This window comes from Vreelandella sp. 2A-K22 (assembly GCF_054065485.1).
This window is the reverse complement of record NZ_JBSUGC010000004.1, coordinates 111286-225050: the sequence shown is the minus strand read 5'-3', so window position 1 is coordinate 225050 and position 113765 is coordinate 111286. Positions and strand designations below refer to the sequence as shown.

Sequence of the window (113765 nt, the reverse complement as noted above, 5' to 3'; positions counted from 1 at the left end):
GTTGCGCGTGGAGGTAAACCGCGCCGCGATCATCCCTTCTATCTAGTGCTTGGAGAATCCCCTTGGTTTCGTGACCTGAACGCAAACCAAGGTGAGCTTAGAATCCCTCTCTCTGAGCTCGATCCCGAAGTAACGTCTTTGACTTACCCGGATAGCTTTATTGCGCTAACCCGAGACGACAAGCCTTACTACAATCAAGTGTTTCTGCTTAATGAGGTGAGTAGGCTCGTTACACGCTTCGGAATCCCTGCCAATGATCACGAGATTCCTTACGAGCGCTATTGGGAAACAGATTTTGAGCTCTATATCGAGGTGCAGCTTTGGGCCACTCCACCCAACTTCAAAGCCTAGAAAACAATTAATTCAATTTTTTGGGAATGAAGGCAGCAAAATTGCGCTATATAAGCAGCGGTGAAGGTAGGCTTTAGCGTTAATGCCTTTCTCGAAATGGGAAGCAGTGGTGCCTTCGTGTCGCATTTTATCCTGAAGATGAAGGACGGATTCTAATTCTCTTTGTCATGAATTAGGAGAGTCAGCCTCGTGCATACATGCATGAGAGCAGCTAACCTGGCATTTCACTCGGTCATCAATAACCGCTAACGAGCATTTGCTTGCAATATGTTTGACTGCGCAATCATTTGAATATATATTTGTGGGATCAACCATCGCGCAAGAGTAATGACTATGTCGGAAAATATAGAGGCAGGATTGGTGTTAAGTGTCATCAACCTGCAAAGTAAAATCCAAAAACGGATTGGCAGTGCGCTTTCCGCGCATGGTATTGGCCTGTCCGATTATCTGGTTCTCAATCAGCTATACACCGCACCCAATCAAAAAGTACGCCGTAGCGATCTTGCTGAACAGGTTGGGTTGAGCCCATCAGGGGTTACTCGCCTTTTAAATCCTATGGAGAAAATAGGGCTGGTTAAGAAGCAGGAAAACCCTCGTGATGCCAGAGTCAGCCTGGTGGCACTTACCACAGCTGGGACAAAAATTTATGAAGATGCGCAAGTTTCGTTTAAACACGCTTCTGCCGCATTGCTCGAACCACTTGATAAAAAAGAGTTGGATGAGTTTTATAAGCTGTTAAAGGAAGTGTTGTAGTTTTGCTTGCCCACTGGGCATTGACTCTTGATAAACCAGCCAGCAGATTTCAAGGGTTTGCACCGAACGAAAGCGGCGGAGGCACTTACCATGGCCAGAAATATTGAGATCAAAGCACGTATCGACAACATCGAAGCGCTCGAGTCCAGGGTGGCTAAGATCGCGGACAATGGGCCTACTGAGATAGTGCAAGACGATACCTTCTTCCATTGTGAGGCTGGTCGGCTGAAGCTTCGGGTGTTTTCAGAAAAGCACGGCGAACTCATTTTTTACCGGCGCGCCAATCAGGCAGGCCCGAAAGAATCGTTTTACGTTCGCTCGCAAACTGATGAGCCTGAGGCGTTGCGAGAGACGCTTTCGCTGGCTTATGGTGAAGTTGGTCGTGTTCGGAAACATCGCACGCTGTATCTTGTTGACAGGACTCGTGTACATCTCGATAGAGTGGAGGGCCTTGGGCACTTTCTTGAACTTGAAGTGGTACTTTCCTCCAGTGAATCATCACAGCCCGGTGTGGAAGTCGCGCACCGCCTATTGGATCAGCTCGGTATCGAGTCATCCCAGCTCATTGAAGGCGCTTATGTCGACTTGCTCGAGGAACAGGGGGGCTAACCATTGATTCTATAGGGTCTAACCAAGGAGCCGCGAAGGTTGTCGAGTTCATACGTTAGGGTAATCAGCTATGGAAATCGAAGCGGATCTGATAGAAAAGGAAAGAGCCTTGCTTAGCTTCGAGGTGCGCAGGTCACCGGCGAAGCTGCGGTCTTTACTGTCCTCGGATTTCCTGGAGATCGGCGCATCAGGCGATTTTTTCGGGTTAGATAGTGTCCTTGATTATTTGCCGCAGGAGTCCGCATGGTCGGCCATATCTCAGGACTTTGAGCACCGGAGATTGAGCTCTGATCTTATTCAGCTCTTTTATAGGGTTGCTATCAGTCGTCAAAATGGCTTAGGTACAAGCTATTCTCGGCGAACGTCAATATGGCGGAAAGAGGGAAGTGACTGGAAAATGGTTTACAACCAAGGTACGGCTATTTCTCCTTTTGAGGTTCAGTCTTAGATCGTTGATTCTGCGGGCGTTACACACTTTAATTTTGAAAAGTGAGGGGATATGGGAACGGAAATTTGGCTTCTGTATGTCAGCACCGTATTCATTTTGATGAGTACACCGGGCCCTAGCCAGCTTTTGATGCTTTCCAATAGCGTTAGCAATGGCTTCCAACGGTCGCTATTTACCGCTGCTGGCGATTTGTCAGCCAATTTTTTACAAATGATTGTCGCCTCGATAGGTTTGGTGAGCATTGTTCAGCAATCCAGTGATTTTTTTATCGTTGTGAAGTGGGCGGGGGTGGCATATTTATCGTACTTAGGCCTAAGGTTGATCTTCTCAAAGAGTGGGGGCCATGTAGGTGTGGCGAATCAGGGGCGGTCGAAAAAAAGCTTGTTTTGGCAAGGTTTTATCACTTCAGCCGCAAACCCTAAAGCCGTTATTTTTTTCGCTGCTCTTTTTCCACAGTTCATTAACCCATCTGAGCCCCTTCTGCATCAGTTTGCGATACTGAGTGCCACGTATCTCATCATGGATGCGGTTTTCTTGTTTTCCTACGGTAAATCAGCTGAATGGGTTAGTACGAAACTAAAGTCATCAGCGCGCCAGTACTTAGGTAAGGTATCTGGATCGTTTTTGATTGGCGCAGCGGTGCTTCTAGGTCTGAAGGAAGTTGATGCTAACTTATAAAACGCCTCGCCAGCGATAGATACGAGGGAGAAGGCTGTGGTCAAGCAAGTGGGCGGAGTTAACATTCAACCTAGGCACAGGGCTACATGCCACTGCGGCATGGTGGAGCTCGAACTCGATCTGCCTGAGGGGCTTGTTGACCCGAAACGGTGTAACTGCTCTATTTGCAGGCGCAAAGGCGCTGTTATGGCCTATGTACCATTGAACGGTCTTCGCATTCTCCGCGGCGCCGAGCATCTAAAGCTTTATCAGTTCAATTCAGGTGTCGCAAAGCACTACTTCTGTTCAAACTGCGGCATCTACACCCACCACCAAACGCGCTCGAACCCCACTGTGTATGGGTTCAATGTCGGGTGCCTGGAAGGCGTTAACCCCTGTGATTTGGATGGTGTACCGGTTAGCGACGGTATCAATCATGAGGTTGATCTGTAGCAGCAGGGATAGGGGAGCTATAACGTGTCCAGCGTTGGATGGTTCAGCACCACCCAGCAAGTCAAAATAGGCGCATTGGTAGTAAGGTATTGAGATGGAGCATGAAGCGCTGGTCAAAAAATGGCTGATGAGTGATCAGGCACGTATGGAGGCGCTGACAATAGCGGCTGCGCGGAAGCTGCCGGGGTGGTGTCTCGCTGCTGGATTCGTTAGAAACTTGGTGTGGGACAAGCTGCATAATTTTTCGAAGAATACGGCCCTTAACGACATCGATTTAATTTACTTCGATCCTGACGACATAAGCGATTCCCGCGATCATGAGATCGAGCAAGGATTAAGGGAAGTCTCAACGTTTCCCTGGTCGGTAAAGAACCAGGCAAGAATGCACGAGAGAAATAATGACTGTCCGTATACGTCCACTGAAGATGCCATGAGTTTCTGGGTAGAAGTAGAAACTGCTGTAGGCGCTGCTTTGGATGATGATGGAGACGTTATTCTTGTAGCTCCCTTTGGTGTTAAGCCTCTGTTTGACTATACCATTACCTTAAATCCCAAACGACCAAAGCGAACAGATTTTGATGCCCGAATATGCGCTAAGCGATGGCTACAAACCTGGCCAAGGTTGGTGGTAAAGGTCTTATAGATGATTGTTGTATCGGCAGGGCTTAGCACTGCACCGAGATCAACTATTTTCTTTACCGTGAAAATTGGTTGAAAATTAATAGGAAATGAAGCTATGGAACTTGCTAGAGTAAATGATGAAAATATCAACGATCTTTATGACTTGAATGTCAAGCTTGCTGAGTCTGAAAATCAAAAGCACCTGTTTACTGCTGATAGAACAAGTTACGCCGACGCTTTTTTGGCCTCTACGCCTGCTTGTTTTGGATTATTGGCTTATCAAGACAACCAGCCCATTGGCTTCTATATATATAATTTTAAGTTTGCGAGTTACGTTGGATCCCGCGTTCTTTATATTGAGGATCTGTACTTGATCGATGGTTTTGATGGCGATGAAAATAAAAGTATTTTACTACAGAATGCTGTAAATGAGTCACAGTCTGAGAATTGTTGTAGAGCTGAGATGCGTGTTCTTAAAGAGTTCAATATTGGGTATGATCTTATAAGTAGTTTTGGTTTCAGTGAGATCAAGAAGTGGAATGTTTATCGTCTAGATCTTTAATAAACCAGCACCAGTGCGCGTTGTCATTAAAACCTTAACAGCATATACGTGGAGCCTGTAATGAAATCAACCGTGGAAGAGCGTATCCGTTCGCTGGGCTTGGAACTGCCCGTCGTTACCACGCCAAGGGGCAGCTTTCGTTCCTATGCCATTTCGGACAACATGCTCTATCTGTCAGGTAAGGGTGCTCCGTTGCGAGAAGAGGGAGTTGTTGTCCCAAAAGTTGGGCAGGAAGTCACTGTTGAGCAGGCTCGGATGTACGCTCAAGAGGTTGGCCTGTATCTCCTTGCGCTCATTAAAGAAGCGCTGGGTGACTTTGATCGGGTTCAGCGTGTCGTGAAGGTGTTTGGTATGGTCAATGCTGATCCTAACTTTACTTCTCACACTGAAGTCATCAACGGTTGTTCCGACCTGTTTGTTACCGTTCTTGGTGAGCGCGGTGAGCATGCACGCTCTGCCATTGGGGTTGGCTCATTGCCGAAGGGGTTTGCTGTGGAAATTGAAGCCATCGTTGAGTTTTCAGACTCTTCGCCACACCATCGTCACGCTTAACCTATTCCTTGGGCTGTTCCGAGTTTTGGTAGCAGTTTTACCCAACGTCGGGGGCCTTAAGCCCAGTAAAGTCACACTTCTCCCGACAATCAATTGGGGTCGGAGCTAGCGCTTAACGAGAGCATCATCAACAAGGAGGAAATGGTGCAAATTTGTGAAACGGAGAGGCTGGTTATAAGAACGTTGTCCTTAGATGATGTTCCCGAGTTGACCAATATCCTCAGCGACCCTGAGGTGATGAAATATTCGATTCGAGGCGTTTGCGATGAAACGGCGACTCGGCGGTTTATCGAGTGGTGTTTGGATAGCTATGCGTCTCACCGTATCGGGCCATGGGCTTTAGTTGAGAAGGGGTCCGGTAAGCTTGTTGGCTTTTGTGGTGTCAGCCCCGAAGAGGTCAATGGTGTTGAGGAGATGGGGCTAGGCTATCGGCTAGCCAAACAGTACTGGGGCCAGGGGCTGGCGTCTGAGGCAGTGCAAGCGGTACTTCATAAGGCATTTAATCAAAAGCAGCTATCGTCGGTGGTGGTTATTATTGAGCCTGAAAATGTTGCGTCGCTTAAGGTCGCAGAGAAAGCCGGGTTTTCTGTGTTCGATAATCTTGAATTTCATGGCCGTCCAGTGAGGCAGTATCGGTTAACTCAGCAGTAGAGGGGCGTACTTCATACTAATGAAATGAAAGCGATAGGTGCGCGATGAGTGGCATTATGGGCTAACCCGATTATGCCAGTAGCCTGGCTTTCTCGAGTGATGGGCGAAAGCAACAATGGTAATTGTTTGGTTATTGGAAACAGTCACAAGGGAAAACGGGAATTGTTGAAGGATGAAGCGCTTTGCGCCACGTTTGCGTGCTTCGCCTATTACAGGAACCAGTGGTGGATTTGGTGCGCTTAGCTTTGTGGTAGCTTGTTCAAAGGTATTAATAAGCTGTTCACCAAGCCCCGGTGATTCGAGTTCATACCAAGCTGCGGCTTCCATCAGTTCTTCTGCAGCCTCTGGACTAACCTTTACTATCAAAATCAGTTCCTTAACCGAGCTCTGGCACGCTCAAGGACTTCACTGACATCTAAAGATTTGATTTTGCCAGATTCAATCTCATTGATTCTGCGACATATCTCCGCGTCCCAAGCTTCCGATACACTGATTTCAGCCATACCATCCAGGCTTGCTACCAAATCATGAGCGAGTTTAGCCCGCTCTTTCTCCGATAGGGTCATTGCTTCGTTCGTGATGGTTTCAAGTCGCGCTGTATTCATCTATTCACCCAGCCTCATGGAAACGGCAATGTCAAAATCATGCAGTAAATTACACTTGATAACAAGGCCATCATGCCTGCCTATGGACTGTTGCGGAACCATATCATTAGCGCAGTTGGCAGATTCTGCGCCGAGGAAATCAATGTCAAAGGTCATACTGAAAGGATTTATCATCGTCCCCGAGCCGGATCTGGACGCTGTTAAAGCAGAGCTCATCAACCATAAGCGGTTAACCCTGTCTGAGCCCGGCTGCCTCGTTTTTGAGGTTGTTCAATGCACTATTAACCCCTATCGATTTGATGTGTATGAAGAGTTCATTGACCGAGACTCTTTTGAGCGACATCAAGCTAGAGTGAAATCCTCCGCCTGGGGTAAGGTTTCAGCCAATATTGAAAGGCATTACAGTCAGCAATCCGCTGGGTAGCTAACCCAGCGGCTATAACCGACGTTTCTTACTTTCGTATGTGTGCTCTATTAGCCGCGCTTCTTACCAGTATCTCTCATACTCATCACGTAAATAATGAACATGATCAGTGAGCCCATTACAAAACACCATACGCCTACGGTTGCGTAGCTCGCAAAAGCGGGAAGAAACAAAAGACTGCCAAAGAAGAAAAATAAGCTTGATAAGAGACCGAGTAGGTTGGGTAGCTGTTGATGCTGCGCTATCTCACTGTTCATTTTATTTCCTTATCTGAACTATTACTTTCAAGAGCCTCACAGTGCTTAAATACTGATGTCCGGTGCAAACTGAAAGCCCACCGATACTCGATTCCAACTGTTGATTTGGACAATAATGGCGGTGAGGTCAATTAGCCCCTGCTCACCAAACGCAGCTAGGGCGTTTTGATAGTCGTTGTCACTCACCGCTTGCTGGCTGACCAGTGTTAGTGCTTCGGCCCAGGCGAGTGCGGCGCGCTCTTGTGTGCTGAAGCAGGGGGCTTCACGCCAAGCAGGCAATACGTCTAAGCGAACCTGGTGTTCGCCATCGTCTCTGGCCTCTTGCGAATGCATGTGCTGACAAAAGCAGCAGTGATTAATTTGCGAAACACGTAGGTTGACCAAGTGGATTATCGAGCGATCAACCGTTGAGTCTGGGGCAACGTCGCCTAGTGCCGTCAGGTGCTTAGCTAGACGGGGGCAAAGGCGATATACAGACTGTTGAGAGATACGAGTAGACATGTGGGTGACCTCGGTGAGTAAGTTGAGAGCTCAGCTTAACGTCGAGGTTTTTTTACGCCTTGTAAATTTGCGACAGTTTGCGCTTGCGATAGGCGGCGGGCGTTTCATAGGCGAGTGATTGGAAGGCATGGGTGAAGTGAGCTTGGTCATAGTAGCCGCATTGCAGGGCTATTTCCGTTAGGGGCAGCGTGGTTGCAAGCAGTCCATGGCGGGCTCGGTTCAGTCGGGCATAGGCCACTAATTGGCCTGGGGTAACGCCCACTTCACGTTTTAATTTGCGCTCCAGAGTACGTCGAGTAAACCCGAGCGTGGCGCCTAACTGTTGGGGCGGAAGCTGAAGTGCTCCAATGGCTTGAACAATCTTAGTGATACGGCTATTGGCGGGTGGCTGGCTCTCTAGTCGATGTAACAACCATGTTTCCAGCAGCCGTAAGCCCTGTTGCGAGTCCAACTGGTAGAGGAGCTCTACCACAGGTATTAATCCTTGCAATCCTAATGGTTCAAGCTCGTTATCCAAGCGGTAGTGTGTATCTGTGAATGCTTCGGGTAGCAAACCCAGCAAGCAGTGGGTGCCGGCTGCCTTAAAACGAATGCCCAGACAGGGTGCGGTGGTGTCGAGTGTCTCTATCAACGTGGTTTTGTTGAAACAGAGCGTGATAATGGGGTGGGGGCTGGTGAGCTTGATGCTGAGGCTAGCACCGGCATCAGGGTAGAACTTTTCGGTTCTTGATTCAGTGAGATGCCCTGGGCGCCCCATTGACCAAAGGCACTGAACCCACGGGGCTAAGCGTTTATCAGGCAGGCGATGCCGAAAATTTAGATCGTTAGCGTTGCTTGGCAAGATGAACTCGGTCATGGCGTTAACCAATGGTATGTTTTTTTAATGATGGCTCACATTAACTCAATCACGCAGCATCTGGGAGCTGGCCCGGCGCCATACACTAGGCGGCGCTTTTTCCTGGCGAGCCCAGTTGCGCCTTAGCTGCCGCTCATCCCCGAATCCGGATGCTTCGGCGATACGCGCTAGCGTCCATGTCGTTTCGGTCATTAACGCTTTGGCTCGCTGCAGGCGCAACCCCATAATGTAATCGCCGACCAGCATGCCGGTGAGGCTTTTGAATTGGCGCCGGAAATGACGCTCGCTCATGGCTGCCTGAGCCGCCAATGTCTGGATACGCCAGGTTTGCGAAGGGGCGGCGCAAATTGCATCTTGAACGCGATGCAGCCGTTCATCCACATGATTGCGGCCCTCAAGCCAGGCGCCCAGCTGAGGCTCCTGACCACTGCGGCGAAGATACAGCACCATTTCCCGCGCTACCGCCAGCGCCAGCGAGTGGCCGCAAGCGCGGGTTAGCCAGTACAGTATGGTATCAATGCCGGTCGAAATCCCCGCGCTGGTTAAATAGCGCCCGTCCTCGGTAAAGATACAATCACGTTGTACCTTTGCTTGTGGGGCTTTGGACTGCAACTGCTCGATTAGCGTGTGGTGGGTGGTACAGCGTCGCCCCTTTAACAGGCCCGCATCTGCCAGTAATAGCGTGCCCGAGCAAACGGTCATCAGCGTATCCGCATAGCGGGCATTCGCCTTGAGCCAAGCGATGCACTCTTGTTGCGCCAATGGCTCAAGGCTATTGCGGTACTGCCCCGGAATCAGCAGTAAATCTTGAGTAGGAAGCTGCTCAGGCAAGGGATCGATGCCACTAAGGGTTAACGGCCCTAACCACTGCATGGCCGCTTTGGGTCCGATATAGTGCACCTGAACGTCTATTGAAAGCCGGTCTGCACACTGTAAGACCTGAAGTGGGCCAACCAAATCAAGCGGCACCTGGCCGGGCATCATCAACACCGCCACCCGCAGAGTTGTGGCTCTTGGGGATGGCGGCTGGCTATGTTGTTGCTCTTCACTCACGCGTGCTTTGCCATTCGTTGATCATGTCTTGTGTACTGATAATACGCGCAAAGCGGTCTTCAAGTACCAGTTCGGTGCGCGCCTTAATATCATCTGCTGACCAGGTGATGCCGTGGCGTGTCATGGGGAACGTTAGGGTAGCATCGCTGATAAAGTCGACGCTAAACCCTAAATCCGACGCCACCCGTGCGGTGGTTTCGCAGCATTGCTCGGTACGAATACCGCTAATCGCCAGCCGTTCAATGCCTCGCTCCCGTAACCAGCTTTCTAGTGAGGTATCGCTGAACGCGTTATGCGCACGTTTATGAAAGGTTACCGCCACTTCATCGTTAAAGTCATCAAGCGGACGAATAAGGCCACCGTCAGGGTCGAAAGCCCCTTGGCTGCCAGGTGCCTCATGCAGAATGCGTACAACCGGTATATCGTTGGCCTGGGCTGCATTCAGTACCACACGCTGCTTGGGGCGCCACGCCTGAGCCAGTGATTCTACCCAGTAATCGCGGGCAGGGAACGAGGCTTGAACATCAACTAATAGTAATGCGGTTTTAGGCTGGGTCATGGCTAATCTCATCGTGTTGAAGTGAGGTTACAGATTAGCTGTTACGCATTCTGCCAACGATGCGTTAAGCGGTCACAAAGGGGGCAATTTCGGCCATGTGTGGCCGAAGGGTAATATCTGACAATGGCGATTATGAATGAACATCTAGGCGCCAGGCTCTCACCTCTGAAGGGATATGCTTTCGAGAGGGCGAGCATTGTCTGCTAAGTTAAACTTGCTACCTTCAACACCATGGTTGTTGACCCAGAAAAGCCGATTAACCATTTCAAGTAGGGAAAATGCTCTTCGTTTACGGCGATAAATCCCTTGGACTCGTACAGCCTCCTTGCTCTCGGGTTGCTATCGATAACGTCTAAGCGGATCGTCTCGAAACCATTATCCACGGCATGTGCAATAATGCTATCCAAGAGTCTGGAACCTATGCCTTGCCCTCGGAATCGGCTATCGACAGCAATCCCATCCATCACCAATTCTTGAGATTTTGGCTTGCGCTCGAATAAGCTGAACACCAGACATGCCCAGAGCCCTTTCAATGTTCCAAGCTTGCCTATCAGCTGTTTCATCCCGATTCCGCTCGTTAGCGAACCATTGGGCTGCTGAAACCCTGCTAGCCCAATGACCTCATCTTCAAAGATGGCAGTAAAGGAAAATTCAGGGACAAAACAGTCGGAGAGTAATTGAATGCGCTTAGCCTTGTCAGGTATTGCGCTCGCGAATTTAGCGCCGAAAGCTTCTTCATATAGCTTAGCGACAGGCCCAGCCTTCTCAAGGTTAAAGCCTTTCTGAATCAGAACGTTCATATACTGGCTCCTAGATTCAAAGAGAAATGACTATTGATCACAGACGCAGTGAATTAATTTTTATTTGCAGGGATGAGGCAACTTCAGTAGTGGATGAGGAATTGCCGCGGGTCTTTGGTTCAATATCATAAAGGGGGGATGCATCGTTAGTACCTTCACTGATAATGGCATGATGAGTATCTGTACCGTAGAAGGCCATTCTTAAGTGCGCTATAGAATTTTCCCAGCAAGCTGAATGTTGTAAAGCGGCGCTTATGACGAGGTCTAAAGACCCCGCGACACACAGGTTCTACGAGTCTTCAGCCCAAGCAAGCAGGGGGATCAGATAAGGTTCGATGCTTAAAGCTGACTTGTCCTACTAGTGAAGTAATTGGTAGGAGAGATTAAACCTTCACACAGACAAAAATAGCGTTTCCAGAGGTGGCATCCCAGGGAATGATTTTTTCATAGTTGTGCTCAAACACATGAACTTCAAAGTGAGGCGCTAAGAGTGCGCTTAACTCCGCAAAGTTGACGGCTACCATGGGGTGTTCGTCGTTCCATAGCTGTGTTCCTTCAGCGTTGGCTTTTTCAATGCTGAGCCTAAGCGACTGCTTTTCACCTTGGCCACTGTAGTGCCATCCCGAGCGGAACGTGAATAAATCGCTTTCTTGTTGGGCGCTGTGTTTAACAGATAAAGCGTTATCGATTTTGTCTTTATCGACTGCGTTAAAACAGAAAATACCACCAGACTTGAGGGCACAATGAGCACTGGATATACACGCTTTTAGCTTTTCAATCCCATCGTTGTAGTGGATTGAGTATAAAAAGCAGGTGATTAAGTCTTGAGGCTCGTTGGCCTTGAAGTCACTCATGTCTTGCAACGTGAAGTGTGCTTCTGAGCAACGCGTGGTGGCAATATCCAGCATGGGTTGATTAATATCAAGCCCGCTACTGGCGTATCCAAAATCAATAAAATGGCGCACGTGTGGGCCGGTGCCACAGGCTAAATCTAGGTGTGTCGTTCCGCCGTTACCGAAAATCTGATGCAGCCTGCGAATGGCGTGGCTTTGCGCTTGATAGTCGATATCCACGCACATCAAATCGTAGTAGCCAGAAAGGTCGGTATAGAGGGCATTGACGGACATAGTGACCTAATAGTGGCAACTGAAATAGGGTGGGTGGCGCATAGTAAACGAGCGAGTAGGGTTTGAGAAGCAGACACAGCTTGGAGTTTAACGATTACGCAAATACATCTTGCAGCCCTAAAGAAACTCTGACGATGACCGATATATACCTAAGACCATCGAGATTTCTCTGGTCGTTGCTAAATGCCGAGAGTGCCCGTTATGCCGAAAATGCTGATCTTTATCATCACCTTGCTTCTCATTCTGTCTAACCAAGCGCAGGCAAACTCGAGTGCGGCAGAGGCGGCGGCGTTGGCGTGGCTAGAAGCCATCGATAGTGGTCAGTATGAGCAGGCATGGGAATCTTCATCTTCACTACTAAAAAAGCCGCTTTCACCGCACATGTTAGAACGGACGATTGGTGCAGCGCGTCGTGACTTTGGTGAGGTTCAGTCGCGTCGGCGAGTAAGCGTTGTCCGCGAAACCTCTATGCCAGGGGCTCCAAGAGATGACTACGCGGTTTTGACGTTCCAAACACGTTTTGAAAACAGATCATCGCAGATTACGGAAACCATCACTCCTCACTTGGAAGAGGGCACGTGGAAAGTTAGTGGTTATTACTTGAACTAACCGACTTCTCAAAAATATTGCAACCACCTCTGGTTTGCAGCATCGCCTTGGTTCAGGCTCCTTTTCCCCTCGAATCCTGCCATCACGTTGTTCATGACGAAGCTCAATTTGGCTGCTACGTTGAGTAGATAGCCTTGTGTATGTTGCTATGGATAGGCTGCAGATTTAGACGGGAATGTTCAAGGCGTTGCATGCGAGGAGCGGGTATGCAAACCCTTTCTCTCAAACCGCACTGGCTCTGGTTGATGGTTGCCGGTTTGCTAATGGCTACTATGTCGTTTACATGGCAGGCCATGGCACAAAGCGCTTCACCAAGCGTTCTGGTGCTTAATATTGAAGGCGCCATCGGCCCGGCTACCAAGGACTACTTTGAGCGTGGGCTGAATAAAGCCCGCGAGCAGGGCAGTGAGGTGGTGATCGTCGAGCTCGATACCCCCGGCGGGTTGGTCGACACCACTCGCGACATGATTCGCGAGATGCTCAACGCTGACATTCCCGTGGTGATGTACGTTTTCCCCAGTGGTGCGCGAGCGGCAAGCGCGGGCACCTATCTACTTTACGGTAGCCACGTGGCTGCCATGGCCCCCTCGACGCATCTCGGCTCGGCCACGCCGGTACAAATGGGCGGTGGGTTGCTCGGCAGCGATGAAGACGAAGAAGATAATTCGGCTGAGGAGTCGGATGGCGAGGGCAGCGCCATGGAACGCAAGGTGATGGAAGATGCGGTGAGCTTTATCCGCAGCCTAGCGGAACGCCATGATCGCAATGCCGATTGGGCTGAAGAGGCCGTGCGCAATGCGGTCAATTTCACTGCCAGCGAGGCGCTGGAGCAGAACGTCATCAATGTGGTGGCGCGCGATCTTGACGATCTCCTTGAGCAGATTGACGGCATGAGCGTGGTCATGGAAAGTGGCGATGCTACGCTTGAGACCGCAGGCCTCACCATTGAACGCTTCGACCCTGATTGGCGCACCCAGGTGCTATCGCTGATCACTAATCCCAACATAGCCTTCTTCTTGATGGTCATCGGCTTTTACGGGCTGGTTTTCGAGCTGGCCAATCCCGGCAGCCTGTTCCCCGGCACCATTGGCTTGATTTGCTTGCTGCTCGCCCTGTTTGCGTTTCAGGTGCTGCCGATTAACTACGCCGGGCTTGCGCTGATGGTGGTCGGGCTGGCGTTGATGGTGGGTGAGGCATTTATGCCTAGCTTCGGCGTGCTGGGGGTTGGCGGCATCATTGCCTTTGTACTTGGTTCGGTAATGCTGATGGACGCGGAGCATCTTGCCATTTCGCTACCACTAATCGGTGGTGTGGCATTGGTGTCCGGGGGGCTAATGCTATGGACGTTAACACGCTTTGCAACGCTGCGCCGTCGTCCGGCACACACTGGCGCGGAGCAGTTAATCGGCGCAGATGCGGTTGCACTGGATGATTTTGAGACCAGCGGCCATGTAAGGCTGCATGGCGAGCGCTGGAACGCAGTAAGCGATGTGCCAGTCAAACGAGGTGAAAAGCTTGTGGTGGTGCGCCTTGATGGCTTAACGGTATATGTGACGCCCCGCTAGTGCCCACTTTCTGACATAACCGACCCACAGCTAAACGAGGTGTCCAATGATTATTTCGTATTTAGTTCCTGTCGTGCTGGTGGTGATGTTGATCGCCGCCTCTATTCGCATACTGCCAGAATATAAACGCGGCGTAGTGTTCTTTCTGGGGCGTTATCAGATAGTGAAAGGGCCTGGGCTAGTCATTGTGATCCCCGCCATTCAGAAGATGGAGGTGGTGGATCTGCGCGTCATTACCATGGATGTGCCGGAACAGGACGTAATCTCTCAGGATAACGTCACCGTTAAAGTTAATGCGGTGCTTTATTTCCGCGTCGTCGATCCAGAAAAGGCAATCATTCAAGTCGAGAATTTTACCCAGGCGACCAGTCAACTGGCGCAGACCACTTTGCGCTCCGTGCTGGGTAAGCATGATCTGGATGAGATGCTTTCCGAGCGCGATAAGCTCAACGACGATATCCAGGAAATCATCGATACCCAAACCGAAGCGTGGGGTATCAAGGTCGCCAATGTTGAAATTAAGCATGTAGATTTGGATGAGAGCATGATTCGCGCCATTGCGCGCCAGGCAGAGGCGGAGCGTGAGCGTCGCGCTAAGGTGATTCACGCCGAAGGGGAACTGCAAGCATCCAAGAAACTGGTCGAGGCGGCCAATGTCATGCAGGAAAACTCTGCCGCGCTGCAACTGCGCTACCTGCAAACCATGAGCGACATGAGCAATAAAAACGCGTCAACCATTGTCTTCCCATTACCAATGGACATTATGGAAGCGTTCAAGGATATGAAAGCCAAGCATACGGCAGCGACGCCTGGTAAGGCGCAGGATGACGCCTAGGCTCACAGCTCTTCCCACTGCCTGTGGTACGGTTTGGCAGCAACTGGCAGTGGGCTCCCTGAATACATTTTTTGTTTCATGGGATATGCTTCGAAGCCTCTGATCCATGGATCCCGGTGATGCCATGTCCCTGATTGCCACTACCCTTGAACCGCCTTACTACGCCGTTATTTTCACTTCACTACGCACCGAGGTCGATAACGGCTATGACGCAATGGCCGCAAGAATGGTTGAGCTTGCAGCACAGCAGCCGGGGTTTTTAGGGGTGGAGTCTGCCCGTAATGAGGTGGGTGTAACAGTTTCTTACTGGGCCGATTTGGCATCTATTAAAGCGTGGAAAGCCCATGCTGAGCATCAAGAAGCTCAGCGGCTAGGCCATCAGCAGTGGTACCAGCACTTCAAAACCCGTATCGCCAAAGTCGAGCGAGATTACGGTATTTAGCTGGTTGCCACCGATTCACGGCTTACACCACCAGCAACAGGGGTGTCAATACCAGTTCAATAGGAATGGACAGAAGAATAGTCTCCAGAAAGGAGAGGGTGGCGAGTAGACACAGCATATTCTTCGAGCGGTTAATGCGCTCAAACCACTACTTAGTGCATTTGGATGTTATGGCCATGCAGGTCTTACACTTCGGGATTAATGCGGCGATAGACAGCCGCTAATAGGCTGTAAAGGCCAAACGCAAAAAGTCCCAGCGCGACAAAACCAAGCAACCACTGACCGAAGGGCTGGCTTCGCAGGGTGCTAAACACCTCGCTCATACCGCCTGCTTGATTGGGATTGATTTGATAAGCGGCGATGATAAAAAAGCTACCCACGATCACAAACACAGCACCACGAATCACTAAGCCGAAACGGCAAATAGGGTAGGCCCATTGTTGCGTTTGTGGTGGCATAGCGAAGTGTTTGTCGAATTTGGCCTTGTAGCCTTTAAGCGCGTGGGCCATACCTACCCCTATCATGATGAGGCCAACCCCAGCGACCAGCCAGCGCCCGAAAGGCTGCTGCATCAGCCAGCCCGCGACACCTTGCGAACCGCCACCAGAATCACCTGAAGAGCCCGCAAATTGAAAGATGAGCGTGGCGGCAAAAAAAGACAACAACGTGTGGGTAATGGCGCTCGCCAATAAGCCCGCACGAATTGCCAGCCCCTTGGCGCCGTTGCCGTGATGGTCAGTGTCTTTAACCGCCTGGATGATTCGCCACATAGCGTAGCCCACCAAGCCGATGGCCATAATGGCTAACAAGACTTTACCGAAGGGAGCGGTGAGCAAACGTTCTAAGGCGCCACGACTGCCTTCTGTTTGGCCGCCTTGTCCAAATGCTGCCAGCGCTGCTAGGCTACCCACTAATACATACACAATGCCGCGGGAGGCATAACCCATGCGGGCATAAAGGGTAATTGCATCCCTGTGGTTGCGGTTTTTCATACTGTTGGCCATGGCGTCCTCCTGACTAATATGGCGTTGCGCATTCCTATGCAATCTAGCGTATAGAGCAGTATAGCGGCCCATACTGTGCTTGTGCTGTGCTATTGTTCAGCGTAGGTAATGAATCGCTATTTTTAACTATTGCGAGCAGAGCATGAGTACCATTTCGTCACCTATCTTCTGGCGCGATGCGCGTATGCCCTATGTGGAGCTGCGCAAGATTAGCGACGCGCGACAAGTTTGCTATGCGCCGCACAGCCATACGCATTGGTCGCTGGGGGCCATTACCGCAGGTAAAAGCACTTTTTGCTATCGCGATGCGACGCATCAGATTAGTGCGGGTGACATCGTTATGATGAACCCCTACTGGGTGCATGCCTGCAACCCCATCGAGAACCAGCCCTGGGCGTACATGATGCTCTACGTCGATACCGAGTGGCTGAGTGAATTGCGTTACCAATTGGGCCTGTTGAATACGCCGTATTGGCAAGATATCGCCACCGCCGTCATTACCCAGCCAGCGCTTTATGCCGGGTACTGCGATATGGCTGCTTGTTTGCTGGATGAACATCGCGAGATTAGCGATAAGCAAACGGCGCTAGTCGAATACTTGTCCATCATGATGCAAGTGCTTGCTCAGGAATCCCCCGCGGTATTGCCCCAAGCGCCCAGTGCGCTAGAACAGGTCGCGGCCTATTTGCGTGCCAATTGTAGCGCTGATATATCGCTAGAACGCCTATGTGAGCAGTCCGGCTATAGTGCTGGGCACCTGATTCGCGCCTTTAAACAGCACTTCGGACTAACACCCCATGCTTACCTGATTAATCAGCGCATTCAGCTGGGGCAGCAAGCGTTAAAACAAGGGCAACCTATCGTTGAGGCGGCTTTGAACGCTGGCTTTAATGACCAGCCCCACTTTCAAAGGACGTTCAAGCGGCTGGTAGCAGCGACACCCAACCAGTACCGCTACCCGCTACTCAACCAGTAAGACAATAGCGCTAGCCGCCAGGCAGATAGCGAGTGCGCGGTTAATCGTCAGTAAGACAATCGGACGATGAACATAGCGTTTCAGAAAAGCGCCTGCATATACCCAACTGGCCAGCGATAGCCAGCAAATAGGCAGATAGAGGCCGGCGAACAGCCATAGCAGATGGGGCTCATTAGCAGTGGTGTAGGCGCCAATGCCAGCGGCAGACGCCAGCCACGCCTTGGGGTTGAGCCACTGCATCATAGCGCCTGTCATAAACCCTGGCGCTTTGACGCCGCCTCGCTCCTGCAAGCCCCCGTCGTGTTGTAGCAGTTGATAGCTGAGGTAGAGTAAAAACAGGATACCTGCCCAGCGTAAAAACGCTTCCAGCAGTGGCGCCACACTCAGCAGAGAGTAAAGGCCAGCGCCGATGGCTAAAAATAGCGCGATAAACCCGAGCGTGGCGCCGGTTACAAAAACAAGCCCTTTAGCAATAGGGTAGTGCGTACCGCTACTCAAACAAACGATGTTGACCGGCCCCGGCGAAATAGACGCTGCGAGGGCAAAGGCGGACATGGGTAGCAGCAAAGATAGCAGGGGTGAAGCGCTCATTGTCATTCTCCTCAGATAATGCAAGGAGAATGCAGTAGCGCTTGTGGGCGGTATTGAACAAAATTGAGATCGTTGCTTAAAGCGTTGCCCTGCTAATGCCCAAAAACCGACCAGCCGGTGTGCTGCACAAACATTTCGAGCGCCTGGGTGCCCAGAAAACTGTTGCCGTAGGCATCCAGCCCCGGCGACCAAACTGCGATGGAGCCATGGCCGGGTGCAATCGCCAGAATGCCACCGCCCACGCCACTTTTGCCAGGCAGGCCGACGCGAAATGCGAACTCTCCCGAGGCGTCGTAGTGCCCGCACATCATCATTAGTGAATTGATACGCCGTGCGCGCTGGGGGGCTACCACGCGAATGCCACTGGGTTTGTTGATACCATCCGAGGCCAAAAATAGCCCGGCATGGGCCAACTGCTCACAGCTCATGGCGATAGCGCACTGGTGAAAATAGGTGCCTAGCACCTTATCGACATCATGGCGTAGGCGGCCAAAGGCTTTCATAAAGTGCGCCAGTGAGGCGTTGCGGTCGCGGTGGGCCATTTCTGAAGCGGCCACCGCGTGGTCGAAGTAAATGCTGTCGTCATCGGCGATATAGCGCACAAAGCTAAGAATCTCGCCAAGTGTCTCTTTGGGCTCGTGGCCCATCATGATCGCATCGACTACCGCAATGGCCCCGGCATTGATAAACGGGTTACGCGGTTTGCCGCTTTCATGCTCTAGTTGCACGATGGAGTTGAAGGGATCCCCTGAGGGCTCGCGGCCTACTTTTGACCACAGCGAATCACCCACTTGCCCAAGTGCAATGGTCAGCGTAAATACTTTAGAGATACTTTGAATCGAGAAGGGCGTGGTAGCACAACCTGCCGAGTACACTTTGCCATCCACCGTGGCGAGCGAAATGGCAAACTGCTGTGGGTCAACATGGCCCAGCTCGGGAATATAGTCTGCGACCTTACCGCGTTCTTCGGCGTTTACCATGGCTGCGGCAATGTCATTGATCAAGTCTTGCATGGGCGTATCGTGTACCGTCAATGGAGGCGGGGCATTACCCTAGCGAAAACGAGTGGAAATGTCTGTTAAACATAGCGTCTCTTTTAAACATAAACTGTCTGAACACCCGCCAGTGCGCAAGATTCGGGTCGGCAACTCGCCCTTAAAAGCTTAGGCTGAAAGGAACTAAGCAGCCCCGCTAGAGAGATAACCCAATGAATGACTATGAGCGTATCGAAAAAGCCATGGCCTATATGGTGGCTCATGCGGCGGAACAGCCCAACCTGGAAACGGTGGCTGCTCATGTTCATTTGAGTGCCTTCCACTTCCAGCGGCTGTTTTGTCGCTATGCGGGGATTAGTCCCAAACGCTTTTTACAGGCACTCACCTTAGAGCGCGGTAAGCAGTTGATGCATTCGTCCACTTCTTTGCTGGATATCGCCCATACCCTTGGGCTGAGCGGTGGCTCGCGGCTTTACGACCACTTTGTTCAGTTAGAGGCGGTCACGCCCGGCGAGTATAAGCGCCAAGGGGAAGGAGTGGAGATCGCTTATGGCGTTCACGAAACACCTTTAGGCCGCCTATTCGTCGCGGTAACCCCCAGGGGTATCTGTCGAATGGGGTTTGTCGATAAGACTAATTCGGAGGAGTTACTGGCAAGATTGGCCAAAGAGTGGCCGCGCAGCACCTTTAACTATAGCACTGAGGCCACCAGCTACGCGGTGGAGAGGCTGTTCTCTCAGTCCGAAGAGGGAGCCGCCGCTGTGTCCCTACACGTGACCGGCACCAACTTCCAAATAGCGGTTTGGCGAGCGCTGCTGACGATTCCCGAGGGGCAGTTTGCCAGCTATTCCCATATTGCCCAGGCGCTAGGGGCACCTAAATCGTCCCGTGCAGTGGGCAATGCGGTGGGGGCTAATCCCATCGCGCTATGGATCCCCTGCCATCGGGTGATTCAACAAAGCGGCGCACTCGGCGGTTACCGCTGGGGATTAGAGAAAAAGCAGATGGTACAAGCCTGGGAACTGGCGCTGGCTCACACAGACAACACATCGCCCGCTCCCAGTCTAGCGACTTAATCAATCAACCCATTAGCATCATAAAACGGGAAAGGGCCAGGGTAGCGCTCAATAAACCCTTGGTGAGTCACCATACCGTTAGTCGCCGACCACTGGTGTAGCAGGTAACCGGGGGGCTCTAGCTGAAAGCTGGAGGGGCCGTCTGGGCTTAGATCCAAACTCACCTGATGGGAAACCCCAGGGCAGCTAATCGCCAAGGTATTAGCAAAGCGCGCTTGGATCGAGCGGTGTAAGTGCCCACAGAGCACGCGCTCGACCTGGGCATGTTTGCCAATGACGTCGGCTAGCGCGTCTGGTCGCTTAAGCGGCTGGCGATCCATATGGTCGATGCCACTAACAAAAGGGTGGTGATGCACCATGACGAGAGTCGGTTTTTCGGGCTGCTCTGCCAGCGTAGTGTCTAGCCACTGCAAGCTTTCATCGCTTAACTCGCCATGGGGTTTGCCGGGCACCGATGAGTCGAGCCCTACAATGCGTACCGGATAGTCATCCACGACCCACTGTAAATAGTCGCGGTGCTGAAACAGATAACGGTGCTCGGGAAAGGCGGCGCGTAGATGCTCGCGGCCATCATGATTGCCAGGGATCAAGTACACGGGCAGCGTTAATTCAGCCAGGATCTGCTTAAAGGTGGCGTACTCGTCAGGGTGGCCAAAATCGACCAAGTCACCGCTAATCAGTACCAGGTCGGGCCGCGGCGCTAGCTGATTGAGCGTGCTGATTGCTTGCCGCAGCGCATTGGCGGTATCTACCTGGCGGTAAGAGAGTTTCCCGCCCGCCTTGATATGCGGATCGCTAATCTGGGCGATAAGGCATTGCTGGGCATGAGGATCTTTCTGAATGTTTAAACCTTGATCAGCCATTGGCCATCTCCTTGGCATTAACAGGGGCAGTGGGCTTATCTGGATGAAAAAGCACGCCGGAGGGGAGTGCCAAGCCAATGGCAGTGCCGTTTGGCCAGCGCTGGCGGGAAGGAGCCTCAATCTGGAGCGGCGAAGCGCCGCCCGTGTCCACCATCAGGCGCTGGGACTGGCCCAGGAAAATGCTTTGTACCACTTTCCCCTTTACATCGGCTTGGTCAACGGAAACCACCTGGATATCTTCTGGACGGCAGTAGACAGTGGATACTCCCTGCAAATGGGCAGCGATGAGTTCACCTCCATGGACGACCAATCCTCCATCGGCGCGTGTGCTGATCACGTCCAGGCAGTTAACCGCGCCAATAAAGTCGGCCACAAAGGCGTTGGCCGGCTGATGATAAATCTCTTGGGGGGTGCCCAACTGCGCGATGCGTCCGGCTTGCATGACCGCGATGCGGTCACCCAAGGCCATCGCCTCATCTTGATCGTGGGTGACGTAGACCGCCGTGGTGCCTAGCTCCCGTAGAAGCTGGCCAATCTCGATGCGTAAGCGGTCGCGCAGTTTGGCGTCTAGAGCTGCTAACGGCTCATCAAACAGCAGCACCTTGGGGCGAACGGCAATTGCGCGGGCAAGAGCCACACGCTGTTTTTGGCCACCGGAGAGGGCGTCGATGCGCCGGTCACCAAAGCCTTGTAAGTCGACCATATGCATGACTTCGTCAAGCCGATGGGCGATCTCGGCACGTGGCAAACGCTGTATTTTTAAGCCGTAGGCAATATTGTCGGCAACGCTCATATTGGGAAATAGCGCGTAGTTTTGAAACACCATTCCCACGTCGCGCTGCTCAATCGGCAGAGCGGTGACATCACGCTCGCCAAACAGTACTTGCCCGCCTTTGTCGGGGCTTTCCAGGCCGCTAATAATGCGCAGGGTGGTGGTTTTACCGCAGCCGGAAGGGCCCAACAGTACGAGGGTTTCGCCCGCATTAACCTGCAAATCAAGCGGCTGGAGCGCTGTGTTGCCGCCTGCGAAGGTGCGGCTGCATTGGTGTAGCGTAATGCTGACAGATGAACTCATAACGGATTCTCAAATAAAGCAATCGAATGTTTTGAAAGCGCAAGGCGCTTAGCGACGCTGCTCGGTGAGTCGGCCCGCCCACTGAATCGCCACCAGCAAGGGCACCACCATCACCAGAAATATCAGCGTGTAGGCTGAGCCAATTTCCAGTCGCATCGAGGCGTAGCTGTCGGCTAAGCCGACCGGTAGCGTTTTGGTCAAGGGGGTATGCAGCATCCAGGTAATGTTGAATTCACCGATCGATAGGGTGACCACCATCAGCGCTCCTGCCAAAATGCCGCTCATACAGTTGGGGATGACCACCCCGAAAAAGCGTTGCCTAAAGCTGGCACCTAAGCTGGCGGCGGCTTCTTCCAGTTGGGGAAGCTTGGCGGTTTGCATCACGGAGAGCACCGCGCGCACCATAAAGGGCAGGGTAAATAGCACATGGCCAACAAGAATAAATAACCAACTGCCCCGAAATTCACGGTAGCTGCCATAGGCGAGCAGTAGGGCAAGCGCGGTGGCCAGTCCGGGTACGGCAACCGGTAGCAGCAGGAGTTCTTCAATCGCGTTGGCCCAGCGGCGACGGCTGCGCAGCAGGCCATAGGCGGCGGGTACGCCAATCAAGATAGTGATCAGTAAGCAGGCCAGCGCCAGTTTAATGGAGAGCCAGATGGTATCGGCGTAGAGCTGCCACACCTCATTTACCCAGCGCAGGGTCAGACCACTCTCAAGACCCACAAAGTAGTTCTCGGTGAGCCCCGCCATGACCGACATCGCGACGGGCACGATCATAAATAAGCACACCAGCAGGGTGAAGCCCAATTGCAGCGTAAAGCGTAGACGCGATTTCATACGGAGGCTCCCAAGTTGCCGCCTGCCAGCCTGCGGGCAAGGCTCAATGCCACCCAGGTGATCACGCCCAATACCACTGAAAGCGCCGCCGCCATGGCGAAGTTAGCGTAGTTGGTGAATTCGCCGTAGATATTGAGTGGCAGAATGCTTAAGCGTGTGCCCAGGGTAAACGCCGTACCAAAGGCGCCCATACTGGTAGCAAAGCAGATGGCTCCAGTTGAGAGCAGCGCGGGTGCAATGCCGGGCACGATAACGTCTTTGGTGACCTGCCAGGTGTTAGCACCTAACGAGCGAGCTGCCTCTTCAAGACTTCTATCCAGGTTGTCGCAGGCAGCCATCACCGTGGTAATAACACGAGGAATGGAGAAGTAGAGGTAACCAATAAATAGCCCGGCCAGTGAGTAAGCGAACATCCAACGCTCGCCAAACAGCCACAGGCTGGTCTGCGCCAAGGCGCCTTGGCGTCCCCCCAGCATGATGACCAAAAAGCCCACCACCACGCCTGGAAAAGCCAGCGGAAAGGTGAGGATCGCCACTAGTATGGACTTGCCAAAAAAACGCTGACGGGCGAGAAAAAATCCGGCAACGCCCGCAATGGCAACCGCTACCAGCGACACTACCAGCGAGAGACCCACGGTGGTCGCTAGACTAATTAAGTACTGACGATGGGTAAGAATGGTCAGGTAGGCGCTAATACCACTGCTCGGATCAGGCTCGGCGCCCATCATGATCAGACGCGAAAAAGGCAGTAGCCAAAAGGCGCAGAAAATCACCAGGGCAGGCAGTAAGGCAAGCATTGCGATAAGGCTTTTTCGACGCGCGGGCCCCACCATGATCTGACGACTATTAACGTAAGAAGCAGCCCCGGAGGGCTGCTTGGATGCCGCTGTCATGATTAACGAACCTCCGACAGATACCGCTCAGAGAAGCTACGTTGAGCAGCCGCCATAGCGGGGTAGTCAAGTGCTTCGGCGCGGGCATACTCGCTATCGGGCAGAAAGACTTCGCGTGCTTCAGGGGAAATGGCGCTGGCGCGCACAGGGCGTAGGTACGCATCAGCCCATACCGCTTGGCCTTGGTCAGAGAGCACGAAATCAAGCACTTGCTGACCGTTTTCGGGGTTAGGGCCATCTTTTACCAGGCTCATCACATAGGGCACTACCACGCTGCCCTCCTCGGGAATCACAAACTCTACGTTGGCACCATCGCTATGGCGTGCGCGGTAAGCGTTGAAGTCGTAATCGAGAAGAATCGGGATCTCACCAGAAAGTACTCGAGCGTAGCTGGTTTGCTTGGGCACAATCGGGTCGTTGTCGGCGAGCTGATTGAAGTAGTCGATCGCCGGAGTGAAGTCATTAAGATCGCCACCCATGGCCAGGTTGACCGCCACGGCACCGACGTAGCCGACAAAGGCGCTGGCCGGGTCAAGGTAACCCACCATGCCGCGATACTCGGGCTTGAGCAGGTCTTCCCAGGAAGTGGGCACCGGCGCGCCATCCAAGGCGTCGACGTTGACTATAAAACCGAGGGTGCCAGAGTGAATGGCAAACCAGTTGCCTTCGGGGTCTTTCAGGCCTTCGGGTATCTCGTCCCAATGAGCAGGCTGGTAGGGCGTCACCACATCCTCTTCCATGGCTTGAATACCGAAGGTCACCCCGTAGTAAACGACATCGGCCACCGGGCTAGCCGCTTCGGCAACCAATTGGGCTAAGGATTGGCCGGAGTTTTTGTTGTCTTGCGGAACGTGAATGCCGGTCTCCTGTTCGATCAAACGCAGCTGAGTGCCCCAGTCCGCCCACTCAGGCGGGCAGTTGTAGCAGATAGCGTTGTCGCTTGGCTGGGCAGTAGCAGCCCCTGACGCACTGATAACCGCCGTGGCCAGTAACGCTTGATAAAGACGCTTAAGGTTCATGCGTTTAAGACTCATACCGTGTTCCTCTAGGAAGTGCTTAACGTGGACTTACGGGATGTCGGGATTCCGACACTTTCGCCCTTACGCAGTGCGTGGGGCAGGGGAGCAGGTGTGCATTCTTCTCCCCGAATCATGGTTAGCAAGGTGTGAACCGCCGCGCGCCCGATCTCGGCGCGAGGCTGCTCAATGGTGCAGAGCGATGGATATAGATGCTTGCCTAAGGCAATACCATCAAAGCCCATCACGGAAAGGTCGCCAGGCACGCTAAAGCCTGCGCGTTGCAGTTCGCCCATCAGGCTGATGGCGAGCAGGTCATTGGTACAAATCACCGCACTTAGAGAGTCTGGCCCTTGCAGTGCTGGTGTTAGGCTTGCCAGGTCAGCTTGGGTATGGCGCGCCATCTCAACCAGTGGGCGGGCGGTCAGGCCGGCCTTGCGCATAGCGAGGCAGTAACCCTCAAAGCGCTGTTGGGCGCGGTCTGACTGGAGCAACGGGCCAGCAACCATGCCAATTCGCTCATGACCCAGGGTGATTAAGTGGCGGGTGGCATCAGCGCTGGCGGCACGGTTATCGACGCCGATTGAGGGGAAACCACTATTACCGGGTGGGTTGTAGACCAGTAAGCAGGGCGTCTTTTCCAAACGCAGCTTCTCCAGCACGGCGCTGCTATCCGCTTCAGCCACGGTAAGCACTAAGCCGTCCACGCGCTGGCGCAGCATCTCCTCAACAATGTCTCCCTCGCGGCTGGGCGAGTATTCGCTGGTGGTCACGATTAGTGAGTAACCAGACGCACGGGCAGCCACTTCCATGGCTTGTAGCTGCTCGGCAAACACCGGGTTATCAAGGCTGGGCACCATAACGCCAATCATCTGGGTGGCTTGCGAGCGCAGCTGCTGTGCGACTTTATTCGGCCTAAATGCCAGCTGCTGTGCAGCGTTAAAAACGCGTTCTCGGGTAGCGGGTCGTACCAAGTCGGGGCTTGAAAAAGCCCGCGCCGCGGTTGCCCGGGAAACCCCGGCGAGTTTGGCGACACTAAGTAAATCAGCCATGCGAATACCTGTTATAGATGCAATGAGATCGATCTCATTTATTAGGTATCAGCCTAGAGATGGCATATGACGAATTGATGGCGATAAAAAGTATTTTTGATGATTAATGGAGTTAGGGAGCTTGAGCGGAGATTGAACACATTGCGCCCCTTAGCGCCTCCCGCTAAAGTCTTGCTCTTGTTCACCTGGGCGAGACCTCTCTATGGCCACACTGATGATTCAAGGCACCACCTCGGATGCGGGTAAAAGCACCGTGGTGGCAGCCCTTTGCCGCGCGCTGGCAAGGCGTGGGGTATCAGTGGCGCCATTTAAACCTCAGAATATGGCGCTGAATAGCGCCGTGACCGAGGATGGCGGCGAGATTGGCCGCTCGACGGCGTTACAGGCGCAAGCCTGCTATTTGACACCCCACAGCGATATGAATCCGGTACTGCTAAAGCCGGAAACCGATCGCGGTGCCCAGGTGATTTTGCGCGGCAAGGTTTACGGCCATATGGACGCGCTGGATTACCACGCATTCAAACGCACCGCTCAAGAGAGTGTAATGGCCGCGTGGCAAGCGTTAGAAAGTCGCTTTGACGTAATTATTGCCGAAGGCGCGGGCAGCCCCGCTGAAATCAATCTACGTGAGGGCGATATCGCCAATATGGGCTTTGCCGAAGCGGCTGACTGCCCAGTATTACTCGTCGGTGATATTGATCGCGGTGGGGTATTTGCCCAATTGGTGGGTACGCTGGCGCTGTTGAGTGAGAGCGAACAGGCGCGCACCAAGGGCTTTATTATCAACCGCTTTCGGGGGGATATTGCACTGCTCAATCCTGGGCTCGAATGGCTGGAGGAGCGCACTGGAAAACCCGTGTTTGGAACATTGCCTTATCTGCAGGGGCTGGTACTCGATGCAGAAGACAGCATTGGCTTAACCCAAGGCGAAAAAGCCAGCCAGACGCTTAAGGTGATCGTTCCCGCGCTACCGCGCATCAGTAATCACACTGACTTTGACCCCCTGCGGTTACATCCCCAGGTCTCGTTGTCGTTTATCCGGGCCGACCAGCCGATTCCTGCCGCCGATGTGATTATGCTGCCCGGTAGTAAAAGTACCGCAAGCGATCTGGCGTGGTTAAAACGCCAGGGCTGGGATATCGCCATTCAGCGTCATCTGCGCTATGGCGGCAAAGTGCTGGGTATTTGCGGTGGCTTTCAGATGCTGGGCGAATGGGTGGATGACCCTGATGGTCTGGAGGGTAAGCCAGTAAAAGTGGCGGGCTTGGGCTTGTTGCCGCTGACCACTCGAATGTTGGCAGGCAAACAGCTACGCAATGTTCGCGGCGTGACCGTTGCTGAAGGGGTAACCGTCACCGGATATGAAATTCATAACGGCGTAAGCGAGGGGCAGGCGCTTAACGTGCCATTATTTGACATAGAAGGCCGACCAGAAGGCGCGGTCAGTGAGGATGGCCAAATAATCGGTACTTACCTGCACGGGTTATTTGACCACCCGGAGGCTTGCCAAGCCCTACTGAAGCAGTTGGGACTGGTTAATGGAGAGCAGAGCGATTATCAAGCTCACCGAGAGCGTGAGCTTGACCGTTTAGCCGATATGCTGGAAGCCCATATCGATATCGAGGCGGTTATTGCGCTGATTGATGCGGGCGCTTTGCCATCACCGTAATTTCAATACTGCTATCGCCGCAGATATGGGGGGATTCGGTACAGGTGCGGGCAGGGTAGCGGCTAGGCTCAAAGTACTCCGCGTAAACACTGTCCATGTCTTGGAGGGCGTGTAGGTCAGTGAGGTGGATATCCACCCGCATTATGTCTGCAAGGCTGCCACCTTCCATTTCAAGCATGCGCGACAGTGCACGCATCACAAGGCGAGTCTCTTCTTTTACGTCGCCTCGGGCAGCATGGCCGTTAGAGAGATCTGCGACGGTCAGCCCGGAGATAAAGATGTAGTGATCATCAACTACCATGTGACTACCCGGGAAATTTGGTGTGGGCAGGGTAGGGTCATTCATAAAGGTGGGCATGCTAGCTCCTTCTAAGTGATGTTCACGCTTACAGTTCTCTTCGACAGGTTGTTAACAGCAGTGTTCAGTCTCAGTAAAAATGAATGGAGGTCGCGTGAGGCACATCGCACTGTCAAAACGGCGATAATTACTCTAGGCTTGCGGCTTTTTAGTCGCTGAGGATGATTCAAATGAAGGTCGTACACGTTAACTCAGAGGCCCAGCGCAACGCCTGTCTGGCGCGATTATGCGCTGAGGTATACGGGCAACAGGCTGGTCTAACGCCACTGGTCGTGTTCACCGGCACCTGCAGTGTGTTATTTCCTCAGGAAGCCGCGCGACTGTTTGCTGCCGTTGACGGCCAGGGTAAACCCCAAGCGCTAGCGCTGCTAGTGCTGGACGAAGAAGGCGAGGGTATGACCGTGACCCACGCCTGCGCACTTGACCAGACAGATGCCCAGCAGCGTTTGATCAGCGAGCTTACTCTGAAAGCGCCGCTACGGGTCGAAGTGGATAACGCCGAACGAGAAGCGTTCTATCAAAAAAGTGGCATTAAGCGCTGGTTCGGCGGGGTGGATGGAAAGCGTATTGGCTTGGGCGCTCGCCACCCTGCCAAGAGTATTCGCGAATTAGCGCCTACCCTAGTGTTGGATGAAGCGCTTATCCTGCGTCGCTTTAAACATGACCCTAAGGCGTTTGAAACGGCCAAACAGGCATTTTTGAAGGGCTTAAACGATTTCCCGCAGTCGCTTTAATAGCCCTTAGGAAACGCTGCGTTCCAGTTTGTGCAACTAAGTTGCACGTTGTTGCCATGTTATTTACGTGTTGCCCCTATAAAATAAGCATCACGACTAGCTTATTAAAAGAAGGGAGAAGCTGCATGGCATTACCGATAATGGATAACAGTCAACGTTACGGTGCGATTAGCCGCTTGTTGCATTGGGGGATGGCGCTACTGTTTGCTTGGCAGTTTACGAGTGCCACGGCGCACTGGCTTTTTCCGGACACACCCTTTGAAGAGTTCTTCTGGGGAACCCATTACCCAGTGGGTGTATTGCTACTGACCTTAGTCGTACTGAGAGCGATATGGGCGTTGGCCAATGCATCGCGCCGCCCGCCATCGGTGAGCGTTATGGCAAAGTTGGGCCATCTTGCCCTCTACGGCTTGATGATGGTGATTCCGACGATTGCGCTTATTCGCCAGTACGGTTCGGGCCGCTCGCTTGAGGTGTTTGGCTTTACGCTGATGTCAGGTTTTGAAGGCGAGGAAATCACCTGGATGACAGATCTGGGCGGTTTGCTCCACGGTGAGCTGGGCTGGACACTGCTAGCGCTGATAGTAGGGCACATCGTGATGGCCATTTTGCATCGCAAGCTGACTCACCACGACGTGCTGACGCGCATGGCCAGATAATCAGACTACTTCTTTGCTAGCTCGCGCATGGCGGTTTCCAGGCCCTCCATGGTCATGGGGTACATGCGGTCATCGATGATCTCGCGGATAAGTTGGGTCGAGTAAGTGTACTCCCAGGCCCGGGGCTGCATCGGGTTAAGCCACGCCAGGCGAGGAAACGTTTCGCATAAACGCTTAAGCCACACGCCGCCCGCTTCGTCGTTAAAGTGCTCTACGCTACCGCCGGGGTGGGTGATCTCATAGGGCGACATGGCCGCGTCACCGACAATCACGACCTGGTAATCCGCACCGTAGGTGTGCAAAACATCCATGGTCGGGATCCGCTCGTTACCCCGACGCATATTGTTTCGCCAAACCCCTTCGTAAAGGCAGTTATGAAAGTAGTAGTGCTCAAGATGCTTGAACTCTGAACGGGCGGCAGAGAACAGTTCTTCGCAGACGCGAATATGATCATCCATCGAGCCGCCCACATCCAAAAATAGCAGCACTTTAACGGCGTTATGGCGCTCTGGGCGCATCTGCACGTTGAGTAGCCCGGCGTCCTTGGCAGTTTCGCGAATAGTGCTATCCACGTCAAACTCATCTAGCGCCCCTTGGCGGGCAAACTTGCGCAGGCGACGCAGCGCCATTTTGATATTGCGCGTGCCTAATTCCAGAGAATCATCGTAATCGCGGAAGCGTCGCTCGTCCCAGACCTTGGTGGCGCGGCGGTGACGAGAGCCATCCTGGCCAATGCGAATGCCTTCTGGGTTGTAGCCGTAGGCCCCAAACGGGCTGGTGCCGCCGGTGCCGATCCATTTATTGCCCCCCGCGTGGCGCTCTTTTTGCTCCTCCAGGCGTTTTTTAAACGTCTCAATGAGTTCTTCGAGGCCGCCCAGAGATTCGATTTTGGCTTTCTCTTCGTCGGTAAGCTGCTTCTCAAACTCACGGCGTAGCCAGTCGTCAGGGATTAGCGCCTCAATGGCGGCGTCCATATCCTCAAGGCCTTTAAACCAGGCGGCGAAGGCACGATCAAAGCGGTCGAAGTGGCGTTCGTCCTTGACCATCACCGTGCGCGCTACCTGATAAAACGCCTCCATGTCGGCGAACACCACACCGCGTTCCACCACGGCGTGAAGATCCAGCAGCTCGCGTAGCGATACCGGAACGCCCGCGCGTTTTAAGGTCTCAAACAGGCCGATAAACATGGCTTAGCGGCCTGTGCCTTTCTGGCGGCGGATCATAAACGCCAGACGCTCAAGCAGTTGGGTGTCCTGCTCGTTTTTGACCAAGGCGCCGGCCATGGGCGGCAGCGCTTTGGCCGGGTCGCGGTTGTAGAGCGCCTCTTGAGCAATATCGTCAGCCATCAGTAGCTTGAGCCAGTCGACTAGTTCAGACGTAGACGGCTTTTTCTTAAGGCCTGGCGCTTTACGTAGCTCGAAAAATACCTCTAAGGCCTCGCTGACCAGCTTGGGCGCGATATCCGGGAAGTGCACATCGACAATCGCCTGCATGGTCTCGCGGTCGGGGAACTCAATGTAGTGGAAAAAGCAGCGGCGCAGGAACGCATCTGGCAGCTCTTTTTCGTTGTTTGAGGTGATGATGATAATCGGGCGCTGTTCGGCGCGTATGGTTTCGCCGGTTTCGTAAACGTGAAACTCCATACGATCCAGCTCTTGAAGCAGGTCGTTGGGGAATTCGATATCGGCCTTGTCGATCTCGTCGATCAATAACACTACGCGCTCGTTGGCGGTAAAGGCTTCCCACAGCTTGCCGGGTTTGATGTAGTTGGCGACGTTTTCTACGCCTTCAACGCCTAGCTGAGAATCCCGCAGGCGGCTGACTGCATCGTACTCGTATAAGCCCTGGGCCGCCTTGGTGCTGGATTTGATATGCCAGGTAATTAACTGGGTATCGAGAGATTCAGCCAACTCTTCGGCCAATAGGGTTTTGCCGGTACCCGGCTCGCCTTTGATCAACAGCGGCCGCTCGAGCACCACGGCAGCATTCACCGCCTGCTTAAGCGCATCGGTTGCGATATAGGAAGAAGTGGAGTCAAACGCCATGGGAGGGCCTCGGCTTGTCGAAAGCGGGTTTATAAAAGGATAAACGGATTCAAACAAGTGTACGTGAGGGTCACCCTCAAGGCCAAGAGGTAGTGGTAGCTGGTATTCTGCACAACACTGTGCCGAGTGCAGGTTTCCGCGAGGGCGCTGTTAACCCATCCGTGGGCGCTACTTTCGCCATCCATGGCGAAAGACCCTCGCTTCAACCTGCCCTCGCACCGTGTTCTCAAGATATGTTGCAGTTATTTCCCAATCAAAAGCTTTGAAGTAGCTTTTTATCACCCCTGCCAATTCGGCGGCACTATGCCTTGGCGCTGCATTTGCCGGTATATCGTGGGCCTTGAAACCCCGAGAGCGCGAGCCACGGCGCTAATGTTCCAGTGCTGCTCCTTGAGCATTTCCAGCAATGTGTGATCGCTGTCGCTACCAGCGTCTGCAGGCAGGGGAGTTGCTTGCCGAGTGATGCGTTGGCTTAGGCACTGCTCAGGTAAGTCATGAACGGTGATTTCTTCGTTTTCTGAGGTGGCCAGTGCAAAGGCCAGCGCATTCTTTAGCTGACGGATATTACCGGGCCAGGCGTAAGCTAGTAGGGCGCTAATGGCATCGGCCCGCAGGCGCGGTGATTGGCTGGAGGCTCGCTCCTGGATGATGTCATCAAATACGCGGCGGATAACGTAGAGCTTATCGGCGCGGTCGCGTAGCGCGGGCAGGCGCAGTTGAGCCCCGTTAAGGCGGTAATAGAGGTCTTCGCGGAACTCACCCTGCTGGATCATCGAATCGATATTGCGATGAGTGGCGGTAATCACCCGAATATCAACCTTTTCAGGCTTATTGGCCCCAAGAGGCATCACTTCTCGCTCGGCCAGTACGCGCAGTAGGCGGGTTTGCAGGGCCAGCGGCATATCGCCGATTTCATCTAAAAACAGTGTGCCGCCGTGGGCTTGGGGAATCAGCCCGCGCATGCCTTTGGCGCGCCCGCCGGTAAAGGCGCCGGGCTCGTAACCAAACAGCTCGCTTTCGATCAGCGCTTCGGGAATGGCGGCACAGTTTACTGCGATAAAGGGGCCTTTAGATCGGTTGCCGCTGTCATGCAGAGCACGGGCAACGACCTCTTTGCCGGTGCCGGTTTCTCCGCTAATCAGCACATTGACGCTGGCTTCGTTGCGCAACCGTTCAGCCAGTTTCTGCACTTTGCGCATGGCGGGGTCGTCGGCGCCGAGGCGTACCAGTGGTTCCGGCAGGCTGGAGGCGAGAGGTTGTGCTTGCTGAGCAGGGCGCGGGCGGCGTGGCTCCAGCAGGCTAATAAAGTAGATCGTGTTATCGACCCTGGCGCGAAAAGCACGCAGTTGATCGTCGGTGGCGCTATTAATGCTGAGTACATCGGCGATCTCGCACTCGAATAGCTCCCCCAGCATTGGGGTGTGATGGGCTGACCAGGGTGGCCAACGGCGCTGGTGTTCACTTATCAGATCACGACCCACTGCGTTGGCAGCAATCACTTGCCCGTTCTCTTCAATGGCGATGAGTCCGCGCCCGTTTACATGCACAAACTCTCGTGAGGTATCCAGCCGCACCATCAGGCAGTCACGGTAGCGCTGAAGAAAATAGGCGTCCTCGATCATGCGCGCGTAGAGCGTTACCAGAGAGAGACTAAAATTTTGACTCTCATGCTGGGTAGGCGATTGCAGCGCGGAGATGTCCAGTACGGCCATGACGTTGCCTTGCGGGTCGGCGATGGGCGCGGCAGTGCAGGTAAGCGAAATATGCGAGGCGTCGAAGTGCTCCTGGCGGTGGCAAATAATCGCTTGGCGATCATGCAGGCAGGTGCCTACGGCACAGGTGCCCGCAAAGCGTTCGTCCCAGTCGGCACCGAGATATAGGCCTGCTTTGCGCAGTTGCTGGTCTTGGTTGGGATCGCCACGAAACTCAACGGTTATCCCACGGTGGTCGGTGAGCAGTAGCACGTAGCCTAGTTGAGCAATTTGCTGATAAAGCTGGTCAACCCCGGCTCTTGCCACGTGCAGTAGTTCATCCACGGATTCCCGGTGCTCGATCAGGATTTGTTGAGGCACCACCCGGGCTGGGCGTGGCTGGGTGGGATCGAGTTGGTACTCGTTTAGGCAGCGCAGCCAGGAGCGTCGAATAGTCGGCTGGGCGGGTAGCTGGGGCATTTCCAAGCCTTCGCCGAGCTGGAAAATATGCTCGATATGCTGGCGCTGGACGGATTGCAGCCGTGCAGGCAGGGACGATTGAGTGGGCATGGCGTGGTTCACCGTGGGGCTTGTTATTGTCCTTCCAGCCTATGCGCTCTGGCGTGGGTGTCAACGCAGCGCTATTACGCCGTTAGTCGTGCGTTACACCTGTAACGTTGTTTACAACTAGATGTGACAGGTGTACGCCTTGGGCAACGCCTAATCGACAACTGTTTTTTAAATTTATTTATATTTTTCATATGCTTGTGGTTTATCTGAAATGATTGGCACGGCGGGTGCTTAGAGTTGGGTGTCTCACCAGCAATTCAACAATAACAAACGATGGAGTACTCACTATGTCCGAGATACCGGCACAAACCCAGCAAACCGCCACGGCTATTGTCCAAGGGTGGCTAAGTGATTTTGATAAAGCGCTGCAAGCCCAGGATATTCAGCGTGTTTTGTCGCTATTTAATGAGGAATGCTACTGGCGCGACTTTGTAACCTTTACCTGGAATTTAAAAACCTGTGAGGGAAAAGATGCTATTCAGGCCATGCTCAATGCGACCCTGGAGAACGTGCGTCCTTCGAACTGGCAGCTAGAAGGCGAAGCTACCCAGAACGGCGATACCAGTGAGGCGTGGTTTACCTTTGAAACAGCGGTCGCCAGCGGCAAAGGCTACTTGCGTCTAAAAGACGGCAAATGCTGGACGCTACTAACCACTATGCAGTCGCTTCATGACTACCCCGAACCGCGTAACCACAACCGCCCAAAAGGAGCTGAGCACGGGGCCAATAAACAGCGTGAAACCTGGTTAGAGTCACGGGAGCGCGAAGAGGCAGAGCTTGGCTATACCCAACAACCTTACTGCGTGATCATCGGTGGAGGCCAAGGTGGGATTGGCCTTGGGGCCCGGCTGAAGCAGATGGGCGTGCCGACCATTATTATCGAGCGCAACGAGCGAGCCGGGGACTCCTGGCGCAAGCGCTATAAGTCGCTCTGCCTGCATGATCCAGTCTGGTACGACCACCTTCCCTATATTCCTTTCCCTGAAAACTGGCCGGTGTTTGCGCCTAAAGACAAGGTGGGCGATTGGCTGGAGATGTACACAAAGGTGATGGAGCTCAATTATTGGACCTCCACTGAGTGTCAGAATGCACGTTATGACGAAGCCGCAGGCGAGTGGGTGGTTAACGTTAAGCGCAACGGCGAAGAGATCACGCTACGCCCGAAACAGCTGGTAATGGCCACCGGGATGTCGGGTATGCCCAATGTGCCGACATTTCCGGGCGCAGAGAGCTTCGCAGGCGAACAGCAGCACTCTAGCCAGCACCCAGGGCCGGATGCCTACCAAGGTAAAAAGTGTGTGATTGTGGGTTCGAATAACTCTGCTCACGATATTGCCGCGGCACTCTGGGAGCACGACGCCGATGTGACCATGCTGCAGCGTTCATCCACCCATATTGTGAAGTCGGACTCTTTGATGGAGGAAGTGCTGGGGCCGCTCTACTCCGAAGAGGCGGTGGCCAATGGCTTAACCCACGACAAGGCTGATCTGATTTTTGCCTCGATCCCCTACAAGGTGCTGCCGGACTTTCAGCGCCCGGCGTTTGAGGCAATCAAACAGCGCGACGCCGAGTTTTATCAGAAGCTGGAAGACGCGGGCTTTCTGCTCGATTTCGGTGACGATGACTCGGGGCTGTTTTTGAAGTATCTACGCCGGGGCTCAGGTTATTACATCGATGTGGGCGCCTGCGATTTAGTGGCCAACGGCGATATCAAACTGCGCAGTGGTGTGGGCATTGAGCGCATTAACCCCCACTCCATCACACTTACCGATGGCAGTGAGCTAGAGGCAGATTTGATCGTCTACGCCACCGGCTATGGCTCCATGAATGGCTGGGCGGCGCGGCTTATCTCTCAGGAAGTGGCGGATAAAGTCGGCAAGTGCTGGGGCCTGGGCTCTGACACCACCAAAGACCCCGGCCCTTGGGAGGGCGAACTGCGTAATATGTGGAAACCCACCCAGCAAGAGGCGCTGTGGTTCCACGGCGGCAACCTGCACCAGTCGCGGCACTACTCACACTATTTAGCGCTGCAGTTAAAGGCACGCATGGAGGGACTGGAAACGCCTGTCTATGGGCTGCAGCCGGTTCATCATACGTCTTAACAGGATAGGTCTTAACAGGAAGGCACAGCCATGAGTCAGTCGAATAATCAGCAAACTATGCAGGCAGCGGTTTGGTACGCAGCAAAAGATTTACGCGTTGAGCAAGTTTCGGTTCCCTCTATCAGCGACCCCCATGAAGTGAAAGTGAAAGTGGCTGCCTGTGGTATTTGCGGCAGTGACTTACACGAGTATGCTGCCGGGCCGATTTTTATTCCGGTGGGCAAGCCGCACCCCATTAGCGGCGAACAGGCGCCGATCATTATGGGCCATGAGTTCGCTGGGGAAGTGGTAGAGGTCGGCGAGAAAGTCACGCGGGTGAAGGTAGGCGACCGCGTGGCGATTGAGCCGATCCTTTCCCCCAACAAGGATGGCGCTTATCAGATGGAGCGCTACAACCTCACGCCCTTGCTGGGCTTTCACGGCCTTTCGGGCGGTGGCGGCGGCTTTTCCGAGTTCACCGTGATGGGGGAACATATGGTGCACAAGCTGCCGGATGACCTCAGCTTCGAGCAGGGTGCACTGGTAGAGCCCGCGGCGGTAGCTCTGCATGCAGTGCGCCAAAGCTGCCTGAAAGCCGGGGATAGCGCGGTAGTTTTTGGCGCGGGGCCGATTGGCTTGATGACCATTGAAGCGCTAAAAGCCGCAGGCGCTGCTCGAATATATGCCGTTGAGGTCGCGCCTTCACGGAAAGCCAAAGCCGAAGCGTTAGGGGCCATTGTGGTTGACCCACAGCAGGAGGATGCGGTTACGAAGCTACAAGCCTTGAGTGGTGGCGGGGTAGACGTGGCGTTTGAAGTCACCGGCATTCCTGACGTGCTGAATCAGGCGTTGCACAGCACCCACGAAGGGGGCGAAGTGGTGGTGGTGAGTATCTGGGAAGGCGAGGCCAGCTTCCAGCCTAACGACCTAGTCATCAAAGAGCGCACCATGAAGGGCATTATTGCCTATCGCCATGTGTACCCAGCGGTAATGGCACTGATGCAGCGGGGCTACTTCCGCGCCGAGGACATGGTGACCCAGCGCATTCCACTGGCGGATATCGTGGAGGAGGGCTTTGAGGCGCTTCTAAACGACAAAGCTCAAGTGAAAATCATCGTGACACCCAACCACTAATCTGAGGATTCCGAAGCGTAAACAAACGCATATGATGCTTTGTGATGCAAAAAGACCTCAAAGTGCGCAATGCTGGTGCATTTTGTTTGCTGCAGTGCGTCGGAGGTTGATGTCAGTGAAGTGGTTTTTTATTAACTATATGATTTTTAATGATATTTAAAAAAGTGGCACGCAGATCGCAATGTATATGGCAAAGGATGAGTGAATAGAGAGGCGTAATTAACTATCTGGCTTCTTTTCCTTCTTCATCCACGTTGCTACCGGCTTGTAGCAACAAACCGAGTGAGCTGGCGTGCTCCACCTGGTCCCCTTCGGGGGACTTTTTTTTGTGCCCGGATTTTATGCCTGAGTTTATGCAAGAGTTTTATGCCAGAACTTTACGCATAGGAAAAACTATCAGGGTGCAGTTTCTTATAACAATATTTTACAAGCAATTTGGAAACAGTGTTCGTATACTATACTCTGTACAGGTAAGTTGGATAGCAAGTACCGCAATCCCCAAGCGCAAGGAACTGCGCGCTGCATAGAGGATGACCCTTATGAGTAATATGAAACTGATTTCTGCTGCTGTAATCACTGCCGGTTTCGCACTGGCAAGCCAGGCGGCTCTCGCTTATAACGCTGGCGATGTATTCGTTCGTGGTGGTGTTGCCCAAACGGATACGGGGTCAGGTAATGGCAATCTGAATGGTGATTCACTGAACGTGCAGAGCGCTCGCGGCTTCACCTTTGGTGCTGGTTACCTGTTTACTGATAAGGTTGGCGTTGAACTCAACAGCTCTGAGAAGTTCGAGCACGATCTGAACACCTCTGCCTTAGGCGATGTAGGTAGTGTTGATCGTCTACCTGTTAACCTACTCGTGAATTACTACCCGATGGGTGGCCTGGATTCACGTGTACAGCCTTACGTTGGTGCTGGCCTTAACTACACACGCTTCTCTGGTGAACCGAGTGGTGTGAATGTTGATGAAAGCTACGGCGCGATCGGCCAAGTAGGGGTTGATCTGGCTGTGACTGATAATATTATGCTCAATGGTTACGCAAGCTACGCTGACGTGAACGCAGATATCAACGTCGGTGGTGAAGTTGATATCGAACCCGTCACCATTGGCGGTGGTGTTACTTACCGCTTCTAAGTTTTACTAGACATTAGCTTTACTGGATTTTAGCTTTGCCTGGGTTTTAGTTTTGCTAAGTCTTCTGAAATATCACTACGCCCGGCCTTGAGCCGGGCGTAGTGCGTTGTAGAGTGTCGATTAGCAAGACGTTACAGAGGGCTTATGGTGTTAAGTTATCAAAGCCGCTCTCTGTCACTGCTACGTTATCTTCGATACGAATACCGCCACAGGATGAGAGTTGGTCGACCAACGGCCAGTTAATGGGCAGTGAGGTGTTGCGCAGCGGGTCGAGCAGCATGGCGATAAAATAGAGCCCGGGTTCAATGGTAACGACCATGCCAGGGCGCAGCATGCGCGTCAGCCGTAGCGCTGGGTGCTGCTCTGGCGCAGGGGCGGGCGTGCCATCTGGGTGGCGTAACCCGGCCACATCATGCACTTGAAGGCCCAGCGAGTGGCCCAGTCCATGAGGGCAGAATACCCGCGTAATGCCCTCGGCAACCGCTTGTTCTGCAGTGCCTTTAAACAGATCATTAGCTACCAATATTTCACCCAGGTGGTGATGCATCTGCTCGTGCAGTGCTAAAAAGTTAACGCCAGGGGCTACGCCTCGGACTAGCTCATCTTTCAGCCCATGCATGGCGGTGACCAGTTCGCCAAACGCGACGGGGGCATCGGGGCCAGCGTATGTGCGGGTAATATCGGCGCAGTAACCCCGAAAGCGGCGACCCGCATCCACTAGCAAGCTATAGCGCTGTTTAGGTGCGTTAAGGTCGTAGTGTTGATAATGCAGCACGCCAGCATGCTCATTTAAACCAATAATATTTTGGTAGGGCACGTTTGACTCGCGCTGGCGACTCGCTGCTAAGTACGCCAGCTGAATATCCAGTTCACCGGCGGCGCCAATAAACGCTGCCTGGGATGCCTGATGGCCCGCTATCGCTAAACGGTTGGCTTCACGGATACAGGCGATCTCATAGTGCGTTTTAAACAGCCGTAATTCATCAAGGGCATGCACTATGCGTTCAGGGTGATGTTCAGCTTTTAGCGCCTGCTGGGTGCTGATGCGAAGGCGCTCGATATCGCCAATAACGGCGGCATTTCCCGAAAGCGGTGGGGAGATTTTCTCGCTGCATAATTGGATATCAAACGCCTCTACCCAGGGCTCATCGGGTAGCTGAGTAGGCAAGTGCCAAAAGTCGGCGGGCGCATACAAGTAGAGCTGGGGGCGCTCTCCCGGCTGAATAATCAGCCAGCTATGCTGCACATCGGCTAAACCCACCCAGTGCATGAAATGCCCGTAAGCCTGAAAAGGAGGGGCGTGGTCATCTGCAAAATGGTTGCTGGCATGGCCACTGTAAATTGCTAGGCTATCGAGCCCGTGGTCGGTCAAAATATCCGAATAAGCACGCTGTAGGTGCGCTATATGCTCACGTTGCAGGTTAAATAGGGTGGTTGACATACAAAGCTGTGCCCTCTCTTAAGTAAGCTTTCTCAAATGGGGGTCATACACGGGGTGGCGCAAGTTCGCTCCACAGGCTATCCAGCTCAGCGTGGCGATGATTTTGATGACGGTATAGCCGTAGCTCCATGGGCACATCCCAGCGACTATCGCCCGCTCTTACCAGCGTGCCTTGAGCAAGCTCTGCCGCGACGTTGCGTTCAGGCAGCCAACTCATGCCGTAGCCAAGTAGCACCAGCTCTTTAATACCGGCCGCGTAGAGATTTTCACTCTGTGCAGTTAAATAGGTGGTTTGGGGGAGCCTGGCTAGGTGTGCTTTAACCGCAGACCCCAACAACCCACGCTTGGGGTAGGCAAGCCAAGGAAGCGGTTGATGGCGCGAGCCAGGCAGCAGTGCGTGAGGTTCTCCCTCTGGGTTTAAGCCAGTCACTGGAATCAGTCGTTCATGCCCAATCACACGATAATTGCAGGCGCTGGTGTCGATCTCCAGGTCGCAGCGCCCAATTGGCCAGTAACAGATAGCCAGGTCGCACTCGGCACGCGCTAAGGCTTTAAAGTAGTCATTGGCCACCCAGCCGGTCGCCCGCAAATACGGCTGTACGCGATCTTGCCACCCCGTAGACGCCAACCATTCCGGTAAAAAATGCGGCAATAGGCTCTGCGGTGCTGCGACCATAATGCGCCGCTGCTGGCCAGCGTTAATTTCGCGCACCCGGTCACGGGTCAGCCGCACCCGGTCGGTCACCTGTTCGCACAGGGTCAAAAACTCCTCCCCGGCCGGGGTGAGTGAGAGCGGCAGCGTTTGACGATTAATCAGCGTTACGCCCATCTCCTCCTCAAGCAGCTTAATCCGCCGGGAGAAGGTGGGTTGCGTAACGTTTTGATCATCTGCTGCGCGTGAGAAGTGCCGCGTTCTGGCCAGGGCGATAAAATCTTCTAGCCAGCGAATTTCCATGCTCTACCTCTCAGCGCCTGGGGTCGCTGTATCGAATACGACGCCCGCTTCATAGGCGTCCCTCCTCAACAGCGTGGCACGCCACTCGGGTTCCGTCATCCTGTGTTTGCAGCAAGGGGATCTCTTGCTTACAGCGCGCATTGGCATGGGGGCAGCGGCCATGAAACACGCAGCCGCTAGGCAGGTTAACCGGGGTCGGCACTTCGCCGGTGAGACGAATATGCTGGGGCCGGTCATCCTTCAAGCGTGGAATGGCCGAGAGCAGCGCCTGGGTATAGGGGTGGCGCGGCTTATCGAACAGCGTCGCGGTGGTGGCAACTTCACACACCGTGCCTAAGTACATCACCGCCACGCGGGTGCCAAAGTGCTCCACGACGGCTAGGTCGTGGGTAATGAACAGGTAGGTCAGATTGCGCTCTTGCTGGGCTTCCATCAGCAGGTTGAGCACCTGGGCTTGAATCGAGACGTCGAGTGCGGAGATAGGCTCGTCGGCAACGATGAACTCAGGGTCAACGGCCAGGGCGCGGGCAATGGCGATACGCTGCCGCTGGCCGCCGGAGAACTCGTGGCCAAAGCGTTTGCCCCAGTCCGGGTCGATGCCCACCGAGCGCATCACTTCCTCTACCTTGTCGAGAATTTGCGGCCGCTTCCAATCAGGGTGGTGCAGGCGTAGCGGTTCTTCCAGGGTTTGCTGAATGGTCATGCGTGGGTTGAGCGACGCATAAGGGTTCTGGAAGATCATCTGCATCCGCTTGCGATACGGCAGCAGTTGGCGCGAGCTTAAGTTATCGATGCGGTTGCCATCGTAGCGAATCTCACCCTCTGTGGGGGTCAGTAGCCCCATGACGGTACGCGCCACGGTGGACTTGCCGCAGCCCGACTCGCCGACCACGCACAGTGCTTCACCGCGTTTGATATCCAGATTCACACCATTAATGGCGTGAACGTGCTCTTGGTGGCGAACCAGCTTGCCGCCCTTAAAACGCAGCTGATCGAGGAAATCCCCAGAGAGCGAGAAGCGCTTTTTCAAGTCGCGAATCTGCAGCAGCGAATCAGCGCTCTGTTCGTTCTGACGTGGAGTAGGATTATGGCTGTCCGTTATAGCCTCAGCGTGCGCACTCATGAGGTTTCCTCCTTCAAACGGCGATCTTCGAGCATTTCAGCCACCATATGACACGCCACGCGGCAGTTGCCGGATTCGACAAATTCAGGCACCTGCTGGGTGCAGGCGGGGCGGGGCTGGCCATCGGCACGATTGATAAAATCGCAGCGCGGATGAAACGCGCAGCCGCTGGGCAGGTTAGAGAGTGACGGCATGCTGCCGCGAATCTGATTGAGCTTTTCGCCGGGGGTTGCCATCTGCGGCAGGGCGTTGATTAAGCCCTGAGTGTAAGGGTGCTGCGGGTCGTTAATAATCTCCCGCGTTGGGCCCTGCTCAATGACTCGTCCCGCGTACATGACAAGCATGCGTTGGGTAACCTGGCTGACCACGCCCAGGTCGTGGGTGATCAGAATAAGCCCCACATTGTGCTGCTCGCAGAGATCAAGTAGCAGCGCCATGATCTCGGCTTGAATGGTCACATCAAGCGCCGTAGTAGGCTCGTCGGCAATGATAATGTCCGGGTCAAGCAGCAGCGCAATGGCGATAATAATCCGCTGGCGCATACCACCTGAAAGCTCGTGAGGGTACTGATCCAGGCGCGTTTCCGGCGAAGGGATTTGCACCTGTTGGAGTTTGTCCAGGGCGATCGCACGGGCTTCTTTGGAAGAGATGCGCCGGTGGGCTTTTAAGCACTCGACCATCTGCTCGCCAATGGAGAGCACCGGATTAAGCGTCATCATTGGGTCTTGGAAGATCATCGAAACGCGGTTGCCGCGTACTTTACGCAGGCCACGCTCAGACATGCGGTTAAGCACCTGACCGTCAAACGTCACCGTACCGCCGGCGATAAAGCCCGGTTTGGCGATCAAGTTGAGCAGCGAAAACGCGGCAACCGACTTGCCTGCGCCGGACTCACCGACAATACCCAGGCGCTCACCGCGCTCAAGGCTGAAACAGATATCGCGCAGGGCGTGCACTTCACCCTGGCGCAGTGCAAAGCGTACATCGAGGTTGTTGACTTCAAGTAGTGCCATGGTGTCCTCAGCCTTTGTAGAGTCGTGGGTTCATGACATCACGCAGCCAATCGCCGAGTAGGTTGATCGACAGCACAAGCACCACCAGAACTGCGCCCGGAATCAAGGTGATCCACCAGGAGCCGGACTGGATGTAATCAAAGCCCGATTTGATCAGTGAGCCAAGCGAGGGGTGGGTCTCTGGCATCCCCAGTCCCAGAAACGACAGCGCCGCTTCAGAGATAATCGCGTTGGCGATCTGCACGGTAGAGATAACAAAGATCGGTGACATGGTGTTGGGTAGCACGTGGCGGAACATAATCCGTTTGCTGCGTAGCCCCATCACGCGGGCGGCGTCAACGTACTCTTTGTTTTTCTCTGCCAGCACTGAGGCGCGCACGGTACGGGCATACTGGGGCCATTCGGCCAGGCCGATAATCAGGATCAGCATCATCACCGCGTACTGGCTATAGAAGGCGCTACCCATGGTCGCTTTGACCAAAGCGCCCACCACGATAGCGACCATCAGCGTCGAGAAGGACAGCTGAATGTCCGCCAGGCGCATCAAGATAGTATCGACACGACCGCCCAGGTAGCCTGCCATTAGGCCGAAGGTGACCCCTAGCAGCGCCTGCAAAATAACCGCACCGAAACCAATCAGCAGCGATACGCGGGTGCCATATAGCACAATCGACCATAAGTCGCGCCCCTGGGCATCGGTACCTAGCGCGTAACGCTCATCGGCACCGTCAATCCAGAAGGGCGGCAGTTCAGATGACATAATGTCGATCTGGGATAGGTCGTAAGGGTTCGTGGGCGCCAGCAGCGGTGAGGCAAAGGCGGCGATAACCATGCAGATAAACACAGCCAGGCAGAGCTGGGCGGTGCGGTCACGCTTGAAGCTGTACCATATATAGGAGTCGCGCAGGCGTTCCCAGCGGCTGGGTGAGGCGCTCGCTGGGGAGGAATTGTTGGTGGTGCTCATGCGGGCTTCCCAGTCAGTTTAACGGTGGGGTTCACCATGCCGTAGATGAGATCCACGATGGTGTTAGTGACGACAAAGATCACGCCGACGATCATCAGGTAGGTCACAATCAACGGTATATCGGCGCGGTTGATCGCATCCAAAAACATCAAACCCATGCCGGGCCATTGGAAAACAGTCTCAGTCAAAATGGTGTAGGCCACCATGGTGCCGATCTGTACGCCGCCCACGGTAATCACTGGTAGCATGGTGTTTTTAAGGGCGTGAACGAAATAGACCCGGCGCATAGAGATGCCTTTAGCGCGGGCGTACTTCACGTACTCCGACTGCAGGACTTCCATCATTTCGGCGCGAATCAGACGGATAAACAGCGGTAGCATAATGGAGGCCAGTGAAACCGCCGGTAGCACTAGATGCTGTAAACCGTTCCAAGTTGCCAGGTTGGTGTCCCAGTTGCCCACCACGTTAACGAGATCATAACCACGGCCGAAGGAGGGCATATTGCCTTCGGTGGAGAAGAAGTCATTCAGCCATGCGCCCCAGCCGGTACTTTCGGGGAACAGTGTGACAGTGACGCCGATGGCGAAGATTTGAATCAGTACGATCGCGGTCAAGAACACTGGAATCGAGATACCGATAATCGATATACCCATAAACAGGCGTGAAATCGGTGAGCGCGGTTTGATGGCGCTATATACCCCAATGGGTACCGAAAGCAGCACAATAATCAGCGTCGCGGCAAATACCAGCTCCAGGGTGGCGGGTAAGTGGCGAGCAATTACTTCTAACGCCGGTTCGCGATAAAAGTACGAGTAGCCAAAATCGCCTTGAACGGCGTTTTTAGCAAAACGAGCGTACTGCACCAGGAAGGGGTCATTGAGGCCAAAGCGCTCGCGAATCTCTTCACGCTCGCTCTCCGGCACTGACTGGCCAACCATCTGCTGTATGGGGTCACCCAGGTTATCCTGAATGGCGAAGGCCAGCACGCTGATGACAAACATCACCAAAATCGCGTGCATCAGCCGCTTGATTAAAAAGGCAATCATGGCGTACGCCACCTATATGAGGGGTTCATCAAAGGGAGTAGGGGCATGTTATGCAGAGTTCTCACAGACGCGAACTGCCAGCTAAAAGGCTTCGCCCCCTAAACGCTTAGGGAGCGAAGCATCCTTGCGGTTTACTTGTTGGCTGTTAACGCTGTAGTGACTCTTTTCTAGGCATTTAATCAATCAGCGCTGTGAGCGCTTAATCGTCGCTGCGATTAATGACCAAGTCACCCAGGTAGGGGAAGTCAAGGGCGTTGACTACAGGCTCAATCTCAACCCCTTCAGCGGCCGCGTAAGCAAGGTTCTGCCAGTGCAGTGTGATATAGCCGACGTCTTCATAGAGCATGGCTTCGGCTTCGCGCAGCATTTCGTTGCGTTTTTCCAAATCGGTTTCACTATCGGCTTCGGTGACGAGTGCGTCGATCTCTTCGTTGCAGTAGCCACCGTAGTTGTATTGGCCAGCACCGGTCTCTTCATCGAAGCAGAAGGTTAGATACTGGAAGAAGTTAGCGGTATCTTCGGTATCCGCGTGCCAGCCGATCATCGCCATATCCGATTGACGGGTATCGTACTCAGGCCAGTACTGCGCCAGGGGCATGGTACGCAGGTCAACGTCAATATTGATTTGTGCCAGCATATTGGCGACCGCTTGGGCGATCTGGGCATCGTTTACGTAGCGATTGTTGGGGGCAATCATTTCAACGCTGAAGCCGTCTGCGTAGCCCGCTTCGGCCATTAGCTCTTTGGCGCGTTCAATATCGTAGCGTGGCGTTAAGTCTGGGTTGTGACCGGAGTAACCTTTGGGTGATATCTGTCCGGCGGGCGTCGCGAAGCCGCGCATTAAGCGGTCGGCAATGCCTTCCTGGTTAATAGCCAGATCAACCGCTTGGCGAACGCGGGCATCCTGGAAGGCTTCAACGCGGTCTTCGTTCATTTGGAAGCCAATGATACGCGTACCGTCAACCTCAACCAGATTAACGCCGTCGGCCTCGCGTACGCGATCCAAATCGTTGGGAGGCACGGCATCAATAAAGTCGACACCGCCAGAGAGCAGGGCGGCAACCCGTGAGGCGTTCTCAGCGATGGGTGTCAGCACGATATTAGAGACATTGCCTTCGCTTTCGGTATCCCAGTAGTCTTCGAAGCGCTCAAAATCTACCCGTACACCCTGACGGCGGTCAGTCACCATGAACGGACCAGTACCGGAAACATTGCGCGAAGCAAAGGAGTTGCCAGCTTTAACGATCTCACCTTTGTCGTTGCCGCCCTCGGTTTCACCGCTATAGAACTCGCTATCCATCGGGAAGATGTAAGTAGCCAGGTTGAGTAGCAGCGGGTAAGGTTCGGTGGTGACAATTTCAACGGTGTAGTCATCAACGGCTTCGGCGCTGGCCACTGGCTCAAAAATAGCGCGATAGTCAGGGCTCTCTTTCAGACGCTCAATGGTCCATACCACGTCTTTGGCGGTGAATTCGTTACCTGAGTGGAAGGTAACGCCTTCACGCAAGGTCATGCGCATGGTGGTTTCGTCGACCTGCTCCCACTCGGTGGCTAAGCGCGGCTCAAACTCAAAATCTTTTGTCCAGCGCACCAGCGGATCAAATGCCATATGAGAAAAGCGCAAGACGCCGCCAGAAAGCTGCTCGTGGATATCGAGGGTTTCAGGGTCGGCGGAGTAGCCAATACGCAGCGTTTCAGCACTTGCGGTCATCGGTAGTAACGTCGTACCCGCAACCACTGCACCAATAACGGAAGCCAGTAAGGTTTTCTTGAGCGTCATCATCGTTCCCTTAAATCATTGTTTATTTTTCGTTTTACCGCCGTTTTCTTGGCTAGAAGCACCCTTCCCGCCAGGAAAGCGTCGGCAAAACAGACACGGTCAGTTGTTAAGCCTATTTACAACACAAGCGCACAACCTAGGCTTACAACATAGAGAGTGCCTATCGCGTCATACAATCGAAATAATGACAGGCATCATTCGTCTACTGAATGATGGGGCTAATAGCGGCATGCTGAAGGCTTGTTTTAAGACGAAAGTAGTAAGCGAAAAGCGACACATAATAGGGCGGAAAATCTTATGTGGAAAAAAATTGGGATAGCGTTGATGGGGGTTTGGCTACCTATCACTGGTTTTGCCACTGAGCCTGTGGGGCAAAGTCCTCCTCAAGGTGGCTCTGAGCGCGCGGCGCCTGAAATAGCAGGGTCGTTGGATGATGAGTTGCGGGAGTGGTTTATTTTACGCCATGGTAATGACTCAAATGCCTCATTCGTAGAGCTAGGCGACGATATCAATATTGATATCGCTGGCTCTGTTGACGATGAGAAGTGGGACGGCGAGGAGGCGCTCTCTATTAGCCTGACCGTGAACGAAGGGCAGTTGATCAATGCAGTGGTTATTTATTCCATTGGGGCTTCTATTGCCCCGCCGCTGTTCACCTCTGAAGGGGGGGAAGTAGTAGTAACACTGACTCACTATGACCGTACCAGCCAAACGGTTCGCGTAGCTGGGAAAATTGAGGGGGCGCTGGGACTGCAAGTCGAGCTAGGTGAACCGCCAAGCCAGGAAGAGGGCATTGAGATCGACGTGGTGTTCGATGTAGAGGCGCAAAAAGTAGAGTTCTAATGCCTAGGTCGACGTTTGCCGACCTGGTGACAAGACCTCAGTGGCTATCCATGTCCATCAAAAGCGCTTAACCGAACTGCTGGTGCAGCCAGGCATTAATAGTGTCAGATTCGTACATCCACTCTTCACGCCCATCGTCGTGGGTGATTCTCAAGCAGGGCACTTTGACTTTGCCACCCCCTTCCAAGAGCGCCTGCTTATGGGCAGGATCAAGTTGAGCATCACGTACCTCAATGTTTAAACCCAGCCGCGCTATCTCTTTGCGCACCTTGATGCAGAAAGGGCAGGTGCGAAATTGGTACAGCGCAAGGTTCTGGCACGCTTGATCCACCTTGGCTTGTTCTTCAGGCGTACGCTCTACTGACTTAGGCGTGGAAAGCTTCTCGGAAATCAGCATGACCGGGGCGAGCACCAAGCGAAGACCACGAAAGAAATAGCGAATTAAAATGCGCATCGAAAAAGGCTCCTGTGCTGAGATGTTGGCTTACATCAGCGTGACAAATGGGAAGAAAGGGATCGTCATCATTAGTAAACAGTGGCCGCATCCTGCAACAACTAAAGGGATTTGTCACTTGAGTGGTGCTTTGTCAGCGTTTATGGCGATGAATAGATGAGCAAATAGCCTCAACATGCTAGGCTGCTTAGCTATTTTTTAAACCGGTTTTTAAACCGGTGGCTATTTTTACGCCATTTTTTGGCTTTTAGTAAATTGGTTTACGGGCGATTAACGGGGCGAGAGCCATGCATCTGCATATTATGGGTATCTGCGGCACCTTTATGGGTAGCCTGGCACTGCTGGCGCGTGAAATGGGGCACCAGGTGAGTGGCTCCGATCAGAATGTTTACCCACCCATGAGCACCCAGTTGGTTGATGCGGGCATCACCTTAATGGAGGGCTACCACGCCGAGCATCTGTCGCCAGCGCCGGATCTTGTCGTGGTGGGCAATGCCTTGTCACGGGGCAATGAAGAGGTTGAAGCGTTACTCAATAGCGGCCTGCCGTATACCTCGGGGGCGCAGTGGTTGGCGGAGCACGTGCTGCCCGGCCGACGCGTCATTGCCGTGGCAGGTACCCATGGTAAAACCACCACCGCCAGTGTATTAGCCTGGCTTTTAGAGAGTGCCGGCTTAGCGCCGGGGTTTTTGATTGGTGGCGTGCCGCGTAATTTTGGCGTGTCGGCGCGCGTGGGTGATCCGCAAGCGCCGTTTGTGGTGGAAGCTGACGAGTACGACACGGCGTTCTTTGATAAACGTTCCAAGTTTGTTCACTACCGTCCGCATATCGCCATACTCAACAACCTTGAGTTTGACCACGCCGATATCTTCCCCGACCTGGCAGCCATTGAGCGCCAGTTCCATCACCTGGTGCGCACCGTCCCAAGCCAGGGGCACCTATTAGTTGCTGATGAGCAGCCCGCCCTTGAACGTGTTCTGAGCCAGGGCGCCTGGACGCCGGTAGCGCACTTTGGTGATCGGGATGCGAGCGAGTGGCAACTGAAATTAGAGCGCGACGACGCCAGTCGTTTCCAGGTGATTTATAGCGCTGGCGAGTCTGGTCAGGATACCCATGGACAAGAGGAGGACGGGGTCGTCGAGTGGGCGCTAACCGGCGAGCATAACGCCCGCAATGCGTTGGCAGCGCTGGCGGCGGCGCATTTGTGTGGGGTTGATTTAGCCCGTGGCTGTGCGGCGCTGGCGCGTTTTGAAACACCCAGAAGGCGCCAGGAGGTGCGCGGCGAAATCAATGGCATTCAGGTGATCGATGATTTCGCCCACCACCCCACGGCGATTGCCGCGACGCTCAAAGGTCTACGTGCGGCCACCACGAAAGGACGCCTGCTGGCGGTCATCGAGCCGCGCTCCAATACCATGCGTTTAGGTGCTCTGCGCGAGCGGTTACTCGAGAGCGTGGCTGACGCTGATGGTGTTTTTTGGTTTCAGCCCGCCGGGCTCGACTGGTCGATGGACGAGCTGGTTGCCACGCAAGGTGCGCATGCCCAGCTGTTTAGCGATATTGATACGCTGGTGGCAGCAGTGGTCACTCAAGCGTCACCGTTGGATCGCATTGTGGTGATGTCCAACGGTGGCTTTGAGGGCGTGCATGAACGCTTGCTCGCCGCATTAGCCGCAGCCAAGGAGGGGAATGCGTGACAGATAGAGCCGACGCATCGTTCAAAAAACCGATTACCGTGGCACTCACCGGCGCATCCGGGGCTCAATACGGTTTGCGCTTGATCGATGTACTAGTCGCCGCAGGCCATGAAGTGTGGGTCATGATTTCGAAAGCTGCGCACATGGTCATCGCCACAGAAACAGATATTGAGCTACCCGCCCAGCCCCAGCGTTTAGCCGAGGCGCTGAGTGAGCGCAGTGGGGCACAGCTTGGTCAGATCCGCTGCTTTGGCCGCGAAGACTGGATGGCGCCGGTGGCATCAGGCTCTGGCGCGCCCTCCGCCATGGTGGTGTGCCCGTGCTCTACCGGCACGCTTTCTGCCGTTGCAACGGGGGCTAGCAATAATCTGATTGAGCGGGCGGCGGACGTGGCGATTAAAGAGCGCCGAACGCTGGTGCTGGTGCCGCGGGAAAGCCCATTTTCACCGATTCACTTGGAGCACATGTTGGCATTGAGTCGCTTGGGAGTGGTCATTTTGCCGGCGGCTCCTGGGTTTTATCACTGCCCGCAAAGCATTGATGATCTGATTGATTTTATTGTCGCGCGTATTCTCAACCAGTTGGGAATCGAGCATTCGCTGGTGCCTCGCTGGGGAGAGGTCGGAGATAAGGATGAGTGATCTATGATGTCGTGGGCCACGCTGTCGGTTTTTGTGCCAACGTTTCTGTTTGTCTCGCTAACCCCAGGTATGTGCATGACCCTCGCCATGGTGCTGGGCATGACCCAAGGCGTCAAACGCACGCTGTGGATGATGATTGGCGAGTTGCTCGGCGTGGGCTTGGTGGCGGCGGCCGCTGGCGCAGGCGTGGCGGCGTTAATGCTGCGTCAGCCAGAGCTGTTTGTGCTGTTTAAGTGGGTGGGCGGCGCTTACCTGGGTTATTTGGGTATTATGATGTGGCGTTCCCGTGGGCGCATGGCGATTCCTAACGAGCTTGATGCGGGCCCACCCGCTAGCCCCCTGCAGTTAGCCATGCAAGGGTTTGTTACCGCGGTGGCAAACCCTAAAGGGTGGGCATTTTTTATGGTGCTGCTGCCGCCTTTTTTGGATAGTAGTCGCCCATTGCCGGGGCAGCTCAGCCTGCTGATAGCGGTCATTTTGACCATTGAGTTTGTCAGCATGCTGGTCTATGCCACCGGCGGCAAAACGCTACGCAATGTGCTCGGTAAAAGCGGCAATGTCCGGCTCCTGAATCGCATCGCCGGAACACTGATGATTGGGGTAGGCCTGTGGCTTGCCTTGGGGTAAAGCGGTGTCGATTTAAAGCTAAACCGGTGGGAAGAAGCCGACGCGAGCGCTGATAAGCACTAGCGATGCCAGGCTGAGCAGAAGCCACGGGCAGGGGCGCATCGACGGGCGCGACTGCTGCTGCCAATGAAGTAGCGTGAGTGCGCAAACGACCAAGCCGAGTAGCGCGCCTCCCACCAGATCACTGAACCAGTGCACGCCCACCACCAGTCTTGATAGCGCCATGGGCAGTGCAAGCGCTAGTGCTATCCAGTACACCCAAAAGCGTTTTTGACGGGGTATCTCGGCCGCAACGAACGCCGCTGTAAGGCCAACGAGCACCACGGCGGTGGAAGTGTGGGCGCTGGGGTAGGAGAACGAGCCCATTAAGTAGTCCGGTGTCTCTGGGCGAGCACGACCAAACAGCCCTTTGCCTACTGTGTTTAGCAGGGCGACGCTGGCAAAGGCGCCACTCCAGTGCAGTAAAGCCTCCCATCTCTTGCTCACCAGCATCCATGCTGCCCAAGGCAGTGTTAAAGCGATAATGCCTAGGGTGTCGCCAATGCGTGCAAAAACATTCCCCGCTCGGTACAAAACATCGCTCTGCAGCCAGGAGAACAGTTGCTGAATGAACAGATCAATCTCAAGCGGTTCATGGTGGGCGATGACCAGCAGTGTCCAGCCAGACAGACTGCCTAGCGCTATGACCAGTAACAGTAGTGAAGCCAAGGGAACATCGCCGGTTTGACTCATGGCCAGCCATGGCCTGCGTAGTAGCGGCATACGGCGAACGCTGACAGCAATAGCCCGGTAAAGTCGCCCATGCCGTGTCGCCTGATGCCGACCCCAGGAGAAAATCACCGCGAGCACGACAATGATCGCTGCGAGGATAAGCAGCGCAGCCTCTATGCCTGGCGGTAGATTCAAATGGTGCTGCCAGGTACGCCCCAACAAATAGCCGGGCAGTATATAGGCAGGCGCCCACAGTGCCGCAGAAGTGACGTTAGCCCAAATAAAGGTGCGTGGTGGCATACGCATCATGCCTGCTACCAAGGGAATAATCGGTCGCACCGGACCGACAAAGCGGCCGATAAACACTGACCAAATGCCATAGCGCTCAAAGAACCGTGCCCCGCGGCCCAACCATTCGGGATGCAGGGAAAGGGGCCATCTCTGAGTGACCTGCTCGTGATGTTTAAAGCCCAGCGAAAAACTGACGCCGTCGCCTAAAATAGCGCCTATGAAGGCAGCACCGATTAACCATGCCAAGCCAAGATCCTGATGTCCCGCCAGGGAGGCTGCGGTAGTGATTAACACCACGCCCGGCACCAGCAGCCCGATCAAGGCAAGTGATTCTACTAATGAAATCGCCAGCACCAGACAGACGATCAACGCAGGCGATGGCGTTAATGAGTGGAGCAGATCGGCTAGCGGCAAGGAGAGTACTCCAGCGTCAGATAAGAGACATTGAAAAGGCAGATTAGAGGTTGGCGAGGGCGGCGCCGCGGGTTTCCAGGCGCTTTACATAGTGTGCAAAGTGCTCGGTGCGACTGGGTAAGCAGGCGGCAATGCGCGCTTCCAGTTGACCGGTTTCTACCAGTACACGCTGTGAAAGAGCTCTTTGTAAACGCTCGCGTACCAACAGAGCGCCGCTTTCACTAGTGTCAGGTAGAACCAGCCAAAAAGTGGCGCTGTCCGCGCGCCCCAGCACGTCATGATCGCGACAACGGCTATTCACTTCACCGCATAGCGCTCCCAGCAGCGCCGTTTGCGCACGATGGCCAAACTGCTCTGCTGCCATATCCAACTGCGGTAAATGCAGTACCAGCACTGCCAGTTGCTGATTGAGCATGGCAGCGCGCTGGAACTCGCTGTGTAAACGCTCTTTTAGCGTGTCCATGTGGAAAGCTTCACAGTCGCTGTCGTTGGGGTCGGTAGCTCTTAAGAGTGCGCGGCGACGAGCATGCTCCCAGCGGGGGAGGGCAAGTAACAGTGTTAAAGCAGCATAGCCCACGATAATCGCCGGTGGCGCAGAGGCGACCGAAGGAAGCAGCCACCACAATGGCCCAATGGCAATATTAATCAGCATTGCGGCCCATAGCGGTAGCAGTAAAAACGCGGCGGTAATCGGCAGGCCTAACCATAGAGGTGATACCTGCGGCTGAAAATAGAAAGCGCCGAGCACTACCGAGTAGGTACTGCAGAGTAGAATAATGCGTGGCAGGTAGCTTTTTACGCCCTGCCCAATATGCATCAGCAGGGCGGCCATTAGCAGCAGGGTCATAAAGGTGGGAATCAGCAGGTCGCGGTAGTCACCCATGGCATACAGCCATAGCGCGTAACCCACCATCAACGCGATACTGGAAGTATAAGCCAGGGTCATTAATCGTTTGGGGAGGTACTCGATCATACCGTCTCCCGCACCCGCTCAGCCGGAAGTTTGCTGATCTCAAACACCGAAAGCGTTGCCGGTTCGATATCGATTAATTCAAGGTGTTCACTGGTAATATTGTCGGGTAAGTCGGCGAGTAGTAGGCTGCGTCGTTGAGCGGCTTCTCTAGGTGAGCGGGCAAGAATGAGTGTCACCAGCGTTGTGCTGCTTAATCGGTAAACGTTTTCAAAATCATAGGTTAATTCGCACAGCTTTTGCGCCATTGGCCACAGTTGGTGGCGTTTTACGTGCAGAATAAACAGTTCCGCATGAACGCCTTCACGCTCGCAGCGCGTTTGTTCCCGGGCGATATCGCGCAGCAACTGCTCACCGGCCCAAAGGTTAAGGCCGGGAATCAATCGCAGGCGTTGGCGAATGGAACCGTTCATATCAATAAGCTGCTGTGCTCTGGATAAGGCCAGCAGGCCAAGCACCAGCAGTGAACAAATCAGCAGCACAAGCGCTGACGCCTCCAATTGAGGTGCTACCATTATAGCGCTAATCAGTGCAGCGCTGAGGTTAAAAGCGGCGACCCCATTGTTTTGGGGCAGCATCAGCATTGCGGCCCACGCCCAGATTAAAATGCCGTGTCGTTCTGGAGCAGTGGCAATTAAACCCAATAGCAGTGCACCCGGTACAATTTGCCATGGCAATCCTCGCGAACGACGGTGGCTAAAATCAAGCATCAGCGCGGTGATGAGTAACCAGCCGACTGATAGCCACAGCACTAGGGCAGCAGCAGGGGGTGTGGCGGGTGTCCATAGTGCCAAAGCGACGGCAGCAGCTAAAAGATTGGCACGTAGCAGGCGGATTTTGTACTTGCTTTGCATGGTGACTTACTATTCGTCCTGAATGACCAGATGTATCTCATCAAGTAAAGTAATTGTAGGATAATAAATGTACGCGAGACATATTAGTGCCTTAATCGTCCCCAGTATAACGATGAAATGACGTAACATAAGCAAAACATGTAAAACGCGATACATGGTTAATTAAAAAATTAAAGTATCCTTCCGTACGGAGACACTATGAGCGCTTCAACACCGTTCCAAGACGAGGCCCATCAGCACTTAATTGCCGGAAATGTGCCCGCCTACATGCAGGCCTTGGGGCAAGCGGCGCGCCGCGCCGCCAGTGAACTGCGGCGGGCGGATACCGGGTTGAAAAACCGTGCGCTAATGGCTATGGCGCAGCGCTTGACCGAGGCGCGAGCCAAAATACTGGATGCCAACACCGAGGATTTACAGCGTGGCCGCGAGAACGGTTTGGAAAGCGCGCTGCTGGATCGCTTAGCTCTGAACGACGCGCGTATCGACGCCATGATTGAAGGGCTACAGCAGGTAGCGGGCTTGCCTGACCCGGTGGGCGAAATTGGCGATATGCGTTATCGGCCTAGCGGCATCCAAGTGGGCAAAATGCGCGTCCCGCTGGGCGTCATCGGGATTATTTACGAGTCGCGCCCAAATGTAACCCTGGAAGCCGCCAGCCTATGTTTGAAGTCGGGCAACGCCTGTATTTTGCGCGGCGGGTCGGAAGCCAGCCAGTCAAATGCCGCCATTAGCGCCTGTATCCAAACGGGGTTAGCTGATGTAGGCCTGCCAGCGGGTAGTGTGCAGGTAGTCGCCACCACTGATCGCGCGGCGGTGGGTGAAATGATTAGCATGCCGGAATATGTCGACGTGATTATCCCCCGCGGTGGAAAGTCGTTGATTGAGCGTATCAGCCGTGATGCCCGCGTACCGGTTATCAAACATCTCGACGGTGTTTGTCATGTGTATATCGATACCACCGCTGATCCCGCCAAAGCGCTAGCCATCGCCGTCAATGCGAAAACTCATCGCTACGGCACCTGTAACACCATGGAAACGTTGCTGGTTGATGCGCCGATTGCTGACCTGCTGCTGCCGGAACTGGCCCGCGCTTATGCCGAACATGAAGTTGAACTGCGTGGCTGCCAGCGTACGCAGGCATTGTTGCCACAGGCGGCAGCTGCTGAAGAAGCCGATTGGTATGCCGAGTATTTGGCCCCCGTGCTGGCAATCAAAGTGGTCGATGGTATCGATGAAGCGATTGCCCATATTGAACAGTACGGCTCTCACCACACTGATGCGATTGTCACCCAGGATTATTCACTCGCACGCCGCTTTATGGCGGAAGTCGACTCCAGTTCGGTGATTGTGAATGCCTCTACCCGGTTTGCCGATGGTTTTGAGTACGGGCTTGGCGCTGAGATCGGAATTTCAACCGATAAGCTTCACGCCCGTGGGCCTGTCGGTTTAGAAGGGCTAACCACTCAGAAATACGTCGTATTTGGCGATGGCCAGGTGCGTGAATAGGGTGGTGGCATGAGTCAAACGGAGCAGCGTATCGGCATGTTGGGCGGCACCTTTGACCCTGTTCATCTGGGGCATTTGCGCAGCGCGGTAGAGTTGCATGAGGCGCTGTCGCTTGATCGGCTACATATGATACCGGCTCAACAGCCACCGCTACGTGGGCGACCCCAAGTCTCGGCGAAACAGAGATTGGCGTTATTAGAAGCGGGTATCGGTGCGACGCCTGGGCTGGTCGCCGATGACCGCGAGCTGCGCCGTGACGGCCCCTCTTATAGCGTCGATACACTGGCTGAGCTGCGTGGGGAAGTTGGCGAACAGGCCCGTCTGGTGATGGCGATTGGTTTTGATGCCTTTTTGCGGCTCGCCCAGTGGCACCAGCCGGAGCGCTTGTTTGAGTTTGCTCATCTAGTGGTGATTGCCAGACCGGGCTATGACGATCCGTTACCGGCATCATTAATGGAACTGGTAGCGCATCGCAGAGTCGATAGCGTAGACGCATTGATGCAGCGGCCTTGCGGCGGCTATCTGCCGTTGGAACTGCCATCACTGATGGCGATCTCGGCAACGTATATCCGCGAGCGTTTAGAGGCCGGGAAAAGCGTGCGCTATTTACTGCCAGAAGCCGTTGAATTGGCCATTACGCAGGACGGACTTTATCGACAACGCGAATAGCGCTGGCAGTCATCAAAGAAGCCGTTACAATGGCCGGCTTTATTGACCGATTAACCAATAAGGTTGTCTTTAGGAGTCATGCACATCGATACATTGAAAAATCTAGCGGTTGACGCGCTAGAAGAACTGAAAGCACGTGACATTACGCAGTTGGATGTTGCCAAATTAACCGAGGTCACCGACCTCATGCTGATTGCCAGTGGTACTTCGACCCGCCATGTGGCTGCCCTGGCGCAAAACGTCGTGGAAAAAGCCAAGGCTGCAGGGCTTGGCCCGCTGGGCGTTGAAGGTGGCGATAACGCCGATTGGGTACTGGTCGACCTGGGGGATGTCGTTGTCCACGTGATGATGCCCGAGGCACGCACCCTGTATGACTTAGAGCGGCTGTGGGCCGATCTACCCAGCGACTCGGGTGCCATTGGCGACTCTCTTGAGCGCTTCCAAGAGCGAGCCGGCATGTCATGAAGATCCGGCTGTTAGCGGTAGGAAGCAAAATGCCTGGCTGGGTAGAAGAGGGCGTCAATACTTACCGCAAGCGGCTGCCGAGAGATTTTAATCTCGAGATAGAAGAAATTGCCCTCGGTCAGCGTGGCAAAAATGCAGATATCGCGAAGGCGCGTGCCCAAGAGGCGCAGCGAATTCGCGACAAGTTGCGTGGCGACGAGTATCTAGTCGCGCTGGAAGTCAAAGGTAAGCCTTGGACCACCGAACAGTTAGCGCAAGAAGCCGATGCCTGGCGCATGGCCGGGCGAGATATTGTCCTGCTTGTGGGGGGCCCAGACGGTCTCGAGCCCTCACTTTCTGCGACGGCTGACAAAACCTGGTCGATCTCCCCGCTGACGCTGCCCCACCCGCTGGTGCGGATTATGCTGGCCGAGCAGCTCTACCGTGCCTGGACACTACTGGTAGGTCACCCTTATCACCGCTGACGGCTAACTGAGATGGTGAGCGATCACTGTTATGGCCTGCTGCGCCTTTTGTTTGATTTGATTGTTTGATTTGAGAGTCATCGTTACCATGCTCAAGCGCCCCAACACGCTAAAAAACTCCGAGCAAGAACTGCGTATTTTTCGTGTTAGAGCGCTACTCGCGGTGTTAGTGGTTTTTACGCTTGCAGGCTTGCTAACGAGTCGCTTGGTTTATTTGCAGATCGTCCAGCATGATATGTACAGCACGCGCTCCGAAAACAACCGGGTTCGCGTCGAGCCTCTGCCGCCGAACCGCGGTTTGATCTATGACCGTAACGGGGTGCTGCTGGCTGAAAACCGTCCCACCTACAACCTCACGCTGGTTCGCGAGCGTGTCGATAACCTGGACGAAACCCTGGCACTATTGGTCGACCTGCTTGAACTGCCTGAAGAGGAGATCGAGGCGTTCAATGTGCGTTCACGCCAACGCCAGCGTCCTTTCCAGCCAGCCCTCCTTACCAGTGACTTAAGCGAAGCACAAATTGCCCGTTTGGCGGTTAATCGTCATCGTCTGCCTGGAGTCGAAATAGAGGCTCAGCCGCTGCGCTACTATCCCGATGCCGAAATCATGGCACACACACTGGGCTACGTTGGGCGGATTAACGCCGAAGAGATGGAAACCCTGGATGCGGGTCGCTACGCAGGGACTCATTTTATCGGTAAGACGGGGGTTGAGCGTTTTTACGAAGAGGAGCTGCACGGTCAGGCAGGCTTGCGCAAAGTTGAGACAAACGCTCGCGGGCGAGTCTTGCGGGAGCTTGGGCGAACCGATCCGGTGCCTGGTAAGAACCTAACCCTAACCCTGGATAAGTCGCTGCAAACACTGGCTTACGAATTGCTGGATGGTCGTCGTGGCTCCATTGTGGCTATCGTGCCGGGCACTGGTGAGATCCTCGCCATGGTATCGACACCGGGTTTTGACAGTAACCAGTTTGTCACCGGTATTGATGTTGCGTCTTATCGCGCTTTGCAGCAAGACCTTGATCTCCCTCTGTTTAACCGCGCGACTCGCGGTCACTATCCTCCCGGCTCTACGATTAAGCCCTTTCTAGCGCTCGCGGGTTTGGTGGAAGGGGTAATCACTCCAGACAGCACCATAAACGACCCTGGTTACTACCAATTGCCTAATGATTCCCGACGCTATCGCAACTGGCTGCGTTGGGGGCACGGGCGGGTCGATTTAGAACGAGCTTTAGCGGTATCTAATAACACCTATTTTTATACCCTTGCGCACGATTTAGGCATTGATGATTTACATGATCAAATGAGTAATTTTGGCTTTGGCCGGCGTGTAGCCCATGACGTTCAGGGAGAGAGTGGTGCTTTGATGCCTTCGCGAGATTGGAAGCGTGGCCGCTTTAACCAGCCCTGGTATCCCGGGGAAACCCTCTCGGTGGGGATTGGACAAGGCTATTGGCAGGTAACGCCTCTCCAGCTAGCCAGTGCTACGGCAACGCTGGCCAATCGGGGCCATTGGGTGAAACCAAGGCTGGCCCGACAGATTGGTGATACCCCTGTGCCGCGTGATCTGCCGGATACGTTAGATGATATTGTGCTCGCCAATGATAGCTGGTGGGATCGTGTATTCAGCGGCATGGAAAAGGTGGTTAGTGGCACGGAAGGCACTGCCCGGCGAACCGGTGTGGGCCTTGAGTACCGAATGGGCGGCAAATCAGGCACCGCACAAGTATTTTCGCTGGGGCAGGATCAGCGCTACAACGCCGATGAGCTGGCCGAACGACTGCGCGACCACGCTCTGTTTGTGGCCTTTGCGCCGTTGGATGACCCCCAGATTGCCGTGTCGGTTATTGTTGAGAATGCCGGTGGTGGCAGTACCCACGCAGCGCACCTGGCCCGTGCAATGACCGATGCCTGGTTACTTGAGGATGAGGCCCCCGACGTAGAGGAAGTGCGTGAAGTGTTGGAAGAAGATGATGCCAATGTGGAGGGAAACTAAGCCATGCCTTGGCATTATATAGCCCGTTCGATGCGTGGCCATCCTGTTCGCCCGCCTGAGAGTGGTATCGCCCGGCGGAAAAGTATCTGGGAGCGAATCCATCTCGACCCTTGGCTGCTAGGTTTGCTATTGCTGCTGATGGGGAGCGGTTTAATCGTTCTTTACAGCGCTTCCGGACAATCTATTGATGCAGTGATTGGCCAAGGCGTGCGTTTTCTTATCGCGCTGGTAGGCATGGTAATTATTGCCCAGTTCTCGCCCTCGACCTTTTTGCGTTTTGCACCATTGGCCTATTGCATTGGCGTAGCCATGCTGATTGCCGTTGATGTAGTGGGTGATGTGGGCATGGGGGCGAAGCGCTGGCTAGTGATTCCTGGTGTGATACGTTTTCAGCCATCGGAAATGATGAAGTTAGCAGCCCCGTTAATGGTTGCAGCCTATCTAAATCGCTGCGAACTACCGCCCCGCCTGCGCGATATTGTCGTGTGCGGGGTCATTATTGGCGTGCCTGTGGTGCTAACCGCGATCCAACCTGATTTGGGTACTTCGCTGCTGGTATCTAGCGCGGCCCTGATTGTCGTGCTACTGGCGGGCTTGTCGTGGCGTTTGATTGGATTTATTACCGCGCTGGGGGCTGCCGCAGTGCCGCTGCTCTGGATGAATATGCATAACTACCAGCGTCAGCGGGTATTGACGTTTCTCAACCCTGAAAGCGATCCGTTGGGGGCAGGCTGGAATATTATTCAGTCGACCACGGCCATAGGTAGTGGAGGGCTATGGGGCAAGGGGTGGCTGCAGGGTACCCAGTCCCAACTAGAGTTTTTACCTGAGCGACACACCGATTTCATCATTGCCGTCCTGGGCGAGGAGTTTGGTTTGGTGGGTATGCTTGTGCTGCTGTTCCTATATCTATTGATTGTCAGCCGTGGTTTGTGGATGGCAAGCTCGGCGCAGGATACCTTTGGGCGTTTGGTGGCAGGCAGCATCATTTTAACTTTTTTTATCTACGTGTTCGTCAATATGGGCATGGTGAGCGGCATTTTGCCCGTGGTGGGGGTGCCGCTGCCGTTGGTTAGTTATGGCGGCACCTCTAGCGTGACCTTGTTAGCGGGTTTCGGTATTCTCATGTCGATACATGCGCATCGTCGGTTACTGTCGCGCTAGCGACGCAGCCTGCTTCAGACGCTAATGTTGCTCGGTAATGGATAATTCAGGATTGAATAGCTCAGGAGTGGAGAGCCAATGAACAAGGTTCAAGGGAAGACGAGCAGCTATGTATTGGCCGCGCTGATGTGCTGGGTGACCCCCGTGGCGTTTGCTGATCAGCCTTCACCGCAGGCTCAGTTTGAGACTCCTCACCACTTTGCTCCCCAGCAAAATGCTGACAGCCAAGCGCTGGTGGAAGAGCTGGTCGAGCAAGGGTTGCCGCAAGAATGGTTGGCAGAAGCGCTGGGGCAGGCGAGCTATACCCAAAGCGTATTAGATGCCATGGAAGGGGCTGCTGAACGGCGTCTGAAGTGGTACGAATATCGTGCTATTTTTCTGACCCAGCAGCGCATTGAAGAGGGCGTGGAGTTCATCGATGCTCATGCCGACGCCTTGGCGCGCGCGGAAAGTACCTATGGTGTGCCCGCTGAAATCATTACCGCTATTATTGGCGTTGAAACTTACTATGGTCGCCATAAAGGCCAGCATCGCGTGCTGGATTCGCTAGCCACACTGGCGTTTCATCACCCGGCAAGGGGGGCTTTTTTTCGCGGTGAGCTAGCGGCCTTTTTACGTATTGCCTACGAACAGCAGGTCGACCCTACCGAGTTGCGCGGCTCCTATGCCGGTGCGATGGGTTACCCGCAGTTTATTCCCACCAGTTATCAAGCCTATGCCGTGGATTTTGATGGCGATGGACGACGTGATCTTTGGGAGAACCCGGTTGATGCGATTGGCAGCGTCGCTAATTACTTTGCTGAGCATAACTGGAAGCCGGGAGCTGATATCTACCACCAGGCCTCTGGGCCAGACGTAATGCCCGTAGAGTTACTCCAGGAACTCTCATTTAACCAAACTTCATCTCCTGCGGTGAGCATTGCTCAGTTGGCCACTCATGGGATTGAGCCCAGCGAGCCACTTGATGATAATTTGCCAGTGGTGCCGTTGGCGCTTGAGTTCGCCAATGGAGAGACCCGTTACCGGTTTGGCGAGTATAATTTTTACGTGATTACCCGCTACAACCATAGTCACCTCTATGCCATGGCCGTAGCCGAGTTGGCAGAAGCGATTGCTGAGCTGCACGAGGATGAGGGATGAAGAGCAAATTGAGGATTAGCCAGCGGGCGGTTGGCGCGATTGCCTTACTGGCGCTGGTCAGCGGCTGTGCTAGCAATGACACTCAGCGGGTAGATGCCTCCGGTTCCGCGAATCAAACGGCGGCTCCGGCTTCAACGGCGGCCAACACTAGTGGTGGCCGCTATGCCATGAGTGGTGATGCCTATCCGCTCGAGCCGCCGGATGTTACCAAGGTGCCTGATGCAGAGCCCCGCATCGAGCAGCCTTCCAGAGCGGGCAACCGCTCTAGCTATGAAGTGTGGGGGAAAACCTATCAAGTGCTGCCTGATGCAACGGGTTATGAGAAACGTGGTACGGCCTCCTGGTATGGCGAAAAATTCCATGGCTACGCGACCTCAAACGGTGAAATCTACGACATGTATAAAATGTCGGCGGCACACCGTTCGCTGCCTCTACCCACCTTTGCGCGAGTCACAAACCTGGATAATGGGCGATCGGTCATTGTGCGAGTGAACGACCGTGGCCCCTTCCACAGTGACCGTGAGATCGATCTCTCCTACGCGGCAGCCGCCCGGCTAGGCTTCCTCGACAATGGTACCGGTTCCGTGAAAGTGGAAGCGATCAACCCTGAGCAGTGGCTAGCCGAGCACGGCAAGGGCGGCGGCAGCGCTTCCCCCCAGCCTCGCGTAGCCGAGGCACAGCGGGTTGCTGCAAATGCTTCTTCTATGCCCGTTCCGCCGGCGGCGTCTGCTGCATCTGCGGCTGATCCTTCACCACAGACACAAACAGCGCAGCCGCCAAACGAAGGGGAAGCTGGCGACGCAGTGTATCTGCAGATCGCGGCACTGGGTAATCCGGAAGGCGCTCAGCAGTTGCAGCAGCGTTTACAAGGTGAGCAGCCCCATGCGGTGCGTATTATGAACGACGCTGACGTTTATCGTGTTCAAGTGGGGCCCATCGCTCCGAGCCAAGAACCTCAAGCGCGAGAAACACTGCGCCAAGCAGGGTTCCCCCAGGTCTTTGTTGTGCGATAATTCACCCCCTGTTTATTTCCGGTGGCGCGCCTTACGCGCCGCCGTTTTTTAAAATAAGCTTTTCAAGTAAGCTTTCAAGTAAGTGAGACTGACGTTATGAACGTGTTTACATCCATTGGTCGCTCTGCACGCCTGTGCCTCTTCGCTGCCATGGCGACGGTTGCTGTGCCTGCCAGTGCCCAGCCAACGCCTCAGCCGGTAATTCCGCAGCCGCAAACCATTATCCCTTCAGCCCCTCAGTTAGCGGCAAGTTCGTGGATTCTGATGGATGCTAATAGTGGCCGTATCTTGGCCGAGCATAACTCCGATGAGCGTCTGCCACCGGCAAGTTTAACCAAGCTGATGACCGCCTATTTGGTAGAGCGTGAGCTCAATCGTGGCACCATTAAGCTCACTGATATGGTTAATATTAGCGAGAATGCCTGGCGCACCGGCGGCTCGAAAATGTTTATTGAGGTGGGTGATCAGGTTTCGGTGGATGATTTACTCCACGGTATCATCATTGTGTCGGGCAACGATGCCAGTGTCGCCATGGCAGAGCATTTGGCGGGTGGTGAGGTGCCCTTTGCCGATCTGATGAATCAGCATGCCACGCGGTTGGGCATGAATAACACCAACTTCCAGAACGCCACTGGCTTGCCCGCCGACAATCACTACTCAACGGCCCATGACTTGGCGCGTTTATCCCGGCACATTATTAATGATTACCCTGATCACTACGAAATCTACTCCCATCGTACGTTCTCCTATGGCGGTATTGATCAGCCCAACCGCAACCGTTTGCTGTGGCGTGACCCTTCGGTGGATGGCCTGAAAACCGGCTGGACAACGGAGGCGGGGTTCTGTCTGGTGTCTTCAGCTAAGCGTGACGATATGCGCTTGATTTCCGTAGTGATGGGCACCAACTCTGATGAAGCGCGCGCTCAAGAAACCCAAAAGCTACTCAGCTACGGTTTCCGCTTTTTCGAAACCATGAAGCTCTATGAGCGCGGTGCCGTATTGGCAACGCCGCGGGTTTGGGGCGGCGATATCAATGAGCTGCGTGTTGGCGTCGATGAAGAAGTCTTTATGACCCTGCCACGCAACCGCAACGAAGAGCTGCGTGCGCGCCTAAACCTCAATCCAGACCTACAGGCACCGATTGCCATTGGCGACGAGGTTGGTACGCTGGAAGTGCATTTAGGTGATGAAGTGGTCGGTGAGCGCCGCTTAGTGGCGCTGGAAAACATCGAAGAGGGTGGTCTCTTTAAGCGCTTGTTCGATCAGGTGCAGCGCTTCTTTAGTAATCTGATTAGTAATTTTACGGATTGATTATAGACTTACAGCCGATAGGTTGATGGGTTCTAGCGTATATCTGTGATGAACCCAGTCTTTGTGAAAATCAGTCTTTACGAAATAGGTTTGTTATGAAAAAAGGTGCTCCGGGACTTCGTGATTTGCGCCAACCGGCGGCTCAGGAGCCGCCTAAAATCACTTTCCCATGTGATTACTCGTTAAAAGTCGTCGGCGATGCGGCCGAAGACTTTCCTGCCTGTGTGTGCCAGGTGATTGTGCGCCATGACCCTGACTTCGATGCAACGGCAATGCAGGTGGTCGATAGCCGCAATGGCCGTTTTCAATCGGTACGTGTGGTGATTAGAGCGACCGGAGAGCAGCATATTAAAGAGTTGTTCGACGACCTCAAGGCTACTGGCCGTGTGCATATGGTGGTGTAACCGTGGAAAACGCCGTGCCGATTGAGTTGCACGATTTGGGTCACCAGGCCTACCTGCCAGTGTGGGAAGCTATGCGCACGCTAACCGATACACGGGATGCGCAAACCCCTGATCAGTTCTGGTTGGTCGAGCATGACCCGGTGTTTACCCAAGGCCAGGCTGGCAAGCCCGAACACCTGCTGCTGCCCGGCGATATTCCGGTGGTGCACGTTGATCGGGGGGGGCAAGTCACTTATCACGGGCCAGGGCAGGTGGTGCTGTACCCGCTGCTGGATGTACGGCGGGGAAAAATTGGCGTGCGCGATTTAGTCACTGCATTGGAGAATGCCGTGATTGACGTCTTGAGCCACTATGGCGTGAGCGCCCGAGCTCGGCCCGATGCTCCAGGGGTTTATGTGATGACAGAAGCGGGTGAGGCGAAGATTGCCTCACTGGGTCTGCGTATTCGGCGGGGGGCGAGCTTTCACGGCGTGGCGTTGAATGTAGACGGTGACCTGACGCCTTTTTTGCGCATTAACCCCTGCGGCTATGCAGGTATGCCCATGGCGAAGTTGGCTGACCTCGTCTCGTTGCCAGGGGATCATCGGGTGGGTGAGCAGCTGGCCGAGGCGCTAGCTAAACGGCTAAACCGCGAATTGGTCAGTGTCGAGAACACGCCACTGTAAAAATTGGGTCACCGTTATTAAAAAAACGGTTCAAAAAAACGAGGCTTATAAAGCGGGTCTTAAAACCCGCTCCATACATAGTAGCAAGCCCCGTAGAACGCTTAATTTAAGCCTATCCTACGTTGAGCGCTGGAATAATATTGGGGTTTGCTTCTTGCTCCTGACCGGGAATCGCGGCAGGTGAGGCGAGCCCCAGGTTGTTTTTCTCAAACACGCGATCAGCGCGGTAGCTTGAACGTACCAGCGGGCCAGAGGGCACTTCCATAAAGCCTTTTTCCAGGCCAATCACGCGGTAGCGATCAAACTCTTCAGGCGTTACCCAGCGCTCCACCGACAGGTGATTTTTGGTCGGGCGAAGGTACTGGCCAAGCGTGACAATATCGACGCCGATCTCACGTAAATCATCAAACGTTTGCAAAATCTCTTCGTCGGTTTCACCCAAGCCCAGCATCAGGCTGGTTTTGGTGATGATATCTGGGCGGTAGCGCTTGGCATGAGCAAGGACATCGAGGGTTTTGCGGTAACCTGCCCGCCGGTCACGCACTCGGCCTGTCAGGCGTTCCACGGTCTCCACATTTTGGGCAAATACCTGTAGGCCTGAATCGACGACGCGTTCGATAGCGGCAAGGTCACCATCAAAGTCGGGCGTCAAGGCTTCGACTACCACCTCGGGTGTGCGCGCTTTGATCGCGCGAATGCAGTTGGCGTAGTGGGTTGCGCCGCCATCGTCGAGGTCGTCACGGTCAACTGAAGTCAGTACGATATAACGCAGCCCCATGAGCTCTACAGATTTGGCCGTGTTTTCAGGCTCTTCGTGGTCAAGCCAGCCCTGGGGGTTGCCGGTGTCTACTGCGCAGAACCGACAGGCGCGGGTACATACCGAGCCCATCAGCATGATAGTGGCCGTGCCGTTGCTCCAGCACTCGCCCATATTGGGGCAGTGGGATTCAGCGCAAACAGTGCTTAATCGATGGGTCGCGACGTTTTTCTTGACCGCTTCAAAACGCTCGCCACCTGGAATCTGTGCTCGCAGCCACTTGGGTTTGCGCTCAAGCTCAACAGAAGGGGCCTCTGGCTGCGCTTTGCGCTGCTTCATGCCATCCTTGATCACCGACATGCCATGTTCATTACGGTATTTTTCACCGCTGGACACTCGCTGCGAGGGGTTATTGCTCATAGTGACAGAGCCTCTCTTCTGTGCGGTAGGCCGAAGGCGTAAAAAAGGTTTAACCCTGTTCCAAGCCTGCCTATTGATACCTGGTTAATACGAAGTTTGCTCAATATTTTATCGCGCTAATGATGGCTAATGTAACATATCTCGCTGCCAACAAGACACCGTAAGCCATCACTCGCCTTCAGGAGGGAAGTATCGGCAAACAGGCTACCCCATGGCTGGGTAAGGGGCTGGCGGGCGCCTGAAAGTGACGGCGATAGTCGGGTAAGTGTTCACGGATGAAACTCAAAAATAGCTCGGCGACCGGAGTGGGTAAGCGCTCCCGCGTATAGACCGTGCACCAAGAGCGGTGGATGGGAAAGTCGGGCAACCCCAGCTCAAACAGTAACCCCTGCTCAAGCTCCAGTTGCACCGCCAAACGCGGCAGCACGGCAACACCTAAGTGAGCCATGACGCCCCCTTTAATCGCTTCATTGGTACCTAACTCAATACAGTGGGGAAGGGCGACCTGCTGACTGGCCGCCATCTGCTCAAAAGCGTTGCGTACGCCGGAACCGGGTTCGCGCATTAGCACGTAATGGCGCGCAAAGTCTGCTAAGGAGGGTTGCGGCATCGAAAGTAGCGGATGCTCGGGCCAGACGACGGCGATCAGTTCGTTATCAATAATCGGCATCACTACCAAGCGATCGTCTTCAGGCACCATGGCCATGATAACCAAGTCGTCCTGCTGCTCAGCCAATCGATCGAGTGCCTGGCAGCGATTGCATACCTTTAAGCGGACATGTACTTCGGGATAGTGAGCACGGAAGCGGGCAAGTAAATAAGGCACCACATATTGGGCTGAGGAAACCGCTGCGATGTTGAGTTCGCCGCTTATTTTGCCGTTAATATCCGATAGGTTCATTTCCAGCCGTGACAGTTGGCCAAAAATTTCGCGCGCTGAGTGGGCGAGGGTATCGGCGGCGGGAAGCGTGTGAAGCGTTTTACCCGCATAATTAAACAGAGGCTGACCCAGTGCCAACTCAAGCTGCCGTATTTGCGCGCTGACTGCTGGCTGGGTCAGTCCCAGTTGCTCAGCTGCACGAGAGTAGGAGCGCTGCCGGTGCACCGCCTGGAAGACCTGGAGTTGCCGAAATGTTAGGCGATTGAGCAGATTGGGGGATGACATAAAAACCTCGTAGTGAGCACCCTTTAACTAATATCAAAATCAGGCTTCATCGCCAGGGCCAAGCATGCTAACACTGAATCTTTTAGACTGCCTAAACAGGACTTCATTAGTCACATAAGGCGTAATTGCCAGGGTTAAAGATCGACGCCGTGCGCATAGTGGCCTAGACTATATTGCATTGCAGCATCATTGCTTTCGGGTCTGATGCCTGTGCATCAACCCAACGGGAGACCCTATGAACTTTCTTGCTAACCCACTCGCCAAGACTATGTTTCCTGCTAACGCTTTCACTAGCGCATGGTTGAAGCAACAAAATGATTCCACAGCCATACCTGGAAGTGAGGCGATCGCTTCATTATTCGATCCTTTCGGGTTTGGGCGTGCAGCCTTTGGTTACTGGCGCGATAGCATGGAGCGCAGCGTTCTCTATCTGGACGTTATGCGCGAACGCGGTAATCAGTACCTCGAGCATATGGAGCAAACCAAGCCCAATGTGTTGGGGTTCGATACCGAAGTGCTGATGGATGGTCGGACGCTGCCGCGGCCAACCAACTACGAACTGTTGCGTGTGTTGCCCCACGAAGGGACAGAAATTGATCTGCAAAAGCGCCCGTTTGTAGTGGTTGACCCACGTGCGGGGCATGGGCCAGGGATTGGAGGGTTTAAGCCGGACAGTGAGTTGGGCGTGGCGCTTAAAGCGGGGCACCCCTGCTACTTTATTGGTTTTTTGCCGTTTCCTGAGCCAGGCCAAACCGTTGAGGATGTGGTCGAGTCGGAGATCGCTTTTTTGCGCCATGTGATTGAGCTGCATCCCGAAACGACTGAAAAACCGATGGTGGTGGGCAATTGCCAGGCGGGCTGGCAGATCATGATGGCGGCTGCCTTGGAGCCTGACGTTTTTGGCCCTATCCTGATTGCTGGCGCGCCACTCTCCTACTGGGCGGGTGAGCACGGCAAAGCCCCCATGCGCTATACCGGCGGGATGGCGGGAGGCAGCTGGATTACGGCACTCACCAGTGATATTGGCGACGGCCTGTTTGACGGGGCGTGGCTGGTGCAGAACTTCGAGCGCCTCAACCCGGCTAATACCTACTGGAAAAAGCAGTATCACCTTTACGACAATATCGATACCGAAGCGGGCCGATACCTCGATTTTGAGCGTTGGTGGGGTGGTCACGTCGTATTAGGCGGTGAAGAGATTCAGTATATCGTCGATAATCTGTTTGTCGGTAATCGGCTCTCTACCGCGCAGCTGGTCACCCATGATGGCCGCCGAATCGACCTGCGTAATGTGCGTTCGCCGGTGGTTGTGTTCTGTTCGCGTGGGGATGACATTACTCCGCCGCCTCAAGCATTGGGGTGGATTCGTGATTTATATGCAAACACCGATGACATCATTGCCAATGAGCAAACCATCGTCTATTGCCAGCATGATACGACCGGCCATCTAGGTATATTTGTTTCGGGCAGCGTATCGCGCAAAGAGCATACCGAATTCACCGCCAATATGGATTACATCGACGTACTGCCGCCTGGGCTGTATGAAACCTCCATATCTCCGGCAGAGAAGGGTGAAGACGCTGAGCTGTTCGAGCGGGATTATCTGCTCGAATTTATGCCGCGTAACTTTGAAGAGTTAGATCAGGCAGTAATGCACAAGCCAGAGGATGATCGTCGTTTTGCCACCGTGGCACGGATCTCAGAAATCAATTTGGGGATGTATCGGCTCTTTCTGCAGCCGTGGCTAAAAGCCATCATGACACCGGAAGCTGCCCGCTTGATTCGTCGTATGCACCCTATCCGTTTGGGCTACAAGCTGCTTTCTGATCGTAATCCACTTTCGGTGCCGCTACCGGTAATGGCGGAAGCAGTGCGCAAAAATCGTCACCCAGTATCAAAAGATAATCTGTTCAAAACGCTTGAAACTATGGGGTCTGATCAACTGGTCGCCAGCCTCAATGCGATGCGCGATTTGCGGGATAGCAGCACCGAAAAAATGTTTATGGATATCTACGGCCAGCCGCTATTGCAGGCTGCTGTCGGTCTGTATGGCGATGCCCATGTACACCGCCGCCGTCCAGGGGCAGAGCCCGAGCACCGTCGCTTTATTGAGCAGCGTCAGGAAGAGCTGCGAGAGAAAATTGCTAAGGGCAGTGCCCATGAAGCGGTTATGCGCTCGCTTATCTATGTGCTCGGTGGCGCCCCAGCTACAGATGAGCGTAACTTTAAGCGGCTACGCGCCTCCCGTGCGGAGCTTGAGCCTGGTATCGAACTGAGTGATTTTAAAAACTTGGTGCGCGAGCAGTTCTTTATCTTGAAGCTGGATCGTGAGCAGGCGTTGAATTCGCTGCCTACTTTGCTAGCAGGTAGCAGCAACGATGATGTCGATGGCTATATTAGCCACCTTGAGCATGTGTTTGCCGCCAGCGGCGATCTTTCAGAGCATGCTGCTGAGCGCTTTGCTCAAATTAAAGTGTTGTTTGATAAGGCAAGACCCCGCAAATCGGTAGCGAATAAGCCGGCTGCGAGCAAGCCGACGGCCAGCAAAGCGGCTTCGACAACTAAGCCTGCCGCTAAGCCCAAAGCTGCTACTGCTAAGCTGGCCGAAACGCAAACGACTTCGTCTGCGCCAGTGGCCAAGGAGCAGCCCGTGGTGAATGAGGAGTCCGTGGTTAAGGAGTCATCGCCTAAATCTGCTGCGACTAGCGAGTCGGCCAGTGAGCCGGTGGCTAAACCCACCAGCACTACCAGACGTAAAAAGACGCCGCCTAAACGCTAAATCAGTACATTAGCTCATTGCGCCCCCGCCTATTTGGTGGGGGCGCTTTGTTTGCCTGATTACCTTTTGGGTTGCTGTAATGTCGGTGGCAGTCTAGTGTCTAGCTACTATTTGTCTGAAATATAACCCTGGTTGTCTAAAGTCTATGGATTCTCCCTACGGCTTGGTTGCCACTGGCGCTTAGCTAAGGGCTGGGGTAGGGTAGGCGCATTTTTTCATCCGTATCTTTTTTAACGGGCAGTTTCAGCCCGTCGATACGGCACCGAATTCAGAGCACGCGCTAGACAGTCCGTGCATTAGGAAAGTGGAGCACTATGGGCAAGTCACTGGTCATCGTCGAGTCGCCAGCGAAAGCGAAGACGATTAACAAATATCTCGGCAACGATTTCATCGTGAAGTCGAGCGTGGGCCACATTCGTGACCTGCCGACCAGCGGCTCAGGTAAGGCAGCCTCCGACCCCAAGGAGCGCGCGCGCCAGGCCGCAGCGACACGCAAGATGTCGGCGGAAGAGAAAGTAGAATATAAAAAACGTAAAAGCCAAGATCAGCTGATTCGGCGGATGGGGATTGACCCCAACAACGGCTGGGAAGCCCGCTATGAGGTGCTGCCCGGAAAAGAGAAAGTCGTTGCCGAGCTAAAGAAGCTGGCTGAGAAGGCTGACGCTGTCTACCTCGCAACGGATTTGGATCGCGAAGGGGAAGCCATTGCTTGGCACCTGCGCGAGACCATCGGTGGCGATGACAGCCGCTACAAGCGCGTGGTGTTCAACGAAATCACCAAAAACGCGATTCAAGACGCTTTCAAGGCGCCTGGCGCGCTCAATATCCCCCGGGTAGAGGCGCAGCAGGCAAGGCGTTTCCTGGATCGCGTTGTGGGCTTTATGCTTTCGCCTCTACTGTGGGCGAAAGTAGCGCGCGGGCTGTCGGCTGGCCGTGTACAGTCAGTCGCGGTACGTCTAATTGTTGAGCGCGAGCGCGAAATCCGTGCCTTTATTCCTGAAGAGTTTTGGGATGTGCACGCGGATTTGGCCTCTCCTGAGGGTGAGCTGGTGCGTTTTGCCCTGGTTCGTCAGGATGGCAAGGCCTTTAAGCCTACCTCCGAAAAAGACACCCTTGCGCGTATTGAGCAGCTTAGAAAAGCCAAGCTGGCGATTACCTCACGGGAAGACAAGCCCACCAGCTCAAAGCCCACGGCACCCTTTATTACCTCTACGCTGCAGCAAGCGGCGAGTGGCCGGTTAGGTTTTTCTGTGAAGAAAACCATGACCATGGCTCAGCGCCTCTATGAGGCGGGTTACATCACCTATATGCGTACCGACTCCACCAACTTATCGAAAGATGCGGTTGAGGGTGTGCGTAGCTATATCGGTGAAGAGTTCGGCGAACGCTACCTGCCCGAAGCACCTAATCGTTATAGCAGCAAAGAGAGTGCTCAAGAGGCCCATGAGGCGATTCGCCCTTCCAGTGTCGAGCGTAAGGCTTCCGATCTGGCCGGAATGGAGCGGGATGCCGAGCGTCTCTACGAGCTGATCTGGCGTCAATTTGTGGCCTGCCAAATGACCCCTGCAGAGTACCTTTCAAGCACGCTGAGTGTTGAAGTCGATGGCTACGAGCTACGTGCCAAAGGACGTGTACTGAAGTTTGATGGTTATACCCGGGTGATGAAGCCTAGTGGTAAAAATGAAGATCAGAGCTTACCGGACTTGCCAAAAGGTACGCCTATGGCACTGGAAGCGCTCGATCCTCAGCAGCACTTTACCAAGCCAGCACCACGCTACACCGAAGCAAGCCTGGTCAAAGAGCTTGAAAAGCAGGGCATTGGCCGACCGTCAACTTACGCTTCAATCATCTCAACGATCCAGGATCGCGGCTATGTGAAGCTGGAAAACCGTCGTTTCTATGCCGAAAAGCTGGGCGATATCGTCACCGAGCGGTTGAAAGAGTCCTTCCCTGATTTGATGGACTTCTCGTTCACTGCCCGCATGGAAGATAGTCTGGATGAGGTCGCCGAAGGCGAACGCAACTGGCAGGCGCTGCTGGATGCCTTCTACGAAGAATTCCGTGAAGAGCTGGCCAAGGCTGAGAGCGAAGATGGCATGCGCCCCAATCAGCCGGTGCCAACGGATATCGACTGCCCAAGCTGTGGTCGTCATATGCAAATTCGTACCGCTTCCACCGGGGTTTTCCTGGGTTGTAGTGGCTACAATTTGCCGCCCAAAGAGCGTTGTAAAACCACCATTGACCTGATTCCTGGTGAAGAGGCGGTGGCCGAAGACGCGGGAGAAGAGGCCGAAACCAATGCGCTGCGTGCCAAGCGTCGCTGCCCCAAGTGTGGCACGGCGATGGACAACTACCTAATCGATGAAACGCGTAAGCTGCACATCTGTGGTAACAGCCCCGATTGTGACGGCTACGAAGTTGAAGGCGGCAAATTCAAGATCAAAGGCTACGACGGCCCGATCATCGAGTGCGATAAGTGCGGCTCTGAGATGCAGTTGAAGTCAGGCCGCTTTGGCAAGTATTTTGGCTGTACCAATAGCGAATGTAAAAACACCCGTAAGCTATTGAAAAGTGGCGAAGTGGCGCCGCCAAAAATGGACCCGATCCCGATGCCGGAACTGGCTTGCCAAAAAGTTGACGACCATTACGTGCTGCGTGATGGCGCAAGCGGGCTGTTTTTGGCTGCCAGCAAGTTCCCTAAAAATCGTGAAACACGGCCGCCGCTGGTGAAAGAGCTGAAAGCGCACGCCGATGAGCTGCCCGAAAAGTATCACTTCATTCTTAAAGCGCCGAGTGAAGATCCGGATGGTCGCCCGGCGCAAATCCGCTACTCGCGGAAGAGCAAAGAGCAGTACGTGATGACCGACGAGGAGGGCAAGGCCACAGGCTGGAAAGCCATGTTTGATGCCGGTAAATGGCACGTGGAGGACAAACGCAAGTGAATGCACGGTCACGAACCAACCAGCTGCTCTATCAGGCGGAGCTATTAGTCACCTTGCCCGCGGGAAGTGATGAGCATGCTTCTGCGCGGCAGATGGCGTTGGAAGAGAGTGCGCTGGCGCTTTTTGAGCTGGCGCTTGAGTCGTTACTGCGCGAAGTTACTGAACACGCTCGGCTGTCGGAGCATCGCTGGACTGTATTGCTGGCCCAGGATGGCCCTGCCTTGGCCGAGCTGCAACGTCTGCGCGACTTGAAAGCCCAGCCGGAAAGCTGGCTGAACTGGTTGGAGGGGCAACTTGAGCGCCTACATAGTGACGAAGGTGCTGCGCGGCGCGAAACTCACAACCCCGCTATGATTGCCGTGGGTAATCAAGCCGGTTTGCGCCAGCAGTTACTGGATAATCTTCAGGCGGCCAAGCGTGAAATAGGCGCGCTGCGCGAAACCAGCCTGGAGTGGTAGTGTTTATTGTTATGCATCGCTCAAGTCGTTAAGAAAGGAGATCATGATGCGCTATAACCAGGTGAAAGATTTAATCGAATGGGCGGCGGGTTTTCATGCCCGGATGGCGCGACAGTATAGCGAAGCCGCTGAGGATGCTGAGAATCAGCGCTTAGAGATGGCGTTTAATTACTTGGCCAGCCGTGAGCTAAAAATGAAAACGGGGCTTGAAGATCTCTTCCACGATGGCTCTGACCATTCAGAAGTGCTGGAGTTATGGTTCGATGATTCCAGCGATTTCCCCCAGCCGCCTGAGTTGGATCGCTTGTCGGAACAAACCATCACCGGCTCGATAGAGGATGCGATGAGAACTGCCACATCGTCGCATCAGCGCCTTCAAGCGCTCTACGAGCATCGCGCGGCACGAGCGAAAATTGAGCCTGAAGAGGAGTTTTTCAATGCCCTGGCTCAAGGACATAATTCCGAGATACGCAATATAATGGCGAGTATGGAAGAGTTTCAGGGCGTTTGATGGGGTCTCTACTAGTGGATTATCGGTTACTGCTCTTCGGGGCGTCAGTCGTGTACATGACGAAATTGCTAACGGCGAATGTGGGAATAGGGTATAACAGCCACCAGATGCGCCGAGTCGGTCAATCGCGGGCTAACTTGTTTCGAGAGCTGTCATGTTTTTAGTTAATCGCCGTCGATTTTTAGCCATGGTGTTGAGCTTGCCAGCCGTGGCCAGTGCTGCTGTTACTGCGCCCAGTCAGGATACCGCCACCGATCTCGTAGAAACGATACTGAGTCGCGCTCATGTGCCGCGTCATAGCAACGAACTGTGGGTGCTGGTGGACGACAAAGAGGCCACCCTTAGCGTGTTTCGGGGTAACGCGCTGCTGGAGCGGTTTGCGCCCATATCACTTGGCCGTGCTGGGGCTAAAACCCAACGGGTTCGCGGCGATAATGTGACTCCCATGGGGGAGTTTCATGTCAACCGTTTTAATTACGAAAGCCAGTGGCGTACCTTCATAGGCATTGATTACCCAACCCCAGCGCACGCTAGAATGGCGCTGGAAAAAGGGATTTATTCCCAAGCTGATTATGATGACTACTTCGACTACTATCGACGTTACGGTCGCCCCCCGCAAGATACCGCACTGGGTGGGGCGATTGGAATTCATGGCCTGGGTAGCGCAGACCCCGATATTCATGGGCGCTATCACTGGACTCAGGGGTGTGTTGCCGTTACCAACGATCAAATCGATCGCCTGGCAGCGCTAGTGGGTGTTGGCACTCGGGTAGTGATCCGTTAAGCTAACGCCGTTGATGGAAGTTCGAGGTTTTAAACAAGTGGCTATAGACAACCGCTGTGGTCTATTATAAAACAGCGTTTGACTTGCGTGCTTTGCAGCACAAGTCACTGAAAAGAACCTGCACCGCAGGTAGACAAATTTAAGCTAAGAACTTATTCTAATTTAAGTGACTAGCCTTACCTTTGTCATACCCTTAACGTAGTACCCAAGGACGACTCAAGGAGAACATTATGACTCTGAAAACTACTCTGAAGATGACTGCTGCTGCCGCTTCTCTGGCAATTCTTGCTGGTTGTGCTTCTACCAGCGCGCTGGAAGAAGTTCGCATGACTGCAGAATCTGCACAGGCTGACGCTGCAGAAGCACGCAGCATGGCTTCACAAGCTATGAACACTGCAAACCAAGCCCAGCGCGACGCGCAGGCTGCTCTGCAGATGTCTGAGCAGAACCGTGAAGAAATGAACCGTATGTTCCAGCGTTCCATGCAGAAGTAATTCTGCTTGGGCTGCTGAGGGAGTCGTCTGACTCTCTCAGCAGCTGCTGGAAGAAAGCTGTAGTTAGTTAATATGCCGTAGTAAGGCGCTGTACGTTAAAGCGTCAGACCAGTAGGTTTTGATACTAGCTACGCAAAAACCCCGCCTTGGCGGGGTTTTTTGTTGCTAGGTGTTCGGTTAAGCGTCTTTATCGTCGTCAGTGGCGGCGCTGAGCTTAAGCTCGTCAATCAGCTCAACAGGCTCTGGTTCTGGCTCGGGAGCCTGAGGGCCATATAGTGCGATAAATTGGCCGTCAGGAGCTTCTACGGCGCGCTGAATCTGATCCGCGTCTATTTCAACGTCACTGCCAGTTAGCTCAGTGACGCGTTCAAGGGCATTAAGCAGTGGCTCAAAGCCTTCCGCGTTCTCTTCCAGCTGTGGGAAAGATTGCACAAACAGCGTGCCATCGGCTGCAAAGCCCGCTTTGAACGGTGCATCCATCAGGTTGACCTGAGTACCGCTAGGCAAACGCTCGTAGAGCGATTTGATATCTTCCGGGTACATGCGGATACAGCCACGGCTAACGCGCATACCGACGCCATCAGGGCGGTTGGTACCGTGAATGAGATAGCTCGGCATGGCCAGCAGAATTGCGTGCTCGCCCAAGGGGTTGTTAGGGCCGGGCGGTACCACGGAAGGCGCTGGTTCGCCGCGTTCGGCTGCTTCGCGACGCATAGATGCCGGTGGAGCCCAGGCGGGGTCTTTAACCTTAACCGTGGTGCGGGTGATGCCTACGGGGGTAGCGAACTCTTCACGCCCCACGCTAACCGGGTAGGTTTCGACGATGCCGGGTTTGTCGGCAGGGTAGTAGTAGAGACGTAGCTCAGAAAGGTTAATGACAACGCCTTCCCGCGGCGCAGGCGGAAGAATGTATTGGGCGGGGATCACCACTTCGGTACCTACGCCAGGTACCCAGAGGCTGACACCCGGGTTGGCCATGCGAATCTCTTCATAGCCAATGTTGTGGCGTCGGGCGATATCGATCAGCGTCTGCTTGGGGTCTTCGACAACGACGGTGTAGCGCTCACCAATGACATCGCCTTCTTCGGGTAGGCGGAAGTGACCACGGGGTAGCTCATCCTGATCAGCAACCTGAGCGGCGCTATCGACGGCGTCTATGCTGATTTCCTGTGCTTGCGCCTGTGGCGATTCTTCTGAGCTTTCTTGAGTCTGCTGCTCTTGCGCCTGTGTTGGGCTGTCGGCTTGCTCGTTAGCTGGTTGCGCAAAAGCGGGGCTCACCAGGCTAGCGGCGAGTAGCACGGCCAAGCTGGTAGGGCCCCAAAGGGTAAAGGTATCGCGAATGTTCATGATCGTTCCTAATGTGTTAATTCACTGCTGATGCGCGTTGCTGGGCCACTGGGATCAATAAACGGCTGTTGATCAACTGGGCCATGGCTACTGGCAAGTTTGCCCCAAGCTTCACGCCGCCGCTACTTTTTGGTTAAGGGTGCTAAGTAGGTTTTCAAGTTGCTGGAAGCGCTTGTCGACACTTTCCATTGGTAATTCAAACCGTAAGGTGTCAGAGCCATCTAAACGATAGTGCTTTGGTGACGTCTGAATGAGGGTCACCAGGGTTAAGGGATCCACTTGGGTGCTGCTATCAAACAATACTCTACCGCGGCTCTCGCCAGCCTCGATTTTGCTGATTCCCAGTTGCTCGGCACGGTGGCGCAGCTTGGTCTGGCGAATCAGGTTTTTCACCGGGTTGGGCAGCAAGCCAAAGCGGTCGATCAGCTCAACCTGTAACTCTTTAAGTTCGCTATCGCTCTGGGTGTTGGCAATCCGCTTGTACATCACCAGGCGCTGCTGAACATCGTGAATATAATCACTTGGAATCAGCGCAGGCAGGTTGAGGTTGATTTCCACGCCGGTATTGAAGGGCGCATCGATATTGGGCGTTTTACCCGCGCGAATGGCCTTCACCGCTCGATCCAGCATCTCCATATAGAGGGTGTAGCCGATGGTTTCCATCTGGCCGCTCTGTTCATCCCCCAGCAGTTCACCCGCGCCACGGATTTCCATATCGTGGCTGGCCAGGGTAAAGCCAGCGCCTAGATCATCCGAAGCGCTAATTGCTTCCAGACGCTTGATAGCATCACGGGTCATCGCTTTGGGCGGTGGTGTTAATAGGTAGGCGTACGCCTGATGGTGACTACGGCCGACCCGGCCCCGCAGCTGGTGCAGCTGGGCCAAGCCAAATTTATCAGCACGTTCGATAATAATGGTGTTGGCGCTGGGTACATCAATGCCGGTTTCAATGATGGTCGAACACACCAGCACGTTAAAGCGTCGGTGGTAGAAGTCCGACATAATGCGTTCCAGGCTGCGCTCGGGAAGCTGGCCGTGGGCAACCGCTACCCGCGCTTCGGGGATTAGTTCACGAATCTGTTCGGCACTGTTTTCAATGGTTTTGACTTCGTTATGCAGTACATAGACCTGCCCACCACGCAGTATTTCACGTAGCAGGGCTTCCTTGATGATACTGGTGTCGTGCTGCTGAACAAAGGTTTTAACCGACAGACGGCGGGCGGGCGGCGTAGCGATAATCGACAGATCACGGATGCCGCTCATGGCCATATTGAGCGTGCGCGGAATAGGGGTCGCGGTCAGCGTCAAAATATCGACTTCGGCACGCAGCGTTTTGAGCTTCTCTTTTTGCGCCACCCCGAAGCGGTGCTCCTCATCGATGATCAGCAGGCCCATTTTGGGCAGCTCAACGCTTTTGGCGAGCAGTTTATGGGTGCCGATGACGATATCCGTTTGGCCGCTTTTAATGCTCTCTAGCGTCTGGGTGACCTCTTTGCCGCTGGTAAAGCGCGAGATCAGGCCAATATTGACGGCGGTGTCAGCAAAGCGGTCGCGGAAGTTCTCGAAGTGCTGGCGCGCCAACAACGTAGTGGGCACCAATACCACCACTTGGCGGCCAGACTGTACGGCCAAAAATGCCGCGCGCATGGCCACTTCGGTTTTGCCGAAGCCGACATCGCCGCACACCACGCGATCCATGGGCTGCGGGGAGGTCATATCGCTGATGACCGCTTCAATCGCCGCGTGCTGGTCAGCGGTCTCTTCAAATGGGAAGTTACCCGCAAAACGCAGATACTCCTCGCCTGGCGCCTCATAGACCACCCCTTGCTGGGCTTCCCGGCGGGCGTAGACATCCAGCAGCTCTGCAGCGGTATCGCGAATTTTTTCGGCGGCTTTGCGGCGGGCTTTTTCCCACTGGTCCGAACCGAGCTTATGCAGCGGGGCCAGTTCGTCACCGGCCCCGCTGTAACGGGAGATCATATGCAGGCTGTCGACAGGCACATAAAGCTTGGCACCATCGGCGTAGGAGAGCGCCAGGAACTCATTTGCCTGGCCGCCGGCCTCTAAGGTTTCCAGCCCTAAATAGCGGCCCACGCCGTGGGCTTGGTGAACCACTGGCGCACCTTCGCGCAGCTCCGACAAGTGGCGTACTGCAAGCTCATTGTCATCCGTGGCTTTTTCGCGCCGACGGCTCTGACGTACCACGTCACCAAACAGCTCGGTTTCACTAATTACCGCAATGCTTGGATTATTTAGCCATAAGCCGCTGTCGACCAAACCTTCCGTAATTGCATAGGTATGATCGCTAGCGAGAAAGTCGTGGAAGCTATCGGTATGCGGAAGCGAGAGCTGAAGTGGCGACAGGATCTCTTCCAGGGCTTCCCGGCGACCCCGCGACTCCGCCACAAACAGCACCCGGGTTTGGGCATGGGAGTGCAAAAATGCTGACAGCTCCGCCAATGGCTGCTTGGCGCGGGCATTAATAGAGAGTGTGGGAAGCGGTGCGGCTTCAGGCTGTTGCGCATGGCGCTGCTCGCTATCCTCAGTTAACTCTATTCGCGGGCAGGCTTTGATTGCCGAGAATACATCGTTGACCGGGAAAAACGCTCGGTGCGGTGGCAGCAGCGGGCGGGTTGGGTCAACGCCCAAGTTTACGTAGCGAGCGTCGATCGACTGCCAGTGCTGCTCGGCGGCAGCAAAAACTCCCGGCAGCAGTGCGACTCGTGTATCGTCGGTCAGGTGGTCAAACAGCGATGCGGTGTGTTCAAAAAACAGTGGTAAATAGTGCTCAAGCCCCGGTGAAGGAATGCCTTTCAACGCATCGTTATAAAGAGGGCATTGCCGCGGATCAACGTCGAACAGGGTTTCAAACTGCTCACGAAAACAGGCAATCGCGCTGCGGCTTAGCGAGTACTCGTGGGCGGGTAGCAATTCTAGCGATTCAAGCTTATCAGTCGAGCGCTGGCTGCCAGGGTCGAAGTGGCGCAGCGAATCGATCTCGTCATCGAACAGATCAATACGGATCGGCTCATCCATACCCATCGCAAACAGGTCAATCAGCGCGCCGCGCATGGCGTATTCGCCGGGCTCATAGACCGTTTCGACAGCGCGATAGCCCGCTCGGGAGAGCGATTCCCGAAACGCTTCGCGATTCAAGCGCTCGCCAGTTTTGAGTGTCATGACCCGCCCGGCAATGTACTCAACCGGGGGCAAGCGCTGCATCAACGTGTTGATCGGCACCAGCACAATGCCGCGCACGCCATCTTGCAGTTGGCGCAGGGTACGCAGTCTCGCCGAGACAATATCCTGATGGGGTGAAAAGCTGTCGTAGGGCAGCGTTTCCCAGTCGGGGAAGGGCAGTACCGGTACGTCGCTATAAAAATAGAGATCTTGTTCAAGACGCTGCGCGCTGGCCGTATTGGGAGTGATCACCAATAGCGGAGCTTTCGCAGCAACGCGGGAGAGTGCCAGCGCAGTCGCGCTACCCGGCGGCGATGTCCAGTAGAGCGTATCGCGAGTCCCTTGGGGCTGGGGCGGTTCGAGCAGAGAGAATGTCGGCATAAGCAAGATATCGTTTTGCGCTGAAACGGAAGGGAGATCATACACGATCACCCGTTTCAGTTAGAGTGCCGCGGCTTAAGGTAGCGGGTTAATCTGTACTGAAAGAGGTTTTGTAGTGAGATTGGCATTTCTGTAATACCCCTACATGTTGTGCGACTATCCAGTCATTGCGACCGCTGCGCTTGCCCCGGATAATACACTCTCCGTTCCCACTACCTGATGAGGCCGCACGTGAGTCAGCAAGCGCTCGAAAACGTTTTTCAAGAATGGCAAGGCAACGAAGCCTTGGCGGAGCAGATGATCCCGTTAGTAGGGCAGCTCTATCGTCAGAATAACGTCGTTGCCACCATGTTCGGGCGTTCACTTATTAAACGGTCGGTCATCCGCATTCTTAAAGACCACCGCTTCGTGCGTAAAATAGAAGGGACTGAGCTCTCCGTTGAGGATACCTACTCTATCGTGAAGGGGATGGTCGCTTTGAACCTTGGCCCCGCCCATGTGGATGTAGGTAAGCTGGCGGTGATGTTCAAGAACCGAGGCGGTGGCGATGTCGAAGCCTTCCTGCGTAAAGAGCTGCAAGAGATTATTGATGGCTACCAGCCGGGGGCTAGCACCGGTGAGCCGCAAGACGTGGTGCTCTACGGTTTTGGTCGTATTGGTCGTTTACTGGCACGAGTGATGATAGAGAAGGCCGGGGGCGGTAATCTGCTGCGTTTGCGCGCTATTGTGGTGCGTGGCCGTGGCGATGTGGCTAAAGACCTTGAGAAGCGCGCCAGCCTGCTGCGTCGTGACTCAGTACATGGGCCTTTTGACGGCACCATCATGGTCGATGCAGAGGCCCGCACGCTGACGGTCAACGGCAATGTTATTCAGGTTATTTACGCCGATTCGCCCAGTGAGATTGACTATACTGAGTATGATATCGATAACGCGGTGATTGTTGATAATACCGGTATCTGGCGCGATGAAGAGGGCTTGGGCCAGCACCTGAAGTGTAAAGGCGCTGCCAAAGCGCTGCTAACGGCACCGGGTAAAGGCGATATTAAAAACATCGTTTACGGTATTAACCATGAATCCATTGGCGACAGCGATCTCATCGTCTCTGCTGCCTCTTGCACTACCAATGCGATCGTTCCGGTATTGAAGGTACTCAACGACGAGTACGGTGTGGTGAATGGGCATGTGGAAACCGTGCATGCCTATACCAACGACCAGAACTTGATCGACAACTACCATAAAGGTGACCGTCGTGGCCGTAGTGCGGCGCTGAATATGGTATTGACCGAGACAGGAGCAGCCAAGGCCGTATCGAAAGCGCTACCTGAGCTAGAGGGAAAGCTGACCGGCAACGCCATTCGTGTGCCAATCCCTAATGTCTCTATGGCCATTCTCAATCTGACCCTGGATAAAGCGACAGATGCTGTAGCGCTAAATGACTACTTGCGCCGTATGTCGATCGAGTCTGCCTACCAGAAGCAAATTGACTTTGTCGATTCAGCAGAAGTGGTGTCGTCAGACTTTGTGGGCAATCGTCATGCCGGTATCGTGGATGCTAAAGCTACCATCGCCAACGGCCATCATGCGGTCATTTATGTGTGGTATGACAATGAGTTCGGTTATAGCTGCCAGGTTGTACGTATTTTGCAGCAAATGTCTAACGTACGGTTTTTAAAACTTCCTCGCTAGTTAAACTTAGCAAAGCCCGCATGCCGGGTGTTAGAGCTAAGAGAATGCGTTGACGCCACCTTCGGGTGGCGTTTTTTTGGTCTCAATCTCATCTTTTGCCAATGTATATAGCACTTTTGGTGGTCATCAGGGATGTGGTCATTGGACGCGCTTATCTTTATAATACGATGGATTTTTCGGGGTGGTTCAAGTGCTGCTTGGGCCGGACTGGTAACAATCTGAGCAGAAAATAACAATTCGCTGAGCAGAAAATAAGCATTCGAACCCCATACCTTCGTATATCCGATCCAACAACTGGGCGAGACTATGATCGAAGTCAAAAAAGGCCTGGATCTCCCCATCACGGGAGCGCCCGAGCAGCGTATTGAAGATGCGCGGCCTGTGCGCCACGTGGCAATCCTGGGTACCGACTACGTTGGCATGAAGCCGACGATGGAAGTCCAGGAAGGGGATAAGGTCAAACTGGGCCAATTGCTCTTCACCGATAAGAAAATTGCTGGTGTGCGCTATACAGCGCCCGCTGCCGGTGAAGTGCTTGCAATAAACCGTGGCGAAAAACGTCGTTTGCTGTCTGTCGTAATTAAAGTAGACGAAACTGAGGAAGCGGTCGAATTCGCTGCTCATGATCGTAATGCCTTAGCGCAGCTTGAACGTCAGGTCGTTGTCGACCAACTGGTAGAATCGGGACTCTGGACTGCATTGCGCACTCGTCCTTTCTCGCGCACCCCGGCCATTGATAGCACCCCGGCCGATATTTTTGTAACCGCCGTGGATACCCATCCACTTAGCCCTGACCCTGCGTTGATCATTAACGAGCAGTCGCAGGCATTCGAGGATGGCCTCAAGGTGTTAGCGCGCCTGACCGAGGGCAACGTCTTCTTATGTACGGGCGAAAATGCCTCAGTCCCGGGTGGCGATGTTGACGGCGTAAAAACCGAAAGCTTTGCCGGCCCTCATCCTGCGGGACTTGTCGGCACGCATATTCACTACCTTTCTCCAGTCGCACTGCACAAAAAAGTGTGGCATATCGGCTACCAGGACGTTATTGCGTTCGGTAAGTTGTTTGTAGAAGGGAAGCTGGATATGAACCGTGTGGTTGCCATTGGTGGCCCGCGTGCTGAAAATCCGCGTCTGATTCGTACCCGTGTCGGCGCTAGTACAGATGAACTCCTGACCAACGAAGTCATCAAACCCGAGGACACTCGCGTAATTTCTGGTTCGGTATTCTCTGGCTTTGCCGCTGAAGGTAAGTTGACCTACCTTGGCCGCTTCAGCAATCAAGTGAGTTTGCTGGAAGAGGGCAACAAGCGCACGTTTATGGGTTGGTTGTCTCCTGGTGCTAATCGTCACTCGGTCTTGGGTATTTATATCTCCAAGATTAAGGGGCTCAGCAACTATGCGCCGACGACCTCTACCAATGGTTCCGAGCGTGCTATGGTGCCGGTAGGTGCCTATGAGCAGGTGATGCCTCTAGATATCATGCCGACTCAGCTATTGCGTTCGTTGATCGTGGGCGACATTGAGGTTGCCATGCAGCTTGGGTGTTTGGAGCTGGACGAAGAGGATCTGGCGCTGTGCACGTATGTTTGCCCTGGCAAATACGAATATGGCCCCATCCTGCGTGATAATCTCACCATGATCGAGAAAGAGGCCTGATAATGGGTATTCAACAGACACTCCAAAATATCGAGCCGCATTTCCACAAAGGCGGAAAGTACGAAAAGTTCTATCCGCTGTTTGAAGCGGTAGATACTATTTTTTACACGCCACCGAGCGTGGCTAAAACCACCGCGCATGTGCGTGACGGTATCGATCTTAAACGCATCATGATTACCGTGTGGATGTGTACTTTTCCGGCGATGTTTTTCGGCATGTGGAGCGCTGGTTGGCAGGCCAACACGGCAATTGATGCGGGCTATGCCTCTATGGGAGGCTGGCGCGAAGCGATTATGATGACGCTGTCGTCCGGTCATGATGCGAATAGCCTGTGGGCTAACTTTGTCCTTGGCGCTACCTACTTCCTACCTATCTACCTGGTCACCTTTGTGGTCGGTGGTTTCTGGGAGGTGCTGTTCGCTATCAAGCGCGGTCACGAAGTCAACGAAGGCTTCTTCGTCACTTCCGTACTCTTCGCGCTGGTACTGCCCGCCACCATTCCCCTTTGGCAGGTTGCCTTGGGTATCACCTTTGGTGTGGTGATCGGTAAAGAGATCTTCGGCGGCACGGGTAAGAACTTCTTGAACCCCGCGCTGACCGGTCGTGCATTCCTTTACTTTGCCTATCCCGCGCAAATCTCTGGTGACTCTGTATGGGTTGCCGCTGATGGCTATACTGGTGCGACTGCACTCTCGCTAGCGTTCCAGGACGGTATGTCTGCGTTGACCGACACCTTTAGCTGGTGGGATGCCTTCATCGGTTTTATCCCTGGCTCGATCGGGGAGGTCTCGACACTAGCCATCTTTATCGGCGGCGCTGTGTTGCTGTGGACGGGAATTGCCTCTTGGCGAATCATGCTGGGGGTACTCCTGGGCATGGTGGTGACCAGTACGCTGTTTAATCTAATCGGCTCTGATACCAACCCAATGTTTGCCATGCCGTGGTACTGGCATCTGGTGATCGGCGGTTTCGCTTTCGGTATGGTCTTCATGGCAACCGATCCGGTGTCGGCGTCGATGACCAATCAAGGCCGTCTGCTGTTTGGTGCGCTGATTGGTGTGATGACTGTTTTGATTCGCGTTGTGAACCCGGCTTTCCCGGAAGGCATCATGCTGGCGATTCTGTTCGCTAACCTGTTTGCACCGCTGATTGACCATTTCTTCGTCCAGGCCAACATCAAGCGTCGCGTGAAGCGAACCGCCGTACCGGCCGAGGAGACTGCCTAATGGCACAAGGTAACAACTCCATCAAGAAAGTCCTGATTGTGGCGTTTGCACTGTGTATCGTGTGCTCCGTCATTGTCTCGACCGCGGCGGTCGCCTTGCGACCCATGCAGCAGCTTAACCAGGAACTCGACCGTAAAACCAACATCTTGAACGTTGCCAAGCTTTATGAGCCGGGTATGGACGTTGAAGAGGTGTTTAGCGATGAGATCATCGCACGGGTCGTTGACCTGGATACGGGTGAGTACTCCGATGAGTTCGATCCCGATACCTACGATAGTTTTGAGGCTGCCCGTGACCCGGCCTCGGGTCGCACGCTTTCTGGCGATCAAGACATCGCGGGCCTTTCACGGGTTGAAAACTACGCGACTGTTTATCTGGTCGGCAGTGAAGACGATCCGGAACAGATCGTGTTGCCGATTCGTGGTCAGGGGCTTTGGGGCTTGATGCGTGGCTTCCTGGCCGTAGAGGGTGATGGCAATACTATTGTCAGTATCACCTACTACGAGCACAGTGAAACGCCAGGTTTGGGCGCAGAAGTTAACAACCCGCGCTGGCAAGCCCAGTGGGAAGGCAAGAAAATTTACGATGAAGAGGGCGACCTCTCACCGGAGATTCACCTGACCAAAGGCGGCGCCAGTGACGAATACGAAGTCGATGCGCTATCTGGCGCTACGCTGACCAGTAACGGCGTGACTAACATGCTGCAGTTCTGGTTGAGCGAAGAAGCTTTCGGTCCCTATTTGGCTAAATTCCGCAGTGGCACTGAGCCGGAAGACGCCGAAGAGACCGATACCAACTTCGAAGACGTTGAGGGGGCCTGATCATGGCGGACGTAAATGCAAAAGGCGTTTTAACAGCGCCGATTTTCCAGAACAACCCTATTGCGCTGCAAATTCTGGGGATCTGTTCGGCACTTGCGGTAACCACCAGTATGAGCGTATCGCTCGTTATGGCGCTGGCGGTTATTTTCGTAACGGCATTCTCAAATCTGTTCGTATCGTTGATCAGGAATCATATTCCCTCTTCGATCCGTATCATCGTGCAGATGACCATTATTGCCTCGCTGGTTATCGTGGTTGATCAGATTCTCAAGGCGTATGCCTATGAGATGTCTAAGCAGCTCTCGGTATTTGTGGGTTTGATCATTACTAACTGTATCGTCATGGGCCGCGCTGAAGGCTTTGCGATGTCCAATACGCCGGGCATGTCGTTTTTAGACGGTATTGGTAACGGCCTAGGCTATGGCTTTGTACTCATGGTGGTGGGTTTCTTCCGTGAGCTGCTGGGTTCGGGCAGCGTATTTGGCATTACCATCCTCCAGACCGTGCAAAATGGTGGCTGGTACGTGCCTAACGGCTTGCTATTACTACCGCCTTCAGCGTTCTTTATTATCGGTCTACTGATCTGGGTAATGCGTTCCGTTAACCCTGAGCAAGTAGAAGATAATGAGTTCAAAATGAAGGAAAACACCAAGCCCAAGGAGGCCGTGTAACATGGAACATTATCTGAGTCTTTTTGTTGCCTCGGTGTTTGTTGAAAACATGGCACTGGCCTTCTTCCTGGGGATGTGTACTTTCTTGGCGGTGTCCAAAAAGGTCTCCTCAGCGATTGGCTTGGGCATTGCGGTGATTGTGGTATTGACCGTCACCGTGCCGGTTAACAACCTTGTCTATACCTTCTTGCTACAGGAAGGTGCGCTGACCTGGACCGGTATTAGCGGTGCTGAAAACATCGACCTCTCCTTCCTTGGGTTGCTCTCCTACATCGGTGTCATTGCGGCGCTGGTACAGATCATGGAAATGTTCCTTGATAAGTACGTACCGTCGCTCTACAACGCGCTAGGGGTCTTCCTGCCGCTGATTACCGTTAACTGCGCCATCCTGGGTGGCGTACTGTTCATGGTGGAGCGTAGCTATAACTTTGGCGAAGCCGTGGTCTATGGCTTTGGCGCGGGCACCGGTTGGGCATTGGCCATTGCCGCCCTGGCGGGTATTCGTGAAAAGCTGAAGTACAGCGATGTGCCGGGTGGCCTTCAAGGGCTGGGCATTACTTTCATCACCGTGGGGCTGATGTCGTTGGGCTTTATGTCCTTCTCGGGCATTCAGCTTTAATCGGAGCCGGTTTTTCCCGGCGGTGGCAAACATCGCCGGGTAATAGAAAACCTCCAGCAATAGGAAACCGACATGGTTGATACAACAGTCATCTTGCTCGGTGTTGTCATGTTCACGGTCATCGTTATTAGCTTGACGGCGATCATTCTGGCAGCGCGCAGCAAGCTTGTGAGTAGCGGGGACGTGACCATTGAGGTCAACGGCGACCCTGAGCACACTTTGAAGACCCAGGCCGGTGGTAAGCTGCTAAACACGCTTGCCGCTAACGGCATTTTCCTCTCGTCCGCCTGCGGTGGCGGTGGTTCTTGTGCCCAGTGTAAGTGTCGGGTTGAAGAGGGCGGCGGCTCTATTCTGCCGACTGAAGAGTCGCACTTCACGATGCGTGAGAAGAAAGAGGGCTGGCGCCTCTCTTGTCAGGTACCTGTGAAGCAGGACATGAAAGTCGAAGTGCCTGAAGAAGTCTTTGGGGTGAAGAAGTGGGAATGTGAGGTTATTGCCAACCCCAACGTTGCCACCTTTATCAAAGAGTTAAACCTGAAACTGCCAGAGGGCGAAGAAGTCGCCTTCCGCGCCGGTGGCTATGTACAGCTCGTTGCACCGCCTTACGATATCAAGTTCTCTGATTTTGATATCGACGAGGAGTATCGGGGTGATTGGGAAAAATTTGATATGTTCAAAATTTCCCACAAGAACAACGAGGAAGTGATTCGCGCATACTCCATGGCGAACTACCCAGACGAGAAGGGTATCCTCAAGTTTAACATCCGTATTGCCACGCCGCCTCCCGGCACTGACCATCCGCCTGGCTTGATGTCGACTTATGTCTTCAGCCTTAAAGAGGGCGATAAGGTCACCGTAATGGGACCGTTCGGTGAGTTCTTTGCCCGTGATACTGACGCCGAGATGATCTTTATCGGTGGTGGTGCGGGTATGGCACCGATGCGTAGTCACATCTTCGATCAGTTGAAGCGCTTGAAGTCTGATCGCAAGATTACCTTCTGGTACGGTGCTCGCTCCTGGCGTGAAACCTTCTACAACGAAGAGTACGACCAGTTAGCCGAAGAGTTCCCTAACTTTGAGTGGCACCTGGCGCTATCTGATCCTCAGCCGGAAGATAATTGGGAAGGGCCGACAGGCTTTATCCATAATGTGCTGTACGAAAACTATCTGAAGGATCACCCAGCACCTGAAGATTGCGAGTACTACATGTGTGGGCCGCCGATGATGAACGCATCGGTTATCAAGTTGTTGCTTGATATGGGCGTTGAGCCGGAAAATATCCTGTTGGATGATTTCGGTGGCTAAACGGTCGGCGTAAGTCGATAGTAGCGTTAAGCGGGGCTGGCCTTTTGGGCTGGCCCCGTTTGTTTATATAACCTTGTGAAGGGAATGACTTATCACCGCGCTGATAAGAGGGGCTTGGCTAAGGTATAATCACTTTAATGATGAATGACCGTGAGGCACTTATCACGACGACTGTTGTCGTCAGGTAAGACCAATAATTTAAAGCGAAGCAATGTGAAGCGGGGAGGTTGATATGACTATTTGGCTACTGGTATTCGGTTTCATGGCACTGATTATGGGTGCGATGGCTGTGGGCGTCATCATGGGCCGCAAACCAATTGCCGGTTCTTGCGGCGGTTTGAATCAAATCGGCATGAAAGATGGCTGTGATATTTGCGGTGGCAAAGATGAGGTTTGTGAAGAAGAGAACCGCAAGCGCGGAGGTGTGCGCCGCCGTAGCGATGAAAGCCGTGGTGCCGATTTGGGCTATGATGCTACACGTCGCTAACAAGACTGCGTTGTATGCAACGGGATGATTGACCAAAAATAGCAAGGGGACGCAGAGAGCATGGCGGTTCACAATTACGATGTTGTGGTGATCGGTACGGGGCCTGCAGGAGAAAGCGCTGCTATCAACGCTGCAAAGCATGGCAAGCGTGTAGCGATTATTGAGAAGCAGGTTCAGGTAGGTGGCAATTGTACTCACTGGGGTACCATTCCTTCCAAAGCGCTGCGCCATCAGGTGAAACAGATCATGGCGTTCAACACCAACCGTATGTTCCGCGATATTGGTGAGCCGCGCTGGTTCTCCTTCCCCAAAGTGATGGAACGCTCAAGGGGTACCATCGATAAACAGGTAGAGATGCGTACCACCTTCTATGCGCGCAACCGCATTGATCTGTTTCATGGCGTCGCCCGATTTAAAGATGAGCACACCTTGTTGGTGCGTGACCGCCAGGAAGGCATGGAAGAACTGGTGGCGAAGAAAATCGTGATTGCCACTGGTTCTCGCCCTTACCGCCCGGCGGATATTAACTTCCGCCATCCGCGTATTTACTGCTCTGACACCATATTAAGCCTCTCGCATACCCCGCGCACGCTGGTAATTTTTGGCGCCGGGGTGATTGGCTGTGAATATGCATCGATCTTTTCGGGCTTGGGCGTCAAAGTTGATCTCATTAATAACCGTGACAGCCTGCTGTCGTTCCTGGACGATGAGATTAGCGATGCACTCTCCTACCATTTGCGTAAGCACGGTGTGCTGGTTCGCCATAATGAAGAATACGAGAGCGTTGAGGGCGATGAGTCAGGCGTCGTCGTGCGTCTCAAGTCAGGCAAGAAAATTCGCGCTGATGCATTTTTGTGGGCCAATGGGCGAACCGGTAATACCGACAGCTTAGGCCTTGAGAACATTGGCTTAACCGCCAATGGGCGTGGTCAGCTAAGCGTTGATGAGCACTACCGCACTGCGGTTTCCCATATCTACGCAGCGGGCGATGTAATTGGCTGGCCGAGTTTGGCGAGCGCGGCTTACGACCAAGGCTTGAACTCGTGCAATGAGTTGCTCGATAAAGAGTATCGCTTTGTGAGTGATGTACCTACCGGAATCTACACCATCCCTGAGATTAGCTCGTTCGGCCCCAATGAGCGTGAACTTACCGAAGCCAAAGTGCCCTATGAAGTAGGCAAAGCTTTCTTCAAAGATACCGCCAGGGCACAAATTACCGGTGATACTGTGGGTATGCTTAAAATTCTGTTCCACCAAGACTCCCTGGAAATACTCGGTATTCATTGTTTTGGCGACCAGGCGTCTGAGATTTTGCATATCGGCCAAGCGATCATGCAGCAAGAGGGCGATGCCAACACGCTCAAGTACTTTGTAAATACCACGTTTAATTACCCGACCATGGCAGAAGCGTACCGGGTGGCTGCGCAGAATGGTTTAAACCGGGTTTTCTAGCCACAGCTTTAGCGAGGGCTTTGTCAGGCGTCTAATCCGAGAAGTTGCCTTTGTCGTAGACGTTTAAGAGTCACTGGATTCGCGAATAAGCGTATGGCCGTAAGCTTGTGGTTTGTTATCAGGTGACGGCTCAGTGGGGGGCAACAGTTTTTCAACGCGGTTGCGCCCCAGTGCTTTAGCTTGATAGAGCGCTTTATCGGCAAACGAATAAAGCTGCTCAAACGTCAGCGAGCCGACTTGGCACGTCGTCACGCCAATGCTAATAGTCGGGTTGGTTTGCTGCTCTATACCGCTCAGCGTATTAACTTCGACCTCTCGGCGCAGCCGATCTGCTACCTGAAGTGCATCATGGGTAGCGGTGTTGGGCATCAATAAACAAAACTCCTCTCCACCAATCCTCGCTAATGTATCCGATGGACGGCTAAGCTCGCGAAGCTGCTTACTGATCTGGCGAAGTACCTCATCGCCGGTTGGGTGCCCGTAGGTATCATTAATTTGCTTGAAGTGATCAAGATCTAACAGCAGCAGGCTAAGCGGTGCTCGATCGCGCTGGGCTTGGGTAAGCGCAGCGGATGCTATATTGACCAAATGGCGCCGGTTATATAGCCCGGTCAGTTCATCGGTTAGCATTAGCTGATGCATGACGTTGCGCTGACGGTGGAGATGAATAACCGCTAGGCAGAGTGTAATTGCAGCGCTGACCATTAACACCAATAGCGCACTCACCGCAATCGAGAGTCGCTGCATCACCAAACGTTGCTGAACAGAGGTGTCGCGCACTTCTTCTAGCAGCTGGTTGTATAGCCAAGCCTGAGCGCCGCCTACCTCCATGGCAACCCGTTGTAACGGATCAATCAGCTCTGGGCGCTGTTGGGCTTGCTGTGACTGCTGGGTTAAGTCTGAAAGGCGATTGTTAAGCTCGCTGAAGTGATTATGCAGGTATTCAACGTCCGAGATGAGATATCGGTGGCGTTCAATACTGCTCTGTATGTTATTTAAATGCTGTTTGGAAAGTGAAATAAAATAATCGATGTATTTAATGTGTTCGCTGCTAGGCTGGCGGCTGCCTTCCTCTAATGCGGCCCGTAACTGAGGCGTGGCCTGTTGGGCTAGAACAATATCACTCACTAGCGTGGTGTAATCGGCGCTAGCTTTTTGGCACGCACTGTAAACATAGCTGCCCATTACTGCGGACATAGCGCAAAGAAGGACGGCAAAAATGGATGCTAAGCGCCCACCGGGCTGACGAAGAAAGTGGCGCAACATCACGAGGGCATCAGCAAGCTGGCAGTGGTGGTGCACCCCTTCGCCAACTGCTGAGTTGGCGAAGGCACGTTAGAATAGTAAACGAAATCATCGTAACAGTGCATCCGTTGCAAAGGGCAGTTCTGCATGGCACCTCTCCGTTAATGGTTAGGTAATCCAATGAACAGCTTAAAGACTTCATCCTTATGCAACTTAAGCACTCACCCGCCATTTCTGCCATCCCACAACTTTACTAATTGTAGGATCATACTTGTGCTCGTTATTATTAGTATCTATTTAATTGGTTGATATTTAATCGTTATTTAAGGAGTCCAAGGCTAAGCGCGCTTTTTCCTGCCAGCTCCCTTCAAGCGCAGCCGCTTGCGTTAACGCTTCGCGAGCCGCGTCAGGCGCATCGTTTTGCAATAGTAAAAGACCCAGGTTTAGCCATGCGGCCCCCATTTTTTCATTTAGCTCGGTTGCCCGTTCAAACGCCTTGCGTGCGTTGTCGGGTTGTTGATCTGCGTAAAGCGCATTGCCTAACGCAAACTGCCCCATAGCGTTAGTGGGATGGCGTTTTGCAAACGCTTGCCAGCTTGAAAGCGTGGCGCTTGGCCCATGGGCCTCTTCGTAGGCGCTAAGCGCTTCTAAGGCGTTGCGGGCAGTAATACCTGTAGGCAAAGTACCTGGTTCGGCCACCACAAATCCCCAGCGCTCTGTGCGTGCCCAAGTGGCATCGAAACGGCTGAACGACATGGTATGGCGCTCAATCTCGCCGCTGCGCAGAATAAGCGTTTCACTGGGCAAATCGTAGCCAATGGCCACAGCGTAGTGCCACATTGGATAAATCGGCAGCGACAAATTCTGCATAACGACCACCGGGTCGCCCGCTGCCAAATGGTTTAATAGGGCGTCCATGGTGCCGCGAATAGGAAACGCGAGCTGCTCATGCCGTCTCACCGTTGCCAGCATTTCTGGCTGCACACTGCCATCGCGTCCGGGCAGAAATACTTGAGGAATCAGCTCCTCAACGTCGGTGTCGACACCCTGGTGATTGAGTACCATTGCCAGCGTGGCAGGGCCGCACTGAAATTCTGTTTGGGCGTAAAACGGTACGCTGGTGATTTCTGTATGGGGCGGTAGGGCTTGATAGGTGCTTTGCAGTAATACCGGATTACGCGCACAGCCGCTGAGCAGTAGCAGCATAATAAAAACGCCCGCAAAGCGGGCGTTGGAAAACAGGTAGGTCATGAGCGGCCTTGTATTAGCGAGTAAACGGGTAAACGTCGGTTAGGCCGAGAATGTCGGTTACCAGCAAAATAATGAAAACGGCAAATAAAGCGCCTACAACGCCGGCACCGGCTGGCAGTTGCTCAAGCTGATCGGCCATTTGCTGTGCTTCAGCATCACTGAGTGATGCAACGCGAGCCTCGACTTCGTCCAGATCAACACCCTGTTTTACCAGCTGATCTTGCACATCGGCGCGGGCCAGGATCTCGTTAATCCGTTCGCGATCAGCGCCAGCACGGTCAGCTGCCAAAACAGATTGGGTGGAGACTAAATCCATTGATTGGGGCGCAGTGGGTGCAGCGGCAACGGGTAAGCTGGTAATAACCAGCGCTGCAATCAGTAGGGTAGAGAGGTAAGCACGCAATGTTTTCATCGTCTTCTTCCTTATAGACTAGTCGGGGTGGTAAGGAATGAGTATAGAAACAAATGGTTTGATTTTTAAGCGTAATATGCAAAGTGCTAATTATTTGCACTAATGCGATAGGTCCAGGCGGATTCTGACAGCAGTCCACGGCCTCCGGCCATGGTCATGGCTAAATCGTGTAAGCCGGGCCATAGTGGCACCGCTGCTGCCCCCTTGACGGCTAAGTCGAGCCGCTGGGCCATTAATAGCAATTTATGTAAGCGCTTCATGGGCAGGCGGCCAATGGCTTTCTGGTAAGCGGGGCGGCGCTTATCAAAAATCATCGGCTTTTGGGTTTTGCAGGCGTGCTCAAAACTCTGCCCTTGATCCAGGTGCTGATGCAGCGAGAGTAGCGTGCGTAGCTCTCGGCTAAGTGCCCATAGCACGATAGGCGCCTCAACGCCTTCACTGCGTAAGCCATTCACAATGCGCGAAGCGCGGCTGGGTTCGCCTTTCAGGCAGGCATCGGCCAAATTGAAGACATCAAAGCGGGTACTGTCCTCTACCCCCTGGGCAATACTTTCCACGTTCAAGCGCGTACCTTGGGGGTGAATCAACGCCAGCTTTTGCAACTCTTGGTCAGCGGCCAAAAGATTGCCTTCGGTGCGCTCTCCCAGCAGGCGGGCGGCTTCCAGATCAATTTGTAGACCGTGCAGTGAAGCACGATCCCGTAGCCAGTAGCCCAAGCGTGAAGCGTCCACGGGCCACACGGGAACAAACAAACCGTGCTTATCCAGCGCTTTGAACCAGGCGCTTTTTTGCTGCTTGGCATCTAGCTTGCCCATACCAATCAGTAGAACATCATCGCTGTTATCCAGGGTTTCGGCGTACTGCGCTAACGCTTTACTGCCATCTTGACCCAGCTTGTGGTTGCCTAAGCGCAACTCCAGCAGCTTGCTGGTTGCAAACAGCGAGAGGTTGCTCGACATTTCCATCAAGCGACCCCAGGCAAAATTGGGCTCGACATCGAGTACTTCACGCTCCTCGACACCACCCTGGCGAGCTGCGGCCCTTACAGCATCGCAGGCGTCGCGATGCTGTAAGGGCTCATCCCCCGCTACGATCACTACGCGGGGTAGCTTTTTTGCTAACGCAGCGGGTAGCTGATCAGCAAATACCTTCACTGCATGCCCTCAACGTAAGTAAGGCGCTCAATGATTTGCTGAGACAACTGGCGTGCAAGCGTCTGTTCCGCTTCCATCATTAGCGTTTCGCGGTTAAGCAGATCGTCATCGCTAACGCGAATGCGGGTATCCGTCGACAGCGTTTCATTATTGATGTGGTAGGCATTCGATGCTCGCTCCTGAACTGAGAGTCTGGCGCTAAGCGTTAGCTCGTGCTCGCGGCTTGCTCTGCCATCACCGCCGAGTCGACGCTCGGTTAAAACAGGCGTGCCCAACGTGACCCTCCAGGGCGCATCAGCAGCTACTTGGGTGCCTAACTGCTGAAGACGTGAGGCGATCTGCTGAGCGACGGCACTGTTGGTGTCGCCTTCTAAAGCAAGGGGGGGCAGCGTAGGCAGCGATTCAGAGCCGCGTAGCCGAAACCCACAGCCGCTGAGCAGCACCGCCGCCGAGGCGGCGATGCTAGCGGTTAACAATGTGCGTCGATTCATCCACTCACCACGATATTAACCAGTTTGCCGGGCACTACGATCACTTTACGTACGGTGTTGCCCTCGAGGAAGCGCTGAACGTTTTCATGCTCCATCGCCAGCTTTTCAATAGACGCCTTATCTGCGCTTGCCGGTACTTCAAGGCGAGCACGCAGTTTACCGTTGACCTGTACCACCAGCTCAATGCTGTCGCGGGTAAGGGCGGATTCATCCACCACTGGCCAGGTCGCTTCGATGGCCGGGCCTGAATGGCCAAGCGCTTCCCAGAGACTATGGCACAGGTGCGGCGTAATCGGCGAGAGCAAGAGTACGCAGGCTTCCAGCGCTTCACGGCTAACCGCCAGGCCAAGTTCAGAGCTATCGTCGAACTTACCGATGGCATTAGAGAGCTCCATCACCGCAGCAATGGCGGTATTGAAAGTGGTGCGGCGGCCAATGTCGTCGCTGGCTTTCTTGATAGTCTCGTGGGTTTTCCGGCGCAGCGTCTTTTGATCGTCGTTAAGTGCATTGACGTCCAGCGTGCCGGGCGTGCCCGCTGCCAAGTGCTCATTCACTTGACGCCATAGGCGCTTCAAGAAGCGGTGTGCGCCCTCAACGCCTGAATCCGACCACTCCAGGGACTGCTCGGGGGGGGCGGCAAACATCATAAACAGGCGTACGGTATCGGCACCAAACTTGTCGATCATCGACTGCGGATCAACGCCGTTGTTTTTCGATTTGGACATCTTTTCGATGCCACCCATTTCCACCGGCTCGCCGTCGCTCATGAGGATAGCGCTCAGCGGGCGGCCTTTCTCATCACGCTTCACTTCCACGTCAGCGGGGTTAAACCACTGCTTGCCACCGTTATCAGTAGAGCGGTAGAAGGTTTCCGCAATGACCATGCCCTGGGTCAGAAGCTGCTGGAACGGCTCGTCGGAATCCACCAAGCCAAAGTCACGCATCAGTTTGTGGAAGAAACGCGCATACAGCAGGTGCAGAATGGCGTGCTCGATACCGCCAATGTAGAGGTCAACCGGCAGCCAGTAGTTGGCGCGCTCATCCAGCATTGCTTCGGTGTTATCCGCACAGCAGAAGCGCGCGTAGTACCAAGACGACTCCATAAAGGTGTCGAAGGTGTCGGTTTCGCGCGTCCAGCCATCGCCCAGGTCAGAAAACGCCGGCATCTTTTTCAGCGGCGAGCCGGAGGCGTCTACGGTGACTTCCATGGGTAGCGATACCGGCAGTTCATCATCGGTGAGCGGAACGGTTTGACCTTCCGGGCCGTATTTCACCGGAATTGGCGCGCCCCAGTAGCGTTGGCGGGCAACGCCCCAATCGCGCAGGCGGTAGTTGGTTTTGACTTCGCCACGACCAAGCTCCGCCAGTTTGGCGGCAATGGCATCAAAGGCTTGTTCAAAATCAAGGCCATCAAACTGACCTGAATTAACCAGCTTGCCGTATTCGGCGTAGGCCGCCTCAGAAACGTCGGCAGGCTGGCCGCTTTCATCGGCGATGACCGGTTTGATGGCAATGCCGTACTTGGTGGCAAACTCCCAGTCGCGCTGGTCGTGGCCAGGTACCGCCATCACCGCACCGGTACCAAACTCCATGAGCACGAAATTAGCCACGTAAACGGGCACTTCATCGCCCGTTAGCGGGTGAACCGCCCTATGGCCGGTGAGCATGCCTTTTTTCTCTTTGGTGGCCATTTCTGCTTCAGAGGTGCCCCCCCTGGCGCACTCATCGCAAAATGCAGCTAGCTCGCTGTTCTGCTCGGCCGCTTGCTTGGCCAGCGGGTGGCCAGCTGCAACCGCCACATAAGTAACGCCCAGCAGCGTATCCGGGCGAGTGGTATAAACCGCCAGCGGCTCATTGGCTTGGCCATCAGCGCCTTTGACATCAAAGGTCAGCTCGACACCGCGGGATTTGCCAATCCAGTTGCGCTGCATGGTTTTGACCTGTTCTGGCCACTCCACTTTATCCAGGTCAGCCAGCAGCTCATCGGCGTAATCGGTAATCTTCAAGAACCACAACGGGATCTCTTTACGCTCAACCAAGGCACCAGAGCGCCAGCCGCGGCCTTCGATAACTTGCTCATTGGCGAGCACGGTTTGATCCACGGGATCCCAGTTAACCGTCGACATCTTCTTATACACCAAGCCTTTTTCTACCAGCTTGGTGAAGAACCACTGCTCCCAGCGGTAGTAGCTGGTATCGCAGGTGGCGAACTCGCGGCTCCAGTCATAGGCAAAGCCCAATGCCTTCAACTGATTGCGCATGTAATCGATATTTTGGTAGGTCCACTTGGCAGGCGGCACCTGATTCTGAATGGCGGCGTTTTCCGCGGGCATGCCAAACGCATCCCAGCCCATGGGCTGCATGACATTTTTACCCTGCATGCGCTGGAAACGGGACACAACGTCGCCGATAGTGTAGTTACGCACGTGGCCCATGTGCAGCTTGCCGCTGGGGTAGGGGAACATGGAGAGGCAGTAGAACTTCTCGCGGTTCGCGTCCTCTACGGCTTTGAAGCACTGATGTTTGTCCCAGTACTGCTGGGCGTCGCGTTCGATATCACGAGGGCTGTAGTGTGCGTCCATCGGTTTATTAATGCCTTGGCGTATTCGCCCAAAAGGGGCGCAAAGTGAATGTTAGATGACATCTGTCAGATAAGTGAGGTCGATTGTATCCTATGCGGGTGTATCCTTGAACGGTAAGCCGATGATAGGTAACTGCACGCGTCGACAAAAGGAGAGGCACCATGAGTGAACAGCAGAATGACAATCGCCTACGCGAAGGCTATGAGCGCTTGCTAGAGCGGATGCAGGGGGGCGCCAATGAGCTAACCTGGGAAAACTTGCAGAAGGATTTGGACGACGCGGTCGAGTTTGAAGCGGAGCTAGAGGAGTACACCAAAGATGAGCTAGCCCTGCTGCGCGCCTGGGTAGAGCGTGACCTGAAAGATATGCGCTACTACATGGCAGATACCGGCAAGCAGGTAGCCAGCTGGCTGGGCATCGACATTGACGGCCTTTCGCGCCGCGTGGCGGAGTCGCTGCTTTCGATTGCTGACCGCAGCGTGGTCGAGCGCGAGCGCTTCGAAGAAGATTTAGAAGCTGCCCGCGCTGACTACTGCGAAGGTGAGATGGCGGCGCCTGGCCTAATGGCCTGCACACACTGCGATGCCCAGGTGATGCTGCCTACCGTTGCGCGCCTGGAGCCTTGCCATCAGTGTGGCCATCGCTACTTCTACCGTTTTCCCAATAAAATCATTGAGACCTGATCGATTAGGTAACCAGTAAGCTGACGCCTGCGATCGCCCCTAGCGAGAGCAGGCTCATGACTGCTGCGTAGAGCAGGTTATTTTTCATCATGCGGTAGCCGCTCACCCCGTAGCGCCCCTGCAGTGACAGGTTGATCCCTGAAAGCGGGCCCACGCTGGTGCCCACTGCCCACGACGTTAATGCCACAAATGCAAATACGGTTTGCTCACCGTTCTGTAAGTTCAGTATCGAGGCCAGCACCGACACTCCAATAATGGGATGAAGCCCTGCCAGTGCGCTCAGGGTAATCGCTGCAAAACTAAGCATCGCCTGAGGTGCGCCAAAGCGGGTGAACAGCGTCCAGTCGCTGCCAGCTGCCGCTGTTACCAGGGTTGAAAGACCAATCGTTAAAAGTCCCGCGGCTAAAAACAGCGAAATTTCCCCGCGCATGGCGGGTAGTCGCGTGGTGGTGTGCTGGCGAATGCGTCGCAGGGTAAAACGGGGCCCATGGGGTAGGTTGCTCAATACCGCCACGCTGGGCAGCAGAAAGGTAATAATGCTGACAATGGTAAGGGTAGGGGTGAGCACAAAGTGAAAAAGCATCACCAACGCTGCCATACCTACCGGCATCAATAGGCTACGTGGTGCCAGTGAGTAGCCATCCACCTCGCTGAGATCAAACCGGCGCCGCAGCTCCAGCGTGGTTAACAGCCCCGACAGCATCGCCATGGGAAAACCCACCACGGCAATTTGCGCGTACTCAACGTCGGGCACCAGCGCGATCACTACGCCCATGGAGGCAAAAAAAGGCGACCACAGCGCCGCGCTAGAGAGCCCGCGGTTAAGCGCCAACAGCTGCGGCGTAGTGAGCGGCCCACGCCGAGCCAGCTTATCGCCCACCATAAATACGGTAGACAGATTTAAAATCGTGCCCAGAAAGTGCACCCCCAGCCAGGTGCGTAAAATACCGCCCGCCCCAGTCACTCGGCTGCCTGTCGCGCCCTTGTTGCCTTGCTTACCAATCAGCGAAATAAAACTAACGCCCACCAGCATCGCCGCCACAAACGAATTGCCCTGCAACATAGCGGGCCAATCCACCTCGGCGCCATACACAAACCGCGCCACCAGCAGCATGCCAGCGCCCAGCGCAATCAGCACGCCCGCCTGTATACGCGAACGCTTAGGAATATCCCGCCACAGCAACACAACCGCCGCCCACAGCAAATAGCTCACCGCATTCGCGGCGCTCAACCAGCCGGTAAAACCAATAATTTGTGCGATCAATCCAAGCAAAATCAGCACGCCCGCCAAGCGCTGCCGAGAAGTCGTCTCTTGCATGCCAAACCCTTAATAGTGAATTAGCAGGCTAATCGGATTTGCAAAGGAAGGCCAGCGGCAACAGCGCCACAGCCACTCAACATTGTGGGAGGGAGCTTCAGCGCGCGAAGATTAAGCCGTAATGCTGGCGGTGTTACTGAAATGTAAGAAAGCAACCTTGTAGCGCGTGGTAACGAATATGCGAGGAACGAGCAAATGAGGCACCCGCGGGAGCATCGCGAAGCGATGCCAGATCCATGCAACTAACGAGCCGTTACCCTCAGAGAGGAAACACTTTTTTTCATCGATACGTGACCTAACCCAAATTTATGAATAAGGTATGATTAATTAGTCAGATTCGGTCGTCACTGGAGCGTTTTATCGTAACCCAGGTGCGCCTTGGCGGTAGCGTGGTTTCGTTTTAGCTCATTAGCCTAAAGGGCAGCTCACACCGGCAAATTCCTTCCTCAGGTCAGGGGATGACTATCAAATTCATAGGCCCATAAAATTGATTTAACAAGCGCATAACCTCTTCGTGAGAAAGCACGACAGGTAATCAACGCGGGCGTTTAGCTTGTGAAAAGGTACCAAGATCACCCAATGGCATATCAAGGATATGGCGATACAGAAATACTAAAGCATTAAGCACTTGGTTTTGTGTAGCTGCAGCCACATATCGCTCTACGGCAGGGTGCTCTAGAAATGCCTAGACTTCTGAAAGGTCAATACTGGCAGGGTGTCGCACCCCATGATAACGAATGAAGTAACGTATCCAGTAACAGTATATTTTTTCAGTACGCGGGCTATAGCGCTTTACCCGCATAACAGCTTTCACACGATCCATTAGTTTCGGAGGCCTGCTTTGCATATCCATTTGGTGTCTGTCTCCTGGTGGTGGATATGTATACAGTGCTGTTGGGGTTTGCAAAATGCGCAAGAGTGCGAATTCTGCTAATGCAGCCGAATTAATATTAATTTAATTTAAAATCATGTGGTTATGCGCGAAAAGGTAGGCTACATTTGCTAAGTAAACATGCTGTCGCGTTCATCCAATCATAGGACGCGACGTCTAATACCTGTTAGTTTTCAGGAGAAGTATGAAACCTTGGGTCAGATTTGAAAGTGTAGAGGTTAAGAGGGATGGATATTATGTTAGCTACTCTCCTAAGTTTGTAAGTGCAGCAGACGACGATTCAACAGCACTGTTGTCTGTCCGTTTACTTCGAGAACACAGCCTTGAAGAGTGTAAGAAAATTGCCGAATTTGAATTTAAATATTGGATTAAGCACTACCCAGTTCCATTGCAAGCACTAGTTAAGTTTGAATGTAAAACGGCACTTCGTATTTCGAATATTGCTGAGCGTCCTTATATTTTTGGTGTTTCAGAAAACGAATATCGCTGGGGGGGTAGACAACGAACTAGAAACTCACATGCCTTCGAATGACGAATTGAAAGTAATATATAGCGAGTTATCCAGCAAAACATCAGAAGAAACAGACATCAAGCTTAATCAAGATGTTATCGGCATGCGAATGATGAAATGGTTTGTGCTATTTACTGCCGTAATCATCTCCGCATTAGTTGCATTTCTAGGTTGGTCTCAACCAGTGTTTTCTGCATTGGCTTTGACCTTTGCTTGGTATAAGTGTGCGGATAAGTGGTTGCTACTGTCTGGGCGAAAGATAAAAACTGAAGAAGAGTTGGCTGCTGAAGAAGAAAAGCGATTAAAAGAACATCATCATTACCACTGTAAACTAAACCCTAAAGGTTTCGAGCGTTTGAAGTTGGAAAACTTTAAAGCGAGTAGTGAAGATCGCCTGCGTAAAAAACTGGAAGGTATGCAGTCTGCTGAAATTGAAAACTAACAAAGCATTTAAGAGTGATTCGCAACGCTTGGTATTTTTATTCCATAATTAGTCTCGTGTTTATGGTGCACAGGTATATTTTCGTGGTAGCGTTGCTCACACCTTAATGCGGCGTTAATCGCCTTTACATGGTAAAAGCAAGATATTCACAGAGGGGTAAGAAAATGAGTCAAAACGCAATCAAACAGGCATTAGAAGCATTCGTAGCCGAGGCAAATTTGGCTGGCTATGATATCAAGGAAATTGCTCAAGAAGCCACCGCTGGAATCATGAGTAATAAGATTTATAGTTGGATATCAACTACTGAAAAAACTAAAGCCGCTAAAGCCTTAGAAGATGCAGTCGAAGAAATATTAAAGCACAGCGCTTAACAAGGCCACGCAAGTTGGAAAAAACTCGCTGTCACGTTTTTTGCAAACGGCGCAAAAAATGCGCCATCAAGTTTTTTCCGCTGGTGGCGGCGCTAAGCGTCAGGGGGTATTGAAGATTGCCGTACAAAATTCATAAATGGAAAGATATTGAAAATGAGTATGGCGGAGCCATTCTTTTAGGCAATGGTGCTAGCATCGCGGTTGATTCAGGCTTCTCGTATGGCTCGCTCAAGCATCACGCAACGGGTAACGGGTTGCTCACGGAAGACGTGCAAAATATCTTTAATTTCTTCCATACCGAAGATTTTGAACTGATTTTAAGGATCGTATGGCAAGCTACAAATGTGAATAAATCTCTAGAAATACTCGATGCAAAAACAGAGCAAGCGTATGCTCATGTTAGAGATTGCTTGATTGCAGCTGTAAGAGATATTCATCCGGAACATGAAACTGTCTCAGATCAAATTTCAATAATTTATGAATTTCTCAAGGATTTCAAGACGGTAATATCATTAAATTACGATCTAATAGTTTATTGGGCAATGATGTATGGTTTAGATGTCGATGATAAGCATGCGTTTAAAGATTGCTTTGTAGGTACGGACTTTGATGATGATTGGCAACGCTTCAGAGACCCGATAGGGAATCAAAGAACTTGTTCGCTTGTTTTTTATCCGCACGGAAACCTTGTGCTGGCAAGAGATAAGATCGAAAACGAACGAAAAATATCCTCTGGCGGACTGAGCTTGCTTGAAGGCATTTTATCCAAGTGGGCGAAAGGCAGCTATGTTCCACTGTTTGTCAGCGAGGGCACCTCAGAACAAAAAATTAAATCCATTCATAGCAGTTACTATCTGAATACCGTATATCGTGAGGTATTGCCAAATTTGTCCAGCGATATTGTGCTTTATGGCTGGGGACTGGGAGAGCATGATCTACATATTGTCGATAGAATATCCAAATCAGACATCAAGAAAGTGGCAGTTTCAGTTTTTGGAAATGATCAAGCTTACTGTAGTAGAGTCAGCCAAATTCTTAAAGATAAACTCGGAAATAAATGTGAAGTTACATTCTTTGATTGCCAGAGCGATGAGTGCTGGAACAGAGGCGCTTAACAAACGCATGTTGTCGGACTTGTTTTCCGCTTCGCTCCAAACAAGCCCCAAATGCGGGCGTTATGTTTTAAATCCGTGTAGTCGGAAGGAGAAGTGAATGTGTGATGATAGAAGTTCTCTAACTTCGGACGAATTGAAAATTCTAGATATTTTCAAACGTTTTTATTGGCCTTATCAAACGCCATGCAACCAAATTCAAGCTCTTGTACACAAGTTCCCTGGGGCTAACAGGAATCCGACAGCTTTTAATGCAGCGTTAAGTTCGTTGGTTGTTCGCGGTTGCATAAGTACACAAGACAACTTAACTTATTGCCTTACAACATGCGGAATTCAGGCAATTGGTGCGGCACCAAGTAGCAGCAGCCAATAAAGCATAACAATTTGCTGCACGCGGAAAGTTACTCGCTGTGCTCGCAATTTTCCGGTGAGCAAAGCGTTATTTTTTCTGTGAAAATCCACGGTGATTTACGATTAAGATTTAAGGTTTGATAAGTTTAACTAGCTGATAGTTTGTCGATAAGGAGTATCATGACTCAATTGTCCAACATCATGCATAAAGAGCATGATGGTTTTTTATATGTGTATTTCGAAAATTACGATAATGATTGTAATTGCATGTGGAGAAAAATCCCGAGCATGAAAATGTCTATACTATCGAGCGTGTAGATATATTACCAGAATTTCGTAGGAAAGGGTTCGCTCGAGAGTTACTAAAGGATTCACTCAAACGTATTTCGATAGAGTGCCCTCAAGCCTGCGTAGAAATCACCGCAGAGCCAGACGCAAATAGCGGGTTAACTGTGAGAAATCTCGTAGCCTTCTATGAATCACTTGGATTTGAAAAACATCTAAGTCTTGGATCCCGTGTTCACCTCCGACTGTATTTGGATGATTCTGTGAAACCAAGCGTTGTGTACGATCATTCATTCTATTTCAAATAAAAACATAACAAACAATTTAAGAGTGATTCCGCACGCTTGGTACTTTTGGTTTGAGTTGAGTTCAGTGATTAAGACGTTCAAATTTAGTGTCGTGGTAGCGTGCTGCACACCTTCATTGGGCGTTGAGCCTGTAGAAAAACCCCACTGACGGCTAAGTTTTGGTAGGATCGAGAAAACAGACGAGGAGTGGTCAGCATGCCGCGCTTCAAGGCTTATAACTACGATCAGAACGCCATGGTGGTGATCAACTACCAGGATCAGCTCCAGCCAGGCACCTTTGAACACGCGGTGCACTACCTGATCGAGCACAAGCTCGACTTATCCGTTTTCCATCCCAAGTACCGCAACGATGCGACCGGTCGGCTGGCCTATGATCCGGCTATCCTGCTTAAGATTATCCTGTTTGCTTACTCAAAAGGCATCACCTCCAGTCGCGAGATGCAGTGGAGCTGCGAGACCAATATTATTTTCAAAGCCTTTTCCTGCGATACCGTGCCCCACTTCACCACACTGGCAAGCTTCGTCAGTCGGCATGCCGATGAGATTGAAGCGCTGTTCGAACAAGTGCTGCTGGTATGCCACGAACAAGGCTTGCTGGGTAACGAACTCTTTGCAATTGATGGCTGCAAGATGTCCTCCGATGCCTCCAAAGAGTGGTCTGGCACGTTCAAAAAATTGGTCGAGAAACGTAAGAAACTGAGAGGCTTAATTCGGCATCACCTACTGGAGCACTACGCGTGTGATGAGGCCGAGACGGAAGCCGACCTGGATAGGGATATCCGACGAGCCAAGACGATTCTCTCGCTAGATGCCGCCATGAACAAAGTGGATCGTTTCCTAAAGACGCACAGCCCAAGGATGGGCCGGGGGAAGCGAATCAAGGAAGTGAAGAGCAATCTGACCGATAACGAAAGTGCCAAAATGACCACAAGCAAGGGCACGATCCAGGGCTATAACGGCGTCGCCACGGTGGATAAAAAGCACCAGATCGTCATTGACGCTCAGGCCTTCGGCGAAGGCCAGGAACATCACACCTTGCAGCCCGTACTGGAAACGGTCGAAGCCCGTTTTAAGAAACTGGGCATTGCGGAAAACATCTACCAGAAAGGCACCGTCGTCACCGCGGATACAGGCTTTGCCAACGAAGCCAATATGAAGTATCTGCACGAACAGCAGATCAACGGCTACATCCCCGATAACCAGTTCCGCAGCCGAGATCCGAAGTTCGCTAACCAGAAAGACAAATACGGCAAGCGCCATCAGAACCTGCTGGACAAAGGCTGGCGAGGGACGACGCCAGCCAGCGCGTTCCAGTTTGATCCAGTAGCGCTAACGTGTATCTGCCCCACCGGCGAAAAGCTGTCCTATCTCGGGCAACGAGAAACGGACACTGGCAAGATTCGGGTACACTTTGAAGGGCGTTTGCTGCAATGTCGGCACTGCCCAAAGAAATACCGATGCATGCAGAACCCAAGCTCGGCTGACCATCGCAACGGTGCTGGGCGACAGGTGTCTTTTATCATCGAGAACAAACGTTTACCCAATTATACCGACTGGATGAAGCACCGAGTCGATAGCCCCAAGGGCAAAGAAATTTACAGCCATCGCATGTCAGTTGTAGAACCGGTATTCGGGAATATTGGCACGACGAAAAGGCTGAGCCGCTTTAGTCTGCGGGGCAAGAAGAAAGTACAGGGCCAGTGGCAGCTTTACTGCCTGGTGCACAATATTGAGAAGTTAGCGAATTATGGTCATTTGGCCGCGTCATGAAGGGCTATGAGCGAGATAAGTCGCTACATAAGAGCCAAATAGTCCTCTTAACTGGCGTTAGGCGCGCACCTTAGTTGTTGAATGCCGATATTAATACTCCCCAGCCAGATGACTGGTAGGGTGAAGAAAATGAGAGCAACAGGCGGTGGAGATGGCTCTAAATCGGGTTTTTCTACAGCCTCGTTAGGCAGATATTAAAATGATAGAAGCCGAAGATATTGATACATGGGCGAGTATTCTGCAAAGGATCGTAATAATATCTGGAGTCATCATCAGTGCGTGGCTCTTTATTTTTAGAGAAGAAAGTTCTCCTCATGTCAGTCTTCTCATTGAACCGGAATTGATGCCTGAATGTATCATTAGAGTACATGCAGAAGTAGAAAATAAAGGTGGGCGCGTCTGGAATTTAGAAACTGCTATAGCACGTGTGTTTATGCCATCGATGGAGAGAACTCGAACCCCCAGCACAGAAGCAGCAATGGCAATCGGTACACAAATTATTAAAATGAATCAGGTGTTAAAGATAAGTGAAACATCTAGTATTGGCTTTAATATCGTGCCGAATAGTGAAACAAGAACTCCTTTTTACATAATTAAGGTCGCAATAACAATAAGAGAGGAAGATGACCAATGGATTCGAATTGCAGAGAGTTCTATAAAATCAGATGGGTGCTGAGGTTATCTTTAGTGATTTTCCTGTTATATCTTGAAGGCTGTTCAACGGTCGGTGATAAGGGTGGCGCTGGGATACATGTTGATGAAAAATGCAATGGTCTAGACGTGTTAGGTTATAAAGCACCATTTTCATCTCAAGATATTAAAGACATCAGGGCATTAGGGTTTGACAAATGTGCGCAACACATAAAAAAACTTCAATAACGCGCCTAACAAATCACTCCACACGTATAAATTACTTGCTGCGCTCCTAATTTACCGGTGAGTGTGGCGTTGAGCCTGTAGAAAAACTCCGCTGACGGCTAAGTTTTGGTAGGATCGGGAAAACAGACGAGGAGTGGTCAGCATGCCGCGCTTCAAGGCTTATAACTACGATCAGAACGCCATGGCTTTCCGTTGCACTCCAAGCTAGCCGCAAATGCGGACGTTAACTGTTACTGCAAAGGAGTCCGCATGAGCTATCAGGCGATAAATTTCAAAAACAAGCTCAGCCTCTTCGATGATCAATGGTCACCGAAGGTCATCGCCGAGATGAATGACTATCAGTTTAAAGTCGTTAAAATCCAGGGCGAGTTTGTGTGGCATGATCACAAAGACACGGATGAAACGTTCATAGTTCTTGAGGGCAGTCTCAGAATCGATTGCAGAGATGGGCACGTGGAGTTGTCTCAGGGCGAAATGTATGTGGTTCCCAGAGGCATCGAGCACAAGCCTTATGCGGAACATGAAGCAAAGGTTTTGCTTATTGAGCCACGTGGCGTCGTGAATACTGGCGACGAGACTGGTAGCCAAACGGCAGAGAACGATGTTTGGATCTAAATCAGTTAACAAAGCCATTAAGCCTGTTCCGGGCCGAAGGCCCTTCACCGGACGCCCTTGACAGGGCGCCGCTTATGGCCGGCGTTAGAGCTTTCGAGTTGGGCAACTTATGAGCGATAGTTTCGAACAAAACCTGCTGAACAATCTGATGGAGACATGGATAGTACCCTCCATTGAGGACAGGCAGGAGAAAGGTGAACTCGAAAGACCTGTAGCTTTAAAGATGGCGCAAATCATCTTCAAAGCTGATGGCGGTAAGCCTGTTGTACGAATAAATAACGAAGTCAAAGGGCGAGCTATCGTCAAGATACCAGATGACGCGAATCGGACAGTTACAGCTGGCGACCCGGTTACTTGGAAGGATATCGAAGGCATTCAAGGTTTTGAGCTCAGCGAAGAGGAGATGAATTACGGTCACGCCACCTTGATTTTGGTATCGGATAAGTGGTTCATTTCTTTTAATTTTATATACAACAAATCCCTCTCACAGCGACATCTGGAAGCGGCCGAGGAATTCCTAGAGGCAGCGAGAGAATCGCTGAGTAAGCGACACTTTTCTGCATGCATTGATAATTTGCATAGCGCATCTGAACTCGCAGCAAAAGCATATCTGATGGGGCATCCGGATAAGCAGTTAATGGAGTCGAAGTCACACGGTGTCATCCATAAAAAGATCAATTTCGAGCGGAAACTGGGTAACGTCAACGAAACCCATGTTGATGCGATCAATAAGCTTAAGAATCTGAGAGCGCCCGCCAGATACTTACAGGGTGATCTGAACCTTGAGGAAGGAGACATTGAAATGATGATCAATGAGGTATCTGCATTCATTTCGGATGTTTCGCAACGGTCTGCCCCGAGGCTCTAACCAAGCCATGCATCGGATGCCAATACCTCCGCTTCGCTTCGGTATTGCCACCGGTGATGGCGGGCGTTGGGCTAATGAGACATGAGGTGAATAAATGAAAATGATTCTATCCTTGCTTGCGGTTGCTTTTTTCCTCCACGGCTGTGCTACGGGGGAGAGAATGCAAACCGTCAGCGAAGGCATGTCCAAGGAGGAAGTCGTATCCCTGCTGGGAGAGCCGGATGGGTACAGACGTAATGGAGACTACGAGGCCTTGCAGTATACAAACCGGCTTATTAGCGGATGGTCGTGGGATCGTACGGACTACACCGTAATTCTTGAGAACGGAAGGGTTGGTGAGTATGGCCCTGGCGAGGTGCGTGAGAGAGATTCGGGTACCGGCATACTGATATTGGTACCTGTCAGGTAGATGAATTATGGTGGCGACGAGAGCCTAACAGTTGACGTCCGTTGGGCGATGCTCCTGTATCGAGCTGGTGAGCTTCATTGTTGAGCCGTTTGAGCGAGATCCGCATGCACGAAGTTGACTGGGCAGCACTGGCCGAAGAAATCAAAAAGAACCATCGGCCACACGCGGGTCATTTCTCGTGGGAGTCGGATCGCGCGATGGCCGAACTTGGCGTTCTTGATGAGTTTGCGAGCGCGCTGGCGAATCAGGGAACTCTGTTCTTTTATGGGGCACGCCATCGCGGCGAAGGCGAAGATCCGCCAGATTGTGACGCCCATGCTGGAGATGGAACGCGTATCGGAATTGAGATAACGGAGCTAGTTGATGGTCCATCCATAGAGGCTGCGCGCCTCGGCCAGCCTTATGATTGGAAGGACTGGAAGGGGGCGCTGCTTCCAGCCCTAGAAAAGCTGGTCCGTCGCAAGGATAAGTCTCGATCCATCAAGGGTGGGCCGTACTCGCAATACGTTCTGGTGATCTTCTCCGACGAGCCTTGGCTTGAGCGAGATTGCCTTGAGCACAGCATCGCGCAGCACACATTCGACGCGACTCAGCTCATAACCAGGGCGTTCTTGCTCCTGTCTTACGATCCGTTCATACAGCGGTATCCATGTTATGAACTGCGGCTGTCGCCCAACAAGCCGCTCCAGCCGACGCGCTAAAGCGCACGGCTGAGCTATATCGTTATACGACGGGCGTAGTAAGCCTGCTTTCGCGCCAAGCGGTCTTTGGTTCACAATCACTACATGGAATATAAATGTTCATTCGTACGGTCAAAATTAAAAATTACCGAGCCTTCAAAAACTTCGAGATCAAACTGTCGCCACTCAGCCTAATTGTCGGTGAAAACGAAGCAGGCAAAACCAACCTATTCGACGCGCTTGCTCTACCACTTAACAGCAACGACATTAGCTTCAATAAAAAACGCCTCTCTGTATCGGACATCAACCGCGAAGCAATCAATGACTTTTACCAAGCTATCATCAACGGCAAGGGAGATGATGAGACTAAGGCTTTGATTCCAAAGGTTCGAGTTGAGGTCGAGTTCACTGACCCAAAGAACATTATTGAAGAAGGCGTTATTGGTAAGTGGATAATCGGAGAAGAAGCCGACGATAGCTATAAGGTTTGCTACGACTTCAGGCCCAAAGATGCAGGTCATTTTGTAAAGAGTGCCAAGGATCTACTCGAAGGCATCGAGGACATCAAAGATACACGCTGGTTTAACCTACCAATTGAGCTGTACGACTACGATGTAACGCAAAGCAATAATGGGTTAAAGGTTAGCTATTCTGATTTAAGACTAATAGCCATTAACTCGATCAACGCCGAGCGTGACGAATTTGCCGAAAGTAACACACAGAAATCAAACGACATTCTGACCAAGATGCTGATTTCCGCTCTCGAGGATTCCGACAAGGCCAAGATTAACAGCGCGTACACTTCTTTCTTTGATGAAATCGAAAGCACCGAGACATTCAAAAAGATCGTTACACCTGATCCAGACTTCGAGAATTTCTTCGACGAGATTATTGATAAGCTTGAATGTATTCCCAACCTGCCAAATTTAAAGGGCATCCTATCCAACATCACCTTGAAGTCTGGTGAAAGCTACCTATATCAGCGTGGCCTTGGGTATCGTAATCTTGTGTTCATATACCTATTATTTGAGTTCTTCAACAGTAACAAGAATGCACTCAACCTCTGTTGTATCGAAGAGCCTGAAGCACACCTTAGCGTCAACAACCTCCGTTTTGCAACTGACTTTATATACAAAAGCACACAAAAAGGCGGCTCATCTCTACAAACGCTAATTAGCTCCCATAGTCCACAGGTCATCAATAAACTTGAGCTAACCAACGTGATCGTCCTATCTGGAAATGATGCCATCCACCTAACTGATAGTAAAAAGCATCTCACTAACTACCTTCGTAAACGACCAAACTTCGACATACTAAAACTGCTGCTGAGCAATAAGACCGTGCTCGTTGAAGGTACCACCGAAGAGATGCTGATCAACGCCATCCTTTATCGTGACAACAAAAACGTTAGCAGTCTTGAAGTAATATCTATCGAGCAAACTGGCTTCACGACATTCATGGACGTTTGGCTGCAAGTCAACAAAGACAATGCTAAGAAGAGGCTGAGTATCATTCGAGATTACGATGAGAATGAAGCTACCAAGAAAAAACATGAAAAATACGATACCGATAACGACAACATTCGAGTAAGAACCACTACCAAATATACGCTCGAAGATGATCTTGCAGAGGCTGATGGAAACATTGACCGCTTAAACGCACTGTTCAGTAAGCAGTACAAAACCTCTGACGAAATGGCTAAGTTCCTGAAGAAAAGTAAAGCCGAAAGAATGCTTAAGATTGCAGACTCGATTTTAGACGAAAAGAACGAAGATCCGGTCAAGCTACCCAAGCACATTCAAGAAGCTCTGGATTTCATGAAATGATTGAAGTTCAATTAGCCGGAGCAGGTGCTGGTAAAACTCATGGTCTAGCTGAGAAGCTCATCGCGCACTACGACCCAGCGTTGCATAAAAAGATATTTTCCATCACTTATACCAACAATGCTGCGAAGAACATCTCCGAAGCAATCATAAAACAACTTGGATACCTGCCAGAAAATATCGTAGTTTGCACAGTTCATACGTTTTTATTGAATGAGATCATTTACCCTTACTCTCCATTCGTCCTAAATGAAGTGCATACTACTTCCTCACGTTGCAAAACATTTTCAAACTTTCCTTTTGGAAAGACAGACGAAAAAAAGAAACGAGAAACTGCGAGTACCATCAGCAGGCTAAAGAAGAGAGGCGTTATACACGTAGACGAAACATATGCTGCTGCATGGAGGGTTGTCGATGAAAACTACTCAAAACACAATAGTCAGAAGAAAAAGTCTAAGGTTAGGAAAGTTCACAAACTCCTAAGTAGCACTATTGATAAGATTTTCCTCGACGAAACCCAGGATCTTGATGCAACTGCTCTTAAGGTTTTTCAACAAATCGGCGAAAATTCGGTTGACATCTACATGGTGGGCGATCCCAAGCAAGCAATAGATTATCCAAAATCTTTCAAAGATTGGTTAGCTGCTAACAAAGCCAATGAAAAAGTTAAAGTGCTGCCGAATATAACAATTTCTCGTAGGGTTCCACAGAAAATTCTTGATCTCTCAAATACCTTCTGTCCCAGAGGTCAAGAGCAAATTAGCTTATCTGAAGTTGAAGGTCGGCTAACATACATTACTTCAGAAGCAGATCATTACGACGAAGTAATCCGTCATCACATTGACAATGGAAGCTTAGTTAGTATCTTCAGAAAAGAAGGTAACTACTCAACCAAGAAAGTGGGATCACTACCAGAGTTCGATCCAGAAGTAGAAGAGCTTCTTACGAAGGAATTCCCAGAATACGAAGAAGGCGTGGTCATATATTCATTACAGCGTTTCTTTGCCTCCCTGTTATCGAAGAATGACAACAACAGATCCATACGTAAATTTCTTGCCACGCTGGAAATTCCGTATGACAAAGAGCTGTTCAAAAAGCTTTGCCGCTCAGCTGAGCAATTTAGTTCATCCAAGGACAACTCGGCCAAGTACGCAATAAGCAGCATCCAACGAACTAAGGGCTTAGAGTCTAAGGTGTGTGTCTTAGTCTTAACGCCAGCGATTTTCAAATGCTTAATGCAGGATGGTGTAACCAAGTTCAACAAGACTTGGAATATGGTCTACGTCGCATTAACGAGAGCTGAGTCAGAGCTTGTTTTAGCAGTAGACATGGATTTGCTTGGCAAAGGATATAAGCATGATGACATAGTTGAAAGTCTTGAATCTATTGGGTTTGAAGTGCTAAACCAAAATCTTCCAAACCACAAAGCCGAATAGAAATTAGATGAAGCATAATATCAAAAAAGATAATTGCCAAGCATCTGTTTCTGGCCGGATTTGGACATGGATAAGATGGTGCAGATCAAGTATAACAAGAGCAAGCACTCGGAATAATTTTTCGCTGCGCAAAAAATTGTCCGGTGTTGCGGACGTTACGTTTCATCGTTCCAAGGTATCGAGTAGCTGAATGACTGTCGAATTGATTGGTGATCGCAAGTTTATTCATACCATCCGAGATCAAGATGGAGTGTGGGTCTTGCTAGCCGGAAAAGAGGTTTATGCGTTACCGGCAGAATGTGGCAGAGCTCTGCCTGTTTGGGCATCATCCGATGAGGCTGAAGGTTTCGCGCGAAAATTGAATCACCAGAATAACTGGTCGCCGGTGTTTGTCCCCCTCAGCAATTTTCTAGGTACAGCCTGGCTGGGTTCGCCAGCCTCTCAAATTACTGATGTTCTAGCGTCACCCAAATATGGCCATGAAGCCCTTACCTACTCAGCTGAGGAGCTCCATGCCAAACTCAAAACGTAACTATACGCACCATTGCGCGGCCGTTGGCCGCCGGACGCCTCTGTCGGGTCGCCGCAAAGCCCTTTCCTGCGATACCGTGCCCCACTTCACCACACTGGCAAGCTTCGTCAGTCGGCATGCCGATGAGATTGAAGCGCTGTTCGAACATGTGCTGCTGGTATGCCACAAACAAGGCTTGCTGGGTAACGAACTCTTTGCAATTGATGGCTGCAAGATGTCCTCCGATGCCTCCAAAGAGTGGTCTGGCACGTTCAAAGAAATTGGACGAGAAACGTAAGAAACTGAGAGGCTTAATTCGGCATCACCTACTGGAACACTACGCGTGTGATGAGACCGATACGGAAGCCGATCTGGACCGGGACATTCGCCGAGCCAAGATGACCACCAGTAAAGGCAAGATTCAAGGTTATAACGGTTTGGCTACGGTGGATAAGAAACATCAGATCATCATTGACGTCAGGCCTTTGATGAAGGCCAGGAACATCACACCCTGAAGCCAGTTCTGGAGAAGGTTGAAGCGCGTTTTAAGCAGTTGGGCATCGGGCCCGTCGTGACCGCCGATACTGGCTTTGCTAACGACAAATTTATCGGGAATAAATTTGCCCAGCTGCAGGCTGGCCCGCAGGGCGAGTCTCATGGACGAGACAAGTAAACCCAATATGAAGTACCTGCACGAACGGAAGATCAATGGCTACATCCCTGATAATCAGTTCCGCAGCCGAGATCCGAAGTTCGCCGACCAGAAAGACAAATACGGAAAGCGCCACCAGCACCTACCGGACAAAGGCTGGCGAGAGACGACGCCAGCCAGCGCGATTCAGTTTGATCCAGTAGAGCTAACGTGTATCTGCCCAACCGGTGAAAAGCTGTCCTATCGCGGGCAACGAGAAACTGACAATGGCAAGATTCGGGTACACTTTGAAGGGTGTTTGCTGCAATGTCGGCACTGCCCAAAGAAATACCGATGCATGCAGAACCCGAGCTCGGCCGACCATCGCAACGGCGCAGGGCGACAAGTGTCTTTTATTATCGAGAGCAAACGCTTACCCAATTATACGGACTGGATGAAGCATCGGGTTGATAGCCCGAAGGGCAAAGAGATTTACAGCCATCGCATGTCAGTCGTAGAGCCTGTATTCGGTAACATTGGCACGACGAAAAGGTTGAACCGCTTCAGCCTTCGGGGTAAGAAAAAGGTGCAAAGTCAGTGGCAGCTCTACTGCTTAGTGCACAATATTGAGAAGTTGGCGAATTACGGCCACATGGCCGCGTCATGAAGGGCTTAGAGCGGAGTAAGTTGCTTTTTAAGAGCAAAAGGCCGTCTTCAACAAGCTTTAGCTGGGCGCTCAAGTGGCTAAATGCCGATATTAAGATTACTCAGCCAGATGACCGGCTGAGTAAATGAATAAGGACAACAGGCGCTGGAAACGGCTCGAAATCGGGTTTTTCTACAGCCTCGTTAACTTTAAGGAAAGGTAGTGGACAACCCAGCGCTATTAGCATCCGTGTCATTTTTTGGAATACTATTTGTAATAGCAATTGTTGTTATTATTTTGGCTTTTTTTGATACCAAGAGAGATCGCTGGACCTTTCTTGGTTATGGTTCTTACTTGATTTTGATTGCAATATTTTCTATTGTGGGTATAGAGTTACTTGAAGCGCTGCATCAGCAGAAAGAATTTTTAGAAAAATTAACAGATGACAACAAGCGACAACTTAAAGAGTTTGTTCAAGTTATCACTACATACAAGTGGGCATTCACTTTGGTGTGCGGCGGTATAGGTGTAAATATAACATCTCATGCGATATTAAATGAACAGGAAAACCCTTTGGAGAAT

Annotated in this window: 116 protein-coding genes and 1 pseudogene (2 of these 117 only partly in view); 71 read left to right on the top strand and 46 right to left on the bottom strand. The window is 53.0% G+C overall.

Translation table 11 applies throughout. The features are described from left to right. The 10 genes from ACW17M_RS07415 to ACW17M_RS07370 form a co-directional block, all read left to right on the top strand. On the top strand, positions 1-351 hold the 3' portion of the coding sequence (locus ACW17M_RS07415; RefSeq protein ID WP_159176908.1) for a hypothetical protein. 210 nt of this gene lie to the left of the window's left edge; the window shows 351 of its 561 coding nt (coding positions 211-561); the start codon falls outside the window, past its left edge; the stop codon is at positions 349-351. Positions 352-684: 333 nt separating this feature from the next. Beyond that, positions 685-1104 carry a MarR family winged helix-turn-helix transcriptional regulator gene (locus tag ACW17M_RS07410; RefSeq protein WP_223827934.1) on the top strand — a complete coding sequence of 140 codons (420 nt, stop codon included), beginning with the start codon at positions 685-687 and terminating at the stop codon, positions 1102-1104. 90 nt (positions 1105-1194) lie between these two features. Next, a complete protein-coding gene (locus ACW17M_RS07405; RefSeq protein WP_457547137.1) occupies positions 1195-1713 on the top strand; it encodes a class IV adenylate cyclase in 519 nt (172 codons plus the stop codon). A gap of 70 nt (positions 1714-1783) precedes the next feature. Next, positions 1784-2161, top strand: a complete 378-nt coding sequence (locus ACW17M_RS07400; RefSeq protein ID WP_159176905.1) for a nuclear transport factor 2 family protein — start codon at positions 1784-1786, stop codon at positions 2159-2161. A 51-nt stretch (positions 2162-2212) separates the two neighbouring features. Further along, positions 2213-2839, top strand: coding sequence for a LysE family translocator (locus tag ACW17M_RS07395; protein WP_159176904.1), 627 nt, complete (start codon positions 2213-2215; stop codon positions 2837-2839). A gap of 36 nt (positions 2840-2875) precedes the next feature. Further along, positions 2876-3271: a GFA family protein gene (locus ACW17M_RS07390; protein ID WP_159176903.1), complete on the top strand. Its 396-nt coding sequence runs from the start codon at positions 2876-2878 to the stop codon at positions 3269-3271. Between the two features lie 94 nt (positions 3272-3365). Further along, positions 3366-3914 (top strand): nucleotidyltransferase family protein, encoded by a 549-nt coding sequence (locus tag ACW17M_RS07385; protein WP_027957583.1) that lies wholly within the window; start codon positions 3366-3368, stop codon positions 3912-3914. A gap of 93 nt (positions 3915-4007) precedes the next feature. Next, positions 4008-4454, top strand: coding sequence for a hypothetical protein (locus ACW17M_RS07380; protein WP_159176902.1), 447 nt, complete (start codon positions 4008-4010; stop codon positions 4452-4454). 60 nt (positions 4455-4514) lie between these two features. Then, positions 4515-5006: a RidA family protein gene (locus ACW17M_RS07375; protein ID WP_022523105.1), complete on the top strand. Its 492-nt coding sequence runs from the start codon at positions 4515-4517 to the stop codon at positions 5004-5006. Positions 5007-5147: 141 nt separating this feature from the next. Further along, positions 5148-5657 carry a GNAT family N-acetyltransferase gene (locus tag ACW17M_RS07370; protein ID WP_457547136.1) on the top strand — a complete coding sequence of 170 codons (510 nt, stop codon included), beginning with the start codon at positions 5148-5150 and terminating at the stop codon, positions 5655-5657. A gap of 54 nt (positions 5658-5711) precedes the next feature. On the opposite strand, the gene ACW17M_RS07365 is transcribed toward ACW17M_RS07370, so the two are convergent. After that, positions 5712-6023, bottom strand: coding sequence for a type II toxin-antitoxin system RelE/ParE family toxin (locus ACW17M_RS07365; protein WP_457547135.1), 312 nt, complete (start codon positions 6021-6023; stop codon positions 5712-5714). Positions 6024-6025: 2 nt separating this feature from the next. Beyond that, positions 6026-6262 carry an addiction module protein gene (locus ACW17M_RS07360; protein WP_457547134.1) on the bottom strand — a complete coding sequence of 79 codons (237 nt, stop codon included), beginning with the start codon at positions 6260-6262 and terminating at the stop codon, positions 6026-6028. A gap of 142 nt (positions 6263-6404) precedes the next feature. Between ACW17M_RS07360 and ACW17M_RS07355 the strand changes: the two genes are divergently transcribed. Beyond that, positions 6405-6686 carry a putative quinol monooxygenase gene (locus ACW17M_RS07355; RefSeq protein WP_457547133.1) on the top strand — a complete coding sequence of 94 codons (282 nt, stop codon included), beginning with the start codon at positions 6405-6407 and terminating at the stop codon, positions 6684-6686. Positions 6687-6736: 50 nt separating this feature from the next. Here the strand turns inward: ACW17M_RS07355 and ACW17M_RS07350 are convergent, their stop codons facing one another. The 7 genes from ACW17M_RS07350 to ACW17M_RS07320 form a co-directional block, all read right to left on the bottom strand. Beyond that, a complete protein-coding gene (locus ACW17M_RS07350) occupies positions 6737-6943 on the bottom strand; it encodes a YrhK family protein (protein WP_022523108.1) in 207 nt (68 codons plus the stop codon). Positions 6944-6988: 45 nt separating this feature from the next. Then, positions 6989-7444, bottom strand: a complete 456-nt coding sequence (locus ACW17M_RS07345; protein ID WP_009287032.1) for a carboxymuconolactone decarboxylase family protein — start codon at positions 7442-7444, stop codon at positions 6989-6991. Between the two features lie 52 nt (positions 7445-7496). Beyond that, positions 7497-8300: a helix-turn-helix domain-containing protein gene (locus ACW17M_RS07340; RefSeq protein ID WP_457547132.1), complete on the bottom strand. Its 804-nt coding sequence runs from the start codon at positions 8298-8300 to the stop codon at positions 7497-7499. Between the two features lie 45 nt (positions 8301-8345). Then, positions 8346-9353, bottom strand: coding sequence for a GlxA family transcriptional regulator (locus tag ACW17M_RS07335; protein WP_457547131.1), 1008 nt, complete (start codon positions 9351-9353; stop codon positions 8346-8348). Further along, a complete protein-coding gene (locus tag ACW17M_RS07330; RefSeq protein WP_457547130.1) occupies positions 9346-9912 on the bottom strand; it encodes an isochorismatase family protein in 567 nt (188 codons plus the stop codon). Before ACW17M_RS07330 ends, ACW17M_RS07335 begins: the two co-directional genes overlap by 8 nt. A 203-nt stretch (positions 9913-10115) precedes the next feature. After that, positions 10116-10712, bottom strand: coding sequence for a GNAT family N-acetyltransferase (locus tag ACW17M_RS07325; RefSeq protein WP_457547129.1), 597 nt, complete (start codon positions 10710-10712; stop codon positions 10116-10118). A 383-nt stretch (positions 10713-11095) separates the two neighbouring features. Then, entirely contained in the window at positions 11096-11839 is a 744-nt protein-coding gene (locus ACW17M_RS07320; RefSeq protein ID WP_457547128.1) for a class I SAM-dependent DNA methyltransferase, read from the bottom strand. 201 nt (positions 11840-12040) lie between these two features. On the opposite strand from ACW17M_RS07320, the gene ACW17M_RS07315 reads away from it, so the two are divergent. From ACW17M_RS07315 to ACW17M_RS07300, 4 genes are all read left to right on the top strand, one after another. After that, entirely contained in the window at positions 12041-12448 is a 408-nt protein-coding gene (locus ACW17M_RS07315; protein WP_457547127.1) for a DUF4019 domain-containing protein, read from the top strand. Positions 12449-12654: 206 nt separating this feature from the next. Beyond that, a complete protein-coding gene (locus ACW17M_RS07310) occupies positions 12655-14013 on the top strand; it encodes an NfeD family protein (protein WP_457547126.1) in 1359 nt (452 codons plus the stop codon). A 46-nt stretch (positions 14014-14059) separates the two neighbouring features. Further along, positions 14060-14848, top strand: coding sequence for a slipin family protein (locus ACW17M_RS07305; RefSeq protein ID WP_009287026.1), 789 nt, complete (start codon positions 14060-14062; stop codon positions 14846-14848). A gap of 124 nt (positions 14849-14972) precedes the next feature. Next, positions 14973-15290, top strand: coding sequence for an antibiotic biosynthesis monooxygenase family protein (locus ACW17M_RS07300; protein ID WP_027957571.1), 318 nt, complete (start codon positions 14973-14975; stop codon positions 15288-15290). Between the two features lie 185 nt (positions 15291-15475). Here the strand turns inward: ACW17M_RS07300 and ACW17M_RS07295 are convergent, their stop codons facing one another. Continuing rightward, the gene (locus ACW17M_RS07295; RefSeq protein ID WP_190373091.1) at positions 15476-16294 is read right to left on the bottom strand and encodes a DUF1206 domain-containing protein; all 819 of its coding nucleotides are present in this window, start codon (positions 16292-16294) and stop codon (positions 15476-15478) included. Positions 16295-16436: 142 nt separating this feature from the next. On the opposite strand from ACW17M_RS07295, the gene ACW17M_RS07290 reads away from it, so the two are divergent. Continuing rightward, a complete protein-coding gene (locus tag ACW17M_RS07290; protein ID WP_009287024.1) occupies positions 16437-17270 on the top strand; it encodes an AraC family transcriptional regulator in 834 nt (277 codons plus the stop codon). On the opposite strand, the gene ACW17M_RS07285 is transcribed toward ACW17M_RS07290, so the two are convergent. After that, a complete protein-coding gene (locus ACW17M_RS07285) occupies positions 17256-17861 on the bottom strand; it encodes a LysE family translocator (RefSeq protein ID WP_457547125.1) in 606 nt (201 codons plus the stop codon). The two genes, ACW17M_RS07290 and ACW17M_RS07285, sit on opposite strands and share 15 nt — an antisense overlap. Before the next feature lie 92 nt (positions 17862-17953). Beyond that, positions 17954-18874, bottom strand: a complete 921-nt coding sequence (locus ACW17M_RS07280) for a glutaminase (RefSeq protein WP_457547124.1) — start codon at positions 18872-18874, stop codon at positions 17954-17956. Between the two features lie 194 nt (positions 18875-19068). Between ACW17M_RS07280 and ACW17M_RS07275 the strand changes: the two genes are divergently transcribed. Beyond that, positions 19069-19932 (top strand): bifunctional transcriptional activator/DNA repair enzyme AdaA, encoded by an 864-nt coding sequence (locus tag ACW17M_RS07275; RefSeq protein WP_457547123.1) that lies wholly within the window; start codon positions 19069-19071, stop codon positions 19930-19932. Here ACW17M_RS07275 and ACW17M_RS07270 read toward each other — a convergent pair. Genes ACW17M_RS07270 through ACW17M_RS07245 form a run of 6 tightly spaced genes read right to left on the bottom strand, consistent with a single transcriptional unit; the run spans position 19929 to position 25668 of the window. Beyond that, positions 19929-20795, bottom strand: a complete 867-nt coding sequence (locus tag ACW17M_RS07270) for a phosphodiesterase (RefSeq protein ID WP_457547122.1) — start codon at positions 20793-20795, stop codon at positions 19929-19931. The two genes, ACW17M_RS07275 and ACW17M_RS07270, sit on opposite strands and share 4 nt — an antisense overlap. Further along, on the bottom strand, positions 20788-21870 hold the full coding sequence (locus ACW17M_RS07265) for an ABC transporter ATP-binding protein (protein WP_457547121.1): 1083 nt from the start codon (positions 21868-21870) through the stop codon (positions 20788-20790). Before ACW17M_RS07265 ends, ACW17M_RS07270 begins: the two co-directional genes overlap by 8 nt. A 48-nt stretch (positions 21871-21918) precedes the next feature. Further along, positions 21919-22707: an ABC transporter permease gene (locus ACW17M_RS07260; RefSeq protein ID WP_041158558.1), complete on the bottom strand. Its 789-nt coding sequence runs from the start codon at positions 22705-22707 to the stop codon at positions 21919-21921. Next, on the bottom strand, positions 22704-23600 hold the full coding sequence (locus tag ACW17M_RS07255; RefSeq protein ID WP_457547120.1) for an ABC transporter permease: 897 nt from the start codon (positions 23598-23600) through the stop codon (positions 22704-22706). Before ACW17M_RS07255 ends, ACW17M_RS07260 begins: the two co-directional genes overlap by 4 nt. A gap of 2 nt (positions 23601-23602) precedes the next feature. Further along, positions 23603-24634 (bottom strand): ABC transporter substrate-binding protein, encoded by a 1032-nt coding sequence (locus ACW17M_RS07250; RefSeq protein ID WP_457547119.1) that lies wholly within the window; start codon positions 24632-24634, stop codon positions 23603-23605. An 11-nt stretch (positions 24635-24645) separates the two neighbouring features. Beyond that, entirely contained in the window at positions 24646-25668 is a 1023-nt protein-coding gene (locus tag ACW17M_RS07245; protein ID WP_457547118.1) for a LacI family DNA-binding transcriptional regulator, read from the bottom strand. A gap of 202 nt (positions 25669-25870) precedes the next feature. Here ACW17M_RS07245 and ACW17M_RS07240 point away from each other — a divergent pair, with 202 nt between their 5' ends. Then, complete coding sequence (locus ACW17M_RS07240; RefSeq protein WP_457547117.1) at positions 25871-27337, top strand: cobyric acid synthase; 1467 nt, start codon at positions 25871-25873, stop codon at positions 27335-27337. Here the strand turns inward: ACW17M_RS07240 and ACW17M_RS07235 are convergent. Continuing rightward, a complete protein-coding gene (locus ACW17M_RS07235; RefSeq protein ID WP_233974635.1) occupies positions 27297-27695 on the bottom strand; it encodes a RidA family protein in 399 nt (132 codons plus the stop codon). The genes ACW17M_RS07240 and ACW17M_RS07235 overlap by 41 nt on opposite strands. 170 nt (positions 27696-27865) lie before the next feature. Here ACW17M_RS07235 and ACW17M_RS07230 point away from each other — a divergent pair, with 170 nt between their 5' ends. Both ACW17M_RS07230 and ACW17M_RS07225 read left to right on the top strand, forming a co-directional pair. Then, positions 27866-28429 (top strand): hypothetical protein, encoded by a 564-nt coding sequence (locus tag ACW17M_RS07230; RefSeq protein WP_457547116.1) that lies wholly within the window; start codon positions 27866-27868, stop codon positions 28427-28429. A gap of 125 nt (positions 28430-28554) precedes the next feature. Further along, complete coding sequence (locus ACW17M_RS07225; RefSeq protein ID WP_027957561.1) at positions 28555-29088, top strand: cytochrome b; 534 nt, start codon at positions 28555-28557, stop codon at positions 29086-29088. A gap of 5 nt (positions 29089-29093) precedes the next feature. Here ACW17M_RS07225 and ACW17M_RS07220 read toward each other — a convergent pair whose 3' ends face one another. The 3 genes from ACW17M_RS07220 to ACW17M_RS07210 form a co-directional block, all read right to left on the bottom strand. Beyond that, complete coding sequence (locus ACW17M_RS07220) at positions 29094-30275, bottom strand: vWA domain-containing protein (protein ID WP_161463565.1); 1182 nt, start codon at positions 30273-30275, stop codon at positions 29094-29096. A gap of 3 nt (positions 30276-30278) precedes the next feature. Further along, positions 30279-31133, bottom strand: a complete 855-nt coding sequence (locus ACW17M_RS07215; RefSeq protein ID WP_161463566.1) for an AAA family ATPase — start codon at positions 31131-31133, stop codon at positions 30279-30281. Between the two features lie 278 nt (positions 31134-31411). Beyond that, complete coding sequence (locus ACW17M_RS07210) at positions 31412-33394, bottom strand: sigma-54-dependent Fis family transcriptional regulator (RefSeq protein WP_027957559.1); 1983 nt, start codon at positions 33392-33394, stop codon at positions 31412-31414. 287 nt (positions 33395-33681) lie between these two features. Here ACW17M_RS07210 and ACW17M_RS07205 point away from each other — a divergent pair, with 287 nt between their 5' ends. From ACW17M_RS07205 to ACW17M_RS07195, 3 genes are all read left to right on the top strand, one after another. Beyond that, complete coding sequence (locus tag ACW17M_RS07205) at positions 33682-35496, top strand: NAD(P)-binding domain-containing protein (protein ID WP_457547115.1); 1815 nt, start codon at positions 33682-33684, stop codon at positions 35494-35496. A gap of 30 nt (positions 35497-35526) precedes the next feature. Beyond that, positions 35527-36609: a 2,3-butanediol dehydrogenase gene (locus tag ACW17M_RS07200; RefSeq protein ID WP_457547114.1), complete on the top strand. Its 1083-nt coding sequence runs from the start codon at positions 35527-35529 to the stop codon at positions 36607-36609. 539 nt (positions 36610-37148) lie between these two features. Beyond that, on the top strand, positions 37149-37745 hold the full coding sequence (locus ACW17M_RS07195; protein ID WP_027957556.1) for an OmpW/AlkL family protein: 597 nt from the start codon (positions 37149-37151) through the stop codon (positions 37743-37745). 142 nt (positions 37746-37887) lie between these two features. On the opposite strand, the gene pepQ is transcribed toward ACW17M_RS07195, so the two are convergent. The 7 genes from pepQ to ACW17M_RS07160 form a co-directional block, all read right to left on the bottom strand. Beyond that, positions 37888-39186, bottom strand: a complete 1299-nt coding sequence (gene pepQ / locus ACW17M_RS07190; RefSeq protein ID WP_457547113.1) for a Xaa-Pro dipeptidase — start codon at positions 39184-39186, stop codon at positions 37888-37890. Positions 39187-39229: 43 nt separating this feature from the next. After that, positions 39230-40141, bottom strand: a complete 912-nt coding sequence (locus ACW17M_RS07185) for a LysR family transcriptional regulator (protein ID WP_457547112.1) — start codon at positions 40139-40141, stop codon at positions 39230-39232. Between the two features lie 49 nt (positions 40142-40190). Continuing rightward, complete coding sequence (locus ACW17M_RS07180) at positions 40191-41264, bottom strand: ABC transporter ATP-binding protein (protein ID WP_027957554.1); 1074 nt, start codon at positions 41262-41264, stop codon at positions 40191-40193. Continuing rightward, the gene (locus tag ACW17M_RS07175) at positions 41261-42277 is read right to left on the bottom strand and encodes an ABC transporter ATP-binding protein (protein WP_009287009.1); all 1017 of its coding nucleotides are present in this window, start codon (positions 42275-42277) and stop codon (positions 41261-41263) included. The genes ACW17M_RS07180 and ACW17M_RS07175 overlap by 4 nt, the downstream gene beginning before the upstream one ends. Before the next feature lie 7 nt (positions 42278-42284). After that, positions 42285-43241, bottom strand: a complete 957-nt coding sequence (locus tag ACW17M_RS07170; RefSeq protein ID WP_009287008.1) for an ABC transporter permease — start codon at positions 43239-43241, stop codon at positions 42285-42287. After that, positions 43238-44287: an ABC transporter permease gene (locus ACW17M_RS07165; RefSeq protein WP_039859109.1), complete on the bottom strand. Its 1050-nt coding sequence runs from the start codon at positions 44285-44287 to the stop codon at positions 43238-43240. The genes ACW17M_RS07170 and ACW17M_RS07165 overlap by 4 nt, the downstream gene beginning before the upstream one ends. 199 nt (positions 44288-44486) lie before the next feature. After that, positions 44487-46067: an ABC transporter substrate-binding protein gene (locus ACW17M_RS07160; RefSeq protein ID WP_039859107.1), complete on the bottom strand. Its 1581-nt coding sequence runs from the start codon at positions 46065-46067 to the stop codon at positions 44487-44489. 297 nt (positions 46068-46364) lie between these two features. On the opposite strand from ACW17M_RS07160, the gene ACW17M_RS07155 reads away from it, so the two are divergent. Then, a complete protein-coding gene (locus ACW17M_RS07155) occupies positions 46365-46910 on the top strand; it encodes a hypothetical protein (protein WP_009287005.1) in 546 nt (181 codons plus the stop codon). Positions 46911-46977: 67 nt separating this feature from the next. Here the strand turns inward: ACW17M_RS07155 and ACW17M_RS07150 are convergent, their stop codons facing one another. Further along, positions 46978-47364, bottom strand: a complete 387-nt coding sequence (locus ACW17M_RS07150; RefSeq protein ID WP_022523151.1) for a glutaredoxin family protein — start codon at positions 47362-47364, stop codon at positions 46978-46980. Between the two features lie 287 nt (positions 47365-47651). Here ACW17M_RS07150 and mpl point away from each other — a divergent pair, with 287 nt between their 5' ends. Genes mpl through ACW17M_RS07135 form a run of 3 tightly spaced genes read left to right on the top strand, consistent with a single transcriptional unit; the run spans position 47652 to position 50329 of the window. Beyond that, positions 47652-49061, top strand: a complete 1410-nt coding sequence (gene mpl / locus ACW17M_RS07145; protein WP_141440966.1) for a UDP-N-acetylmuramate:L-alanyl-gamma-D-glutamyl-meso-diaminopimelate ligase — start codon at positions 47652-47654, stop codon at positions 49059-49061. Beyond that, positions 49058-49702 (top strand): flavin prenyltransferase UbiX, encoded by a 645-nt coding sequence (locus tag ACW17M_RS07140; RefSeq protein ID WP_457547111.1) that lies wholly within the window; start codon positions 49058-49060, stop codon positions 49700-49702. The genes mpl and ACW17M_RS07140 overlap by 4 nt, the downstream gene beginning before the upstream one ends. A 3-nt stretch (positions 49703-49705) precedes the next feature. Continuing rightward, a complete protein-coding gene (locus ACW17M_RS07135; RefSeq protein WP_190373107.1) occupies positions 49706-50329 on the top strand; it encodes a LysE family translocator in 624 nt (207 codons plus the stop codon). An 18-nt stretch (positions 50330-50347) separates the two neighbouring features. On the opposite strand, the gene ACW17M_RS07130 is transcribed toward ACW17M_RS07135, so the two are convergent. Genes ACW17M_RS07130 through ACW17M_RS07120 form a run of 3 tightly spaced genes read right to left on the bottom strand, consistent with a single transcriptional unit; the run spans position 50348 to position 53569 of the window. Continuing rightward, positions 50348-51745 (bottom strand): bifunctional DedA family/phosphatase PAP2 family protein, encoded by a 1398-nt coding sequence (locus ACW17M_RS07130; protein WP_161463573.1) that lies wholly within the window; start codon positions 51743-51745, stop codon positions 50348-50350. A 43-nt stretch (positions 51746-51788) separates the two neighbouring features. Further along, complete coding sequence (locus ACW17M_RS07125; protein WP_041158542.1) at positions 51789-52718, bottom strand: diguanylate cyclase domain-containing protein; 930 nt, start codon at positions 52716-52718, stop codon at positions 51789-51791. Beyond that, the gene (locus ACW17M_RS07120; RefSeq protein ID WP_457547110.1) at positions 52715-53569 is read right to left on the bottom strand and encodes a hypothetical protein; all 855 of its coding nucleotides are present in this window, start codon (positions 53567-53569) and stop codon (positions 52715-52717) included. Before ACW17M_RS07120 ends, ACW17M_RS07125 begins: the two co-directional genes overlap by 4 nt. Positions 53570-53767: 198 nt before the next feature. Between ACW17M_RS07120 and ACW17M_RS07115 the strand changes: the two genes are divergently transcribed. The 11 genes from ACW17M_RS07115 (at position 53768) to lipB (ending at position 64366) form a co-directional block, all read left to right on the top strand. Then, on the top strand, positions 53768-55075 hold the full coding sequence (locus tag ACW17M_RS07115; RefSeq protein ID WP_022523154.1) for a glutamate-5-semialdehyde dehydrogenase: 1308 nt from the start codon (positions 53768-53770) through the stop codon (positions 55073-55075). Between the two features lie 9 nt (positions 55076-55084). Continuing rightward, complete coding sequence (nadD, locus tag ACW17M_RS07110) at positions 55085-55744, top strand: nicotinate-nucleotide adenylyltransferase (protein WP_141440970.1); 660 nt, start codon at positions 55085-55087, stop codon at positions 55742-55744. Between the two features lie 78 nt (positions 55745-55822). Continuing rightward, entirely contained in the window at positions 55823-56209 is a 387-nt protein-coding gene (rsfS, locus tag ACW17M_RS07105) for a ribosome silencing factor (protein ID WP_022523156.1), read from the top strand. Further along, positions 56206-56673 carry a 23S rRNA (pseudouridine(1915)-N(3))-methyltransferase RlmH gene (gene rlmH, locus ACW17M_RS07100; RefSeq protein WP_009286999.1) on the top strand — a complete coding sequence of 156 codons (468 nt, stop codon included), beginning with the start codon at positions 56206-56208 and terminating at the stop codon, positions 56671-56673. The genes rsfS and rlmH overlap by 4 nt, the downstream gene beginning before the upstream one ends. Before the next feature lie 88 nt (positions 56674-56761). Then, positions 56762-58669, top strand: coding sequence for a penicillin-binding protein 2 (gene mrdA, locus ACW17M_RS07095; RefSeq protein ID WP_022523157.1), 1908 nt, complete (start codon positions 56762-56764; stop codon positions 58667-58669). Between the two features lie 3 nt (positions 58670-58672). Then, positions 58673-59833, top strand: a complete 1161-nt coding sequence (gene rodA, locus ACW17M_RS07090; protein ID WP_009286997.1) for a rod shape-determining protein RodA — start codon at positions 58673-58675, stop codon at positions 59831-59833. A gap of 78 nt (positions 59834-59911) precedes the next feature. Then, entirely contained in the window at positions 59912-60973 is a 1062-nt protein-coding gene (gene mltB / locus ACW17M_RS07085) for a lytic murein transglycosylase B (protein ID WP_457547109.1), read from the top strand. After that, the gene (locus tag ACW17M_RS07080; RefSeq protein WP_457547108.1) at positions 60970-61986 is read left to right on the top strand and encodes a septal ring lytic transglycosylase RlpA family protein; all 1017 of its coding nucleotides are present in this window, start codon (positions 60970-60972) and stop codon (positions 61984-61986) included. Before mltB ends, ACW17M_RS07080 begins: the two co-directional genes overlap by 4 nt. A gap of 96 nt (positions 61987-62082) precedes the next feature. Further along, positions 62083-63297, top strand: a complete 1215-nt coding sequence (locus ACW17M_RS07075; RefSeq protein WP_027957539.1) for a D-alanyl-D-alanine carboxypeptidase family protein — start codon at positions 62083-62085, stop codon at positions 63295-63297. Positions 63298-63392: 95 nt separating this feature from the next. Next, positions 63393-63701, top strand: a complete 309-nt coding sequence (locus ACW17M_RS07070) for an HP0495 family protein (protein ID WP_022523161.1) — start codon at positions 63393-63395, stop codon at positions 63699-63701. 2 nt (positions 63702-63703) lie between these two features. Beyond that, a complete protein-coding gene (gene lipB / locus ACW17M_RS07065) occupies positions 63704-64366 on the top strand; it encodes a lipoyl(octanoyl) transferase LipB (protein WP_457547107.1) in 663 nt (220 codons plus the stop codon). Between the two features lie 112 nt (positions 64367-64478). Here the strand turns inward: lipB and lipA are convergent, their stop codons facing one another. Together lipA and ACW17M_RS07055 are read right to left on the bottom strand one after the other, a co-directional pair. Continuing rightward, complete coding sequence (gene lipA, locus ACW17M_RS07060) at positions 64479-65543, bottom strand: lipoyl synthase (RefSeq protein ID WP_022523163.1); 1065 nt, start codon at positions 65541-65543, stop codon at positions 64479-64481. 178 nt (positions 65544-65721) lie between these two features. Continuing rightward, complete coding sequence (locus tag ACW17M_RS07055) at positions 65722-66708, bottom strand: LysR family transcriptional regulator (RefSeq protein WP_027957536.1); 987 nt, start codon at positions 66706-66708, stop codon at positions 65722-65724. Positions 66709-66943: 235 nt separating this feature from the next. On the opposite strand from ACW17M_RS07055, the gene ACW17M_RS07050 reads away from it, so the two are divergent. The 6 genes from ACW17M_RS07050 to ACW17M_RS07025 all read left to right on the top strand — a co-directional run bounded on the left by ACW17M_RS07050 (position 66944) and on the right by ACW17M_RS07025 (position 74676). Then, positions 66944-69487, top strand: coding sequence for a DUF3141 domain-containing protein (locus ACW17M_RS07050; RefSeq protein WP_009286992.1), 2544 nt, complete (start codon positions 66944-66946; stop codon positions 69485-69487). Between the two features lie 314 nt (positions 69488-69801). Further along, positions 69802-72429 carry a type I DNA topoisomerase gene (gene topA / locus ACW17M_RS07045; protein WP_009286991.1) on the top strand — a complete coding sequence of 876 codons (2628 nt, stop codon included), beginning with the start codon at positions 69802-69804 and terminating at the stop codon, positions 72427-72429. Beyond that, entirely contained in the window at positions 72426-72887 is a 462-nt protein-coding gene (locus tag ACW17M_RS07040) for a DUF6586 family protein (protein ID WP_022523167.1), read from the top strand. The genes topA and ACW17M_RS07040 overlap by 4 nt, the downstream gene beginning before the upstream one ends. A gap of 46 nt (positions 72888-72933) precedes the next feature. Then, positions 72934-73398, top strand: a complete 465-nt coding sequence (locus ACW17M_RS07035; RefSeq protein WP_022523168.1) for a ferritin family protein — start codon at positions 72934-72936, stop codon at positions 73396-73398. Between the two features lie 154 nt (positions 73399-73552). Further along, the gene (locus ACW17M_RS07030) at positions 73553-74182 is read left to right on the top strand and encodes a L,D-transpeptidase family protein (protein WP_027957534.1); all 630 of its coding nucleotides are present in this window, start codon (positions 73553-73555) and stop codon (positions 74180-74182) included. Positions 74183-74412: 230 nt separating this feature from the next. Further along, positions 74413-74676, top strand: coding sequence for an Lpp/OprI family alanine-zipper lipoprotein (locus ACW17M_RS07025; RefSeq protein WP_022523170.1), 264 nt, complete (start codon positions 74413-74415; stop codon positions 74674-74676). Between the two features lie 177 nt (positions 74677-74853). On the opposite strand, the gene ACW17M_RS07020 is transcribed toward ACW17M_RS07025, so the two are convergent. Next, positions 74854-76023: a L,D-transpeptidase family protein gene (locus ACW17M_RS07020; protein ID WP_457547106.1), complete on the bottom strand. Its 1170-nt coding sequence runs from the start codon at positions 76021-76023 to the stop codon at positions 74854-74856. A gap of 111 nt (positions 76024-76134) precedes the next feature. After that, positions 76135-79584 (bottom strand): transcription-repair coupling factor, encoded by a 3450-nt coding sequence (gene mfd / locus ACW17M_RS07015; RefSeq protein WP_022523172.1) that lies wholly within the window; start codon positions 79582-79584, stop codon positions 76135-76137. 231 nt (positions 79585-79815) lie between these two features. Between mfd and ACW17M_RS07010 the strand changes: the two genes are divergently transcribed. From ACW17M_RS07010 to sthA, 9 genes are all read left to right on the top strand, one after another. After that, entirely contained in the window at positions 79816-81270 is a 1455-nt protein-coding gene (locus tag ACW17M_RS07010) for a glyceraldehyde-3-phosphate dehydrogenase (protein WP_190373118.1), read from the top strand. A 306-nt stretch (positions 81271-81576) separates the two neighbouring features. After that, on the top strand, positions 81577-82926 hold the full coding sequence (locus ACW17M_RS07005) for a Na(+)-translocating NADH-quinone reductase subunit A (RefSeq protein WP_027957530.1): 1350 nt from the start codon (positions 81577-81579) through the stop codon (positions 82924-82926). Between the two features lie 2 nt (positions 82927-82928). Continuing rightward, positions 82929-84152 (top strand): NADH:ubiquinone reductase (Na(+)-transporting) subunit B, encoded by a 1224-nt coding sequence (locus tag ACW17M_RS07000; protein WP_022523175.1) that lies wholly within the window; start codon positions 82929-82931, stop codon positions 84150-84152. Then, positions 84152-84973: a Na(+)-translocating NADH-quinone reductase subunit C gene (locus ACW17M_RS06995; protein WP_009286986.1), complete on the top strand. Its 822-nt coding sequence runs from the start codon at positions 84152-84154 to the stop codon at positions 84971-84973. Before ACW17M_RS07000 ends, ACW17M_RS06995 begins: the two co-directional genes overlap by 1 nt. A gap of 2 nt (positions 84974-84975) precedes the next feature. Continuing rightward, a complete protein-coding gene (locus ACW17M_RS06990; RefSeq protein ID WP_009286985.1) occupies positions 84976-85644 on the top strand; it encodes an NADH:ubiquinone reductase (Na(+)-transporting) subunit D in 669 nt (222 codons plus the stop codon). A gap of 1 nt (position 85645) precedes the next feature. Continuing rightward, positions 85646-86263, top strand: a complete 618-nt coding sequence (gene nqrE, locus ACW17M_RS06985; protein ID WP_009286984.1) for an NADH:ubiquinone reductase (Na(+)-transporting) subunit E — start codon at positions 85646-85648, stop codon at positions 86261-86263. 72 nt (positions 86264-86335) lie between these two features. Continuing rightward, complete coding sequence (gene nqrF / locus ACW17M_RS06980; protein WP_009286983.1) at positions 86336-87568, top strand: NADH:ubiquinone reductase (Na(+)-transporting) subunit F; 1233 nt, start codon at positions 86336-86338, stop codon at positions 87566-87568. A 232-nt stretch (positions 87569-87800) separates the two neighbouring features. Next, positions 87801-88055 (top strand): (Na+)-NQR maturation NqrM, encoded by a 255-nt coding sequence (gene nqrM / locus ACW17M_RS06975; RefSeq protein ID WP_022523176.1) that lies wholly within the window; start codon positions 87801-87803, stop codon positions 88053-88055. A 60-nt stretch (positions 88056-88115) separates the two neighbouring features. Continuing rightward, on the top strand, positions 88116-89507 hold the full coding sequence (gene sthA / locus ACW17M_RS06970) for a Si-specific NAD(P)(+) transhydrogenase (protein WP_457547105.1): 1392 nt from the start codon (positions 88116-88118) through the stop codon (positions 89505-89507). 63 nt (positions 89508-89570) lie between these two features. Here sthA and ACW17M_RS06965 read toward each other — a convergent pair whose 3' ends face one another. The 6 genes from ACW17M_RS06965 to leuS all read right to left on the bottom strand — a co-directional run bounded on the left by ACW17M_RS06965 (position 89571) and on the right by leuS (position 96642). Then, positions 89571-90809, bottom strand: a complete 1239-nt coding sequence (locus ACW17M_RS06965; protein ID WP_457547104.1) for a GGDEF domain-containing protein — start codon at positions 90807-90809, stop codon at positions 89571-89573. A gap of 255 nt (positions 90810-91064) precedes the next feature. Continuing rightward, a complete protein-coding gene (locus tag ACW17M_RS06960; protein WP_457547103.1) occupies positions 91065-92003 on the bottom strand; it encodes a PA2778 family cysteine peptidase in 939 nt (312 codons plus the stop codon). Between the two features lie 13 nt (positions 92004-92016). Beyond that, positions 92017-92415 (bottom strand): PA2779 family protein, encoded by a 399-nt coding sequence (locus ACW17M_RS06955; protein WP_009286979.1) that lies wholly within the window; start codon positions 92413-92415, stop codon positions 92017-92019. An 86-nt stretch (positions 92416-92501) separates the two neighbouring features. Continuing rightward, entirely contained in the window at positions 92502-93569 is a 1068-nt protein-coding gene (gene holA / locus ACW17M_RS06950) for a DNA polymerase III subunit delta (RefSeq protein WP_027957524.1), read from the bottom strand. After that, positions 93566-94060 carry an LPS-assembly lipoprotein LptE gene (locus ACW17M_RS06945; protein WP_027957523.1) on the bottom strand — a complete coding sequence of 165 codons (495 nt, stop codon included), beginning with the start codon at positions 94058-94060 and terminating at the stop codon, positions 93566-93568. The genes holA and ACW17M_RS06945 overlap by 4 nt, the downstream gene beginning before the upstream one ends. Beyond that, on the bottom strand, positions 94057-96642 hold the full coding sequence (leuS, locus tag ACW17M_RS06940; RefSeq protein WP_027957522.1) for a leucine--tRNA ligase: 2586 nt from the start codon (positions 96640-96642) through the stop codon (positions 94057-94059). Before leuS ends, ACW17M_RS06945 begins: the two co-directional genes overlap by 4 nt. Positions 96643-96803: 161 nt before the next feature. Here leuS and ACW17M_RS06935 point away from each other — a divergent pair, with 161 nt between their 5' ends. Then, positions 96804-97325, top strand: a complete 522-nt coding sequence (locus tag ACW17M_RS06935; RefSeq protein WP_009286975.1) for a zinc ribbon-containing protein — start codon at positions 96804-96806, stop codon at positions 97323-97325. Positions 97326-97329: 4 nt separating this feature from the next. On the opposite strand, the gene ACW17M_RS06930 is transcribed toward ACW17M_RS06935, so the two are convergent. Together ACW17M_RS06930 and ACW17M_RS06925 are read right to left on the bottom strand one after the other, a co-directional pair. After that, positions 97330-98643, bottom strand: coding sequence for a hypothetical protein (locus ACW17M_RS06930; RefSeq protein WP_457547102.1), 1314 nt, complete (start codon positions 98641-98643; stop codon positions 97330-97332). Between the two features lie 535 nt (positions 98644-99178). Continuing rightward, positions 99179-99466, bottom strand: a pseudogene (locus ACW17M_RS06925) (phage integrase N-terminal SAM-like domain-containing protein). Between the two features lie 253 nt (positions 99467-99719). Between ACW17M_RS06925 and ACW17M_RS06920 the strand changes: the two are divergent. The 15 genes from ACW17M_RS06920 (at position 99720) to ACW17M_RS06850 (ending at position 112204) form a co-directional block, all read left to right on the top strand. Further along, positions 99720-100067: a hypothetical protein gene (locus tag ACW17M_RS06920; RefSeq protein ID WP_457547101.1), complete on the top strand. Its 348-nt coding sequence runs from the start codon at positions 99720-99722 to the stop codon at positions 100065-100067. After that, positions 100054-100488, top strand: coding sequence for a hypothetical protein (locus ACW17M_RS06915; protein WP_457547100.1), 435 nt, complete (start codon positions 100054-100056; stop codon positions 100486-100488). The genes ACW17M_RS06920 and ACW17M_RS06915 overlap by 14 nt, the downstream gene beginning before the upstream one ends. A gap of 164 nt (positions 100489-100652) precedes the next feature. Further along, entirely contained in the window at positions 100653-100859 is a 207-nt protein-coding gene (locus ACW17M_RS06910) for a hypothetical protein (RefSeq protein WP_457547099.1), read from the top strand. A 116-nt stretch (positions 100860-100975) separates the two neighbouring features. Beyond that, positions 100976-101974, top strand: coding sequence for a DUF4917 family protein (locus ACW17M_RS06905; protein WP_457547098.1), 999 nt, complete (start codon positions 100976-100978; stop codon positions 101972-101974). A gap of 617 nt (positions 101975-102591) precedes the next feature. Further along, positions 102592-102915, top strand: a complete 324-nt coding sequence (locus tag ACW17M_RS06900) for a GNAT family N-acetyltransferase (protein ID WP_457547097.1) — start codon at positions 102592-102594, stop codon at positions 102913-102915. A gap of 195 nt (positions 102916-103110) precedes the next feature. Further along, a complete protein-coding gene (locus tag ACW17M_RS06895; RefSeq protein ID WP_457547096.1) occupies positions 103111-104685 on the top strand; it encodes a transposase in 1575 nt (524 codons plus the stop codon). Positions 104686-104884: 199 nt separating this feature from the next. Further along, positions 104885-105361: a hypothetical protein gene (locus tag ACW17M_RS06890; RefSeq protein WP_457547095.1), complete on the top strand. Its 477-nt coding sequence runs from the start codon at positions 104885-104887 to the stop codon at positions 105359-105361. 452 nt (positions 105362-105813) lie between these two features. Beyond that, positions 105814-106179: a cupin domain-containing protein gene (locus ACW17M_RS06885; protein ID WP_457547094.1), complete on the top strand. Its 366-nt coding sequence runs from the start codon at positions 105814-105816 to the stop codon at positions 106177-106179. Positions 106180-106288: 109 nt separating this feature from the next. Beyond that, on the top strand, positions 106289-107047 hold the full coding sequence (locus ACW17M_RS06880) for a HEPN domain-containing protein (RefSeq protein ID WP_457547093.1): 759 nt from the start codon (positions 106289-106291) through the stop codon (positions 107045-107047). Between the two features lie 94 nt (positions 107048-107141). Next, on the top strand, positions 107142-107456 hold the full coding sequence (locus ACW17M_RS06875) for a hypothetical protein (protein WP_457547092.1): 315 nt from the start codon (positions 107142-107144) through the stop codon (positions 107454-107456). A gap of 104 nt (positions 107457-107560) precedes the next feature. Continuing rightward, positions 107561-108157 (top strand): hypothetical protein, encoded by a 597-nt coding sequence (locus ACW17M_RS06870; RefSeq protein ID WP_457547091.1) that lies wholly within the window; start codon positions 107561-107563, stop codon positions 108155-108157. 95 nt (positions 108158-108252) lie between these two features. Then, positions 108253-109962 carry an ATP-dependent nuclease gene (locus ACW17M_RS06865; RefSeq protein WP_457547090.1) on the top strand — a complete coding sequence of 570 codons (1710 nt, stop codon included), beginning with the start codon at positions 108253-108255 and terminating at the stop codon, positions 109960-109962. After that, positions 109959-111395: a UvrD-helicase domain-containing protein gene (locus tag ACW17M_RS06860; protein WP_457547089.1), complete on the top strand. Its 1437-nt coding sequence runs from the start codon at positions 109959-109961 to the stop codon at positions 111393-111395. The genes ACW17M_RS06865 and ACW17M_RS06860 overlap by 4 nt, the downstream gene beginning before the upstream one ends. Positions 111396-111585: 190 nt before the next feature. Further along, the gene (locus ACW17M_RS06855) at positions 111586-111927 is read left to right on the top strand and encodes a DUF2750 domain-containing protein (RefSeq protein ID WP_035557355.1); all 342 of its coding nucleotides are present in this window, start codon (positions 111586-111588) and stop codon (positions 111925-111927) included. Beyond that, entirely contained in the window at positions 111908-112204 is a 297-nt protein-coding gene (locus ACW17M_RS06850) for a transposase (RefSeq protein WP_457547088.1), read from the top strand. Before ACW17M_RS06855 ends, ACW17M_RS06850 begins: the two co-directional genes overlap by 20 nt. Positions 112205-112366: 162 nt before the next feature. Here ACW17M_RS06850 and ACW17M_RS06845 read toward each other — a convergent pair whose 3' ends face one another. Continuing rightward, positions 112367-112564, bottom strand: coding sequence for a hypothetical protein (locus ACW17M_RS06845; RefSeq protein ID WP_457547087.1), 198 nt, complete (start codon positions 112562-112564; stop codon positions 112367-112369). On the opposite strand from ACW17M_RS06845, the gene ACW17M_RS06840 reads away from it, so the two are divergent. Further along, positions 112563-113204 (top strand): transposase, encoded by a 642-nt coding sequence (locus tag ACW17M_RS06840; RefSeq protein WP_457547086.1) that lies wholly within the window; start codon positions 112563-112565, stop codon positions 113202-113204. The genes ACW17M_RS06845 and ACW17M_RS06840 overlap by 2 nt on opposite strands. A gap of 201 nt (positions 113205-113405) precedes the next feature. Then, a protein-coding gene (locus ACW17M_RS06835; protein ID WP_342584430.1) for a hypothetical protein crosses the window boundary here: on the top strand, positions 113406-113765 show its 5' portion. Its footprint extends 117 nt past the window's final position; the window shows 360 of its 477 coding nt (coding positions 1-360); it begins with the start codon at positions 113406-113408; its stop codon lies beyond the right edge, outside the window.

Coding starts and splice junctions, on each gene's coding strand:
- ACW17M_RS06865 (WP_457547090.1), top strand. CDS start 108,253: ATGTTCATTCGTACGGTCAAAATTAAAAATTACCGAGCCTTCAAAAAC.
- ACW17M_RS06920 (WP_457547101.1), top strand. CDS start 99,720: ATGAAACCTTGGGTCAGATTTGAAAGTGTAGAGGTTAAGAGGGATGGA.
- ACW17M_RS07000 (WP_022523175.1), top strand. CDS start 82,929: ATGGGTATTCAACAGACACTCCAAAATATCGAGCCGCATTTCCACAAA.
- ACW17M_RS07160 (WP_039859107.1), bottom strand. CDS start 46,067: ATGACGCTCAAGAAAACCTTACTGGCTTCCGTTATTGGTGCAGTGGTT.
- rodA (WP_009286997.1), top strand. CDS start 58,673: ATGCCTTGGCATTATATAGCCCGTTCGATGCGTGGCCATCCTGTTCGC.
- ACW17M_RS07280 (WP_457547124.1), bottom strand. CDS start 18,874: ATGCAAGACTTGATCAATGACATTGCCGCAGCCATGGTAAACGCCGAA.
- ACW17M_RS06910 (WP_457547099.1), top strand. CDS start 100,653: ATGAGTCAAAACGCAATCAAACAGGCATTAGAAGCATTCGTAGCCGAG.
- leuS (WP_027957522.1), bottom strand. CDS start 96,642: ATGGACGCACACTACAGCCCTCGTGATATCGAACGCGACGCCCAGCAG.
- ACW17M_RS06855 (WP_035557355.1), top strand. CDS start 111,586: ATGACTGTCGAATTGATTGGTGATCGCAAGTTTATTCATACCATCCGA.
- ACW17M_RS07340 (WP_457547132.1), bottom strand. CDS start 8,300: ATGACCGAGTTCATCTTGCCAAGCAACGCTAACGATCTAAATTTTCGG.
- rsfS (WP_022523156.1), top strand. CDS start 55,823: ATGCACATCGATACATTGAAAAATCTAGCGGTTGACGCGCTAGAAGAA.
- ACW17M_RS07185 (WP_457547112.1), bottom strand. CDS start 40,141: ATGGAAATTCGCTGGCTAGAAGATTTTATCGCCCTGGCCAGAACGCGG.
- ACW17M_RS07005 (WP_027957530.1), top strand. CDS start 81,577: ATGATCGAAGTCAAAAAAGGCCTGGATCTCCCCATCACGGGAGCGCCC.
- ACW17M_RS07320 (WP_457547128.1), bottom strand. CDS start 11,839: ATGTCCGTCAATGCCCTCTATACCGACCTTTCTGGCTACTACGATTTG.
- lipA (WP_022523163.1), bottom strand. CDS start 65,543: ATGAGCAATAACCCCTCGCAGCGAGTGTCCAGCGGTGAAAAATACCGT.
- ACW17M_RS07410 (WP_223827934.1), top strand. CDS start 685: ATGTCGGAAAATATAGAGGCAGGATTGGTGTTAAGTGTCATCAACCTG.
- ACW17M_RS06930 (WP_457547102.1), bottom strand. CDS start 98,643: ATGCAAGAGACGACTTCTCGGCAGCGCTTGGCGGGCGTGCTGATTTTG.
- ACW17M_RS06875 (WP_457547092.1), top strand. CDS start 107,142: ATGAAAATGATTCTATCCTTGCTTGCGGTTGCTTTTTTCCTCCACGGC.
- mpl (WP_141440966.1), top strand. CDS start 47,652: ATGCATCTGCATATTATGGGTATCTGCGGCACCTTTATGGGTAGCCTG.
- ACW17M_RS07195 (WP_027957556.1), top strand. CDS start 37,149: ATGAGTAATATGAAACTGATTTCTGCTGCTGTAATCACTGCCGGTTTC.
- ACW17M_RS07215 (WP_161463566.1), bottom strand. CDS start 31,133: ATGGCGTTTGACTCCACTTCTTCCTATATCGCAACCGATGCGCTTAAG.
- ACW17M_RS07235 (WP_233974635.1), bottom strand. CDS start 27,695: ATGCCCACCTTTATGAATGACCCTACCCTGCCCACACCAAATTTCCCG.
- ACW17M_RS07030 (WP_027957534.1), top strand. CDS start 73,553: ATGTTTTTAGTTAATCGCCGTCGATTTTTAGCCATGGTGTTGAGCTTG.
- ACW17M_RS06990 (WP_009286985.1), top strand. CDS start 84,976: ATGGCGGACGTAAATGCAAAAGGCGTTTTAACAGCGCCGATTTTCCAG.
- ACW17M_RS06955 (WP_009286979.1), bottom strand. CDS start 92,415: ATGAAAACATTGCGTGCTTACCTCTCTACCCTACTGATTGCAGCGCTG.
- ACW17M_RS07330 (WP_457547130.1), bottom strand. CDS start 9,912: ATGACCCAGCCTAAAACCGCATTACTATTAGTTGATGTTCAAGCCTCG.
- ACW17M_RS07290 (WP_009287024.1), top strand. CDS start 16,437: ATGAGTACCATTTCGTCACCTATCTTCTGGCGCGATGCGCGTATGCCC.
- pepQ (WP_457547113.1), bottom strand. CDS start 39,186: ATGTCAACCACCCTATTTAACCTGCAACGTGAGCATATAGCGCACCTA.
- ACW17M_RS07175 (WP_009287009.1), bottom strand. CDS start 42,277: ATGGCACTACTTGAAGTCAACAACCTCGATGTACGCTTTGCACTGCGC.
- ACW17M_RS06880 (WP_457547093.1), top strand. CDS start 106,289: ATGAGCGATAGTTTCGAACAAAACCTGCTGAACAATCTGATGGAGACA.
- ACW17M_RS07360 (WP_457547134.1), bottom strand. CDS start 6,262: ATGAATACAGCGCGACTTGAAACCATCACGAACGAAGCAATGACCCTA.
- ACW17M_RS06960 (WP_457547103.1), bottom strand. CDS start 92,003: ATGACCTACCTGTTTTCCAACGCCCGCTTTGCGGGCGTTTTTATTATG.
- ACW17M_RS07210 (WP_027957559.1), bottom strand. CDS start 33,394: ATGCCCACTCAATCGTCCCTGCCTGCACGGCTGCAATCCGTCCAGCGC.
- ACW17M_RS07055 (WP_027957536.1), bottom strand. CDS start 66,708: ATGTCATCCCCCAATCTGCTCAATCGCCTAACATTTCGGCAACTCCAG.
- ACW17M_RS07080 (WP_457547108.1), top strand. CDS start 60,970: ATGAAGAGCAAATTGAGGATTAGCCAGCGGGCGGTTGGCGCGATTGCC.
- ACW17M_RS07350 (WP_022523108.1), bottom strand. CDS start 6,943: ATGAACAGTGAGATAGCGCAGCATCAACAGCTACCCAACCTACTCGGT.
- ACW17M_RS07170 (WP_009287008.1), bottom strand. CDS start 43,241: ATGAGCACCACCAACAATTCCTCCCCAGCGAGCGCCTCACCCAGCCGC.
- ACW17M_RS07315 (WP_457547127.1), top strand. CDS start 12,041: ATGCCGAAAATGCTGATCTTTATCATCACCTTGCTTCTCATTCTGTCT.
- ACW17M_RS07245 (WP_457547118.1), bottom strand. CDS start 25,668: ATGGCTGATTTACTTAGTGTCGCCAAACTCGCCGGGGTTTCCCGGGCA.
- ACW17M_RS07380 (WP_159176902.1), top strand. CDS start 4,008: ATGGAACTTGCTAGAGTAAATGATGAAAATATCAACGATCTTTATGAC.
- ACW17M_RS06840 (WP_457547086.1), top strand. CDS start 112,563: ATGGACGAGACAAGTAAACCCAATATGAAGTACCTGCACGAACGGAAG.
- ACW17M_RS07230 (WP_457547116.1), top strand. CDS start 27,866: ATGAAGGTCGTACACGTTAACTCAGAGGCCCAGCGCAACGCCTGTCTG.
- ACW17M_RS07075 (WP_027957539.1), top strand. CDS start 62,083: ATGAACGTGTTTACATCCATTGGTCGCTCTGCACGCCTGTGCCTCTTC.
- ACW17M_RS07270 (WP_457547122.1), bottom strand. CDS start 20,795: ATGGCTGATCAAGGTTTAAACATTCAGAAAGATCCTCATGCCCAGCAA.
- ACW17M_RS07020 (WP_457547106.1), bottom strand. CDS start 76,023: ATGAACATTCGCGATACCTTTACCCTTTGGGGCCCTACCAGCTTGGCC.
- nqrE (WP_009286984.1), top strand. CDS start 85,646: ATGGAACATTATCTGAGTCTTTTTGTTGCCTCGGTGTTTGTTGAAAAC.
- ACW17M_RS06870 (WP_457547091.1), top strand. CDS start 107,561: ATGCACGAAGTTGACTGGGCAGCACTGGCCGAAGAAATCAAAAAGAAC.
- ACW17M_RS07050 (WP_009286992.1), top strand. CDS start 66,944: ATGAACTTTCTTGCTAACCCACTCGCCAAGACTATGTTTCCTGCTAAC.
- ACW17M_RS07395 (WP_159176904.1), top strand. CDS start 2,213: ATGGGAACGGAAATTTGGCTTCTGTATGTCAGCACCGTATTCATTTTG.
- ACW17M_RS07200 (WP_457547114.1), top strand. CDS start 35,527: ATGAGTCAGTCGAATAATCAGCAAACTATGCAGGCAGCGGTTTGGTAC.
- mltB (WP_457547109.1), top strand. CDS start 59,912: ATGAACAAGGTTCAAGGGAAGACGAGCAGCTATGTATTGGCCGCGCTG.
- ACW17M_RS07205 (WP_457547115.1), top strand. CDS start 33,682: ATGTCCGAGATACCGGCACAAACCCAGCAAACCGCCACGGCTATTGTC.
- ACW17M_RS06915 (WP_457547100.1), top strand. CDS start 100,054: ATGCCTTCGAATGACGAATTGAAAGTAATATATAGCGAGTTATCCAGC.
- ACW17M_RS07115 (WP_022523154.1), top strand. CDS start 53,768: ATGAGCGCTTCAACACCGTTCCAAGACGAGGCCCATCAGCACTTAATT.
- ACW17M_RS06890 (WP_457547095.1), top strand. CDS start 104,885: ATGATAGAAGCCGAAGATATTGATACATGGGCGAGTATTCTGCAAAGG.
- ACW17M_RS07135 (WP_190373107.1), top strand. CDS start 49,706: ATGATGTCGTGGGCCACGCTGTCGGTTTTTGTGCCAACGTTTCTGTTT.
- ACW17M_RS06895 (WP_457547096.1), top strand. CDS start 103,111: ATGCCGCGCTTCAAGGCTTATAACTACGATCAGAACGCCATGGTGGTG.
- ACW17M_RS07250 (WP_457547119.1), bottom strand. CDS start 24,634: ATGAGTCTTAAACGCATGAACCTTAAGCGTCTTTATCAAGCGTTACTG.
- ACW17M_RS07220 (WP_161463565.1), bottom strand. CDS start 30,275: ATGTTTATCGGCCTGTTTGAGACCTTAAAACGCGCGGGCGTTCCGGTA.
- ACW17M_RS07165 (WP_039859109.1), bottom strand. CDS start 44,287: ATGATTGCCTTTTTAATCAAGCGGCTGATGCACGCGATTTTGGTGATG.
- ACW17M_RS07070 (WP_022523161.1), top strand. CDS start 63,393: ATGAAAAAAGGTGCTCCGGGACTTCGTGATTTGCGCCAACCGGCGGCT.
- ACW17M_RS06850 (WP_457547088.1), top strand. CDS start 111,908: ATGCCAAACTCAAAACGTAACTATACGCACCATTGCGCGGCCGTTGGC.
- ACW17M_RS07225 (WP_027957561.1), top strand. CDS start 28,555: ATGGCATTACCGATAATGGATAACAGTCAACGTTACGGTGCGATTAGC.
- ACW17M_RS07310 (WP_457547126.1), top strand. CDS start 12,655: ATGCAAACCCTTTCTCTCAAACCGCACTGGCTCTGGTTGATGGTTGCC.
- ACW17M_RS07325 (WP_457547129.1), bottom strand. CDS start 10,712: ATGAACGTTCTGATTCAGAAAGGCTTTAACCTTGAGAAGGCTGGGCCT.
- ACW17M_RS07265 (WP_457547121.1), bottom strand. CDS start 21,870: ATGAGTTCATCTGTCAGCATTACGCTACACCAATGCAGCCGCACCTTC.
- nqrM (WP_022523176.1), top strand. CDS start 87,801: ATGACTATTTGGCTACTGGTATTCGGTTTCATGGCACTGATTATGGGT.
- ACW17M_RS07260 (WP_041158558.1), bottom strand. CDS start 22,707: ATGAAATCGCGTCTACGCTTTACGCTGCAATTGGGCTTCACCCTGCTG.
- ACW17M_RS07025 (WP_022523170.1), top strand. CDS start 74,413: ATGACTCTGAAAACTACTCTGAAGATGACTGCTGCTGCCGCTTCTCTG.
- ACW17M_RS07255 (WP_457547120.1), bottom strand. CDS start 23,600: ATGACAGCGGCATCCAAGCAGCCCTCCGGGGCTGCTTCTTACGTTAAT.
- ACW17M_RS07125 (WP_041158542.1), bottom strand. CDS start 52,718: ATGATCGAGTACCTCCCCAAACGATTAATGACCCTGGCTTATACTTCC.
- ACW17M_RS07385 (WP_027957583.1), top strand. CDS start 3,366: ATGGAGCATGAAGCGCTGGTCAAAAAATGGCTGATGAGTGATCAGGCA.
- ACW17M_RS07240 (WP_457547117.1), top strand. CDS start 25,871: ATGGCCACACTGATGATTCAAGGCACCACCTCGGATGCGGGTAAAAGC.
- rlmH (WP_009286999.1), top strand. CDS start 56,206: ATGAAGATCCGGCTGTTAGCGGTAGGAAGCAAAATGCCTGGCTGGGTA.
- topA (WP_009286991.1), top strand. CDS start 69,802: ATGGGCAAGTCACTGGTCATCGTCGAGTCGCCAGCGAAAGCGAAGACG.
- ACW17M_RS07035 (WP_022523168.1), top strand. CDS start 72,934: ATGCGCTATAACCAGGTGAAAGATTTAATCGAATGGGCGGCGGGTTTT.
- ACW17M_RS07275 (WP_457547123.1), top strand. CDS start 19,069: ATGAATGACTATGAGCGTATCGAAAAAGCCATGGCCTATATGGTGGCT.
- ACW17M_RS07370 (WP_457547136.1), top strand. CDS start 5,148: ATGGTGCAAATTTGTGAAACGGAGAGGCTGGTTATAAGAACGTTGTCC.
- ACW17M_RS06885 (WP_457547094.1), top strand. CDS start 105,814: ATGAGCTATCAGGCGATAAATTTCAAAAACAAGCTCAGCCTCTTCGAT.
- ACW17M_RS06845 (WP_457547087.1), bottom strand. CDS start 112,564: ATGAGACTCGCCCTGCGGGCCAGCCTGCAGCTGGGCAAATTTATTCCC.
- sthA (WP_457547105.1), top strand. CDS start 88,116: ATGGCGGTTCACAATTACGATGTTGTGGTGATCGGTACGGGGCCTGCA.
- mrdA (WP_022523157.1), top strand. CDS start 56,762: ATGCTCAAGCGCCCCAACACGCTAAAAAACTCCGAGCAAGAACTGCGT.
- ACW17M_RS07120 (WP_457547110.1), bottom strand. CDS start 53,569: ATGCAAAGCAAGTACAAAATCCGCCTGCTACGTGCCAATCTTTTAGCT.
- ACW17M_RS07400 (WP_159176905.1), top strand. CDS start 1,784: ATGGAAATCGAAGCGGATCTGATAGAAAAGGAAAGAGCCTTGCTTAGC.
- ACW17M_RS07355 (WP_457547133.1), top strand. CDS start 6,405: ATGTCAAAGGTCATACTGAAAGGATTTATCATCGTCCCCGAGCCGGAT.
- ACW17M_RS06860 (WP_457547089.1), top strand. CDS start 109,959: ATGATTGAAGTTCAATTAGCCGGAGCAGGTGCTGGTAAAACTCATGGT.
- ACW17M_RS07300 (WP_027957571.1), top strand. CDS start 14,973: ATGTCCCTGATTGCCACTACCCTTGAACCGCCTTACTACGCCGTTATT.
- ACW17M_RS07295 (WP_190373091.1), bottom strand. CDS start 16,294: ATGGCCAACAGTATGAAAAACCGCAACCACAGGGATGCAATTACCCTT.
- ACW17M_RS07345 (WP_009287032.1), bottom strand. CDS start 7,444: ATGTCTACTCGTATCTCTCAACAGTCTGTATATCGCCTTTGCCCCCGT.
- ACW17M_RS07375 (WP_022523105.1), top strand. CDS start 4,515: ATGAAATCAACCGTGGAAGAGCGTATCCGTTCGCTGGGCTTGGAACTG.
- ACW17M_RS06995 (WP_009286986.1), top strand. CDS start 84,152: ATGGCACAAGGTAACAACTCCATCAAGAAAGTCCTGATTGTGGCGTTT.
- ACW17M_RS06935 (WP_009286975.1), top strand. CDS start 96,804: ATGAGTGAACAGCAGAATGACAATCGCCTACGCGAAGGCTATGAGCGC.
- ACW17M_RS07150 (WP_022523151.1), bottom strand. CDS start 47,364: ATGCGCATTTTAATTCGCTATTTCTTTCGTGGTCTTCGCTTGGTGCTC.
- nqrF (WP_009286983.1), top strand. CDS start 86,336: ATGGTTGATACAACAGTCATCTTGCTCGGTGTTGTCATGTTCACGGTC.
- mfd (WP_022523172.1), bottom strand. CDS start 79,584: ATGCCGACATTCTCTCTGCTCGAACCGCCCCAGCCCCAAGGGACTCGC.
- ACW17M_RS06945 (WP_027957523.1), bottom strand. CDS start 94,060: ATGAATCGACGCACATTGTTAACCGCTAGCATCGCCGCCTCGGCGGCG.
- ACW17M_RS07180 (WP_027957554.1), bottom strand. CDS start 41,264: ATGAGTGCGCACGCTGAGGCTATAACGGACAGCCATAATCCTACTCCA.
- ACW17M_RS07405 (WP_457547137.1), top strand. CDS start 1,195: ATGGCCAGAAATATTGAGATCAAAGCACGTATCGACAACATCGAAGCG.
- ACW17M_RS07305 (WP_009287026.1), top strand. CDS start 14,060: ATGATTATTTCGTATTTAGTTCCTGTCGTGCTGGTGGTGATGTTGATC.
- ACW17M_RS07285 (WP_457547125.1), bottom strand. CDS start 17,861: ATGAGCGCTTCACCCCTGCTATCTTTGCTGCTACCCATGTCCGCCTTT.
- nadD (WP_141440970.1), top strand. CDS start 55,085: ATGAGTCAAACGGAGCAGCGTATCGGCATGTTGGGCGGCACCTTTGAC.
- ACW17M_RS07155 (WP_009287005.1), top strand. CDS start 46,365: ATGTGGAAAAAAATTGGGATAGCGTTGATGGGGGTTTGGCTACCTATC.